Source organism: Ruegeria sp. AU67 (assembly GCF_900312795.1).
GTDB lineage: Bacteria > Pseudomonadota > Alphaproteobacteria > Rhodobacterales > Rhodobacteraceae > Ruegeria > Ruegeria atlantica.
On sequence record NZ_OMPH01000005.1, the window covers coordinates 57672 to 151854 of the forward strand.

Below are 94183 nucleotides of genomic sequence, written 5' to 3' on the forward strand. Positions count from 1 at the left end.
GCTGGCAATGACAGTATCATTCCGTGGTTTCGGAAGCTTACGGATGGCGTTCACACGCACGGGGCCGCGGTCATGTGCCAGATCACCCATATGGGGCGTCGAACCGCTTGGGATGACGGTCATTGGCTGCCGGTTTTGGCGCCATCCGGCGTGCGCGAGCGCGCGCACCGTGCCTTTCCCAAAGCAATGGAACAAGAGGACATTGAACGAGTGGTCTGCGATTTTGCCGCTGCGGCGCGACGTTGTCAGCAGGGCGGGTTCGACGGAATCGAGCTTCTGTCCCATTCGCATTTGCTGGGCCAGTTTCTTTCTCCGCTTACCAACCAACGCGACGATGCCTTTGGTGGAACGTTGAAAAACCGCATGCGCCTGACCCTGCAGGTTTTGGATGCGGTGCGCGCAGAGGTTGGTCCAAAGTTCATACTGTCCATGCGTATCACCGGCGATGAGTTGATAGAGGGCGGGCTTAGCGCCGTGGATTGCGTTGCCGCCGCCCGGATGCTGGAAGAAAGTGGCCATGTCGACCTGCTCAACATCTTGGTCGGGGCGCCCTACGATGACCTTGGTCTTGCTGAATGGGTGCGCCCAATGGGTCTGCCAGCTGCCCCGCATATTACTGTGGCCGGGCGCATCCGCGAAGCCGTCAATTTGCCGATCCTGCATGCAGGCGGCATCGCGGACATTGCAACGGCCCGACACGCGGTTACCGGCGGTCATGTCGATCTTGTCGGCATGACGCGCGCCCAAATGGCTGATCCTTATTTGGTCGCAAAACTGGCACGCGGGGAAGAGAAACGTATCCGCACCTGTGTTGGCCTCGGGTATTGCGTAGACCGCGTCAATCAGGGCAAGCCTGCCGTGTGCGGACACAATGCCGCCACCGGGCGGGAGCAAACTTTACCCCATGTTATTCCTGCCAGCCGCACCCGAAAGAAGGTGGTTGTCGTCGGTGGCGGGCCTGGTGGGCTGGAGGCGGCGCGGGTCAGTGCCTTGCGCGGTCACGATGTGGTTTTGTTCGAGGCATCAGATCGACTGGGCGGGCAGCTTGTTTTGGCAGCCAAGGGGGGGACACGTAGGCAGGTATGGGGTGTTGCCGATTGGTTGATTTCCGAGGTGACCGCCCTCGATGTTGATCTCCGCATGAATACCTATGTCGAGGCCAGTGACGTGCTAAGAGAACTCCCGGAGTTGGTCATAGTTGCTACCGGCGGATGGCCCGAGCCATTATCCATTCCGGGCGGCGATCTGGCGCTCTCCAGCTGGGAGGTTCTGTCCGGAGAAGCACGTGTCTCGGGCGAAGTTCTATTGTTCGACGAGGTCGGAGACCATCCCGCGGCAGTCACGGCCGACACGTTGGCAGGCGCCGGCCACAGCGTCGAACTTGTGACCCCCGACCGTGCGCTTCTGCATGACCTTGGCCCAACGACCTCTGCCGTTGCTTTGCGCGATCTAGCAGCAAACGGGGTGACATTTACCTGCCTCCACGAACTCCGTGCTCTAAGCCAAGAGGGAAAACGGGTGTGCGCCAGCCTGCGCAATATCTTGACCGGTGATATCACCAAGCGTCTTGTCGACCACGTGGTTGTCGAACATGGTCTAATCCCGACGGACGCGCTCTATCACGATCTAAAGCCAGGTTCGCGAAACCTTGGGCAGGTCGATCACAAGGCGCTGATCAATGGTTCATTCCCGTTCAGAGACGAGGAGCCGGATGGCCAGTTCTATCTGGCTCGAATTGGTGACGCGATCACAGGCCGCAATATGCACGCCGCGATTCTAGACGCTTTGCGTATTTGCTGTTTAACCTGAGCTGCGCTCCGAGTATCTTTCATCAGTTGCGGCGAAAGCGGACGTGCAGACGGAACGCAGCGAATTTCCGCTCTCGGCTGGTGGTGTTTTTTTCAGCGGCTGCGAAAAGCATATAGTTGACCTAAGTGCCAGAAGATCGAAGGGCGGAGTCATCCGCATAGCGGACTTTGCATCGCTCCTTAAGGGCTCAACGCAGCCGTTCTCTGCGGTGAGACATAACAGGTCCTATAAGCCCAAAGCAGGCCTATTATTCCGCGGCATTATCCAACATACCGGTTGCGAAACTGTTGGTCCCTGCCTCTACATATTTACCATTGAGTGGATAGGGCGAACCATATGCCCGCAAACATCAGTGCTCCACCAATATTTACCCATGTGTGCCAAACAGCATACCGGTAAGGCATAGTTTTTTGGGCGTAAAACACCGTTCCAATGACGTAGGCGGAGGACCCAGCCAAAATGCACCACAATGTTGTGATGGGTACATTCGTGAGGTCTGGAAGGGCACTCAACCCAATTGCGCCCAGTCCAAGGTAGGATGCAGTTGACCATCGTGACTTGACCGCTTCGTTCGTGATCTTGTTCCAGATAGCCACGGCTGTCAGCCCCCAACAAATCCACAGCAAGGCCATCGTCCATGTCGTGCCTGCCAAGACAAAAAAGGGTGTGAAGGTACCCGAAATGCTGGGGTAGATCGCGGCGTGATCAATGCGCCGCATCAGTTTGCGCCCGTGGTGCCACGTGGAAAAGTGATAGGCGACGGATGCTAGATTGGATGACAGCGCACAAAGCACGTAAACCACGACCGCGAGAACCAGTTTAGGTTCGAGGCCGAGGATTGATTTTGAAAGAAGTACTCCCCCGGCCGTCAGGATCGCTACCAGCCCGAACGCATGGACGGCAATGTCGGCATGGCGGTGCGATCGGATAGTGCTAGGATATGTCGTTTCCGTCATTTTGGTTCCGGGCAAAGGTTTGTCTCGCGCTACATCCAGACGCGTGGAGTGTCCATGCTTCCGGCGCGTCAGTTCTCGGCGCTACGACAGATGACTGCCCCGTCCGCTATCTCGCCTTTGTTCTTCCATATGCCCAACGTCCAGTTTGTGTTGTTCGCGAGTGATGCATGAGCCAAGTAAAAAACATCGGTCAAGGTCGGCGCTGGGCTCGAAGCGGACGCTCGAAAAATTTGACCGATCGTTTGCTCTGCTGACGAAGCTGCCGTTCGATTTCTTTGAGCTAAGGTCCGCTCTGTGTGCTTAGCGAGCGCAGCGGAGAGCTGCCAAAGACGGAAAGCAGACATTCGCAATAGTTGGCAACAGGATTTTGAGGCACGTAAAATCAAACTTCTTCTGGATAGGTTGGCAAAGTCTTAGGCCTCGTTGTATAAGGTCAAGAAGAAGCTTTGACTTAGGCAGGCCCCGTTTCGGCGGCTTCCCAATGTTCGCCCATGGCGACTATGCAAGATGTGCCGTTTGCGTAGTTCTGGACAATCATCCAATCGCCGCTTTTGCGGGTAACCCAAACTTCCAACATGGTTTCCGGATCGCGTAGGCCGATGCCCTGGCGTTCAGCACCCAAAACCTCAGTCAGCATGTTCGTCATGCGCGCGCTGTCATCGCAGCTAACATCTTCCATTTTCGCGCTGGCGAGTGTCGGTAGGGCCAATGAAACAGCCACTATCAAACGGGAACGTGTGCGCATATTTGCTCCATTGTCGGATCGGTTTACAAATGTAACAGGTTTGTGACGCCCCGAGGATATAACTTTTAAAAAAAAGAACTTGTTCTGATCAGTGCCGGCCTGGAGAGAGAAAACTGGCTGTCACAAATCGGCTGTGCAAATGCCAAAAAACTGAATCAAATCCGTCACACGGATGTAGTGTAGCGCCAATATCAGCCCCTCAAACAAGGGGGCGATATGTTAAAGATCGACGCGCTGACCAAACGGTTCGGAGACAAGACGGCTGTAAATGCAGCCAACATTTCCGTTAACCAGCCAACAATGATCGGGGTCATCGGCCGTTCCGGGGCTGGTAAATCCACCCTGCTTCGGATGGTCAATCGCCTCAGTGATGCGACCAGCGGGACCATTACTTTTGAAGGTGAAGACATCACAGCTCTTCGAGGCGCGGCCAAGCGGGATTGGCAATCGCGATGCGCGATGATCTTTCAACAGTTCAACCTTGTCCCACGCATGGATGTGGTTTCGAACGTGTTGCACGGTACTTTGAACAAGCGCAGCACTTTGGCGACGATGTTTAACCTGTACCCTCAGTTAGACATCCACCAAGCAATCGATATCCTTGACCGGCTTGGCATTGCCGACCAAGCGCCCAAACGCGCCGAGGCGCTGTCCGGCGGTCAGCAACAGCGCGTCGCCATTGCACGTGCGCTGATGCAGGACCCCAAGATCATTCTGGCAGATGAACCGATTGCCTCGCTCGATCCGATGAACGCCCAAGTGGTCATGCAATCGCTTCGCGACATTCACGAACAAGACGGTCGGACAGTTATTGCCAACCTGCACACACTGGATACCGCGCGCCGGTATTGCGACAGGGTGATCGGAATGCGCGACGGACGGATCGTATTTGATGGCGCGCCTGCGCAGCTGACCACCGGTGTGGCTCGCGAAATATATGGGGCAGGCGCAGATTTTTCCGAAGCCGCTACATCCACCGAAATTGAAACACTGGACATGCCAGAGGCCCATAAAGTCTACGCCTGAGCCAGCTGTCACCCGCGCCTTTCGCGGGCCACCTTCATCAACCCAACGGAGACGAAGATGAAAAAGACCCTCGCATTGGCGCTTGCCGCCACAACTGCTCTGAGCGGAGCCGCCTTCGCTGACGGCATCACGGAATTCCGCATCGGCATTCTGGGTGGCGAAAACGCACAAGACCGCATGAACTCCTATCAGTGTCTGGCCGACTACACGACTGAAGCTCTTGGCGTAGAAACCAAGCTGTTTGCCCCTGCCGATTACAACGGCGTGATACAGGGCTTGCTGGGCGGAACGATCGACATGGCATGGCTGGGCGCATCGTCCTACGCCGCGACTTACCTGCAAGACACGGACGCAGTTGAGCCTGTTCTGATCAAAGTGAACGTTGACGGCTCGGTTGGCTATCACTCGATCGGGTTCGCCCGCAAAGACAGCGGCATTGCGTCGCTCGATGACATGGAAGGCAAAGTCTTTGGCTTTGGCGACCCGAACTCCACGTCGGGCTATCTGATACCGTCCATCGAGATCCCGCAGTACAAAGACGGCGTGACCATGGAATCCGGTGATTACTTCGGCGAAGTGAAATTCACGGGTGGCCACGAGCAAACCATCGTTGCAGTCAACAACGGTGACATTGATGGCGGTGTGACCTGGGCTGACGGTCAGGGCAACTGGGAAGACGGCTACAACTCCGGCGCGCTGCGCAAAGCCGTGGACGCGGGCCTCGTCGACATGAATGACATGGTCCAAATCTGGAAATCCAAAGTGATCCCTGAAGGTCCAATCGTTCTGCGCAAGGCCCTGCCAGCAGACGTGAAAGCTACCATGACCGCGCTGGTCGATGGTCTGTTCGAAACCGATCCCGATTGCGCCTATGGCGTGGCTGCCGGCGACACGCTGGGCTTCCAGCCGGTGACCCACGACACCTACATCTCGATCGTCGAAGCGCGCAAAGCAAAAATCGGTGGCTAAGTCATTTCCATGACGCACCCGACAGGTCTTAGGGCCTGTCGGGATTCTTTTTTCCGGGGACAAAATGGCAGACATTTCCGCAGGCGGCGCACCGCAAAGCGTGGGCAATATCCAGTCGAGCTATATGGCGCAGATTCAGCGGCGTAGACTTTATGGCGGCTTGACCATACTGATCTTCGTCGTCCTGATGGTCTCGGGCTTCAACATCGCTGATGACCGCAATGCGGGCGGTTTCTGGGAAGGACTACACCAAATCGGCCACTATCCGGCCGACGTGCTGTCCGAGGCATGGGAAAAACGCGCCGATCTGCCCGGTTTGATCGCAAAAAGCTTTCCGGCTCTTGTAGAAACCATCAACATCGCCGCAGTCTCGACCCTGATCGGCCTCGTCGGCGGCATCTTTTTGTCTTTGCTGGGCACCCGCGGTCTGGGTAAATGGCCGCGCCTGATCCCGCTCTTTCGGCGCATCTCGGATATCATGCGCGCGGTGCCTGAGATCGTGATCGCGCTTGTTCTGATTTTCGTCCTCGGCGGCGGCCCGGTGCCGGCTATGATTGCCATTGCCTTCCACACGGCAGGCGCACTGGGAAAGATGTTCTCCGAGGTCGCTGAAAATGCTGATCTCAAGCCTGTTGAGGGTCTTGCTTCGACGGGTGCGACATGGTCGCAGCGCATGCTCTTGGGCGTGTTGCCGCAGGTCGCGCCTAACTACATTAGTTATTCTTTGCTGCGGTTCGAGATCAACATTCGCGCGTCCGCCATCCTTGGCTTTGTTGGTGCGGGAGGTATTGGCTACGAGCTGCGCAATGCCATGGCTTGGGGCCCTGGCCGGTTTGACGAAGCCGCAGCGATCTTCATATTACTGTTCGGAACCATCGTGTTCTTTGATCAGGTCTCCAGCCGCTACCGCAACCGATTGACAGAGGGGCAAGGCCAATGACAGCGACCGATCTAAGCCTGACCAAACACACGGCCGACAAGCTATTTCAACGCAAGCGGCTCATCGGCTTCGGCATCCCGGCAGTTATTTTCGCCTATTTGGTCTGTATTTTCTTTGTCTTCGATATTCCCGGGCTCGCGCAGCGGGCCAATATCGACAACGCAGTCACGCTCGCCTCTGACAGTTGGTCGCACAAGGTTCACGTCACACGCGACAACCATTCCGGCGAGATAAGCTATGCTGTCGAGGGCGAGCGTAAAGGCCGCTACCCCGCAGGTCAGCACCCGGATTGGGTCAGTGGCGACGAAGTGATCACTATCGATCTGGGTGGCGACAATATTGTGCGCTACTTGCCGGAAAACCGGACCGAGATCGAGGTGCCCGGTTTTCCCTTGATCGAAGTGCAGGCCGAGGGGCGCAGCCTAACCAGTAACCTGCGGGAAGACTTGCCCGATTGGATTTCAGCCTCAAACCGCCGCATCGGGATCACGACGCAAGAGGGCCGGATTACGCTGACCGGTGCGCGCACCGAAGTGTTCAACTATTTCCCCGGATGGGAGCTATTTTGGTTCACCCTCGACAGTCCGTACCACGGCCAAAGCCTTGGTTCGATACTGTTTGGCGAACGATTGGACCTCGAGCGCAGCAACTTTGCTGGGGCAGTGTCCGATTGGTGGAACAACAAGATGTGGCGGCACAAGGATGTCGCCTGGGCGATAGGTGAAACGATCCTGATGGCTTTCCTTGGCACGATGGGGGCCGCGATCCTGGCTCTGCCTCTGGCCTTTTTAGCAGCCAAGCGTTTTTCGCCATTTATGCTGCTACGGGCGAGCACGCGGCGGGTTTTTGACTTTGTACGCGGGGTCGATGCGCTGATCTGGACCGTTGTCCTGGTACGCGCTTTCGGGCCGGGACCGCTGACAGGAACACTGGCAATTCTGATCACGGACACCGGCACGTTCGGTAAGATCTTCTCCGAAGCATTAGAAAACGTGGACCAGAAGCAGATCGAAGGCGTTTCCTCGACCGGGGCCAAACCGCTGCAACGCTACCGCTTTGGCGTGATCCCACAGGTGGTTCCGGTGCTTCTGGCGCAGATCTTCTACTTCCTGGAGTCCAACACGCGTTCGGCCACTGTCATTGGGGCAATCACCGGTGGTGGCATCGGCCTTATGCTGACTCAGGCTATCCAGACCCAGAAGGATTGGGAAGAGGTCGCCTATTACATCGTCCTGATCATCTTAATGGTGATGTTTATGGATTGGTTCTCGGGATGGCTGCGCGGCAAATTGATCGGAAGAAAGGACTAATGTTGGACGACAAAACTATGCCCAAACTCTCGGCAGACACACCCTTTATTCATCCTGATTGCGTAATTACAGACAGTGGCATTGGCGCATTTGTCGAGATCGGCAAAGGCTCGCACATTAACAATTCGGTTTTTGGCGACTACAGCTATTGCGACCGTTACGCTGACATCGCGAATGCCCAAATTGGCAAATTTGCCAATATCGCAGCCTTTACGCGCATCGGCGCAACAGACCACCCCCTGCACACCGCTTCTTTGCATCACTTTAAGTATCGTTCTGACAACTATTGGCATGATGCTGGGCGCGACGAAGCATTCTTTGCTCACCGCACGTCCCACACCGCCACCATCGGCCATGACACGTGGGTCGGTGTAGGTGTCATGGTGAAACCAGAGGTCACATTGGGTCACGGCGCTGTCGTCGCGGCGGGCGCTGTTGTGACCAAGGACATAGAACCCTATACCATTGTCGGAGGTACTCCGGCTAAACCATTGCGCCTTCGTCAACCACCTGAAATCGCGGAACGACTGATCGCTCTGGCCTGGTGGGACTGGCCACATGCGGCCCTCTACGCAGCGCTTCAAGATTTTCGGACGCTAAGCGCAGAAGCCTTTTGGGAAAAATACCAAGGTTCTGACGGCGCGTAGCAAAACTGTCGCGCTCAGAGAAGCCGTCGCCGTGGAGCAGTAAGTAAGGGTTGGAAAAACGGCAGCTTTGGGCTCGAAGCAGACATTCACTGCAACTTTCTTGAACGTCTATAGGTTTGAACTGAAAATTGCGGATCGATTGAAAGAACGGCCTCTACCGCTTTCTTAGCGTTTTCAGTGTCATCAAAATCAGCGTGGATCGCGGCCAAACGGACTTGACACAACACGGTGTCTGGCAGGCGGGTTTCCAAGTGTCGATAAACTGTTCATGCTGTTTGCCGTGATTTCGCGAAAATCGGTTTCTGTTTCTTGGAAAGTGTTTCAAAAGCTGACGTTCGCGGCAGATGCAGCAATTAGTAGGTTTGGGCTCGAAGCGGACATTCGACGGGCTGCTGTCAGGCGAATTCGAACCAGTCACAGTTTGCCGTGAAACCGTGAACCTATCCGGAACAAAGTTGACGCCACTCGGCAAGAGCAGCGCTGCGCGTCAACTTGAAGGTATCTCTGCCGGCGAGCGACCTTTCCAGGTAGAAGTGATTGTAGACGGAGGAATGGACGGAGGCGAATTTCTGTAAACTTCGCATGCGCTTGAAACGTTGCATGGCGCGTTCTCGTCGTCGGAAAGGAAGGTGCGAATTCTCAACGCGATTGTTGAGCCACCTGCCCGTCTGTTGTTTTTCCAGTGCACCCATTTCTCTAAGCGCAGCCTTCTAGGATGCGAAGCGATCCGCGACTACTTCTTCAGCTTTGCCGTGCCGCTTCATTAATTTCCTGAGGAATTTCAGTGCTGCAGTTTTGTTTCGACGCTTCGTGACGACGGCCTCAAGCACTTCACCTTCGTGATCGACGGCACGCCAGAGATAGTGGCGTTTGCCGTTCACCTTCACGAATACTTCGTCTACGTGCCACTTCCATTTTGAAATGGCCCAGAGTTTCTGGACCCATTTTCTTCGGATCTCTGATGCAAACATCGGACCGAACCTGTTCCACCAGTAACGGACAGTTTCATGGCTCACATCGATCCCGCGTTCGTGCAGTAGGTCTTCAACATTGCGGAGTGAAAGCGGAAATCAGATGTACAGCATCACCGCCAGGCGGATAATCTCAGGACTGGTTTTGAAGTACTTGAAGGAGGCAGGTCTGGTCATGGGCAAAATCTATGCAACCGCCCTGCCCCGCGCAAGCAAAGTTCTTCTGACAAGACCCTTCTGACAGCTTTCCGTACGCTCTTCGGGAAATTTTAGAATGAAATGGACATGCAGTTTGCCGCGGTCCAAAGCCCAATTCCAAAGCTGAGATGTGCAAAGACGCTCTTGAGCCGCGCAGCTCGTGGGTCGGGCGTCAACCGTGCCGCCAGCCCCGCTCCAATGCCCGGTTGAAGGATCAGAAAAGGCGCGAGCACTGTAAGAACTCCAAATGCAATCGCAGGCAGCAGGCTCGGCGCTTCAAGCCAGCCCCGACCGACAACGGCCAAAAAACCCAGCGCAAACACGGCGCCCGTCAGATAATGTGCACTCCAGCCCAACAAACGCTCCGCCGGAACAGGGTCGCTGGCCATGATGTGCCTATGAATAAACCGCCCCTGCGCGACATTGCCGAGCCAACGGCCCACTATCGCGTAGTTGAGCGATTGCTGAGAGAAGATCAGCTTCTGGGAAAGGGCGACCATATCCATGAAGGCTGTCGCGCCTATACCGATCAGAACAGCGCTAAAGAAAATTTCTGTTGTCATTGAGGTATCGACCTTAGTTTCTGTTGATATTTTGCAGTGGAGGGGCAACATGCAACTTCATGCCCACTTGAGGTCAAGACCATGCTCGACATTTCCGAACTCTCTCGCGAAAGCGGATTTTCACCGTCAAAACTCCGCTATTATGAAGAGGTTGGCCTGATCCGGTCGGTGGGTCGACGGGGATTGAAACGTCTCTATGAGGATGAGGTGAAGACGCGAATATCCCTCATTTCTCTGGCGCAAACCGCAGGGTTTTCACTCGGCGAGATCAAAGTGACGATGGGTTCAGAAGGCAGGCCCGATCTGGATCGTACTGTTCTGGCAGCAAAGGCCGATGCAATTGACGTGAGAATCAAGGAACTAACAGCGTTACGGGACGGCCTTCGCCATGTCATGAATTGCACCACCGAAAACCATCTGGATTGCCCTCGGTTTCAGCGCATCATCCGGGTTGCACTGACGAAGAAGCAGGTCGATGCGAAACGTTCTAAAAGGAATCCCGACAAAGGGTGAAGGGATTAAGCGTCGACCCCGATCCACCATTTCGGGGCTGTTGACGGGTAGAGATACTGGAACCACTGCCGCCCGGACTTCACGCGTCCCTAGTGTTCAGCGCGGTAATTCGCTGAATGGACAGACATCGTCCTTGAACGGAACATGCCGTCTCCGGAACGATGTTCCCTCGACGATCTCGGGGCGGCTGATCCGATCCATGCGAAAATGCCGGAAATCCTCACGGCTGGAATCCCAGGCTACGAGATACCAGAGCGGCGGCAGGATGAGCATAGCTTGCGGTTCGACTTCGCGACTCGTCTTCGCGCTCTTGGCGTCCCGATAGCCGAAGCGCAGGTTTTGCCGTTGCAGAAACGCGGTTTCGAAGGCAGGCAAAAGCGCAGGGTCAATAGTGCCCATTTCTGAGATGTCCTGTTTGGGCGAAAGTTGTCCGACATGCAGGCAGTCAAGGAACCTGCGCAAATCCCGCACTTTGTCCGACGGCAGGGCCTTCTCGATCTTAGCAAGCCCCGCGTCGGCGAGACCAGAGAAGGGAAGGCTTCGCGCCGCACGCATGGCCGCGACACTGACGAGAAGAGCAAACACCTCTGCGACCGAGAGTCGGGCGGTGGTCTGCACGGATTGCGGATCAAGTTGCACGCCCCCGCCGCGCCCACATTCGGAATGGATGACAAAGCCCTGGTCGCGCAACGCCCCGATATCGCGCAATACAGTTCGTCTGGATGCACCGACCTTACAGGCCAGTTCATCTACCGTTGCTGTTCCGTTTCGGCGAAGTGTGCGCACGATGATATCATGTCGGAGGCGGATGTTCATTTATTCACCCTAGCATAATTAGTGACAGATTTTGTCACCGTAGCGACCTAAGTCGATCCCGGACCACTCAGCAAGGAGAATGAACATGACGTCCCGAGATCAGAAAATATCCCATCGCGCATTGCCGATCGTCGTCAATCCACCACATCTGTATGATCCCACACCAAACGGCTACAGCACGGCAGTCATCTCTCCTGCTGCAGGTCGGCTGGCCTTTGTCTCAGGACAGGGAGGACAGGATCAAACCGGGAACCTATCGCCGGAGTTCGCCAAGCAGGTTGAGCAAACCTACGCAAATCTGGCTGCTGTACTCGACGCGCTAGGCGCTCTCCCCCATCACGTCGTGAAGCTGACCGTGTTCGTGGTTGACCACGATATGTCGAAGCTGGGTGTGCTGACCGAAAATGTACTGCGGTTGTTTGGCGATACACTGCCCGCGCAAACGCTGATCCCCGTTCCGAAGCTTGCCATCGACCCGATGCTCTTCGAGGTCGAAGCTGTCGTGCTTTTGGATTGAGCGCTCGATTGCGGCGGCGACTTGCCGCCGCAATCACAAATGTAACTGGTTTGCGAAGTGGAAGCCTACGTTCGCAAACTGCGCAGCATCGGTTACTATTGGGCTTGATGCTGACGCCGGAGCTATCGCGGCATCTTTTCGACTGCCCGACCTCGCTCAGGTGTGAGCTGCCCAAAGAAGACATTCGGCCACCAGTCACGACCCTGCGATTGCAGCCCGCATTGCCGCCAATCATGGAGTGCACAGCAATATTGAGATTAAGACGCCAACTGGGGTTAGTTGAAATTTGAAGACCCGCAAGTGTTCACGAGCATTTTCACTTACATCAGAACAATCTGTCTTCTGAGCTTTACCAAACCCTTATCAAACGGTGGATCAAGTGAACGCCGCGGAATCGTTAGTCAAAACCTTCTTGCACTGTGGCGTGGATACCGTTTTTGCCAATCTTGGCACAACTGAATTGCATTTTGTCGCAGCCCTTGATGACCACCCCGAGATGAATTGCGTTTTGTGCCTTTTCGAAGGTGGTACGACGGGCGCTGCAGATGGCTACTATCGTATGATACGAGACGTTGCAGGTACGTTGCTTCATCTTGCGCCAGGATTCGGCAACGCATTTGCAAATCTATATAACTCCCGGAAATCCGGTTCTGGGATTGTGAATGTGGTCGGAGATCATGCAACGCATCACCCGCGCTACGAAAGCCCGCTCAAAGGCGACATCGTCGGCATCAGTCAGGCCGTAAGCCATTGGACACGGGTTTCTGCGGATGCCAAGAGCGTTGCCGTGGACGGTGCTTCAGCAATACAGGCTGCTCGGTCTCAAAACGGCCAGATTGCCACGCTGATCCTTCCTGCCGATACCGCCTAGGAGGCCGCCAATGGCCCGGTGACGACAAGCTTGTCAACCCAGCAATGTCATCACCCGTCCACCGATGGTATCGAAGCTACGGCTACACGCCTGACTACGCAACAAGCTGCCCTTATGATCGGGGGCGCCGCTCTTTTTGGGCCGCTTCGCGAAACGGTTGGCAAAATCTCGGCGAAAACAGGATGCCGGGTGCTAGCCGACACGCTGACCCCCCGCATCTCAAAGGGTGCTGGGGCGGCAAAATTGGATCAGTTGGTTTATCCGATCACACCCAATATTGCTCAGCTAGATGGCACATCCTCAATCACCTTGTTAGGCACAGACAGGCCCGTTTCTTTTTTTGCCTACCCGGGTAAGCCAAGTGTCCCAGAGCCATCGGATTGTCAGATTGTGGATCTTTGTAGCCCAACGGATGATATCGACCGGACGCTTCAATTTCTGGCGGATGCCGTCGGCATAGCCAGCAAAATCTCGGCGAATACATACCCTCTTGAATTGCCTTCCATTCCTGGTGGACAGTTGACGCTGGCGAAGGTTGGTCAGACCTTGGCGGCTATGCTCCCTGAGAACGCTATCCTGTGCAATGAATCAGTGACTTCCGGGTTCCACGTCATTCCGCCGACCACCACTGCCCGGCCGCACGATTTGTTTGCCGGAACTGGCGGGGCAAACGGCCTGTGTCTGTCATGTACCCCCTGCAGTCCTTGTGGACCATGGCGCGCGAAAGCCTCGACATAACCGTGATTGTATTTGCCAACCGCGGGTATCAGATTCTTCGGGATGAGCTTACGTATGTCGGTGTAGAGAGCTTCGGTCGAAACGCTCAAGCAATGTTTGATGTAGAGAATCCGGCGCTCGACTGGGTTTCTTTGGCGAAAGGGCATGGTGTTCCCGGCGTGCGAGCCGAAGATATCGATGGCTTTGCAAAAGCATTGTCTGTGGGACTCTCAAGTAGTGGTCCATCTTTGATCGAAGTTGTTTGTCCCTTACCCGCTTAAGAAAATCGCTTTGTAAAAAGAAAGAACTACGAGATTGACTGGACCTCCGGCCCTGAACTGTCGTTCGTAGACGCGGCAAGTTGACCAACGCGCTTACCCAACGTTCGTGAGCAGCGCAGCGTATGACGGCAAAGAGTCCAAAGCGGTCAAATGTTCAGCAAAGCCCTTGCTGCCGCAGCGGAACACGGCATTCGCCTGACGGTAGTAGTGACAGTGTCGGCATTTTTGACATGAAAAATATCAGGTGGTCTGAATGCACAACCAAATATTTGTTGTCAAATTTCAAGCATAAACTCTATGCGTCCATACAGATCAGTCTTTCTAAATCGGATGGCCCTACTCAGGCACTATGTTGTGATTGATCCTGAACAGATTTTTTGGATCATAGCTGCCCTTTATTTTCGAAAGCTTCCCGCTGTTTTGGCCGTATGCACCAGCCATATGATCCGCTTCGTCTTCGGGCATAAAGTTTACATACGCGCTACCGGTCGCATGAGGCCGCATCTGATCATAAAGTCCCCGCGCCCACGCAATGCACTCATCATCCTTGTTCGGGTCTTCCCAACGAGTATGAACATTCATTATGAAGTGTGCTGATCGTTGCGGATAAGCTGTTGAGTGGGGTTCAATGCGTGCCATTGCGCCACCTACATGCGCAATAAATACTTCGCAAGCAGGGTCGGGAAGGCTGGAAACCGCCTCGAGAAGACCTGTGATCGCTTCCGAAGAAAGCGCGTCGAAATCATGGCTTTTCCAATAGTTCCGGGCGCCCGGTGTGAGCAAAGGGTCGAATGCTGCTTGCCAGTCTACAAACTTGTGAGGTGAGATAACGTCGGCTATTGGTTCTCCAAGCGCGCGCAAAGCCGACATTGCTATTTCACCCTCGTTCATAGGGCCGCTGTAGCAAGCCGCGAAGATTAGCACCTCTCTCCCATGCCACTCTTCTGGTAGGAACGGGAGGGGAGGAGCTTTTCGCATCACGCTCCAGACGGTCAGCTCATCGGGTGAATCATCTGCAATGGCTGCGAATTCTGCAAGCAGCTCTGGCGCCTTTTCGATCGGGTGAACGATCAGGCCGGACAGAACATCGGGCCCAAGATCATGCAACTGGAACTCGAATGAGGTCACGACGCCGAAATTGCCGCCTCCACCGCGGATGGCCCAGAAAAGCTCCGGATGGCTTGTGGGCGAGGCGGTGACAATCGTCCCATCTGCCGTCACAACTTCTGCCGACAGAAGATTGTCGATCGTCATTCCGAATTTCCGCGTCGTCCACCCAAAGCCGCCACCAAGAGTCAGGCCAGCGATTCCAGTTGTCGAATTGATGCCGACAGGGACAGCAAGCCCATGAGCCTGAGTTTCGCGATCTACATCGCCAAGCAATGCACCCGGTGCAACCCTAGCAGTCTTGTTGACAGGGTCTACGTGTACCGATTGCATCTGGGACAGATCGAGTAATACCGTCTCGTCTGCAACAGCGTGACCTGCAATTTGATGCCCACCTGATCGGATTGACATTATGAGGCTGGTGTCTCTAACAAAGTTTACAGCTTTCTGTACGTCGCTCGCCCCCATCGCGCGGATCACGAACCCAGGGTGACGTTCGAACATGCTGTTCCATGTTGTTCTTGCGCCTTCATATTCCGGAGTGCCCTGAAAGTAGACGCCGCCGCGAAGCGAGGAATTAAGCGCATCCAAAGCGTCTTGACTCACAGTTGCCGTGATTCCGTCGAGTGTTTTTATGTCGTACATGCATAGGCCTCCCTGTTTTCAGGTCAGGCTTCTTGCGCGGCTGCCTCATGTAGTTGTGACTTCCGATGCGTTGTCCCGCAGATAAATCGCCTCGGATTAGGTTTTTGAACTGCGAATATTCAGGCGAAAATTCCGGGATCTATCTGATCCACGGGTGTAATGACATCGGCTGGGATGTTAAGGCGCTCGGCCGCCTTTCTAAGACTTTCCTCGTCGGGGGCCTCATACAGGCAGTATGTTTTGCGCTTGTCTGCGCTGAGGAACGAGAAAATCCACTCGACCCCGACTTCGTCATTGATCTCTTTGATTTGAATTTTGTCGTCGTCGCTGACGTTCAGCTGCTCGGCAAAAATTTCTCTCAATTATGTACCTTGGCATAATGCTCCCCCAAGCATGTAAATGACTTTAAACAGCTACTCCCTCGAGCTTTGACCTAAGGAAAACCATACTCAATTGCTGTGAAATTGCCAACGCTTCCCCTTCTAGTTGAAACGCTAGTTTCAAATCATTCGTGCGGCCCCGTTGCCTTAGCGCGGATGCATACGCTGCCTTGCTGTGCGCAATCCACGGAGGACACTTCATACGCGTGTCTATTTCGATCGCCTTATGGAACATCCTCTCAGCGGCGTCCCAGTTTTTCAGCACCGCTGCCAGATTGCCCAGACGTCTTGCAGCCGCCCCGGCGCAAACTGTTGTGGCCCCAGCGGTGATCGTTAGCTCTTCGTATGGGGTCAGCATGTCATAGAGGGTCTCAGCATGTCCCAGATGCTCGACTGCGACACAAATGTCAGCGAGATAAGACAAAGTAGTTGAAAACATAGCATCAAGGGGAAGATCGAAGCCATTCTCTGCCATTTCATTCAGTATGCGTTCAGCTGGTTCCTTGTATCCCAACTCGGCGGCAATAAGGCCAAATCCTGGTTTCCAAGAAATGTCTTCCGGGCTATCCGTCATCAGCTTCTTGATCACCGGTGCAACTTCGTGCAGCCGGTTTTGTTCGCGACGGATGGTAAACATCTGAACACCGAAGACGCCCTCAACATGTTCTCCATGTGTCTGTCGACCGATTTTCACCGCTTCGTTGGCATGCATCTCCGCCTGCTCAAAATCGCCATCCATAATTGCAACCATGGCGCGTGCGTGCTTCTGCACCCAGTAGAGTTGCAGATGGTTGTCCTTTTCCGAAATCTCCGTAAGCAATTCGAGTGAATGATCCATCAAGTCGCGGTCGGCCATTTCAGCCCCGACAAAAAGACTAAGTGTTCGGTCCCGGCCCTGATCAATACTCCCTAGGTTTTCGGCCGCTCGATGCATCGCATCAAGGTTTTCACGCCAATGACGTACCTCTCTTCCTTTGCGCGCGACGAACGGCGCCCCAAAATGCATCATCATCACCGAGAATTGGGATTTATAGTCCCCCAGTTTCGCGGCCAGTTCCATTGATTGCTGACCAAAGCGTGCGCCTTCAGAAAACTGACCGACAAACATATGTGCCCGTGCAAGTTGGCTCATCAATCTGCACTGCCGAAATTCGTCATCGTCGGGAAGGTCGTTCAGAGCTCTAACACAAAGCTCGATGGCCTCGCCGTGTCTCTTACTCGACATCATACACGAGTCCGCAAAATGGTTCGCAGCATCAGCGGCGAGCGCCACATCGTGTATTCCACGGGCGGCGTCCGAGGCCTCTTTCAAAGCCGCTATCCCCTCTGGCAACTGACCCAGGCTGTCATGGCTGCGACCAATCAGGATTTTGGCTTTGATCGTTTCGACACCGTTATCAGAACCAAGATTTTCGGCCGCTTTGAATGTTTCCCTAGCGTTGACCATCGCCTCTTGGCTGGCGGATCGCGCCAATGCCATTTCAGTCGCCGTCTGCCATTTTTCGAACGCAGCATGCCATTCTTCGGCCTCTGAAAGATGGCGGGCAACCAACTCGGGCCGACGTTCAATCTCTGCTGACCGCAACTGCATCAAAGCACGGGCTACGTTTGCGTGTTGTTGCCTGCGGGTTGAGCCCAACATGGATTGATAGGCGGTATCCCGAATAAGGGCATGACGGAAAACGAAATACCCTCGATTGTGCCCGCTTTCAAAGATCAAACCCGTTCGAGACAGCTCTTCTATACGAGATTGAATTTCCGCACTGGCAAGACCTATTGCGGAAGCCAGCAAGCTCGGCTCGAACTCCCGTCCAATGACGGCTCCTGTTAACGCGACTTGTTTGGCCTCTGGTGAGACTGCGTCAAGACGTGCCATCAGTGTGCCTTTCAAAGACGAAGGTATGTGGACTTGCCCGTGTTCACCCGCCTCAACAATCGCCCGGGCCAGCTCCTCGACGAACAAAGGCACGCCGTCCGTCTTCTCAATGATTGTGGCGATCAGCGCATCGTCGGGTACTTTTCCGGTAACATTACGAACTAGGTTCGAGACATGGGTCGTATCAAACCGACGCAGCTGGAGCGTATGTACGTGCGCTTCGCCGTCATCATGGGCAAGTTCCCAGCCTGGCCTGTGGGTGATCAAAATCATCAAAGGCAGATCTGCGCAAATTGCTTTGAAGCGATCCAAAAGAGCTTGGGTGGAAGGATCAATCCAATGCGCGTCCTCAACACAAAGAATAACAGGACGCGTGCTTGCGCGTACCTGAACCGTGTGGATTAACGTCTGAATCGTGAGGTCACGTTGCTCCTGCGGTGACATATCGAGAACGCTTCGGGCAAGAGCACTGTGAGGCGCAACCAGCGCGGCAAAGACGGGCAGTACCTTTTCCCATTCCAAACCCTCCCGGCTTTCCAACATTTTTTTGACAAGATCGAGAATTTGATCGTCATCAAAATCTGTCCCCACACCAGCATCCTGAGAAATCCTCTGGGCGACGGGGTGGAACGGGCTACTGGAAAGGTAAGGAGAGCAGTTCAGCCTGATAATATCAGCTTCGCTAGTCGCTACGGCATTAGCGAGAAACTCTTCCGCCAATCGCGATTTACCGATCCCAGCTTCACCGGCAAGCAGAACAACCTCTCCCTGACTGTTCAGCGCACGCAACCATGATTGTAAAAGGATACCTTTTTCGTAGTCGCGACCAATCATGACGCTGCCACTTTCGTCCCTATAAGACGCCCGAAACCGACTTTCCGCGCTGTGTTCTGATACGACAGTCAAAAGGGTCCGTGGTTCTTTGAAACCTTTCAGCTCGGTTTGTCCAAGAGACGTAAACTCAAATAGCCGATGCAAAGTTTCTTCGGTCTCCTCAGCAGATAAAACAACTGAGTTCGGTTCTGCGTGTTCCTGAAGCCGCGCTGCCAGATTGACAATTGGCCCCGTCATGGCTCCTTCTTCGTAGGTGTTTTCACCGATCGTATCGCCAACTACCACGTCGCCACTCGCGATACCTAACCTGGCCGACAAACGCTCACCGTCAGGTGTTTTAAGCTCTCTGACCCGTCTAATGGCCTCACGACCAGCCTTTACAGCGCGAACTGCATGATCTTCATAGGCTGTCGGCCAGCCAAAAAACACCAGGAGACCGTCGCCCAAATACTTCGAAATGTAGCCGCCATACCTGCTAACTGCACCTGCAACCGCATCCTGATAGCTCCGCAGCAGTTCGCGCATGTCTTCGGGATCAAACCGGTTAGTCAACTCAGTCGAGGCGACGAGATCAGCAAACAAAACTGTTAAGTGACGCCTCTCTGCGATCGCCAATGAAGCAGGCTTCCTTGCGGACAATGTCACGCCTTGCGATCCATCCGAAATGGGGACCCGGCCGACTTCGCCTGCATCCGCGTCTACGGCCTGCGGCGATTGAGACGAGTGCTTTTGGCCAGTCAATTCCTGAACCGCCGCCAGGATGATTTTTCGGTGGCCCAGACTAACCCCAAGCTCTTTAAGGTCGTCGTTTGACAGTAATGGCAGTACACGCGCGTCGATATCATGCTGTGCAAAAGCGCCTGAGTATTGACCCAGTTCGAGATCGTTCAGCCATTTGTCGATTTCAACCGCCATAACGGGATCATGCTGAGATACGGGACGCTAATCAAGAAAACGCTGTAAATACGGACTGATTTTTGGCGGCCAAACGTCTGCATTGCCTTTGACAGAAATGACACCTGCTTATCCAACTCTTTTCAGAATACAGTGGTTTATTGCAGGTAAATCTCCCTTAGCGTGCATTTGCTGCGCTGCCGCGAAAGGCAACTTTGTCCGAATAGCGGACATTGGAGCCCGATGCAGTGTACGTTAGTTATGCGGACAAAGCTGCCGCTAGCTACAACAAATTCCGATGACCGCTTTCGTCGTTCAATAAAACTACCAAGGTATGAGTGCTGTCAGACGAATTCGAACCAATCTCAGTTTGCCGGCAAATGCGTGAACTTATACGGAATAAAGCTGGCGCCACTCGTCTAGAGTGGCGGTTCGGTTGAGCTTGAAATTATCTCTGTTGTAGAGATGGCGCTCCTGGTTGAAATGGTTGTGAACTGAAGAGTGGACTGAGGCGAATTTCTGCAGACATCGCATCTATCTGAAGCGGAGCCTGGCGCGTTCTCGTCGTCGAAAGGGCAGGTGAGAATTCTCCGCTCTATTGTTGTGCCAGCGACCGGTTTCCTGCTTTGGCGCGTTGCCAATGACCTTCATCGGGTGCTGTCAGACGAATTCTAACCAGTCTCAGTTTGCAGCGGAAACCGCGAACCTATCCGGAACAAAGTTGACGCCACTCGCTAAGAGCGGCGGTGCGTGTCAGCTTGAAGGTGTCCCGGCTGGTGAGCGATCTTTCCTGGTTGAAGTGGTTGTAGTCCGAGGAATGGACGGAGGCGAATTTCTGCAAAACTTCGCATGCGCCTGAAACGGTGCTGTCAGACGAATTCGAACCAGTCTCAGTTTGCCGTGGAAACCGCGCACCTATCCGGAACAAAGTTGACGCCACTCGCTAAGTGCGGCGGCGCGTGTCAGCTTGAAGATGTCTCGGCTGGCTAGCGATCTTTCCTGGTTGAAGTGGTTGTAGACGGAGGAGTGGACGGCGGCGAATTTCTGTAAACTGCGCATGCGCCTGAAACGCTGCATCGCACGTTCTCTTCGTCGGAACGGCAAATGCGAATTCTCGACGCGGTTGTTGAGCCAACGGCCCGTTTTCTGTTTTTCGAGTGCACCCATTTCTCTGAGCGCAGCCTTGTAGGAAGCGAAGCGATCTGTGACGATCTCTTCGGCGCAACCGTGCCGCTTCACCAATTTCCTGAGGAATTTCAGTGCTGCAACCTTGTTTCGGCGTTTGGTGACAACGGCTTCCAGCACCTCGCCTTCATGATCAACAGCCCGCCAAAGATAGTGCCGCTTGCCATTCACCTTCACGAAAACCTCGTCCACGTGCCACTTCCATTTGGAGAATGCGCGCTGCTGCTGAACACGCTTCCGCCTGATCTCAGCAGCAAACATCGGGCCAAACCGGTTCCACCAATATCGGACAGTTTCGTGGCTCACGTCGATGCCTCGCTCGTGCAGCAGATCTTCGACATTCCGAAGCGAGAGCGGGAAACGGATGTACAGCATCACTGCAAGGCGGATGATCTCGGGACTGGTTTTGAAGTACTTGAATGGCGATTGTTTAATCATGCGCGAAGGCTACGAGAGCCCCCTGCCCGCCTCAACCCAAGTTCTTCTGACAGGACCCTCGAAGGGAGTCATTACACTCCGGCGAAGAGTATTTGTTTTTTGCGATCTGCATCCCTTTTACACAAAACGAAATCGTTCTCATGCAAAAAGCCCTGAGGGGAGGACGCAACCAAGAAATGCCCAAAATCATCTCGCCCTGCGACTAGCGCAACCAAAGTTTTCACTCTGTTTTGCTGTTTCATTGAGGGCTTTATGAAACGCAAAGCCGCACCAATGCGTCTATCGTCTGTGTTATTGGGCCCTGATGCGTGAAAGAGATGCCCGTGATGCATGGATGCCTGCCCTGCACGCAATTCGGCAGCAACTGCATCTTTTTCGTTTACATCGGCTGCGATTTCTTGCCCACGTGACAAAAGATTGTTTTCGCTGAAGGTGTCCACGTGAGGCACGATACGGCTTTTATGGCTGCCAGGAACAAACCTCATACACCCGCTTTGCTCAGTCGCTTCCGAAATCGCAACCCAACAGGTTACCTCTTCAGCATCATCCAAACCCCAATAGGTCAAGTCTTGATGCCACGAGACTATCTTCGATGATCGCGCTTCTTTTACGAAAAGTGCACCGCTCCAAACCATGAGGTCCGGCCCCAACAGTGTTGAAGCAGCCTCAATCAGCTTCGGATGGCGAAGAAGTACATCGAATGATGGTATCAGCCTGTCCGGATAAGAATATAGAAGCTTGAGTTTCTCTGGGTCGTCTCTGAGAATGCGCTCTGCTTTCTCAAAATCATCGCGCAGCGTTTGGACCTCCGAAGCTGTCAGGATATCCATTGGAGCTACGAAACCGTCTGTTTCATAAGTTTTTGCGATATCAAGCACTTGTCTATCCATTGTCATTTTCCGGAAACGTCAACTGCACCTTCATTGATTGGCTTCGATCAGACGCGACCTCAAAGGCAGTGACAGCCTCGCCAACTTCGAAGGAGTGCGTTACCAACTGGTCGACGTTTATTAGTCCGCTTCGCATCATCTCGACCGCGACTGAGAACTCGGAATGGAAACGGAAGGACCCGCGAAGCACTATCTCTTTTGCAGTCAACGCCTGCATCGGCACAGTCATATCTCCGCCCAGACCAAGCTGAACCAATGTTCCACCCGGTCGCAAGCATGCGACGCCAAAAGCCAGAGCCGATTGAGCGCCAGAACACTCCAGTTGGACATCAACCTGGCCCTTGTCGTTTTCAAACTGCTCCAGTTTTTGCGGATCGGCGTAGGTGTTGATGACATCGTCTGCCCCGCATTCACGCGCCAAAGCGAGGGTCTGGTCCGAGATATCCGTTGCCACTATTCTGGCCGCCCCTAAACGACGTACCGCCAAGATCGTGAGGCAGCCAATCGGACCGCATCCCGTTATCAGTACCGTTTTTCCTAAGAGGCTCCCAGCTTGTTTAATCGCGTGCAAACAGACAGCCAGAGGTTCGGCCATAGCAGCCTGCGCAGGACTCAACCCATCTGCCGGAACACATTGGCTGGCCTTCGCCACGAGTTTGCTTTGAAAAGCGCCGTGGATATGCGGGAACGGCATCGCGCTGCCATAGAACTTCATATCAAGACAGTGGTTTTGCTGCCCGTTCAGACAATAAATGCAGGCTTGGCAAGGGCGGGATGGAGAAACTGCAACCAGTTGGCCTAAGTGCATCCCCTGCACACTTGACCCAACTTTCACGATTTCCCCGGCGACTTCGTGTCCAAGCACCATCGGTTGACGCAACTTTATCGCACCGAAACCACCGTGGTTGTAGTAATGCAGGTCAGAGCCGCAAATCCCACCCGCGCGCATGGCAATCAAGACTTCGTCTGGCCCCACATCGTGTACGTCTCGGTTTTCCAACCTCAGATCTTTTGCGGCATGGATAACTACAGCAACACTGGTCGAAGACATTGCACAGACTCCCTATACAGATTGCCAAAAGATACGGATAGTCGGCGCTGACAACCAAGGGGTTTTTGCATGACGCTTGAAATGTTCAACCTAGAGGGAACCCGAGCACTAGTAACAGGCTCTAGCCAAGGCATTGGATTTGCGTTGGCTCGTGGCTTGGCTGCTGCCGGTGCGCAGGTCGTTTTGAACGGGCGCGACACCGCGAAACTAGCGGCAGCCGCATCCGAGTTGAGCGAAACAGGCGCCTCGGTACGCAAACTTTCGTTCGATGCAACCGATCATGAAGGTGTCCGATCTGCTGTGGACAACTTTGAAGACAATGTCGGCCCCATAGACATCCTGATAAACAACGCCGGAATGCAACACAGGACGGAGTTACAGGATTTCCCCGCTGACGCCTTCGAGCGCTTGCTACAGACTAATGTAGCGTCCGTCTTTCACGTCGGTCAGGCTGTGGCACGGCACATGATTGAAAGAAAGTCAGGTAAGATCATTAACATTGCGTCGGTTCAATCCGCATTGGCAAGACCGGGTATTGCGCCTTACACGGCAACAAAAGGTGCCGTGACCAACCTTACAAAAGGAATGGCGACTGATTGGGCTAAGTATGGTCTAAACTGCAATGCCATTGCGCCTGGATATTTCGATACACCTTTGAACGCCGCATTGGTTGCTGACCCTGAGTTCAGTGCATGGCTCGAGAAACGTACCCCGGCCGGTCGCTGGGGCAATGTAGAAGAACTTGTCGGTGCCGCCATTTTCCTTGCCTCCCCTGCATCCAGTTTCGTCAATGGACATACTCTCTACGTTGATGGCGGAATAACGGCGTCACTTTGATTTGTGTCTTTCAACCGTCTGCTAGGTACGACTGACGCAGGCTTCGTTTAAAGCGTCGACGCCAAAGCAATCACCACAACAACCATCAATGAAGCCGCCATCGCAAAGTTGATCCTTTGATGTGAACTCTCACTTAAATCAAGGCTGCCCAGCTTTGCGCCAGCACCCAGCCAGATCATGTGCACTGGCACCCAAATCATATTGAATACTAAGATTTTTATGACGACCTCCCAAACGGGCGCATCGGGCAAAAAGGCAAACCCAGAAAACAATGCAGTGCCGACCACGTAAGCCTTGGGATTAATGAACTGAAGTGTCAGCCCGTTCGCAAAACCAAGTGGCGAGACCGCGGGGGAAAACCCGACCTTTGAGCCAGCGCTTGCAATACGCCAGGCGAGAAATCCCAAATACCCGACGGAGGCAAATAGCAGCAAAGTTCTAAGTACTGGTATAGCCAAAGCTACTGCAGCGACTCCAGAGACAACCAACATCATGTTGATGAACCCGCCCAGCATCAAACCGGCCACAAAAGCAAGCCCAGCTCGAAAACCAAATGCTGATCCAATGCCCGCAGTTGTCAAAACACCTGGGCCAGGCGTAATCAACAGAAAGAAAACCGCAACGGCAAACTCAAACACTGTTCAGATTGGCCTTCTATAGATCTCTGCATTCCGGCACAGCTGTGATCACCGATCCGTCCTTAAGGTGTTGCAGGAGATTGTCGACAGTTAGGTCACCCATAGCTGAACGCGTCTCAATAGTAGCGCTGCCAGCGTGAGGGAGCAGAACGACATTGGACAACTCGCGCAATGCTTTTGGAACGCACGGTTCGTTCTCAAAAACATCAAGCCCTGCCCACCCGAGCTCACCGTTTTGCAATGCATTGATTAGGGCAGTTTCGTCGACAACCGAACCTCGACTAACGTTTATTAGAGTGCCGCCTGCCCCCAACGCGCGCAACACCTCAGCGTTGACCAGTCTATTGGTCGACGGGCCGCCAGGCGTGATGCATATGAGGACGTCCACATGTTCTGCCATTTCAACCAAACTGTCGAAATATCGGTACGGGACATCCTTTTGATTGCGGGTGTGATAAGAGATTTCGGGGCCCCACGGCTCCAACTTATCAACGATCGCCTGACCAATGCGACCAAGACCAAGAATGCCTATTCTTTGATTGTCCGCTGATCGCGTCAAAGGGGCATTACCTTCAACTTCCCACCGTCCGGACCGAACATAATCGTCGTCACGTATGAGCTCTCGATAACATGACAGCAACAGCAGAACGGCGGTGGTTGCGACTTCTTTGTTCAAAACATTGGGTGTGTGCGTCACAACAATCCCGCGCTCAGCCGCGGCATTTGCGTCGACGGCGTCGTAACCGACTCCATAGACGCTGATCATCTTTAGACTGCTGAGTGATGTCATCAGGTCATGCGGAACGCCATCATGCCCATTTGTAACGATATGTGTTATACGCTCCGCGCTGAAATCGTCCAATTGATGAATATTGAACACTGTGGACAGGAGTTCTCGCATCCGTTCAGTGATCCCTCCGATTTGCAACAAGTCAGCCATCTTGGCCGACCTCTTGCCGCTGAACGCCAAGTCCATCGATGCGAAGCTCCATGACGTCGCCTTTTTTTAGGTAAACTGGTTCCGGTTTGATCCCCATTCCAACACCGGGCGGTGTTCCAGTTGAAATGACGTCACCGGGATGCAATGTGAAAAGTTGGCTTAGATGTTCAATGATCTCAGCAACGGAAAAGATCATCGTAGCAGTATTCCCGGTTTGCATGCGCTGACCGTTTACATCCAGTGACATACCAAGACTTTGAGGATCCGGCACCTCATCCCGGGTCACTAGCCACGGGCCAGTAGGGCCAAATGTGTCGCAAGACTTGCCTTTGGTCCATTGACCGGTCAGTTGAGTTTGAAAATGCCTTTCCGACACGTCGTTTACGACGCAATAGCCAGCAACGTATTCGAGCGCGTCGGCCTTGGAAACGTATTTGGCTGTTTTGCCGATGACGACGCCCAGTTCGCATTCCCAGTCGGTGTGTGTAGATCCCCGCGGCATGACAACCTCGTCATATGCCCCAATGACCGCTGAGTTAGCCTTAAAAAAGAGTATCGGATGCTCGGGAATATCTGCGCCGGTTTCTGCAGCATGGTCCGAGTAGTTCAAACCGATGCAAAGAAATTTACCGATGTCACCGACACACGGTGCGATACGAGGGGCACCCTCTACAATTGGCAGGTTGTTTGGATCCAATGAGCGCAGGTTATCAAGCGTTCCGTCATCCAACATATCACCCGCAATATCACTGATATGAGCGGACAGATCCCGCAATTGACCCTCAGAGTCGACCAACGCAGGCTTTTCCGAGCCCTCTGCTCCGTAACGAACAAGTTTCATTTCTGTTCCTTTTAGTGATTGTCGCGTGGCATGAACCCTCGCGCGATATCGTGGTAGTTTTCTGCCCCCTTGAGCGTCATACCGCGATCCAAACGATCTACTTTTTCGCGGAAAATTTCCTGCCACGGGGATTGGTTGGGCGGCATTGAATACCCACCCTTTGCCTCCAGATCGCGGGCGCGTTCATGCAGTTCTTCAAGCGAAACCAGCATATCTGCTGTACCTTTGCCTAGATCGATACGCAGTCGGTCGCCAGTTCGCACCAAGGCCAGCCCACCGCCCTCTGCAGCTTCGGGTGAAGCATTCAGGATAGACGGGCTTCCTGATGTGCCGGATTGCCGGCCATCACCGATGCAAGGAAGGGCTTCGATGCCTTGTTTTAACAAATATGCAGGCGGACGCATGTTCACGACCTCTGCGGCACCTGGGTACCCTTTTGGTCCTGCTCCGCGCATAATCAGAATGCAGTTTGCGTTGATTTTTTCTGCGGGATCATCGATCCGATGGTGAAAATCCTCGGGCCCATCAAACACAACCGCCCGGCCCTCAAATGCATTAGGATCTTCCGGGTTCGACAGGTAGGTCTCTCGAAAGACCTGTGAGATCACAGATGTCTTCATAATCGCGCTCTCGAACAAGTTGCCCGAGAGATTGATGAACCCGGCCTGTTGCTTAACCGGGCTACTGACAGGCTTGATTACGTCGCTATTCTGAGACCGGCGCGTCGAGCAGTTATTGCCCATCGTCTTACCGTTCACCGTTTTCGCATTGGGATGCGGCAGCAATCCAGCATCAAGAAGCTCTCCGACAACGGCGGGAACACCCCCGGCCTGTTGGTAATCTTCGCCCAGATATTTACCCGCAGGCTGCATGTTAACCAACAGAGGAACTTCGTGGCCAAGTTTCTGCCAGTCATCGTTGCTCAATGGAATACCAAGATGCCGGGCGATTGCATTCAGGTGAATCGGCGCGTTCGTCGATCCGCCAATCGCCGAGTTTATGACAATCGCATTCTCAAAAGCCTGACGTGTCATCACATCGCTGGGGCGTAAATCCTCCCAGACCATGTCCACAATGCGTTTACCCGTTTCATAACTGATTTGACCGCGCTCTCGATACGGGGCTGGTATGGCTGCTGATCCCGGCAATTGCATTCCCAAGGCTTCAGCAAGCGAATTCATGGTCGTTGCTGTTCCCATCGTATTGCAATAACCCACCGAAGGTGCCGCGGCGGCCGCGATCTCCATGAACTCATCGGTGTCGATTTCATCAGCTGCAAGGTCTTCGCGCGCTTTCCAAATAACCGTTCCTGATCCGGCGCGCTCACCTTTCCACCAGCCGTTGAGCATTGGGCCGACCGACAGCGCAATCGCTGGGATGTTGACGGTCGCAGCGGCCATAAGAAGTGCGGGCGTTGTCTTGTCGCAACCAATGTTCAGAACAACGCCATCAATCGGGTACCCGAATAGACTCTCAACGAGGGACAGATAAGCCAGATTGCGGTCGAGAGAGGCCGTTGGCCGTTTACCGGTCTCTTGTATCGGGTGGACTGGTATTTCGATGCACGTTCCCCCGGCGGCGATGATTCCGTCGCGAACGCGTTTGGACAACTCGATATGATGCCGGTTGCAGGGGCTCAAATCACTCCCGGTCTGAGCAATCCCAATGATCGGCTTGCCTGATTGCAGTTCTGCGCGGGTCAACCCGTAGTTCAGGTATCTCTCTAAATACAATGCCGTCATCTCAAGGTTCTCAGAATTCATGAACCACTTGCGAGATCGCAGATCATTTTTTGATATTTTAGTCATTGGCCTGACCATCCCCCGTCAATTATGTGCGTGTGTCCCGTGGTGAATGCACTTTCATCGCTTGCCAGATAGACGACCAATGCGGCAATCTCTTCTGCCTTCGCTACACGCCCCATAGGCTGACGCGCCACAAATTGTGCAAGGGCTTCTTCTCTGCTGCCCAGTTGCTCTCCCAACGCATCTACGCGATCACGCCAACTGGGACTGTCGACTGTTCCCGGACAAATGCAATTGCACCGAATTCCTTGTGTTATGAAGTCCACGGCTACCGATTTAGTCAGCCCAACAACAGCAGCCTTTGTCGTTCCATATACACAACGATTTGGCGCACCGATTATGGAACCCAGTGCGGAAGACATATTGATTATCGAGCCTCCTCCGCGCTCTAGCATCCCAGGCAATACAGCCTTTGTCGTGCGCACCATTGAGCGCAAATTGAGGTCCATGGCGAAGTCCCATTCTTCATCGGTCGCATCCAGAATAGTTCCGTGATGCACGAACCCGGCGCAGTTGAACAAAACGTCCGGCTTCGCTCGCGCGACCCCATGATGAATACTGTCATTATTCGTCACATCCATCTCGAAAATTTTGAGATTTTCGAGATTCTGATCGCGAATCAAATTTATTTTTTCAGGGTTAATATCCGTCGCATAGACTTTCGCACCCTCTCTTGCCATCGCAATTGCGCTTGCAAGTCCGATCCCTTGCGCGGCGGCTGTGACCAGGACGTTTTTTCCCTTAAGTCTCTCTGACATATATATTTTCCGACCCTAAAAGTGGCGACTGGACAAGTGTTACTTCGTCCCACAGATCAACCGAGAAGCAGAGAAACCTTGGCGGATTTGCAACGACTTCTGGCATGTGGGCCCAGAGCCGTTAGCGTATGACAGAGATTTTGGTTTGGCCATAACCATGCGTGGCGCACCTTCGGAAGGACAGAGGATTATGAGCAAGCAGTTCAAAATAGCTCTATTGGGAACCGGCCTGATGGGCGCTCCTATGGCGAGGAATATTTTGCGCGCCGAATTTCCGCTAACCGTATGGAACCGCAGCTTGAAAAAGGCAAAACCGTTGACGGCAGAAGGCGCGACATTGGCGGAAACTGCCCCGCTGGCGGTTTCGGGTGCAGACGTAATAGTAACCATGCTGTCGGATGGATACGCAATTGGCGCGCTGCTTTCTGACGAGGCTTTCCGTGAACAACTCAAACCCGGGATGATCTGGATTGATATGTCCAGCGCCAAACCCGAACACGCCAGAGTACAATCCGCGCAATTGTCTTCGATGGGGTTGCAGCATCTGGATGCCCCGGTTTCCGGCGGCACCAAAGGTGCCGAAGCTGCCACGCTTGCGATCATGGTCGGTGGTGATCAGGACGTTATGGAGCGCGTGCGACCGGTTCTGTCAGCAATGGGCCGCCCTGTGCATGTGGGCCCAAGTGGTTCTGGTCAATTGTGCAAATTGGCTAATCAAACAATTGTCGCTGTGACAATATCGGCTGTCGCCGAAGCGACACTACTGGCTCAGCAAGGCGGTGCAGACCCCACCGCGTTGAGGGCCGCACTGAAGGGGGGCTTTGCGGACAGCATTATCTTACAACAACATGGCGAACGCATGTCTGATGAGAATTTTGTACCCGGGGGTTTGTCAAAGTTTCAATTAAAGGATTTGGACAACACGCTAGAGGAGGCACGAAGCCTGAGCGTTGAGCTACCTAGCACCCAATCTGTACGCGACCGTTTCGAATATCTGATAGACGAAATGAATGGAGCCGAACTGGATCATTCGGCTTTGTATCTGGAACTCAAAAAACGGAATGGAATGCTGTGACGCGGATCCTTGTTATAGGCGGCGGAGGAATGCTGGGCCAGAAACTGGCCCATCGCATTTCGACCCAAGAGACTTTTGGAGCAGACGCCCAACTCTTACTGTTCGATCTCTCGTTTCCGCTCGACAGTGCGCCAGGTAAGAAAATTGTTGGGAATTTGACTGCGTCAGGCATCGCCAAGTCGGTTGCAGCTCCACGCCCGGACGTCATATTCCACCTTGCAGCTATCGTTTCAGGCCAAGCTGAGAAAGACTTTGCGTTGGGCTGGGATGTCAACCTTATGGCGACGTGGGCACTGCTGAACGCACTCAAAGATGAACACGAGGCATCAGGAGGCGAGTACACACCTCGTCTGGTTTTTGCCTCATCTATAGCAGTTTTCGGGTCACCATTCCCCGAAAAGTTAAGCGATGAGTTCCTCTCGGCACCTTTAACCAGTTACGGAGCGCAGAAAGCGGCGTCTGAATTGATGATCACAGATTTCAGCAGGAAAGGATATCTCGACGGTACTTCCTTACGCTTGCCCACTTTGTGTGTGCGCCCTGGCAAAGCCAACGCTGCCGCTTCTTCCTTCTTTTCAAGTATAATCCGAGAGCCTTTGAATAGGAATGAGGCTGTTTTGCCAGTTGCCGAAACTGTTCGCCACTGGCACGCCAGCCCCCGCGCCGCTGCGACTTTTTTGACCCACGCAGCAACAATGGACACGCAACTTTTGAATGATCGACGCGCTTTGAACATGCCGGGCGTAAGTTGCACCGTCGCCGAACAAATCGAAGCGCTGCGCGATGTGGCCGGTCAAGGTGCAGTGGGCTTAATTAGGCGAGAACCCGACGAGGCAATCGAACGAATAGTCAAGAATTGGCCGCGCGACTTTCGAACAGATCGCGCTCTGGAGTTGGGGTTCAAGGCCGAATCAAGCTTCGACGAAATCATTCAGGTGTATCTAGAAGACGATTTTCGGCTTTAGTCGCCCATCGTCTTTCCAGTTAGGTGGCGTTTCAGATGATCGTGAATTTTGTCTCGTGTTAACTGCTCATCCCCTGACAATGCTGCTTCAAGTATATCGGCATGGTGTCTTATGTTTTGAGAAATGAACTCAAAGTTCCGATCTGCCACCATCAACTGCTGTCTGAATTGCGCGTAAATTCGGCTATGCATTTGTTTTAAAGTTTCCGAGCCACAGGCAGAAATAAGCGTTTGGTGAAACTCCTTCTCCGAGGCAAACCATATCTCGATAAGGCCGCTCGGGTCGTCTGTGGAGTGTATGCGTTTTTCGATATGGCTAAGCTTGTGATGCGCGGCCGTCAATCTTGCTTCCCAATCCACCCCGCCACTGCGGATCGACATTGCGGTACCTTCGGCCTCCAACAAAACACGGACGTGTGTCAATTCGATAAGCTTCTGCGGCGAACGCATTGGCACGCGGAAACCTTTTTGTTCCTGAAAGTCCACCAATCCAACAGCGGCCAAACGAAAAAGGACTTCCCGAACCGCACTCGCAGAACAGCCATACTCATTACGAAGTTCTTCAGCTCTCACCTTGGCTCCATGCTCGAATCCATTAGAGACTAGGCGCATTTTAAGATCTTGATAAATATCGACTTCTTCTTTCATCCCGGTATGCGCCTTCAATTTTTGTTCAAGTAGCGTTGTAAGCATTTTTTCGAATTTATGCAATAATCTCGAAATTTTTAGAAATTTCAAATTTTTCTTGTTGCATTCGATTCGTCGGCTTAACGTTTATCTGCGTGACAGCAGCGGAGGCGACAAGATCTCCCACTAAGCGCAATGCTCAACGTCTGGGAGGACACTATGAAAATAGTCAAGACAGCGGCCGTGGCGGCCGTAGCCACGACAATGGCAGCCGGTTTCGCGATGGCTGAAACAACGAAACTTAGAATTCAAACCCATTTTTCGCCCGAAACTCTTTCTGGTCAGATGGCTGCAAAATTCGTTGAAGACATTCAGGAGATGTCGAACGGCGAAATCGAAGTTGAAATGTTCTATTCCTCTTCGGTGGTCAAATCAGTTGAAACCTTCGATGCCGCAGCTACGGGAATTCTGGACTGCGACATGACGGGCGGCGGCTATCAGACCGGTAAAAATCCGGCCTTCCAGTTTGCGGGCGACCTGCTCGGCGGGTATCAGAACCCATATCAGCAAATGGCTTGGCTTCTTCATGGCGGCGGAAGAGAAGCTGTGAATGATCTATACAACGGCTACGACATGGAGTTCATCGGATGGTGGATCCCCGGGCCGGAGTCGCTTTCTTCGACCAAGCCGATTGCAAAAGTGGACGACTTCAAAGATTGGAAATTCCGCTCCCCTCCAGGCCTTGCGACCAAAGTGTTCGCGGAACTTGGTGCTTCTCCGATCGTTATGGACTTCAACGAAATCTTTACGGCTTTGGAAACCGGTATCATTGATGGCGCGGATGCCGCGAACCTGACTAACAATGTGGGACTGGGTCTGTACGAGATCGCAGGTCACACAAACTATCCCGGTTTTCACTCGATGCCTGCAGATCATCTAGCCTGTCGCAAAGACGTTTGGGAAGCTATGCCTGCGCACCACAAGAAGATCATGGAAGTCGCAATGGATAGCTTGGCATTGCACAATGCCACTATCAATGAAGTGCAGAACGCTCAGACTGCAAAAGACCTGCAAGCAAAAGGGGTTCAGTTGTACGAATGGTCGCCTGAAGACCTGGCAGCGTATCGCGCGGCCGTTCAGGTCGGTTGGACTGAATTCGCGACGACCCCTGAGGCACAGGCACTTTTGGAAAGCCACATCAACTTCCTGCGTGACCTGGGAGCAATGCAGTAGTCAGGCTTCGACCGAATTACGACGCACGGAGAGGCCGCACTAGCGGCCCCTCCGGATCGGCGCCGGGATCCAGAATTTCATGAAAATCAAAAGAATAATAAGTCACGTACTGCAGTACGACATGCCGGAAGTTCTGGGCTACTCGCAACAGTATTATGACAAGCGTACAACCCATCTGGTCGAGATTCAGACAGATGAAGGGGTAACCGGTTGGGGGGAGTGTTTTGGTCCCGGAAACGTAGCAATTGCCAACAAATCTATCGTAGAAAAGGTAATCCAACCATTGGTCCTTGGCATGGACCCTTTGGACAAAGACGTGATCTGGCACAAGGTGTACAACCTTCTGCGAGACCATGGCCAAAGCGGAATGCCAATACAGGCTTTGTCCGGGGTGGACATCGCACTTTGGGACATCACCGGCAAAATCTCTGGCCTCCCCCTCCATAAGCTTGTCGGCGGCGCGCATCGCACAAGCGTTCCTTGCTACGGCTACGGCATGATGCTTCGGGATGAACCGATTTCTAGTCTGGCCAGCCGTTTTGAGGAGGAAGCCGCAAAGATCAAGGAAATGGGATTTACCGCCACCAAAATGAAAACGGGCTTTGGCCCGAAGCCTGATGTGAAGCTGTGCGAAGCAGTTCGACGCGGAGTTGGTGACGACTTTCCCTATATGGTCGATGCAAACCATGCTTATACGACTTCGGACGCATTTTTTGTCGGTCGGGCGTTGGAAGAACTGGACGCATATTGGTTCGAAGAACCTGTCGCGCCAGAAGACATTGACGGGTACCGCGAATTGCGCACTTCGCTGAAAGTCAACATCTCGGGCGGGGAGGCAGTTTTCAATCGCTGGGCTTGGCGCAATCTTCTTGAAAATCGCGGCATTGATATAGCGCAGCCAGAAGTATGCGCTTTGGGCGGTGTTTCAGAGTATCTCAGGGTCCTAGCCCTATGCCACGCACATTTCACTCCGGTCGTAAATCACGTCTGGGGTAGCGCCATCGCTGTCGCAACTAATCTGCATTTACTGGCGGCCATGCCCCCAATTCCAGGCGGCTTGCATCCATGGGAGCCGATGCTGGAATTCGACACGACGGACAACAAGTTTCGGGACGATCTGCTGACCGTACCGCTGAAAATTCAAAATCAGGTCAAGGCCAACAACGGCCGTGTCATGATCCCGACTGGCCCCGGACTGGGGGTCGAGCCGAATCGAGACTTTATCGATCACTACAGGATCGAAGGATAGGGACGAGGGTTACGCGATGCACAAGAATTCAGGCGGACCATTTGAATGGCTCATACCGTTGGCCTTCGTCGCGACTGCCAGTTGGCTTGTTTGGCATCTCCCATCATTCCTATTGGATTGGCTGCCTTACACCTCTGAATCCCTCAAAAGCCAGGTAACGGAAATATATCTGCGCAGCGACGTCACGCCCGAATTGCCTGGCGTGTTCGGGGGGTATGTCGACATCATCGACGTAGCCGCGCTCGTCCTTCTGCCGTTTCTTGCAGTGATTGGCACCAAGACCGTGCGCCCAGCGACGATGGAGTTCCAAGGCTTGACGATTATGGATCGTTTTGCCCTATTCATAGGCCGAGTTACCATGATGATGATCGCAATCATGACTGTCGTCATGCTCTACGAAGTCTTCATGCGCTATATCCTGGAAAAGCCGACCGAGTGGGCCAACGAAATGACGCTCTGGTTCGCCAGCTTTGTGTTTTTGATGTCTGGCTACTACGCCATGCAACAACGCAGTCATATTCGAATATTCCTGCTGTACGACGCAGTTCCACGTTGGCTTCAGCGTGTTTTTGATACGGTTTCGACAATCCTGATCGTACTGTTTGCCTTCTTTCTGGTCTACGGCAGCTACAAACAGGTGTTCGTCAACAAACTCTATAAATGGGAGCTTTATGGCTCCGCCTTCAATCCTCCGATCCCGGCGACGTTGCAGCCGATGGTGCTGATCGTAATTACGCTCGTCGCAATGCAAGCAATTTTGAACTTGATCGCGGATTGGAACAAAGAACCGGAAATCCACACAGATGAACCGGACGAAGACGAAATTGAAATGATCAAACGAGCGGTGGGACAAGACTGATGGATATTGGAACAATCTCACTCATCCTGATGGTCGCCCTGATCGTGCTTCTGGCGATCGGAATGCCCTTAGGTCTGGCCTCGGCTTCGCTTGCGGTTCTGGTTCTTGTCCTGAAGTTCGAACCGACACTGCTTTTGAACCCGTTTTCATTCGGCGACGGGGTACTCACCGGTCGGCCAGGGACTGGGCCGCTCTATATCCTGGCGCAGAAGATATACGGGCTCTTAACGGACTACGTGCTCATATCAGTGCCATTGTTTATCTTCATGGCGTCGCTGCTAGAGCGGTCCGGAATCGCGCGAGACATGTATTCGTCGCTGAATGTCTGGCTGTCCAGAACACGCGGAGGCATAGCGATCGTGACCTCGATCATGGCGGTGATCATGGCGGCCATGTCCGGCATAATCGGCGGTGAGGTTGTCCTGCTGGGCCTTATCGCCCTGCCCCAGATGCTGCGCCTCGGCTACGATCAGAATCTCGCGATCGGCGTCATCTGCGCCTCGGGGTCGCTTGGCACTATGATCCCTCCCTCGATCGTTCTGATCATCTATGGGCTGATCACCGAAACCTCGATCAAGTCGCTGTTCACCGCGTCTTTCATTCCCGGCTTCATGTTGGCCTCGATGATCATCCTGTACATCATCATCCGAACGCAGTTGAATCCTCATCACGCTCCGCTGCCGGAGCCGGACCCGAACGACCCCGAACCGGCTGAAAAACGCAAACTGTTTGGGGCTTTCATGAGCATCGTCGTCGCCGGATTTTCCACCGTTCTGTTTATCCGGGCTGCGTTCTTCGAGCTTTCCGGATCAAACGCTGCCAGCCAGGGTGAACCAGCGCGGCTGGGGACAGCTGACTACCTGCCCTGGTTTGCCGGCATCACGATCGTCGCCCTTCTGCTGATCTTCTTCGTCTTTCGCAGAGAGCGCGCCAAAATAGGGTGGGAAATGGGCAAAGGCCTCGTCGCGCCGCTAGTCGTCATCGGCGTCGTTCTCGGCTCGATCTATGGCGGGATCACAGGCATCACCGAGGCAGCAGGCATGGGCGCCTTCGCCGTCCTGATCATCGCCATCCTGCGGGGCGAGGGATCGTTTGAGCTGGTTTGGGACAGCTTGATGCGGACGTTAAGATCCACAGGTACCATTATCTGGGTTACGATCGGGGCCGCCGCGCTGGCGGGTGCCTACACCATTGCTGGCGGGCCCCAATACGTGGCCGACCTGATCGTCGGCCAGGAGCTGCCGACCATGCTGGTCATTCTGGTGATGATGCTGATCTTGCTGTTCATGGGCGCATTCATGGATTGGGTCGGCATCGTTCTGTTGATCATTCCGGTCTTTCTACCGATCGTCCTGCGCCTTCCCATCGAGGAAATCGGGGTCTTTGGCCAGCTAGAGCCGAGCCATGTCGCCATCTGGTTCGGCGTGGTGTTCTGTATGAACATGCAGGTCAGCTTCCTCTCGCCACCTTTCGGCCCGGCCGCGTTCTACCTGAAGTCGGTAGCCCCGCCGCATATCAGCCTGACGGATATCTTCCGCGGCTTCCTGCCATTCATCGGGATCCAGTTGCTGGCGCTTTCCGTTCTTTTGATCTGGCCGGGCATCATCGCGCTGCTGTTGTGAGGTTGCAACCATGCTGACACAAGATCAGATTGGCAAGTTCCGGACGGACGGATACCTCTTGGTCGAGGATGTAATTCCCGGCGATGTCCTGGATCGGGTACAGGCCGAATACTCGGATGTCCTGAACCGGCTCTATGACGGTTGGTACAACAAAGGGCTGGTCAAGAACGACCCGTCAAGAATGACCTTCTGGGACAAACTTCTGTCCGCCTATCAGGCCGGTTGCGACTATTTCCAGCCGCTGGACATCTCGTTGCCCGGCGATCGGATCATGGCGGACACACCGTTCCATATTGGGCCCGCAGTGTTCGACTTGCTGACGGCCCAGCCCATGCTTGACATTGTCGAGCAGTTGATCGGGCCAGAGTTGGTGAGCAACCCGATCCAGCACGTTCGGCTGAAGCCGCCCGCCCTCAAGCTGTCCAAGGAAGAGGTGCGTGCGCACATCACGGCAACGGACTGGCATCAGGACCGGGCGGTTGCGTTGGAGGATGCAGATCAGACCGACATGGTCACGGTTTGGATTGCCGTCAACGATGCAACCGTCGAAAACGGCTGCCTGCAAGTGTTGCCAAAGGCACAGGACCAATCCATCCTGCCACATTGCGCGCGAACGCAGACAGGCATTGCCGACGGCTTCATTGACGAAGGCCGAGCCGTGCCTCTGCCTGTCAAGGCGGGCGGGATCATCCTGTTTCACCCTCTGACGCCACATGCTTCGCTAGTCAATGAAACGGACCGGTTCCGCTGGTCGTTCGACATCCGCTTCAGTGCGGCAGGCCAGCCCACCGGCCGACGCCATTTCCCCAGCTTCATCGCAAGGTCCAGATCGCGCCCCGAAACCGAGCTGCGAGATTGGCGCGTCTGCAAGTCCAATTGGGAAGCGGCGAGAGCAAGGCTGTCCGGACAGCCGCATATAGATATTCACCGGTGGACATCGGACTCGCCGTTCTGCGCCTAGCTGCTGCCCCCAGGAAAGCTGACTATGACTTTTGTACGATTAGATCGAACGGATAGCGTGGTGGTTGCAACTCGGCCGCTGGAGGCCGGTAGTATGGTCGAAAATGTCTCGACCAATGCGCGCATCCCCTCGGGACACAAGGTCGCCACGCGGATGCTTGCACCCGGTGATCCGGTCAGAAAATACGCCCAGATTATCGGTTACGCCACCCAACGGATCGAACCTGGCGACCATGTGCACACCCACAATATCGAGTTCCGCAATACCAGCGTGGACTACGAGTTTGCGACGGACCACCGGCCCATGAAACCCGCCACCTCGGTCGATACGTTCATGGGCTACCACCGGGACAGCGGTCGGGTCGGTACGCGCAATTACATCGCGGTTCTGACCACCGTGAACTGTTCGGCGACTGCGGCCCGCATGATTGCCAATCACTTCACGCCGGACAAGCTGGCAGAGTTTCCGAACGTCAACGGCGTGGTTGCCTTTGTCCACGGAACGGGCTGCGGAATGGCCGACTCTGGCGACGGTTTCGAAGCTCTTCAACGGGTCATGTGGGGGTTTGCGAAACATCCCAATCACGCTGCTGTTCTGATGGTCGGTCTGGGCTGCGAGATGAACCAGATCGACTGGCTGTTGGACGCGTATGGGCTAAAGCAGAGCCCAACCTTCCATACGATGAACATCCAGAACGTCGCCGGATTGCGCCGGACCGTGGAAATGGGCATCAGCAAGATCAACCAGATGCTGCCCCTTGCCGATGAGGCGCAGCGCAGCGAAGCCCCGGCGTCCGAACTGATGGTTGCGCTGCAATGCGGTGGATCGGACGCTTGGTCGGGTGTGACCGCGAACCCTGCGCTCGGACATGCCTGCGACCTGTTGGTTGCCCAAGGAGGCACAGGAGTCCTTGCGGAAACGCCCGAAATCTATGGAGCCGAACACCTTTTGACCCGCCGCGCCCTTGGTCGTGCAACTGGGGAAAAACTGATCGGACTGATCGATTGGTGGCAGGACTATACCGCTCGCAATCACGGTTCGATGGACAACAACCCAAGCCCCGGCAACAAGCAAGGCGGTCTGACGACTATCCTTGAGAAATCGCTGGGGGCAGCGGCGAAGGGCGGAACCACCCCTTTGACCGGTGTATTCAAATACGCCGAACCCATCACCGCCAAAGGCTTCACCTTCATGGACAGCCCCGGATATGACCCAGCCTCGGTGACTGGGCAGATTGCGGCCGGGTGCAACCTTGTGTGCTTCACCACGGGACGCGGCTCTGCATTTGGGTCCAAACCGGCACCCACGCTGAAAATCGCTACCAACTCTGAGTTGGCAGCACGCATGCCCGAAGACATGGACGTGGATGCGGGCGACATTCTGACCAAAGGCGCCAGCGTCGAAGAAAAAGGACAGGAAATATACCGACGGCTGCTCCAAGTCGCCTCGGGTGCGCGGACCAAGTCCGAGGCGCAGGGCTTGGGGGACTACGAATTTGTTCCCTGGCAAATCGGAGCGGTGATGTGAAACGGATCCTTGTAGCCGGCGGCGGATTAATCGGTATCCGCCACGTACGCGCCGTGATTGAGCATCCCGGCTGCATGTTGGTCGGGTTGGCCGATCCAGATGGCTCGATCCAGATCGACGCGCCGCGTTTTGCTAGTATGGACGAGGTGCAGGACCCGGTAGATGGCGTCATCATCGCGACGCCAACCCGCCTGCATGCCGAACACGGCATTCTGGCCGCATCCCGCGGTTGGCACATGCTGATCGAAAAGCCGGTTGCAGCATCGGTCGATGACGCCCTGCGCCTGAAGACGGCCGTTCGCCAAGCCAATGTCCGCAGCCTTGTAGGCCACCATCGGCGGTATCATACAATCTTGCAACACCTGAAGGAGGTGATCGCGCAAGGTAAGATCGGACAAGTCATCAACGTCTCGTTACTGTGGGCCATGCGCAAACCCGACAGCTATTTTGAACAGAACTGGCGGACTTCCGATGGCAGCCCAGTCATGATCAATTTGGTCCATGACATCGATGTCCTGCGCTTTGTGATCGGAGAAATCTCAGATGTCGTCGCCCTGCCCGGCGCGTCGATCCGCGGATCGGATCGGATGGAAAGCGGGGCTGTCGCGATCGCGTTCGAAAACGGCGCGACGGGCACTATCAGCTTTGCCGACACCGCACCCAGCCCTTGGGGGTTTGAGGCCGGAACCGGCGAAAACCCGAACATCGGCACGACCCATCAGGACATGATGTGGATTACGGGAACCAGCGGCGCTGTCAGTTTTCCCTCCATGACCTTGTGGCGCGGACAGGATTGGGGCACTGCGGCCCAAAAAGACCAACTTACACGACCGGAACAGCAACGCCCACCGCTTGAGGCGCAACTGGATCACTTCCTTGACGTAATCGACGGCGCCCCTCCACTGATCGACGTCGAGGATGCTGCCCGGACGCTCGAGGTCACATCATGGATCGAACAGGGGCTAAAGGTGCGAACAACTCGAGCGCGGGCGCCAGCCTGATGGACATACGGCCCGGCAAAATACCGAACTACTCAAAACCCAATGATTATCCGCCGGGCAATATGAGCACTCAAACTGCAAAGCCGCCTGCACCAAACACAAGAATGAAAACCAGTCACATTCACGGAAAGGGAAACCAATGAGCAAACCATCAATCGGGTTTATCGGTTTGGGACTAATGGGCGGAGCCATGGTGAACCGACTGTTGGACCAAGGATACTCGGTCGCTGTATTGGGAAACCGCGACCGAACATACCTGGACCCCGCGATTGACCGGGGCGCCCGCGAGATGAAGAACGCCCAGGAACTGGCTCAGGCCAGCGACATCGTAATGCTGTGCATGGGAACCTCCGAACAGGTCGAGGGCCGTATGCGCGGTGCAGATGGAGTGATTGCGGGCTTAAAGCCAGAGGCGATCGTCATCGACTTTGGCACCTCGCTCCCGGGCAGCACACGCGCCCTGGCCGAAGAGGTTGCAGTAGCCGGCGGAAGCTATCTGGATGCGCCGCTTGGCCGGACGCCGTCGCACGCGCTAGAAGGCAAGCTCAACATTATGACTTCCGGCAACAAGGCTGCCTTTGACAAGGCCGAGCCGACACTGAAGCATTTGGGCGAAAACGTTTTTTACCTTGGCCCCGTTGGGTCCGGACACACGATCAAACTGATCAACAACTTTTTCGGAATGACCGTTGCGAACGCGATGGCCGAAGCCTTTGCCATGGCAGATATCACCGGTGTTGACCGCAAGCAGGTGTATGACGTTATGGCCGCAGGGCCGTTGCATTCCGGAATGATGGACTTCGTCAAAGCCTACGGCGTAGAGAACGACCCAAACCAGCTGGCCTTTGCGATCAAGAACGCGGCAAAAGACCTTGGGTATTATGACCGCATGGCACGCGAGGCAGGCGTTACCAGTTTGATGTCGCAGGGCGCGCTTTCGGCGCTGAAGGACGCCCGCGACCACGGTCAGGCGGACGACATGGTCAGCCAGATGGTTGACTACTACGTCAAGCGTTTCAACACCTGATCGATGGCCGTCTCCGCCAACCCCACTGCGGACCTGCCGCGCCTTGGCATCGTGCTGATGCTGACGGCGTGGCTATTCTTTTCGCTGGTGGATCTTGGCGCCAAGTGGTTGGCATTGGCGGGCGTGCCGGCATTTCAGTTGGCGTTCATGCGCTATGCGGGGCACTTTGTAATCTCTGTGGGCGTGATCGCTAAGGGCGGGATTGAGGCCAGCCGGTTCAAGACCGACCATCCATGGCAGGTCATTAGTCGGGCCTTGCTGCTGATCTCGGCGACCGTTTTCAATTTTTTTGCACTGCGGTTTTTGCCTCTGACCGTCGTGTCGGCAATCATGTTCTCAAGCCCGGTCATCGTGTGTTTTCTGTCTGTCTTCGTGTTGAAAGAACGCGTGGGTCTATGGCGTTGGGCGGCTATTATTCTAGGCTTTCTGGGGGTGTTGGTTGTCGTGCGGCCGTTTGGTTCGGCCTTTCATCCGACCATGCTGCTGATCGTCTACAATGCCAACGCCTTGGCCTTGTACTCGATCATGACGCGCAAGCTGTCCGGGGTTGTTGCCGTGGACACCATGCAATTCTACCTTGGGCTTACCGGGACGGTGGTTCTGCTGCCGTTCGCCATATGGTTTTGGGTCCAGCCAGAAAACACGTGGAGCCTGATTGTACTGATCGGCCTTGGCGTCTTTGGCTGGTGCGGGCATCAACTGCTGACGAACGCGCATCGGTTTGGAACGGCGAACCATTTGATGCCATTCACCTATTCGTTCCTGATCTACGTTGCGATCTGGGGCTATTTGTTCTTTGACACGGTACCGGATGCATTCACGTTAGCGGGGGCTGCACTGATCATGGCTGCTGGTCTCATCATCTGGAAAAGAGAAAAGAAATGACGCGAATTGCCTGCATCGGCGAAGCAATGATCGAATTGTCCATGCTGGAAACCGGCGCAAAGGTGGGCGTCGCGGGGGATACGCTGAACACGGCCATCTACATGCACCGCGCCGCTCCTGATCTGCAGGTGGAGTATGTGACATGTCTGGGTGACGACCCGTTCTCAGAGCGCATCGCCAGCTTTATAGCCAGTCATGGCATAGGGACATCCGGCATCCGCATGATCCCGAACATCTCTCCGGGACTATACGCGATCACGACATCTGCGGACGGTGAACGCAGCTTTACCTATTGGCGCAGCGAAGCGGCCGCCCGTAAGCTATTTGCCGATCACGACTTCAGCCCGCTTAACGGTTACAACGTGCTGTACTTGTCAGGGATTTCCGTAGCCATTCTTCCGCATTCGGTGAGGCTTGCGCTTCTGGACTGGCTAGAAGGCTCTTCAGTTCGGTTGGTCTATGACAGCAATTTTCGTCCGCGTCTTTGGGACAGCGTCGAACACGCCCGGCAGATCAACCAACGGCTTTGGCAGCGTGCAGATATTGCCCTACCATCTATCGACGACGAGATGGCGCTGTTCGGAGAAAGCACTGATCACGTGGCGGCACGCTTTGCCGATCATCACGGTGTCGGTGCGTTGAAACGCGGAGAGAATGGTCCTCTGTCCATCGGCCAGAACATTGACCAAACCTATGAGCCTGCCAAAAACGTGCTGGATACCACAGCGGCGGGCGACAGTTTCAACGGTGGGTACCTCGCGGCCTTGCTGACGGGAAATTCACAGGCCGAGGCCCTGATGGCTGGACACAATCTGGCTTCCACCGTTGTTCAGTTCCGCGGCGCGATCATTCCCGAATAAGTGGCGCGAGATCCTCAGCACCAACAAGACGCAAGAGCGGTACTACCGGATCTGGCTGCTTGACAGCCGAGGCGATTTCCGACGCGCAAGGATCGTTCAGCGCCCTGCCTTCGGCTGTCTCAGACACGCAATAGGAGATCCAGGCCCGCATCCCCGTGATCACCGCCTGAGAGCCGGTTTCACGGAGTGTGGGAACAAAGCGATACGGCAGCTTCTGGCTGCCATCCATCGCGATTTGGTCCAGACGGTGCGCCAGCTCGGAGTTTTCAAAACGGCGCAACAGAGCCTCGGCGTAGTCCGGAGCTTGTGCTTGCAGTGTAGCGGGCAGCGTTGCGCCGGCATCCTGCATCAACTCGGCAACCAGCGGGCGCAAAACCCGGTCTCGAACCGCTTCGTGAACGTAGGTCAGGCCTCGCTCCAACCCGGCATAAGCCAAGAAGGAATGGGCACCATTCAACATGCGCAGCTTTCGCATCTCGTGCGGGGCCACGTCATCGACCAGTTGCACGCCCGGCCAATCCGGATGTGGGCCGACGAAATTGTCCTCGATCACCCACTCCGAGAACGCCTCGGTTGGAACAGCCATAGGATCGCCGCTGATTGCGCGAACGGCGTCCGTGGTAGCCGGGGTGATCCGGTCGACCATCGCGTTGGGAAAGCGAACAGCGTCCCAATTCACGTCCAGACCGGCTGCGTCCGCAAAATCGGCAACTGCCGTTTCGAGCGTTGTGCCGTTTTCCATGCGGTTGTCGCAGCTTAGCACTGTCACTGGCTTGCGCCGTTCCGCAAGGCCAAAAGCTAGAAACCCGATCAGCGTTGCGGGCCCTTGACGCGCCAGATCGGCGGCAATCGCTGGGTCCTGAAGGTTCAGTTTGCCCGCGGCGTCCAAGTGATAACCTTTCTCGGTAACGGTTGCCGAAATGATCTCGGCATCCGCCATCACATCAAAAATCTCTGCGCAATCCTTGGGCGCGACCAGAACATCCCGCAGAGCTTTGATGCGCCGGACGCCCTGCCCCTGTACGCACAAATCGTACTCGAAACCTTGTCGCGCCAATCCATCCCGAACCGAGGATGAACGCAGGCTGACGCCGACAACGCCCCATCCGCCCGCATGATCGGTGTAGTCCAGTAAATGCGCCCGGGCGAAGTTTCCAAGGCCGAAGTGAAGAATTGTACCCATCTAGCTTTGCAATCCGTAAACCTGTTTCGCCAGATCGACCGCTAACAACCGCGCCAGATGCTCGGCACTGTCCCGACCGAAATAGCCGCGCGCAACCTGCTGGGCCAGATGAACCGCCACACCCCGTCGCCACAGGGCGTGTCGTGCTGGAATGGACAGAAAAGCCCGCGTGTCGTCATTGAATCCGGCCAGATTGTAGTATCCACCCGTTTCAACGACCTGATCGAAGTACCGCGCAATCCCGGCTGGGCTATCATGGAACCACCAAGGCGGCCCGATCCTAAGGCACGGCCAATGTCCGGCCATAGGGGCCAATTCACGGGCATAGGTGCTTTCGTCCAGTGTGAACAGAATGATGCGCAGTTCCGCCGAGTTTCCGACCCGGTTCAACAGCGCCTCAAGGCCCGTGACCCAATCCATCGCGATTGGAATGTCGGCCCCCTTGTCCCGTCCGAAGTCCCGCATAACCGCGTCGTTCGTGTTGCGTTTGCTGCCAGCATGTATCTGCATGGTCAGCCCATCATCGACAGACATCTGCGCCATTTCGATCAGCATATGCCCGTAGAACCGGCGGGCGTCCTGTTCGGTACCTGCCCGCCGTCTCAGCCGCTGGTACAGCGCATCCGGATCGTCCAGCCACTCGGTCTGCACGCGTTCGACACCGTGGTCGGTGGCCGTACAGCCCAGCTGGATGAAATAAGCTCGCCGCATTCGCAGCGCGTTGAGGTAGCCATCATAGCTGCCCAGATCGCAGTCTGTCAGCTCAGCCAACTTGTTCAGGTTGTGTACGAACTCCGGGTCCGCCCCATCCAAAACTCCATCTGGGCGGAACGTCGGAACAACTCGCCCGCCCCAACCGCTTGTACGGATCTCCCGATGCTCCTCGAGTGCGTCGAGAGCGGAATCCGTGGTGGCCAAAACCTCGATCCCAAACCTGTCGAACAAAGCCCTCGGACGAAATTCGGGTCGCGCCAGCTTTTCTGAGATCTTATCATAAATCAGGTCAGCCGTGCGCGAAGACAACTCCTCAGTCACGCCCAACGTTTCATGCAGCACGTAGTTCATCCATATCCGAGATGGCGTTCCCAGAAACAGATGCCAGTGCTCGGCAAAAGTGCGAAATACGGCGCGAGGATCCTTCCTTCTTCCCTCTTCACCAACGCCAAGTTCGGACAAGGGAACGCCTTGCGAATAGAGCATTCGGAACAGGTAATGATCGGGTAGCACCAGCAGCTCTGCCGGGTTTAGAAACGGCGCATCGGTTGCAAACCACCCCGGATCGCAGTGACCATGCGGAGACACGATCGGCAGGTCCTTGATGCCCAGGTACAGGTCTTCTGCCATGCCATTCAAATTACCAGTCAATTCTGCCTCCGATACTGCTGCCGGCAATTGTTAACACATTTTTTTATGGTTGCATCTTTGCCGTTCGAACCCGCAGACTGACCGTGTGATCCGGGGGAATGAATGAAAATTGCGCTAATTGGTTTGGGGATGGTTTCCGGCACGCATGTAGCGGCCATTCGGGCATCGGATCAAGGCCTCAGTCTTGCCGGCGTCCTTGGGCGCAATCCTGAAAAAGCAGCTGAGGTCGCGCAGCGAAACGACACCCGGGCATTCAGCTCGGTCGAGGAAATCGCAAACGACCCAAACGTCGACTTTGCGATCATCGCAACGCCGCCCGATCAACGCACAGAGTTGGTGCGGGTTCTTTCTACCGCGTCGAAACCGATCTTGATGGAAAAACCCATCGAGAGAACGCTGCGCGCCGCGACAGCCATTGTCGAACAGTGCGAGGTGTCTGGCGTCCCGCTTGGCATCGTTTTTCAACACCGCGCCCGCGCCGCCTCGCAGGCGCTAAAATCAGCCATTGAACAGTGTGAGCTGGGCGCGATCGCCACGGTGGAGATCCGTGTCCCCTGGTGGCGCGATCAGAGCTACTATGACGAGCCGGGTCGCGGCACTTATGCACGCGACGGAGGCGGTGTCATGATCTCGCAGGCAATCCACACGCTTGACCTTGCGATGTGGCTGCTGGGGCCAATCTCGGACATTCAGGCTATGATGAAAAAAACTCCGTTACACGATCTCGAGGCCGAGGATTGGGTAGGTGCAATCCTTGAAATGGATAACGGCGCGGTGGGAACGTTGATGGCAACTACTGCCGAATATCCTGGGGCCGCTGAATCTATCACGATCCAGGGCACGCGCGCCAAAGCGCATCTGGAGTCAGGTGTCCTGACCTTGACCACTTTCGATGGTCGGAAATCCACGGTTGGCGAAACGTCCGCCACAGGCGGAGGGGCCGATCCCATGGCGTTCACCCATGAATGGCACCAGACGGTTATCGAGGATTTCGCCAAGGCCATCGCCGGTGGAACGAGGCCGCTGGCCACCGGACGCAGTGCCCTTTTGACTCACGCCATCATAGACGCGATGCAGATCGCCAATCGAACCGGCCAGAAAACACGAGTCGCCTCATGAGCCTGACCTGCGTCGCCCTTGGCCTGGACCACCGCCATATCTATGGCATGACGGAAAACATGCGTAGAATCGGCGTGGACTGCGCCGGCTACTGGACACAAGGCGATCCAGAAACGCTGCCGGGCTACGTCAAAAGGTTTCCCGATATTCCGCGGCTGGCCCGATTGGAAGACGCCCTAACCTGCGGGGCGGATCTAGCCCTGATTTCCGCAATTCCGGCAGACAGGGCCGCGTTGACGATCCGCGCTATGCAGAACGGCATGGATGTCATGAGCGACAAGCCGGGCTGCACGACGTTCGAGCAACTCGACCAGATCAAGCGAACGGTCGCGGACACCGGTCGAATCTGGTCAGTGAATTTTTCCGAACGATTTGAAACGCCGGTCAGCACCATGGCGACCGAGTTGGTCGAGGCCGGTGCCATAGGGCGCGTGATCCAAACGGTCGGACTTGGCCCGCACCAATTGAACCGGGCAACCCGGCCGGAGTGGTTTTTTAAGCGTGACCGCTATGGCGGAATTCTGACCGACATTGCCTCGCATCAGATCGATCAGTTCTTGCATTACACAGGTTCGGAAACCGCGGAAATCACAAACGCTTACGTGGCGAACTACACAAACCCCAAAGATCCCGGATTGCAGGATTTCGGAGAGCTCAATCTGCGCAGCAAGAATGGTACCGGGTATATCCGGGTTGACTGGTTTACGCCGGATGCCCTGCCAAACTGGGGGGATGGTCGCCTAATAATCCTTGGCACCGACGGATATATCGAGATGCGGAAATACGTTGATGTGGGTGGAGCCTCCGGAACAGACCATCTAATCCTCGTCAACGGCAAAGCCTGCCAAAAGATCGACGCAACCGATGCCGGCCTTCCCTACTTTTCTCGCCTCGCCGATGACATCCGTAACCGGACCGAAACCGCGATGACTCAGACCCACTGCTATATGGTCATGGAATTGGCACTGCGCGCGCAGGAAATGGCGGAACGCAGATGATCAATGTTGCGATCCTTGGAGCAGGTATCGGTGCGCAACATCTGAGCGCACTCGAACGGCTTGACCGCACCTTCCGCGTAGCCGCTGTGGTCGACCAGAATACGGACCGGATCGAACAGATTCGACAGAACTCGGATTTTCGCTCTCTGACCAATATTCAGGACGCGCTGGATGATCCGGCGATTGATGTCATCGACATCTGCCTGCCGCCCCATCTGCATGTACCGACCACCCTTGCTGCACTGGCCGCAGGAAAACACGTTGTCTGCGAAAAGCCTATTGCGACCTCGATGCAGGAGGTGGATCGGATCACCATAGCCGCGCGCAGCGCAGGCAAGCAGGTGTTTCCGGTCTTTCAATACCGGTGGGGCCCGTCACTGGCCCAACTGCGCCACTTGCAGCGCGCAGGCCTGACCGGAACGGTGCAAACTGCCGCGCTTGAAACCCATTGGTCCCGAGGGGCAGACTATTACGCGGGGCCGTGGCGGGGAACATGGGCCGGCGAACGCGGCGGCGCTGTGCTGGGTCACGCCATCCACAACCATGATCTGATGACTCATATCGCGGGTGATATCGCCTGGGTGTCTGCAATGGCCATAACGCGGGTAAACCCGATCGAGACCGAAGACTGCGCCGCGATCTGCTTTGTCATGGCTTCAGGCGCTTTGTGCACAAGCAATATCACCCTGGGCGCCGCCACGGACGAAACCCGCCTGCGGTTCGTCTTTGAAAAGGTGACCGCTACCTCTGGCACAGAACCCTATGCCCCGGGTCAAACGCCCTGGACATTCGTCGCGCGGGACCCGGTGGATCAAGCCGCTATCGACGACGCCCTTGCAGCCGCCGCTGCCGAGTCAACAGGTTTCGAAGGGTTCTTTACCGAAGTCGGGAAGGCGCTACGGTACGAGGCAAATTCGGCCGTTACGCTACAGGACGGTGCTGCGTCCATCGGCCTTGTGACAGCGATTTATCACGCGGCGCGAACCGGGCAGCGTGTTGCCCTTCCCATCAGACCCGATCACCCTCTGTATGAAGGATGGCTGCCATGAAGCAATGCTGGCGTTGGTTCGGACCCGATGACCCGATCGCCCTGTCCGATCTCCATCAAGTCGGGGTTCAGGGCATCGTCACCGCGCTGCATAACATCCCGCCGGGACAGCCCTGGGACGAATTGAGCATCGCCGATCGGCAAGCAGTTCTGGCTGCTGCCGGGTACAGTTGGGACGTTGTCGAAAGCCTGCCCGTCTCCGAGGCGATCAAGACCCAGTCCGCAGTCATGACCGAGCATCTGCAGGCGTATAAGTCCAGCCTCAGGGCTCTGTCCGCCCGTGGCGTTAAAGTCGTTTGCTACAACTTCATGCCAATCCTGGATTGGACGCGCACCGCCCTTCGCGCCCCGCAGCCGCATGGCGGAACGGCCATGCTGTTCGACCTGACCGATTTTGCTGTTTTCGACATACATGTTCTCGAACGTCCGGGCGCGTCGGAAGACTATTCCAGCGTCGTCCAGCAAACGGCCAAGGAACGCTTCTTGCGCATGTCGGATGAGTCCAAGGCCCAGTTGCAGCACAATGTCACGGCGGGGCTGCCCGGCGCCAACGATCAGTGGAGCGTGCAGGACGTACGCGCTTTGTTGCAGACCTATGCTCATATAGACCGTGACCGGCTTCGCGCAAACCTGATCGACTTCTTGTCTGAGGTCGCCCCAGTGGCCCAAGAACTGGAATTGCGCTTGTGCTGTCATCCAGATGATCCGCCGTTCTCGCTGCTCGGTCTGCCGCGGATCATGTCCAACACCAATGACTACGGCACCGTTCTGGATGCGGTTGATTTGTTGGCGAACGGCGCAACGTTGTGTACCGGATCGCTGGGAGTGTCCCCCGAATTCGATGGGCCGGATTTTGTACGTAGGCATGGCGACCGGATTCACTTTGTTCACTTGCGGAATACCCGACGCATCGCGGGGTCAGACAGTCAGAAGCCGGACTTCTTTGAGGCCGCGCATCTGGAGGGCGACACCGACATGGTCGGCACCATTCGCGAGCTGATGAACGAACAACGCCGCCGCAAATCTCAAGGGCGGGACGACTGGCAAATTCCGATGCGACCCGACCACGGACAAGAGCTGCTGAGCGATCTGGGCGGACAAAGCACTCCTGGCTATCCGCTGATCGGACGAATGCGCGGGCTGGCGGAACTGCGCGGCATCATGGCGGCGTTTTCCTGACACGTCGGATCAGGCAGTTTCTTTCCGCCCGTAACACTTCTTTGCTTGCCTGTGCGCGGCATTCTTCGTTTACTTACGGCACGTAAACGGGCAGCGGGGTGTCTTCCGGACTCGCCCGACGTCTGTTCAAGACGCGTGAAACTCCCGCGAAAACCGATGCCTTGAGGCATCAATTTTCGAAACGTCTGCCAGACGGCAAAGACGGAAGAACGGGAGGAGTCCAAATGAAAACCACAGGCGTAATAGGTCTTGGCGACATGGGCAGCGGCCTTGCCAAGAACCTGATCAAGAATGGCTTTGAAACATCCGGTTTCGACCTGAGCGAGACACGCATGGCGACATTTACCGACATGGGCGGCCTGCCCAAGGACAGCGTGGGACAGGTCGGTCGTTACGCCGCCACTGTGTTTGTCATGGTGATGAACGGAGATCAGGCCCGCGATGTCATTCTGGGTGAAAACGGACTGGTTGCGAACATGGCCGATGGCGGAACTGTCATCCTGTCGGCGACCATTACCCCGGCCGAAGCAAGCGCCATCGGGCATGACATGGAGGGCTCCGGCATCCACCTGATCGACACTCCGGTCTCGGGTGGGTTTCCCGGCGCGCAGAACGGCACATTGACGATGATGGCTGCCGGTGCCGCTGATGTGCTGGACCAAAACGCCGAAGTCATGCAGGCAGTGTCGGCAACCATTCACCGGGTCGGAGAAAACGCCGGTGACGGGCAAACCGTGAAAGCTTGCCTGCAATCCCTTATCGGGTCGATCTTTTCCGCCACATTCGAGGCTGCGGCCTTGGCGGCCAAAGCCGGTGTCACCGGTCAGGCATTGCTTGACGTGTTCTCATCCTCCAGCGCGGGGTGCGGCGTCGTTCGTACCGCCCTTGAAAACATCATTGACCGCAAGTTCGAGGCTACCGGTAGTCATATCGCAACTATGCACAAGGACCTGACGATCTCTCTGGCACTGGCCGGTGCGTTGGGCGTTCCCATGCATACTGCCTCGTCCGCAATGCAGATCTTTCACGCCGGAAAAACCAAATACCCGAACGGCGACAACTGGGTGTGTACCCGAGTCATCGAAGAGATCGTTGGCGCAGAATTGCATCGCTGAGAGGACCGGACATGAAACTAGGTGTGATTTGCGACGGCATTTCCCGCGATCTGCGGCAGGCCGTGGACGTAATGGACGAATTCGGCCTGGACTATGCAGAGCTACAGTTCGTGGGCGACACCGAGGTCGGGGACCATTCCCCGCAGGAAATTGCCGAGATCGACGCGCTCTTGCGCGACCGGGGCAAGCTTGTGTCGTGTCTGTCGCGCCATATCTTTGCGGGGATGACAGCTGCCAACAGGCCCGGCGACAACCTGCACACCCGACACATGGACGCCTTGAAACGCGTGATCGACATGGCGCATATCGTGGGGTCTCCGCTGGTTCGGATCATGACCCAACGAAAAGAGCAGATACTCTGGGGAAAAAACGGCGCCGAGAAGTGGAACGTGGCGCATGGGGTATGGGACTCGATGCCGCCGCTGATCGCGCCGGCGGTTGAACTGGCCAGGGCTGAGGGCGTGACGCTTGTCGTGGAAACCGGAAACGGCACGCTGGTCAATTCCAACTATACAGCCCGCAAACTGATCGACGAGTTGGATGCAAAGGAAGCGTTGAAAATTCTTTGGGACCCCGGAAACAATTGCTGGTGCCATGAACTGGCATACCCGGACGGTTACGAAGAACTGCGCGGCGGCTATCTGGGGCACATTCACATCAAGGACGTAAAGGTCGACACGCCACGGGCAACGCTGGAAGTGCGCCGCATGGGAGAAGGTCAGCTTTCGCCTCTGTTCCAACCCATCGCGGACGCGCTCAGATCCGACGGCTATGATGGCGTGATTTCCTTCGAAAGCGTTTATCATCCCGGCAACGGAAATTTCGAAGATGGGTTTCGTCTGTGCATAGACAGGTTCAAAGGCCTGTTTGCATGAATGAAAGCTCTAGCATTTTACAAATCAAATACTTAAGCCTCAAAGTTGAATGCCGAATGGGGTGCGGAAAGCTGGGCGTATTCGCGCAAGATCAAGGAAAGGATCTGATGGATGACGCAAGAGTTTTTTGAGTTGTCCATTGAAACGCCCGGCAAATCCCTCACCGACATCAGCGGGGTGGTTCAGCGTACGGTGTCTGAACATGGATTTGGCTCGGGCCTGCTGACCCTTTGGTGTGTCCACACAGGTGCCGCGCTGTTGGTACAGGCCAATGCCGATCCCGAGGTGGTCAAGGATATCGAGACGTTCTTCGAGGAACTCGTACCCAAGTCACCAGGCAAGTATCACCACCGCCCGACCGAGGGCGACAACGCTCCATCGCATCTGAGGGCGCTGTTGACGCAAACTCAGGTGTCGATCCCGGTCGAACAAGGGCAGCTTCCATTGGGCCGCGTGCAAAGCCTGTACCTGTTCGAACATCGCGAGGCACCTAAAACCCGCCGATTGAAGGTGCACTACATCGGGACTTGATGCTTTGGGTCACATGGAGCGTTGGCAGTGCTATCGCCCCATCCACCCCCCGTCGACGACAAGGATTTCACCGTTGACGTAGTTCGACGCCGCAGAAGCCAGAAAGACCACCGGTCCGGCAAAATCACCAGGCGTACCCCAGCGGCCCTGGGGTGTTCGTTCCAGGATCCCCTTCGACCGGACCGGGTCATCCTGCAGGGCTTGGGTATTGTCGGTCGCGATGTAGCCGGGGGCGATTGCATTCACGTTCACACCCTGCCCGGCCCATTCATTGGCCAAGGCCTTGGTCAGCTGTCCAATCCCACCTTTCGAGGCCGCATATCCGGGAACGGTGATGCCGCCCTGAAACGTCAGCAGCGATGCGGTGAAGATGATCTTGCCCGAGCCGCGCGCCAGCATGTCCTTACCGATCTCGCGAGACAGAACGAACTGCGAGGACAGGTTGACCTCGATCACTTCGTCCCAACAGTCGTCCGGGTGTTCAGCGGCGGGTTTTCGCTTGATCGTGCCGGCATTGTTGACAAGGATATCAGGAGTTTGTCCGTCGGCCCTCAACTGATCAATGAACGCATGCAGCGCAGCGCGATCCGAGAAGTCGCATTGGTAAGCCCGGAAACTGCGTCCCATCGCCGTCACGGCTTTTTCGACATCCGACCCGGACAGCTCGAGCGAGGCCGACACTCCGATGATATCAGCTCCGGCCGATGCCAATGCCTCGGCCATGCCGCGCCCGATGCCGCGTTTGCACCCGGTCACAAGCGCTGTCTTTCCCGTCAGGTCGAAACTTTGCAAAACACTCATGAACGGGGTCCTACTTCGATCAGGCTTTTCATTGCGGTTGGGCTGCGATCCAGTGCTTCGAACGCAGCCTGAATGTCTGACAGAGGGCTGACGTCGGTAATCACAACATCCGCGTCCACTCCGCCCGAGGCGACAACTGCGATCGCCTTCTCGTAATCCTCCGGCTCATAGACCCGAGCACCGATCAGTTGCAGCTCTCGCCAGAAGAATTGGAAAAGGTCGATATGAGGCTTTTGGGCATGGATCGCGACCATCACGATCCGAGCCCGCGTCGCGGCAACGGCGGTCATCGCATCAACACCGGGCTGCGTTCCCGATACTTCGAAAACCACATGCGCCCCATTGTCGCCCGTGCGCGCGTTGATCGTCGTCACCAGATCGGTTTCGATTGGGTTGATCGTGTCAAAGCCAAGTTTTTCAGCAATCGCAAGACGGTTCGGATTCACTTCGGAGATCACGACATTGCCACCCGCGTCCCGCGCGACCATGGCAACCAGTATGCCGATCGGGCCGCCGCCGATAACGACAACGTCCTCGCCAGGTTGCAGGCCAGACAGCCGCACGTCGTGGCAGGCAACGGCGACCGGCTCGATCAGCGCTGCGTGATCCATGCGCAAGTCATCTGGCAAAATGTGCAATGTATGGGCCGGAACGGTCCAGATCTCTTGCATGGCGCCATCAGTGTCGAGGCCGAGAAATTTGAGGTTGTGACAAATATGCTGATGCCCCCGTTTGCAAGCTGGGCATTCTCCGCAGTGATCAAGCGGTCGGACAACAACCTTCTGGCCGGGTTCGACCGTGTCAACGCCCTCGCCCACTGCTTCGACGACACCTGACATCTCATGTCCAATCACCCGATTCAGGCCGACACGGGCATCCATGTTGCCGTGGTAGACGTGCATATCCGTCCCGCAAATCCCACAATAGGCAACGCGAACGGCAGCCTCGCCGGGGCCCGGATCCGTCGCTTGGGCTTGCTCTACAGCAAAGCTCTTGTTGCCCCTGTAGTATGCCGCACAGATCGTCTCGGTTGTCATGTATGCATCTCCATGTGTTCCGCATTCAGTTTGTCCCAGTCGAATTCCACTCCGGTTCCCGGTGTATCCGGGGCCACGGCCATACAGTCTTCCACAACCAGCGGACGGGTCGTGTACTGATCTATCGGGAATGAGTGTACTTCTAGCCACCCTGCGTTGGGTTGCGCGGCAACAAGGCTGACGTGCAGCTCCTGCATCCCATGACTGCAAACCGGAATGTCGTGCTGTGCGCTTAGCGCGGCCACGCGCAGCCAACCGGTGATCCCACCGCAGTTTGAGGCATCGGGCTGGATGAAACTCAACTTCGCGTCATCAAAGGCGTATTCGAATTCGTGTATGGTGTGCAGGTTTTCACCCATGGCAAGGGGAACGCCCGTCGCCTCGACAATTCGGCCATAACCTTTGTAGTCGTCTGGAATAGTCGGTTCCTCGAACCACAGAATATCGCAATCGGCGAACCCTCTGGCAGCCACGATGGCCTGTTCGACACTCATAGAGTAATTCGCATCGACCATGAAGAACCGGTCCGGCCCCAGCATCTCACGCACCGCCCGGGCACGCGCAAGATCGTCGGCCAGGTCCGGTTGACCGACCTTGATTTTGACTGCGTTGAACCCACGCGCTAGGTATCCTTCGGTCTGGCGCAGCAGTTTCTCTAACGAGAAATTCAGGTCGATCCCGCCGGCGTACGCCTTGCACAGTTTGGACGCTCCGCCGGCCATCTGCCACAACGGCGCATTCTGCGTTCTGCCGCGAATATCCCACAGTGCAATATCCACGGCCGAGATGGCAAACGAGGCAATCCCGCCCCGTGCGACGTAATGCACGTGCCACTGCATGGCATCGTACAGGCTTTCGATCTGTTCTGCGTCTTGTCCTACAAGGAACGGCGCCAGGTCATGCTGGATCATCGCCAGGATGGAATGACCACCCTTGCCCCCGGTATAGGTATACCCGACCCCCTCGACCCCATCCGACGTTTGAATGGTGACGGTGATCAATTGAAAGAACGTGTGATCCCCATGTTTGGCATCGACCAGGACCTCTGCGAGCGGGACGTTGAACAGCCGCGCTGAAACACTTTCTATGCGATTCACGAACCCAAAACCTTCTGCTGCCTGGCAATAACTCGAGACTGTAAAAGGATGACCGCAAAAAGAAAGCCTCCACGTATGACCATCTGCCAATAGGCACTGAAACTGATGGTGCCCTGACCGTTTTCAAAGTTCAGAACGTTGAAAACCAGACCCAGCAAAAGCGCTCCGGCAACCGTCGCAGGGATCGAACCCATCCCACCCGTCAACAAGGTACCGCCCACAACGACGGACGCGATGGCCGACAATTCCCAACCAATGCCCTCAAGGGGTTGTCCGGCTCCAAAACCTGAGGCCAGAAAGACGCCAGCCACCCCCGCGCAGCCCCCCGACAGCAGGTAGACGAAAGCTTTGGCGCGATTGACTTTCAGGCCCATTAGGTTCGAGGCATCCTCGCTGCCACCGATCGCCAAGACGGTCCGCCCGATGGTTGTCCTTTCCAGCACCAGCCAAAGTACCAACGTCAATCCGGCTACGATGACGATTGCCCAGGGAAACAGGCCAAACGCCTGCCCCATGCCAAGCTTGGTGAAGTTCGACCCCCAATCGACCGAAATTGTCTGGGCGCCCGAAATCACCAATGCGCCGCCTTTGGCGGCCAGCATGGTTGCCAGTGTGGCGATGAAGGGCGGGATCCGAAGGATGATTATGCAAAAGGCGTTGATCGCTCCGAAGCCAACGCCGGCAAGAACGGCCCCCGGCAGCGCAACCTGAATCCCGTAGGGGCTGAGATAGGCCGCAACAACCGACGTAAAGGCCGCCACGGATCCGACCGACAAATCAATCCCGCCGGTCATGATCACGAAGCACATGCCCAGCGCGATCGCGATGAACATCGCGTTGTAATTCAGGAAAGACGAGAAATTGTAGGCGCTTCCAAAGTTGTCATAGCGCATCAGCCCAAACAGGATCAAAGTCAGCAGTGCGATCCACACCGTCACCGAAGCCGAATTGCGCCGAAGGTATTTTCGCAGGTCAAAAGCCGTTTCATCCAACACTAATCATGCCCTCCGGAATTGCTGGACCCAAACGGCCAGGATAATGATGACGGCTTTGGAGATTAGTGCAACTTCGTCCTCTACCCCGTTGGCCAACAACGTATATTTGACCAATTGGATGATGACAGCTCCCAGTATGGCACCAAAGATCGGCGCCCGCCCGCCTTGCAAAAGAGCCCCGCCAACAACCGCGGCCGCGATGGCATCAAGCTCCATAAGATTGCCGTTGCGCGCGGCGTCCGAAGCCGAGTTGATAGCAACGACGATCAGCCCCGCCAGGCCCGCAAGCACTGCGCAGATGACATAAGACCCGATCTTGACCCGTCGGACGGGACCACCCGACAGATAGGCCGCGCGTTCATTGCCGCCGATGGCCAGCAGGTAACGACCCCAAGTGGCTCTGGTGATAACCCAAAACAGAACACAGGCAATGACCAGCGCCAGCCACCCTTGGAACGGCAAGCCAAGCACTTTGCCGGTTCCAAGATAACTGAATGAAGGGTTGGAAAACGTCTGCAGGTTCCCGTTCGTCAAGACCTGGGCAATACCGCGACCCGAGATGAAGAGAATGAGCGTCGCAATAATGGGTTGCACATTCAACACGGCAACCATCACACCGTTGAACACCCCGCATAGCCCGGCGATAAACAGCGGTAGGACAATGGCCAAAGTGACGCCCAGCATCGGATAGGCAGCGCCCAGATCCGACAGGAAAATCAGCGGAGCAACTGCCCCCGCCAGTGCCATGACCGCACCGACCGAAAGATCGATACCACCCGTGGCGATTACCAGCGTCATGCCCATGGCCACGATGGCGATCGTGGCAACCTGGCTGATATTCACGAACAGGGTCTGCAGCTGCAGGAAATTGGGAGTGAAAAACGCGTTGAACACCAGCAGGGCGACCAACGCGGCGATACCGCCGTGAAAGCGGAAGGGCATCGATGCGACCCGTTGCGGCAACTTCATTGCGCGGTCCATGAACCAGTTCCTTTTTCATGGTGCGCAAGCGCGCGCACCAGTATGTTCTCGGTAATCCCGGGGTTGGTCAATTCCTTGATCGAGCGCCCCTCGTGCATAACCACAATGCGATCGGCGCCTTCCACCAGTTCCTCGAATTCCGAACTGATGAGGACGACGCCAAATCCCTTCTCGACGTAAGACCGAATGAACGATTGGATCTCTCGCTTGGCGCCGACATCCACGCCTCGGGTCGGCTCGTCGAGTACCAGGATGTCGGGTTGCGTCGCCAGCCAACGGGCAAGCAGCACCTTCTGCTGGTTGCCGCCGGACAATTCGCGAATGGGTTGGTCCATATGCGCGGCCTTGATGCCCAGATCGTCGATGAAGGCCTGAACGATCTCGCGCTCGCGGGCAAAATCGATCTGACCACGGCTGGCCAGTTTCGGCAGTAGGGCCAGCGTCATATTCTCGCGCACGGACATGTCTGGAACGATCCCTTCGGCCTTGCGATCTTCGGTCAGAAAGCCGACGCCGTTTGCAATTGCGTCACCAGGACCGGACGGTTGCCCAGCCGCGCCGTGCAACTCGATTGCACCGCGGCGGGCCCCGTCCACTCCGAACAAAGCGCGCGCCGCCTCGGTCCGGCCAGAGCCCAGCAACCCGCCCAGCCCAACGATTTCCCCACGGTGGAGCGTAAGGTCGAAATGCATCAGTCGTGGGCCCGTCGAAACAGAGTCGGCACGCAAAACGATATCTCCTTTCTTGGCCTTGGCACCTGCAAAGTCCGTGAGGCCGCCTGCCGTGATCTCATCTTTGTTGCGGCCAAGCATGTCCGCGATCATTTCCAGTTTGGTCGTGTCCTGGACGTTGCGCGTGCTGACGGTGCGCCCGTCTCGCATCGTTGTGACTCGATCGCATATCTGGAACAGTTCATCGAGGAAATGCGAGACATACAGAACAGACACGCCCTGTTTCTTTAACTCGCGCACCACACCGAACAGAACCTCGACCTCGCTGGCATCCAGAGACGACGTGGGTTCGTCCATGATGACAAGTTTCGCATCCAGCGAAACAGCTCGCGCAATCGCAACCAACTGCTGGATCGCAGTCGAGAAATTTCCTAGCGGCTCCGTCACGTCGATATCTATGCCAAAGCGCGCAAGAACCTCGCGTGCGCGCCTGTTGCCCGCGAGCCAGTCGACCAGAAAGCCGAAGCGTTTGGGCTCGTACCCCATGATGATGTTCTCGGTCACTGACCGCAGCGGCACCAGGTTGAGCTCTTGATAAATCGTGGCAATTCCGGATTCCTGCGCTTCGCGCGGGGTGGAAATGCGGCTTGGCACATCCGCCAGGTGGACGTCGCCGGCATCCCGGTCGTAAACTCCGGTCAGAACTTTGATCATCGTCGATTTACCGGCACCGTTCTGGCCGATCAGCGCATGAACCTCGCCGGGTGCGATCTTCAGGCTGGCCTGGCTCAGTGCCGGTACGCCGGCAAAGGACTTTTCAATTCCCGACATCGAGACGAGCGCATTCATAAGATGTCTTCCTCCAATTGCTTGCAGGCGGCACCGACCACAGGCCAGCACCACCCACCAGGGAGAATCAATAGGCTTCGTCGATGTGATCAGCCGCATTGTCTTTGGTAAAGATGCGATCTTCGACTTTCACCCATTCCGGGATCGTCTCGCCGGCCGCGTATTTCTTCATGACTTCACAAGCCAGAGGACCGAAGAAGGGCGAGCTTTCCACCGTGACCCCCATCTTGCCATCGATGATGGCCTGAAGCGCATCGCGTGTCCCGTCGATCGAAACGATGGTCACATCCTCGCCAGGCTTGCGGCCGGCCAGTTCCAGAGCCTGGATCGCGCCGATCGCCATCTCGTCATTGTGGGCGTAGACCACGTTCACGTCGGGGTGCGCCTGCAGCAGGGTTTCCATCACCTGACGACCCAGGTCGCGCGCAAAGTCACCGGTCTGAGAAGCCACGATCTCAAAGCGGTCGTCCGCTGCGATCGCGTCGTCGAAACCCTTTTTACGGTCATTTGCAGGTGAAGAACCAGTTGTGCCTTCCAACTGGACGATGACGCCCTTGTCGCCGTCGAAATTTTCCGTCAGCCATTGCGCGGCCCGGTTGCCCTGATCAATGAAGTCCGATCCCAGGAATGCTACGAAATGCTCGCCTGGCTTGGCGACGGCCGGATCAACCGAGCGGTCCACGAGAAAAGTCGGAATGCCGGCGGCGCGTGCTTTCATAACGGCCGGAATCAGTGGCTTTTCTTCCCTTGGAGGCAGAAACAGAACGTCGATGCCTTGTGCGATCATGCTGTCCACATCCGCAACCTGCTTGGCCGCAGATCCAGCTGCATCCGTCGCGATAAGGTCCCAGCCGCAGGCCTCGGCCGTGTCATGGAACGATTTGGTCTCGGCTATGCGCCACGGATTGTTCGACTCCATCTGCGCAAAGCCGACTTTGTAGCGCTCCTTCTGCTCAAGATGTGGCAGATCCTGCGCTATCGCAGTCGTGCCCAACAGCGCACCCGCGACAACCGTCGAGATCAAAAGAGTTCTGCGTTTCATGGTTATTCCTCCTCCATTGGTGCGGTCGCCTCCGTTTTGACCGCGAGTTTTAGGTCATGCCCAATTCATGTAAGTCGTCTGTTTCCTCAGATAGCCATCGAAGCCATAAGCGCCGTCTTCACCCCCAACCCCGGACATACCCCAACCGGTATGAAATCCCTGCACGGCCTCGCCATTGGAGCGGTTCAGGTACAATTCGCCGAACTTCAAACGGCTCGGGGCCTCCATCAATCGCCGGTGCGATGCCGTAAAGAGATAGGCAGACAGCCCGAATGATGTGTCATTCGCTGCGTCTATCGCCTGATCAAAATCATCGACTCGCATTGCTGTCGCCACGGGGCCAAAGACCTCCTCTTGCATCGCGGCATTGCCGTTGTCTGAGACCTCAAGAACCGTCGGGGACATCCAGTGCCCCTTATGGTGCGCCCCGTCCGTCAGGGGCCCGCCTGCAAGATGAACCCTGGCGCCTTCGGAGATGCTGCGCTGGATGATCTCGGCGACCTTGGTCACTTCGGCCTTGCTGACTTTGGGACCCAAATCACAGTCGTCCATCGGATCCCCGATCGACAAAGCGCGGGCCGCGGACACGAATTTTTCCAGGAACTGATCCGCAATGCCGCGATGCAGATACATACGCTCGTTGCAGGTGCAAATCTGGCCGCAATTGGCAAACCTGGCGGCAATGGCGGCCGAAACGGCGGCGTCAATATCCGCATCCTCCATCACGATGAACGGAGCCTTACCGCCAAGCTCGAGCCGGACAACCTTGATCCGGTTGGCCGCAGCGCGAAAAATCTCTTTCCCGGCGCGTGTGCTGCCGGTCATTGTGATCAGTGACGTATCGGGGTGTTCAACCAACCGCTGCCCTACCACCGGACCCTTGCCTGTCAGAACATTAAGAACACCGGGCGGAAACCCGACCTTGCTGGCAAGCTCGGCGACCGCAAGACCGGACAGCGGCGTGATTTCGTGCCCCAACAGAACAACGGTGTTGCCCGCGACCAGCGCGGGTCCGACCTTCCTGGCGACCAATGCCAACGGATAGTTCCAGGCCGTCAACGCAACAACAACGCCATAAGGATGACGCCGGATCTGGATTTCCTCGGACTCGTTGTCCGATGCAACTATGTCACCCGAAATCCTCCGGGCCTCTTCAGCCGCATGGCAAAGAAAGGTGACGGCAGCATCCACTTCACCTCGGGCTTGCGAGATCGGCTTGCCCTGCTCGGCGGTGATCAGAGCAGCCAAACGACCGGCGTCGACCCGGACGGCCTCAGCGAGCCTCAGGACCAGCCGAGCCCGCTCGATCGCCGGACGCGAGGACCACGAGCCAAAAGCCCGATGGGCCGCCTCGACCGACGCATCCGCGTGAGAGGCGGCGCCATCTGGCACCAGCGCAACGATCTCTTCATTTGCAGGGTTTTCGACAACAACCGTGTCCGCGTCAAAGTCGACAAAGCGGCCATCGATGAACATCGAATGCCGAACGACTTGACCCAGCTCCCCTACTACAGACCGCAATTTCGCCTCCCGCGCTTACTCGGTCAAACCACAATGGCGACCGCATCACCGATCAAAACACTAATAATATTATTCAGTCAACACTAATATTACTTACAATTCACTAATATTAGTTGCACGTCCTCCGCATAGTCGATAAAAAGGACACGAACAAAAAGGTTGAGCGATGAACGATCAAGCGAACAAGGCCGGGCAACACAGGGGTGTAGGACGAGTCGCAGGCCGGCAGCGCATAACGATGCACGACATTGCACGCGTCGCCGGATGCTCACAAACGACAGTATCGCTGGTTCTGAACAAGAACGATTCCGTCAAAATCTCCGAGGACACAAAGCAACGAGTCCTGGATGCCGCCAACACGCTTGGATACGCCATGCCCTCCCAACTCAGGAAGCCCCAAGACAGCGCGCGCCGACCCTCGGCACTAGACGACACCATCGCTTTTGTCGTGGACGATCTGGCGTCGAGCCCCGAAATGGTAAACGCGTTTAACGGCGTGAAACAGGCCGTTCGGGACACCGGAAATCTTGTATTGCTGGCAGAAACCCAAAACGACCCCGAGGTCGAGCCCAATACGCTCCGGTATTTCCTCGACCAACAGGTTGCGGGCATCATTTACGCAACCGTTTTCACCCGGCGGGTGGTCGTTCCGAAAATCCTCACGCAGACCGCAACCCCGGTTCTGCTGCTGAACTGCTTTTGCGACGACCTCTCTTTTCCTTCGGTGATCCCCGGCGAAGTCGCTGCTGGGCATACGGCGACCAACGCTCTGATCAAGGCCGGGCACAAACGGATCGCCACTATCACCGGCGAGCCGTTCATGGAATGCGCCGCGGGACGAACGACCGGGTATAGAAACGCCTTGGCTTCCGCCGACATTCCGTTCGACGAGGACTTGGTTGTCGAAGGCAATTGGTTGCCCAGCGCCGGATATGCCGCCACGCGTGAATTGATGGACCTGCCCTCTCCGCCAACCGCCATTTTCTGTCAGAATGACCGCATGGCAATCGGTTGCTATGAGGCGCTCAAGGAACTTGGCCTGTCCATCCCCGAGGACATCTCGGTCATCGGATTTGACGATGACGAAACCGCGCGACACCTGTCGCCGCCTCTGACCTCGATGATCCTTCCCACCCGGGCGATGGGACGCTGGGTCGTCGAACAGCTATTCCACGGGCCGACGGATGGTCAGAGGCACCCACTCGTGAAGCTTGAATGCGAACTGGTCGAGCGCGACTCGATCAGCGAACCCAAACGCCGGACCTGAAGGCAAAATCATGACGGAAACCTTCGATCACATCGTCATCGGCGGCGGCTCTGCCGGCGCCGCAGCTGCAGCGCGACTGGTCAACCAGGGCAAGTGCAGGGTTCTGTTGCTGGAGGCCGGGCATTCGCACCGCCATCCGTTGCTGGACATGCCGCCGGGTATCTTCAAGATGATCAACGGGTCCAAGTTCATGACCTATCACCAGACCGAACCGCAGGACCACCTTGACGGCCGCGTGCATGACATTCCGCAGGCCAACGTACTTGGCGGCGGGTCATCCGTGAATGCGCAGGTCTATATGCGCGGTCGCCCTTCCGACTATGACGCTTGGAACGACCTGCTCCGAAATACCAACGACAGGGTTGGTTGGGGATGGGACGATGTGCTGCCCTATTTCCGCAGGATGGAAGACAACAACAGACTTCACAATGACCTGCATGGCAGCAACGGTCCGCTGCAGGTCTCGGATCCGGGGCATATCGACGAAATGTCCCGTTGGTTCGTTCAGTCGGTGCAGGCCCTTGGCGAACCATTCAACACGGACTTCAACGGCGCAAAACAGCGCGGTGTCGGTTTCTATCAGTTCACCAATCGCGCCGGAAAGCGCAGCTCGTCAGCTTATGCTTTCCTCGACCCTCTCGAGACAAACTCTAATTTGATCATCCGGCTTGGCGCAACCGTCAGCAAAGTCATTGTCGAAAACGACAGGGCTGTCGGTGTGCAGTATCGCGACAAACGCGGGTCCCACACCGTCCAGTGTGATGGTGAGGTCGTCCTTGCGGCGGGCGCTCTGGTCACGCCAAAAGTCCTAATGCTGTCGGGTATCGGACCGGATGCACATCTTGCCGAACACGGTATTCCCGTGGTCTGCCCACTGCCCGGGGTCGGTCAGAACCTGATGGATCACCCCGAAGTTCCCATCACCGCCTTTGCCAACGGTCCATACGGATATTTCAAACAAGGTGAGGGCTGGCGGATGCTTCGAAACGGCATCCAGTTCAAACTGTTCGGCAGCGGCCCGGTGACTTCGGCCGGGGTCGAAGCCGGCGCGTTCGTCAATCCGTCGGCTCCTGATGGAGAACCAACCATCCAAGCCTTTTGCGTTCCCATCGTATATCTGGATCGCGACGCGCTGGACGAGGTGCAGGATGACTTTGGCCTGACCGTTACGACCGTCGTTGTCAAACCGAAATCACGCGGAGAGGTTCAGCTTCGTTCGAACGATCCTCTCGCCATGCCGGTGGTCTCGCCCAACCTTCTGAAGCATGAAGACGACATGCAGGAGATGATCCGGGGACAGCGGTTCTTTCGCCAGGCATTCACGTCGGGCCCGCTTGCACAAAGGATCCGCGAAATCGTCATTCCGATAGCGGACGACGACCAGACGCTGCGAGCACATTGTAAGAGATTCGTAAAAACCAACTATCACCCAGCGGGCACTGCCAAAATGGGCCGGGACGGCGACGGAATGGCTGTGCTGGACGCCAGAATGCGCGTGCGCGGGATCGAGAGCTTACGGGTTTGCGACATGTCCGCAGTGCCCGACATCAACTCCGGCAACACAAACGCACCTGCCATGATGCTTGGCGAACGATGCGCCGACCTGATTCTTGGCATCGGATCAGCACACGAGGGAAGTAATTCTTAACGTAAGCTGCGGCGTCGTCCGTCATTGATCCGATTTCTGGCGCAAAAAATGGCGTCGCGCTGCCCGCCCGACCGAAAACAGATTTCCCTAGATGTTTACCGACTAATTCGAACTAGCCTCAGTTTGCCGCGGAGACCGCGAACCTATCCGGAACAAAGTTGACGCCACTCGCTAAGGGCGGCGGCGCGGGTCAGCTTGAATGTATCTCTGCTGGTGAGATCGCTCCTTGTTAAAGTGGTTGTAGACGGAGGAATGGACGGAGGCGAATGTCTGTAAACTTCGCACCCGCCTGAACCGCTGCATTACGCGTTCGCGTCGTCAAAACGGCGGGTGCGAATTCTTAACGCGGTTGTTGAGCCACCTGCCCGTCCTTTGTTTTTCGGTAACGCCAAGCTCTCTGAGCGCAGCGCTGTATGAGGCGAATCGATCTATGACGACGTTTACCGCTTTGCCGTGTCGCTTCATCATTTTCTCAAGGAATTTCAATGCTGCAGCATTGTTTCGGCGCTTGGTGACAACAGCTTCCAGTACCTCGCCCTCGTGATCCACACCCCGCCACAGATATTGACGCTTACCATTCACCTTCACGAAAACCTCGTCCACGTGCCACTTCCATTTGGAGAACGCGCGCAGCTGCTGAACACGCTCCCGCCTTATATCAGCAGCAAACATCAGGCCAAACCTATGCCACCAAAATCGAACAGTTTCGTGGCTCACGTCGATGCCTCGCTCGTGCACCAGATCTTCGACATTCCGAAGCGAGAGCGGGAAACGGATGTACAGCATCACCGCAAGGCGGATGATCTCGGGACTGGTTTTGAAGCATTTAAATGGTGATCGTCTTTCCATCCACAAAGGTTATGAATGCCCCCTGCCTGCCTCAAGCCAAGTTCTTCTGACAAAACCTACATGGCAGCGATTCAGACATCAGTCAGAGAGCCGTGCGCGCCAGACCTCAAATCTTTCAAGAACGTCTGGGTCGGTTGCAGGATAAAGTCCGATTACGGGGGTGTTTTTTAGCACCTCTTCCAGAACGAACCGTTCGAACAGCTCCATTGGGCCTGCCTCGATCGCAATGTCATCGGCGAGGTGACGTGGGATAATCATGACACCATCGCTGTCACCCAGAACGATGTCGCCGGGATAGACCGCCACGCCGCCACACCCGATTGGCAAACCGATATCAACCGCATGATGTTTCGTAAGGTTAGTTGGGGCAGACGGTTTTGCAGCAAAGACTGGCATCTCAAGTGCTGCGGCACCGTCGGCGTCGCGAATGCCACCATCCGTCACAACGCCTGCTGCTCCGCGCATTTCCAGTCGCGTCAAAAGGATCGAACCTGCCGAGGCCGCCGAGGCATCCTGCCGACAATCCATGACCAATACCGCGCCTTCCGGACATGTTTCCACGGCCACGCGCTGCGGGTGATCTGGCTCACGAAACGCCTCGATCGGGTCTGTATCAGGCCGCGTAGGAATATAGCGCAGCGTAAAGGCAGGCCCAACAAGTGATGGCTTGCCATGGCCCAAAGGAGCAACACCTTGAACATAGGCGTTTTGATAACCGCGATTGTAAAGCAGCGTGGCCACAGTCGCTGTGCTGACCTTTGACAGGCGATCAAGCGTATCCGGATGCAGTTTGATCGTTTCGGCAGGCTGAGGGTTCGGCAAGGGCTGGATCCTTCTGCTAAGGCTGTGGGCAAATGTCGAGCAGGCTTTGGTTGATGGGAACAAGTGCACCTTTGCCTTGCACGACATGCCCTGCCAGTCTGCAGGCCAGCGCTATGCTGTCAGGTAAGGGTGTATCTGTTGCCTGCCCTGCCAGAATGCCAGCGTTGAAACTGTCGCCTGCAGCCGTCGTATCCACAACCGAGGCCAGAGGCGGAACATGGACAGAGCCCTCTGCGCCGCGAGTACGATAAATGACCGTTTCTGCGCCATTCTTGACAACGATCGTTTCTGCACCCGCCCTTGCATAGCGCTGCAAAGTGGCCGCGGGGTTCATGTCGCTGAACCAAAGTGCCTCGTCCTCGAATGATGGCAAGGCGATATCGCTAACGGCGGCCGCCTGCATGATGTTCTCGGTCATCTCAGAGGGGCTGTCCCAAAGATGCGGGCGCAGATTGGGGTCGAAGGCAATCCGTTTTCCGGCACGCCGCGCTGACCGAGCAACGTCGAGCAAGGCAGCGCGCCCTTCAGGGTTCAAGATTGCCAGAGTGATGCCCGAGAAATAGATGAGATCTGATTGCGTCATGGCGTGGGCAAGTGCTTGCTTGTCTTGGGCCAATAGGCGTGCGGCCGACTGGCCGCGCCAATAGGTAAAACTGCGTTCCCCGTTGTTTAGCGTGATAAGATACAACCCCACTGAACGGTTTGGCACGATCCGCACCTGCTGGGTGTTGACCCCGCTTTCGCGCATGACACTCAGCATCCGTGATGAGATGGCGTCATCTCCGACGGCTGTAAAATAGGACAAGGGCGTTTCGGGTGTGAGTTGGGCCAGATACCAAGCTGTATTGAACGTGTCTCCAGCGAACCCCATTTGATACGTGCTTGGCGCGTCAGTTGGGGCCATTTCGGCCATGCATTCACCTATCGCGAGAATTCGCATATTCCGGTTTCCAGTACTTCGAAGTTTGACAAACGGTAGCGTTCGACAATTAGGTGACCTGTTCTGCCTTGGTCACGAGAACAGCATCCCACCATTGATGTCGACATTGGTTCCGGTCATATAAGCCGCGTCCTTGCTTGCTAGAAACACCACGAGGTTCGCAACATCCTGAGACCGGCCTTGCCGCTTGAGTGGCGCAGCAGCTTCTAACCCCCGACGACCTGCGTCGGGAGTGTGGATGTTATGGAAATCCGTGTCGATCATACCTGGGCAGATTGCATTAACACGAATGTCAGGGCCCAGTTCTTTTGCGAGACTGCGGGTAAATGTCATCACAGCACCCTTTGATGTTGCGTAAGCCGACGCACCCGGGCCGCCGCCGTCGCGACCCGCCTGACTGGCGATGTTTACAATGGCCCCGGATTTCATATGCAGCAGTGCCGCTTTGACCATAAGAAACGTGCTGGTCAGGTTGAGATCCATGACAGCCTGCCAATGCTCAAGCGACATCTCGGTGATTTTCTTGCGCGCAATCAAACCTCCGGCATTGTTCACCAGAATGTCCAGGCTGCCATAGGTATCGACCGTCTTGGCGATCAACGCATCGACCTCTTCGGGTTTGTTCAGGTCGCCTTGCATTGCAAACGCCTGTCCACCGATCTTTTTGATCTCAACTACGGTTTCCTCGGCGCCAGCACTACTGGCGAAGTAGTTCACCGCGACATTCACCCCTTCGGAGGCGAGTTTGACAGCGCAGGCGCGCCCGATATCGCGGCCACCACCCGTGACAATTGCGGTCTTTCCCTGAAGTCTCATGGTTGCTCTTTCCCGTTCAATTGGTGCTGCTATGCGTGACTGATGGATCTGACGCTAAAGCTTGGCAAAATAGTCGAAGATTTCCGGCACGTTGCCGTCGCCCATGCCTGCGTCCGCGGCTGCCTGAAGGTTGTTCGCGGTTCCTTCAGCGATCTCGGCACGAGTGCCCACGTCCTCGGCCAGCTTCAGGAAGTAACCAAGATCCTTGTTGGCGTTGTTAATCGAAAACCCCAAATCGCTGACACCATCCACCGCGTAGTTCTTACAAAACTGCATAAAGGGGGAATTGGACGGTCCAGCTGACATGATGTCAAAAAGCTGCTGTTTGTTTACCCCTGAGCGTTCAGCCACAGCAAAGGCTTGGCTCATGGTGCAAGCCGTCGTCATACCCATAAAATTGTTTATGAGCTTGGTCACATGGCCCGCACCCAGTTCGCCGAGGTGAAAGACATTTTCCCCCAGTACATCCAGGACAGGTTTCACCTTCTCAAAGGTGGCTATATCGCCCGCTGCCATAATGTTCAGCAAACCATCCTTGGCGTGCGCGGGTGTGCGTCCCAGCGGCGCATCAATCATACCAGCACCTTTTGCGGCCAAGTCTGCGCCGATTTTGCGAGTGGACGCTGGGATCGAGGTGCCAAAGTCAATGACCACGGCACTGTCCTTGATGCCCGCCAGGATGCCGTCATCGCCATAGATCAGGCTTTCGACGACTTCCGATGTCGTTACGCAAAGCATCACGATATCGCTGCTCGCAGCAAGCTCTCGTGGCGTCTTAACCTCCACAGCGCCGCGGTTGACTGTGGCGGCCACTGCCTCCCTGTTGCGACCCATGACAACCAGATCGAAACCGTTGTTTTGCAGGCATTCTGCCATGTTGCCGCCCATGAGACCGAGGCCGATGAAACCGATGACGGGTTTTGCCATATCTGACTCCTTACACTCTTTCTGATTAGACTTCGCAGAGCGCCGTGACCGCTGCCTGAGCGACTTCGAGGTCCTGGGCTGGTGAGCCCGAGCTCACTCCGATCCCGCCGACCACCTGCCCGTCAATCGTCACAGGGAGGCCACCTGCAACGGTCACCATGCGCCCTCCCAACGATGAAGATATTCCATGTGCGGCCATACCCGGCTGATTAGCTTCACCAAGGGCGTCCGTACCTTTTTGGATGCCGGTTGCGGTGAAGCTCTTGTCGATGGCTAGGTTGATGCTGGTGATCTTGCCGCCGTCCATGCGCTCAAACGCGATGAGGTTGCCGCTTTCGTCTGTGACGGCAATACACATCGGCACGCCGATTTCCTGCGCTTTTGCTCGCGCTCCTGCGATCAACTTTCCCGCGTCGTTGATGTCCAGGCGCTTTATTGTCAGCATCGCCACATTCTCCTTTGATTTACGGGCCAATGATCAGGTTCGGCAGCGTCAATGAAATTGCCGGTACAAAAGTGATCAGCATGAGCGCTGCAAAAATGGCGAGGTAGAAAGGCCAAATCGTTTTGACCGCCTTCTCCATCGGTAACTTTCCAACCGCACATCCCACAAAGAGACAGGTTCCGACAGGTGGCGTGCAAAGACCAAGACCGAGGTTCACCAAAAGGATCATACCGAACTGCAGCGGGTCGATACCCAGCATGTTCATCACCGGCAAGAAGATCGGCGTGCAGATAAGGATGAGCGCGGCCATGTCCATGATCATCCCCAAAAGCAACAGGACAGCATTGATCATTAACAAGATCAGGATCGGGTTTTCTGTGATACCCAATAGGAATTCGACCGTTTTCGTCGGCACCCGGTTGAACGTCAGCATATAGGCAAAAGCACCGGCACAGGCGATCAGGATCATCACCATAGAAGTTGTGCGCACCGAAGAGATAACGGCAGTTTTAAAGTTTTCCCAGGACAGGCTACGATAGACAACAAGCGTCACGACAAAGGCATACATTGCCCCGAATGCGCCGGATTCAGTCACCGTAAAGACGCCTGACAATACCCCTCCGACAATAATCACGGCCGTCAATAGACCCGGAATCGAACCCACAAAAGCAATGGCAAGTGCGGTCCAACCTGGAAACTGCTCGGCCTGATAGCCACGCTTGACCGCTACGACGTACGCTGCAATTGCAAGGCAGCAACACATAAGGACGCCGGGCACAACGCCAGCCAGAAACAGTTTTGAGATTGAAACAGCACCGCCCGTTGCAAGGGCAAAGATGATCATGTTGTGGCTGGGCGGAATGATGATCCCGGCAATTGATGACGTCACTGTGACGTTCACCGCATAGTCGGCATCATAACCCTTGTCTTTCATTACCGGGATCAGGATCGACCCAAGCGCCGAGATATCGGCAATTGCCGATCCGGAAATGCCACCAAACAACATGGACGAGAAGACATTGACGATGCCAAGCCCACCGCGCACAGCGCCTACGGCGGCCTGCGCGAACCGAACCAACCGGATCGCGATACCACCGTGAAACATCAGCTCGCCCGCAAAGATGAAGAACGGGATTGCCATTAGGGAAAAGACGTTGATCCCCGACACGATACGCTGGAATCCAACAAACAGCGGCAATCCTTCAAACCAAAAGGAAGCCAATGCAGCGATACCAAGGGCGTATGCCACTGGAGCGCCTATGATGACACATAGGGCAAAAACCCCCAACAGAATCATGAGTCCCATGACTATCCCTGATCTATGTTGTCTTGGCGTTCGTCTCGGCCCAGAAACAGGCGGATCAGATGGCCAGTGGAAAAAAGGAACACCAACGCGCCGCTGATTGTCAGTGGCAAGGAACGCAAGCCCTCTGACCATTGGATGAGCGGGATCAGGGTGTTCCATTTGAATTTGGTCAACTCGATTCCGTACCAAAACATCATGCCACCGAAACCTGCCATCAGGACATCAGAGACCACGACAAAAACCGTTCGCACAGAGGGCGGAACTATATTGCGGAACACGACAACAGAGAGGTGCGTGTGATTGTGCACGCCCGCGGCCGCACCGAGGAACGCGATGACCATGACCAACAGCAGTGAAACCTGCTCGACCCAAGTGGGCGTGTTGTTCAGAACGTAGCGGCCAAATACCAGCCAGGCAAAGATCGCTGTCATTACAACAATGGCGACGCCAGACAGCAACATGCAAGCTCGTGCAAGCAGATCAAGAATCCTGTCCATGTTGCGTATGGCGGCAGGTGGGGTATCGGGCTCTTGCATTGGATTTCCTCTGAGACAAAACGCCCGGCATCCAATTGGCGGAGCCGGGCGCTCAAAGTTGAACTGTTAATACAACTTATTCAGTGGCTTGCGCCATTTCCACCAATGCTTTCATGTCAGGATTTGCAGCCAAGTAGTCTGCATAAACCGAATCCATTGCGGACTGGAATGGGCCTTTGTCGGCGATTTCGTTGACCGTGATGCCAGCCGCTTCAACATCTTTACGCGCTTGCTCAGAGCCAACTGCCCAAAGCTCACGCTGGACCAATGCGGCTTCTTCTGCTGCACCGCGCACAGCGGCCTGCAGCTCAGGAGACAGCGCATTGAATTTGGCCGTGTTCACGCAGATGCATTCGGGGATAATAAGGTGCTCGGACAAAGAATAATTTGTGGTCACTTCATAGTGACCGACATTTTTGAACGACGGGAAGTTGTTTTCCGCACCATCAACAACGCCGGTTTTCAGCGCTTGCTGAACTTCGGAGAAAGCCATTGGAGACGGGTTCCCGCCCATAGCTGAAATCATCGATGTATAAAGATCGTTGTTCATCACACGGATTTTCAGACCTTCGACATCTGCGGGCGTGTTGATCGGCTTTTGGCTGTAGAAGGAACGCGCACCGGCATCAAACCATGCCAGTGGCAGTACGCCTGCTTCACCCATCGCAGCTGAAACAACCTCACCGGCGTCACCGTCCAGCACGCGGAACATGTGCGGCACATCTTTGAAGATGAAAGGAAGCGATACAAGGTTGGCTTCTTTCACCATTGGGCCAATGGGACCGAGGTTGAAGTTACCGACCTCGATTGCGCCGATACGAACCTGTTCAAGGGCATCCGGTTGCGAACCAAGAACACCACCGTGGAATACATCGACGGTAACCTCGCCGTCTGTAGCAGCGTCAACCAGTTCGGCAAACTTGTCCATCGCAGCCGTGTTGGGATGGCCGTCGTTGTGGATGTTCCAGGCGCGCCAGGTGTCGGCTGAAGCAGACGTTGCAATGAGTGCCACAGCGGTCGCAGTCGCAAAGAACGATTTCGTGAAAGTCATGGGTTCTCCTCCCCGATTAATTTTGGACAGGATTTGGCTTTCATGGAAATTCAGAGACCGTAAGCAACATAGCTTTCGATTTCCCCCAAGAACCAGAATCGCTGCTGTCACTATAGGGACACTAGTATCCAAGTTCTGTCAACGGTGAGCATCTAGTATGTCAGATTGCTTGACAGTCGAAAGCGCAGGGCATTTGATAGGTGAAAGGCATACATTGGTTCACTCAAGCAGAAGTCAATAAAATATCATATTGATTTCAATGTATTAATGATGACCGGTATTTTGAAACGTGACCAAGATAGAGGGCGCAAGCAACACACCGTGGAAGATTTTGTCAGACGAACCACAACCGATGCGGTCTATGAAGCGCTACACGACGAGATCGTTTCGCTTGAAATTCTTCCCGGTACAAAACTATCCGAAACTGAGGTAGCCAGCCGATTCGGCGTATCACGCCAACCTGTTCGCAACGCATTCACAAGGCTCGGCAACGAAGATCTGCTCTTAATACGACCACAAAAGGCGACCGTAGTTCGAGGATTTTCTATGGAGCGTGTGGCTCTCGCTCGATTGGTTCGAATGGCGGTGGAGCTGGAGATTATCCATCGAGCAATGGAAGTCTGGGACGCAACACGTGAAGCAAAGCTTGCAGAAAACCTCGCCTTGCAAGAGCAGGCGATCAATGACGGTGATCTATCGGCGTTTCACGCGCTGGACTATGATTTTCACAAACTGATCTACGTGCTCAGCGGCAATCCCATGGCATTTGACGTAATGCTGGAATCAAAGCAAAAGGTTGACCGGCTTTGTATGCTCAGCCTTGAAAAGGGCAGTGCCGCAGACGCCATCCTCGCCGATCACCGAGAAATTGCAAAGGCTATGGCGGCAGGAGACCATGACCAAGCGCAAGCCTCTGTCAGAAAGCATCTGTCCCGCCTCGACGAAACCATCGAATTCATTCACAAGACGCACCCCGGCTACTTCGAGTAACCGAGGCCGGGCGATCTGGTGGTCTCAGGCTGTTCCTCGTTCCGGTCGGTCATTATCGATATTGAATTTCATGCCGTCCAAAAGCTCTTCCAAATCGGGGCGTGCCGCCGGGCCGTTTGAGATATCGACCAGCATCAGCGTCCCGTTCGGACGGATACCAAACGCACCAGGTTCGGCGAATAGACCCGTCGTTTCTGCATCAGACAGAGGTGATGACACATAAAGACCAAGCGAGCGCATTTGCGCTTCGGTCATTCCATAGCAAAGATCAAAATCCCAGCCGAATTCTGCTTTGTCTGCCGCAGCTTTTTCTTTGGTGTCGGCAGAGACAACGATAACGTCCATAACGTCAGCCCATGCTGACAGCGCCGCATTCAACTTGTTCAAGAAGCGCTTGCAGCGAGGACAATGCTTGCCTCGATAAACAAACAACATGGTCCAGCGGTCTTTTTGTTGACCGATCGCGGCCTTGTCCTCAGACCCTAGCTTTGAAATGTACATTTGCTCGATTTGCGCGCCGACATTTGGTTTGGCTGAGGTCATAAGTTTTTCCTTTGCTCCGTAAATCATGGCTTGGCGCAGATACCGTTAGCTTATTTCATGTCACGTCAAGGCAACGATTGAAACCCAGATCGCGGTATCATTCGGTGCTTGAAAGGCACGCTCGGTCTAAGATCGCCGTTGGTTAACGAGGAATCAACGATACCTACTCGCCGTCACTCTACGGCCCTCATTGCAGCCGGGCTTCTAATGCCGCAACAGGTGTGAGCGCAACCAGCGTACCTGTATTGAACTCAACGCGACCTGATCACCTGTAGCTCCCAAGAAACCTTTACAATCGAGAACAGAACGATCAAACGATCTGCCTGGTGAAACCCACAAAGTCACCGTTACTACTTAACTGTAACTTTAGGCTCACCGCATTCATTGGACCGATTCTCTCAAACGGCAGCTTTGACGCGTTGAGCTGCCGTTCACGACCGGAAATTCGAAGTTTTTGTCCTGAACGACTGCTTTCACCAAAAGCGGACACTTACGGAAAACCGGTCTACTTCCGCTGTGCGTGAACAACCAGACTTTCGCGATTAAACAAGGCATGTCCGCTTAGCGGCTGTTTCTGACCTTGGCGTCAGGATGTCTGAAAGCGCGCTTGACCTATTTTGCACTCATGTGTCCCAAGGAGGCTTTGTGCCAATCTCAGCGACCAGAAAATCCATGAACACCCGCACTTTGGGGGACAGCACGTTGGACTTGGGATAGATCAACCACAAGACATTGTCTTCGCTGGCCTCAAAGTTTGGGAGAACCCGTATCAATCGGCCTGATTTTAGTTGATCGTGCACGCTCCATAGAGCGTTCAAGGAAATACCGGCTCCGGCTAATGTGGCGTGAACCTGGCATTGACCGTCATCGATAATCAATTGACCTTTGGCTGATGCGGGATCGAAAATGGCGTTCTCGCCTGCCGGTCCTGTCAGTGGTCGCGGTTGTCGGTTTTGGAAAGCGATCAGATGGTGGTTTGTCAAATCGGCTGGTGTATCGAGAACGCCGTGCGTGTCGAGGTAGTGCGGCGCGGCACAAAGAATACGCTGGTCATCAGCCAGTTTGCGACCCTTAAGGCTGCTGTCGACAAGTGGCGCGTTCCTGAGTGCCAGATCATAGCTTCCTTCGATCAGGTCGAACTGCACATCCGACAGACGCAGATCTATTGTGAGGTCGGGGTGCTGTTCAAGGAACTTAGGCAGGATTGGCGCAATGTAGAGCTGTGCAAAACTGCTTGGCGCAGCGAAGCGCAACGTGCCCTTGATGGTTGTTTTCTGCTTGCCCAGAGCCGCAAGTGCGGCCTCTTCCTGCGCGATGATTTCTCGGGCGAAAGGCAGGAAATCGGCACCTTCAACTGACAGCGACACTTTGCGTGTTGTGCGATGCAGCAGTTCGGAACCCAAGCTCTGCTCTAACTTGGCGAGCTTTGCGCTTGAGACGGCCGGGGCCATTCCAAATGCGCGCCCCGCCGCGCTGATGTTCAACATTTCTGCCGCTCTTACAAATAATCGCAGCGCGTCTGTATCAAGTCCCATTATGTAGCAAACCCGAATTATCAATCCGTGAATAGGTAGTTTATATGCAATTGGATTGACGTTAAATCCCTCTCATCGATGCAATGAAGCATGCGAAGGAGGCGCAAATGGCGCGGACAGCCACAGTCAACTACCACGTTCACAAACCCTATCGGCAAGCTTTTGAGCTAGTTGCAGGCAGGACTGCTGCTAACCTGGTGTCTCCCGAACTGACCTCCGCGGCTGTTGCACTGGAAGATACCCGCGCGACTACCAACACAGTTGCATTTGCCTCTGGGTCTGTTGAATTCATTTCGTTGGAAACGCAGGCTCGGGATTTTGCCGGAGAGGCTTGGAAACCGGTATACGATGCTGAGCTGACAGCGACGCTGTCGGACAGGCTGGGCATGCGCGAGGTTGTAGTTTTTGATCACACTGGTCGGACGGATGACTCCCATGCAACGCGCAAAAGCATCGAGATGCCGTAACTTGGTGCTCTACTAAAGGAACCCAGAGATGTTGGATAAAGTGCAGCCTACTGAGTTTGCCCAGATCAACGTGGCCTACAACCGGGTGTTCCGTCCCGGACGACTGAGCGTTGGCCTTGTGTTGCCTCTCGAAGCCTATGCCGTCGACGCAGAGCCGACGCTACGGGGACACCTGAAAGCGGCTCAGAAAGCCGAGGAACTTGGGTTTGCAGCACTTTGGTTGCGCGACGTGCCGTTTAATGTTCCAAGCTTTGGTGATCCCGGACAAGTTTACGATCCATTTGTCTATCTGGGGGCTCTGGCAACAGTGACAGACCGGATTGCGCTTGGAACGTCGAGTGTCATCCTGCCATTGCGTCACCCCGCGCATGTGGCCAAGGCAGCGGCGACCGCAGATATGCTCTCGAGTGGTCGGTTACTGTTGGGCGTTGCTTCAGGTGACCGCTCCGAGGAGTACCCGGCGATGAACCACAGCTTTGACGACCGAGGGGCACGTTTCCGCGACAGCATTGACTACATTCGCGCGGTTGGAACGGCCTATCCCAAGTATGATAGCGCTCAGGGCACGCTGTCTGGCGGTATTGACCTATTGCCAAAGCCGCATGGCACACGACTGCCGATGCTCATCACCGGTGGTAGCAAGCAATCACCCGATTGGGTAGCGCAGAACGGGGACGGTTGGATGACCTATCCTCGCAACGCGGTGGCTCAGGGCCAAGTCATCGCAGACTACCGGCGACGCGTGAAAGCAGCGGGCGAACCGGATAAGCCTGTTATGCAATCGCTCTATGTCGATGTCGTTGCCGACCCCGCTGCGCCTCCGCATCCGATCCATCTTGGGTTTCAGTCTGGCACCGATTTCCTTCGCAGCTATCTGCGCGAGGTTGAAACGCTCGGGGTCAATCACGTCGCCCTGAACCTTCGGTTCAATCAAGCATCCATCGATTCAACCCTCGAACACCTGGCAGACACTTTGCTGCCTGACTTTTCCTAAAGGATCAGACCGATGACCAAAACTATTCTCATCACAGGCTCGACCGACGGCATTGGCTTGCTCACAGCAAAGAAGCTGGCCGCCGATGGGTACAAAGTGCTTTTGCATGGTCGCAGTGTACCCAAATTGGAGAGCGCAGCTGCCGCCGTCGGAGGTGATGTCCGAACCTATGCCGCTGATCTGAGCGATCTGTCTGCGGTTCGAAAACTGGCCGAAAGCATACGGGCCGAACATGACAGGTTGGATGTATTGATCAACAACGCAGGTGTACTGAAAGCCCCGCAAACCGTGCTTGAGAATGGGCAGGATATCCGCTTTGCCGTCAACACCCTCGCTCCGTATTTGCTGACCGAGTTGCTGCTGCCTATCATTCCTGCTGACGGGCGCGTCGTGAACTTGTCATCGGCGGCGCAGGCCCCGGTGAACATCTGGGCCATGCAGGGCAATGTTCCGCTTGCGGATATGGAAGCCTATGCTCAAAGCAAGCTTGCCATCACCATCTGGACCCGGGAATGGGCGAGATCGCAAACCGAGGCACCGGTTATGGTCGCTGTAAATCCCGGATCACTATTGGCCTCAAAAATGGTGAAAGAGGGCTTCGGCGTTGCCGGGAACGACATGAGCATAGGTGCTGATATTCTTGTTGATGCGGCGTTGGGTGAGCGGTTCGCTGGTGCGTCGGGTGCATATTTCGACAATGATAGTGGGGCCTTCGCAAATCCGCATGCTGCGGCACTGGACAAAGGTCACGTTGCCGACGTCATGAACACAATTAAAGGCTTGATCAGCCAGACTGCCTGACCAACGCGGCGCGAAAGCGCCTCGTACTTCCACCATTAACTCTCCCCTGACCCTCGCGCATGCCGCGTTGAGGCCCAAGAAAGGACTGCCTGATGAAATACGAGAACTTTCAAACCTTTGACGTAGCTGTTGAGAACGGAATCGCTACAGTGACATTCAACTTTGGCTCCGTGAATGTGCAGGGCCAGGAAATGCTGGCAGATCTCAACAGTCTGGCCATGCGGCTGGAGCGTGATCGCGATACCAAGGTCGTAGTCTTTCAATCTGCCAATCCGGAAATCTGGGTCTGCCACTACGACACCGACCTGCTCAAGGACATGTCGACTGAGGCCGTGTCCCGCGAGGACGCCCAGCTTTTGGACCTGCAATCCGTCTGCGAGCGGATCAGTAAGGTGCCGCAGGCAACCATCGCAAAGCTGGAAGGGTTTGCACGTGGTGGTGGGCACGAATTGGCGTTGGCCCTCGACATGCGCTTTGCAGCGCGGGGAAAGTATAAGTTCATGCAGATGGAAGTTGGCATGGGTATCCTGCCCTGCGGCGGCGGCGCCTCGCGCATGGCGCGTCAGACCGGCCTTGGAAAAGCGCTTGAGATCATCCTGAGCGCGCAAGACTACGACGCGGATGATGCAGAGCGTTTGGGCACCATCAACAAGGCTCTGGAGCCGGATGAAATCGGCCCGTATGTGACCGCACTTGCCGAACGGATCGCACAATTCCCTGCAGAGTCGATCAATGCCTGCAAACAGATGGTTTATGAATCCATCGACAAACCGATTGATGAGGCGCTGAAGGCCGAAGCCTATTGGCTCTATCAGGCCACCAGCAAAACTCCGGCGGTCAAACGGTTCACCATCGCAGATGAACAAGGTCTGGAACACGACATCGAAAACCAGCGCAAGTGGGGCGATCTGGTGATGCAGGTGCAGGACATCAACTGATCCCCCGAACCCAATCATCACGGAAGAAAAGGAATACCCCAATGAAAGCAATGGTTTTGAATACCTACGGACCCGATGCACCGTTCGAGCTTGGTGAAGTGCCCGATCCGGTCGCGACACCTGGGCATGTGGTCGTCAAAGTGGTCGCGACTAGCGTCAATACCGTTGATACAATGATCCACAGCATGGGCGCGGACCTGCCCCTGTCCCCCAAATTGCCGGCTGTGCTTGGTATGGACTTTGCTGGCACGGTCATCGCAATTGGCGAAGGCGTGTCAGGTTTTGCCATAGGCGATGAGGTGTTCGGCTGCGCCGGTGGTTTGATGGACCTTCCCGGCTCTCTGGCACAGTACATCAATGCAGATGCCCGCCTGATTGCACATAAGCCCAAGACTCTGGGCATGCGGGAAGCCGCCGCTCTACCTCTCGTCGGCATCACGGCCTACGAAGGTTTAACCCGCGCCGGTGTTGGCGAAGGGCAGACTGTTCTGGTTCAGGGCGGTGCAGGTGGCGTTGGTCATGTCGCGGTTCAAATCGCCCGTCATCTTGGCGCAAACGTGTCCGCGACAGGCCGCGGCGCAGATCAGTTGTCCTTGATCGAAGGTCTTGGTGCGCGTCCCTTAGATTTTACAACGCAAACAGTCGAGGACTATGTTGCCGAGCATACTGATGGCGTGGGCTTCGATGTGGTGTTTGATAGCGTTGGCGGGCCGAACATGACGAACTCGTTCGAAGCCGCCAGGCTCAATGGCCATGTCGCCTCAACGGTCGCGATGGTCGAGATTGATTTGACGCCTGCGCATTTCAAAGGTCTGTCTTTGCATGTCGTTTTCATGCTGATCCCAATGATGCACGATGTTGGGCGGCAAACCCATGGAGACATCTTGCGGTCGTTGGCGGATCTGGTGGATTCTGGCAGGCTCAAGCCAATTGTCGACGAACAGAAGTTTGGGTGGGGCAATGTCGATGCCGCCTATGCGCATCTAACGCATGGAGGTGCGGTCGGAAAAGTCGTTGTGGAACTATGATCTGATTCGGGCGGGGTTGGTGCGCGTATGATGACCTTGCGCACCAACTCAGTTTGAGCTGCAATTGATGTCGCCTAACCGTGCTTAGCAGACTTTAGTGCAAACTCTAGCATAGGTTACTTTGGGCTCAGAGCAGACCTTCGCTGCAATTAGCACTAACGTCAGCTTTGCGCTTCATCGCTGACGTATGAGTTCGAAGCCGTGATACCCAATCCCAGGCCGCTGGAAAGCGCTTTCGCGTGGCGTCAGAACCGCATGCGGTCTTCCCTTCTTAGTCGTTCGGGTCGATAGTTGCCTTGGCGGCGACCGGTGTAAGGATCAGTATCGAGGTATGTGCCTTGGCTTCGACGCATGTATTCGGCGAACTGGGTCAGAGCATCCACCTGATCATCTTTGAGAGCATCCGGAAACGCCAGCAGTTCCCTGCGGAACTCATCAAACCAGGGCTTGTCCGTGGGGATGACTAACTTGCCAGATTTAATCCAGTCGGTCTGTGGGATGAAGCGGTCCAGTTTGCCGGTGACAAAGTTGACGGGCATGTAAACACCTGCTGCGGTGCGTTTCAATTCATCCAGAAGGTGGATGCCCATCGCCGAGGACTCGATCAGGACTCTGTCAGCGCGCCATTGCTTGCGCAATCGAAGAACAGCGTTCCGCACCTCCGTATGGTTCGTTCGAGCCCGAAAGACGTCGAGTAAGTACCATCTTTCTTCATACACATGCCAACCAAAGGTCAGCCCCACCGTAAAGTCCGAACGCGAACTATCCTTCGCCGCTGTATCCCAGCTCTGGACCCGCCGGACAAACACGCTTTCGTCCGGCAAGGTTTCCACCAGATGCAAATCGGACATTGAGAGAAATTCGTTTTCACCGTCTGTGGGGTTCTGTTGATACTGTGCCTGGAAAGCAAAATTGCCTATGTCGGCCTTGATCCGATCAAGAACCTCCTGCGGTTCCCGCTCTGGGTTCAACAAGTCCCCTGGCCGACGCTTCAGCACACGATTGTTGTAGAGCGAGATCTCTTCAGGGATCTCCGCGATCGACGGCAAACAAAGATGGTCAAACGTGTCCTTTTCCAAAAGGTAGGCGGAGAAGTCATCCGGGTGCAATCGCTGCTGGATCGAGACAATACGGTCCGTGCGCTTGTCGTTCAGCCGTGAGAATAGGGTCTGGTCGAAGAAGTCACGCAACTTCTGCCGGGGTGCTGTCAGACTAATTCGAACCAGTCTCAGTTTACCGCGGAAACCGCGAACCTATCCGGAACAGAGTTGACGCCACTCGCTAAGAGCGGCGGCGCGGGTCAGCTTGAAGGTGTCTCGACTGGCTAGCGATCTTTCCTGGTTGAAGTGGTTGTAGACAGAGGAATGGACGGAGGCGAATTTCTGCAAACTTCGCATGCGCCTGAAACGTTGCATAGCGCGCTCTCTTCGCCGGAAAGGCAGGTGCGAATTCTCAAAGCGGTCGTTGAGCCACCTGCCCGTCTGTTGTTTTTCGAGAGCACCCAAATCTCTGAGCGCTGCTTTGTAGGATGCAAAACGGTCGGTCACGACCTCTTCGGCGCAACCGTGCCGTTTCATCAACTTCTTAAGGAATTTCAGTGCTGCAGCTTTTTTTCGGCGTTTGGTGACAACGGCTTCCAGCACCTCGCCCTCGTGATCAACAGCCCGCCACAGATAGTGTCGCTTGCCATTCACCTTCACAAAGACCTCGTCGACGTGCCATTTCCATTTCGAGTGTGCTCGCAATTGCTGAACTCGCTTTTGTCTGATCTCGGAGGCAAACATCGGGCCGAACCTGTTCCACCAATATCGGACGGTTTCGTGGCTCACCTCAATTCCCCGTTCGTGCAACAAGTCTTCGACATTCCGAAGCGACAATGGGAACCGAACGTACAGCATGATTGCCAGGCGAATGACCTCAGGACTGGTCTTGAAGCACTTGAATGGCGATTGTTTGATCATGCGCGAAGGCTACGAGAGCACCCTGCCCGCCTCAACCCAAGTTCTTCTGACAAGACCTTTTAGACTCCCCAATATCGGGCGGTCAGGCAGGCGCTGAAAACGGTGTTCTGTCGATTATGTGTGGCGGGGACCAGCCTGTGTATGACGCGGCTGAACCCATCATGCATATATACTCGAAAATTTGTCGTCGGATTGGGGCGAGCGGTGCAGGACAGTTGACAAAAATGAGCAACCAAATCGCTATCGCTGGCTTGGTTCAAGGATTGAGCGAAGCGTTACACTTCGCAGAGAGAGCTGGTCTCGATAGTCGCGCTGTTGTCGAAGTCATCAGCCAAGGGGCGGCCGGAAGCTGGCAGATGGACAATAGATACGAGACCATGCTCGGTGACCATTTTGACCACGGGTTTGCCGTGGACTGGATGCGCAAAGACCTAGGTATTTGCCTAGATACTGCCAGTGAAAATGGTGCGAGCTTGCCCGTGACAGCGTTGGTAGATCAGTTCTACAACGACGTTCAGAAACTTGGCGGCGGTCGATGGGATATCTCGTCGTTGCTAAAAAGACTTCGAGCATTTGACTGAACCACAAAAGTGCGCGCACGAGTTCACCAACAACTTATTAATTTTAAAGCAATCCGTTCTTATGACTAATCCTGTCCAAAAAATATAATTTGGTGCGTCTGCTTTGGGCTCGGTGCGGTCATTCGGAAAAATTCCGTGAACGTCTGCCTTGCAGACAAAGCGGCCGTTCCACACGTTCTTATGAACGGCCGCTACCGCGTCAGTCTGACCAGTGGGTATCAATGGCCAGTGTCGTAGCTGGTTAGTCGGAAACTGCTTAGCGTCACCAACGCCCCCATCACCGGGAATTCCTCGGCCCAGCTTTGCGCTCGCGCGTTCAAAGTCTCCATGTAGCGGCGGTTTCGGTGTAATTGGAATACGCGCTCACGTTGGCAACCAACAAAAACTGACAGAAGTCCTGTTCGAAAACCCCGAGCCTATCGCAATTGTTCTTGCAGGCAATTCTTTAGTCTAGTGCGGTTCGACTTTGAATGCTCATTGATTAGGTCTGCCAACTCTGGCCGACATGAACCGCAGTTCGTTCCAGCATGAAGGACGTCTCCGATATCGTCCACAGTAATCAAACGCTTTTGGGCAATAGCGCCGATGATTGTTTTTAGTCCGACCTCGAAACACGAACAGACAATTGGTCCGCAGTCTTCTGATATAGCTGATGACCGTCCGGACAAGACATGCTGGAGCTCGCCCTGAGGCAAAGTTGCCAAATAATCCCGCATCAGTGTGATCGGTTGACGAGAGACAAAAAGCGCCGCCAAGATGTTTTGGCCGTTTGACAAAGCAATTCTGAAAGAGCCGCGTTTGGTGTCTTCTACTGAAGTGGCCACTGCGTCGGGTAACCCAAACCAAGCACGCGCGGTTTTTTCCCAGTTTTCGACAGGCTTTTTCCCCGCCAGCTCCATCCTGTACCCGTTCGTCGTTTTGGCGGTCGCCCAATACTCAACATCGGGTCTCGCCGCAGCAGCTGAAACGGCAAAACCATACCAGGCGGCGTTCATACCTCGCAGGGAGACCACTGTTGACTTGCTTTCCGGTTGTCCTGAATTCGGATCAGTCACACCTGGAACAAGCGCATCCACACGGGCTGATGGAGCGGTTTCGCCTGTCCAGTGAATCGGCGCAAACACTTGACCCGGCGCGACCGTGTCGGCGCTGCGGAGACGAAAGATGCCACTGCCAACCGGGCTGCGTAATTCTACTAGATCGGCGGTGCCGAGACCCAGTCGACGGACGTCTTTGGGATGCACCTCTACATAAGGTTCAGCCAAATGGGCCGAAAGACGCGGCGACAGACCCGATCGGGTCATAGTGTGCCACTGATCCCGGTTTCGCCCGGTGTTCAAAAGAAACGGGTACTGTTCCGAAGTCGTTGCCTTTGGTGGACGATGCCCGACGGGCACAAAACGTGCTTTGCCATCAGGATGGAAAAACTGCCCATCGCCGAAAAAACGGCCATCTGATATACGAGGTGTTGTCGGCCACCGTGTTGGGCTGAGCGCCTCATAGTCTTCGTCATCAATGTCCGAAAAACTTGTAATATCCAAATCCTTGCCAAATGACACGGCGAGCGAAGTCATCTTAGCGTATTCTCGAAAAATCTGTGCCGGGGTCTCATAGCTGAAAGCTTCCGTCCAGCCCATGCGGCAGCCCACTTCGGCCAAAATATCCCAATCCGCGCGCGCTTGTCCTGGAGGCGACAAAACGGTGCGCTGTCTACTCATCGTGCGGTCTGAATTGGTCACTGTACCGCTTTTTTCTCCCCACCCCGCAGCTGGCAGCAATATGTCTGCGACACGCGCGGTGTCTGTCCTGGCAGTCAGGTCGCTAACAACAGTGAATGAACAACCCTCGATAGCCGCCTTCACTCGGTCTGCATCTGGCATAGTGGCCGCCGGATTGGTGTGGATGACCCACAGTGCTTTGATCTGGCCGCTTTCGACAGCACGAAACAGGTCAACCGCTTTGAGCCCCTGCTTCTGTGGCATGTTGGGTGCCTTCCAGAATTCCTGGACAGCGGCTCTGTGGGCTTTGTTTTCGATATCCAAATGGCAGGCGAGCATGTTGGCCAAGCCGCCCACCTCTCGACCACCCATGGCGTTTGGCTGACCGGTGACTGAAAACGGACCCATCCCCGGGCGCCCGATCCGTCCGGTGGCCAAATGGCAGTTCAGTATCGCGTTGACCTTGTCGGTTCCGCTAGAAGACTGGTTCACACCCTGACTAAAGATCGTCACAACGCGCTCAGTACCGATCCATAGATCGCAGAAAGCTTCAATCTCACCGGGGCTCAGCCCCGTCTCATCAGGATCGTCAAGCTGTGCCAGCTCGACGGCCTCATTGAACCCAACGCTGCGATCTAGAAATTCCGCTGACACATGCCCGGTTTGGTGAATTCTGGCCAACAAGCGGTTGAACAATGCGACGTCGCTGCCCGGTTGAAGCGCCAGATGGAGATCGGCTTGATCGCAGCTTGCTGTTCGACGTGGATCAATAACCACAATCTTCGTTCCGCGCGCCTGACGCGCAGCTATGACCCGTTGATAGAGCACAGGATGGCACCAAGCGAGGTTCGAGCCGACCAGCACAACCAGGTCAGCCTGATCCAGATCCTCATAGGTTCCAGGCACCGTATCCGTGCCGAAAGCGCGTTTTTGCCCTGCCACTGTAGATGCCATACAAAGCCGAGAGTTGGTGTCGATATTCGCCGAGCCCATAAAGCCTTTCATCAGTTTGTTGGCGACATAGTAATCCTCGGTCAGCAACTGACCCGAGACGTAAAACGCGACGCTGTCCGGCCCGTGTTCAGCTATCGCGGCAGAGAACCGGTCTGCGACCAGTTGCAACGCGTTGTCCCAGCTGGTGTCCTGACCAAAGGCGCGAGGAGCCAGCAACCGGTGTTCCAACCCCACGGTTTCACCCAAAGCCAACCCTTTCGAGCACAAACGACCATGGTTCGCTGGATGATCCGGGTCGCCCCGGACAGTCAGCCCTCCAACTCCATCTGGTCGCAGAAGCAAGCCGCAGCCAACGCCGCAATACGCGCAGGTCGAGCGAACTTCGGGCAGACCACTTCCGTCCATCAGGCCGCGCTCCGCCGGGAAACCGCGCTGTCGTCCAGTAGGATACGACCGTCTTCAAGACGCACCGGATAGGTGGTGATGCGGCCATCATCCGCGCCTTTAGCTTCGCCCGTGTTCAGGTCAAAGACCCAGTTGTGTAGCGGGCAGGTGACTGACTGGCCGTGGACGATGCCCTCGGACAATGGGCCGCCCTTATGCGGACAGCTGTTGGTCGCGGCGAATACTTCCGCCTCGGCGGTGCGGAAGACGGCGATACAGCCGATATGGGTTTTCACCAGACGCGCTCCGCGCACCGGCACCTCATCAATATGTCCGATGTCGATCCAGCTCATTCCGCGGCCTCCAATGTAAAATCTGCAATCGGCGCGTAGGTCTGCGCTTTTTCTTTGACGTGTTCAGCCCATGGGTCTTTGCGGTAGATGCTTTGCGACAGTTCGAACCGGGCGACCAAAGCAGCGCGGTTTTCAAGATCGTCCACGACCTGAGCTTTGACCCAGTCCATGCCAACCTTGCCCAACCATTTATACAGGCGATCCAGATACTTGCCGCCCTCTCGGTAGGCTTGGGTGACGGCCATCACGACCTCGATCGCGTCGTCTTCGGTGGGGACCTGACACAACAGTTGGGTCTCTTTTACGTCCATGCCTGCGGCACCGCCGATGCTGATCTGATAACCTGAATCCACGCAAACCACTCCAATATCCTTGCACGTCGCCTCGGCGCAGTTGCGCGGGCAACCGGACACCGCCAGCTTCAGCTTGTGCGGCGTCCACGACCCCCAAAGGGTTTTCTCGAGCTTGATGCCGAGGCCGGTGCTGTCCTGCGTGCCAAACCGGCAATGATCGGTGCCCACACAGGTTTTGACCGTGCGCAGACCCTTGGAATAGGCATGGCCCGAGACCAGACCGGCCTTGTTCAGATCCGACCAGATCGCAGGCAGGTCCTCGCCCTTCACCCCCAACAGGTCGACCCGCTGCCCACCCGTGACCTTGACGGTCGGCACGTCATACTTGTCGGCCGCATCTGCGATGGCGCGCAGTTCTTCGGGGGTGGTGATGCCGCCCCACATGCGCGGCACAACGCTGAAGGTGCCGTCTTTCTGGATGTTGGCGTGTTTGCGTTCGTTGACGAACCGACTTTGTGGGTCGTCCTGATAGTCCAGTGGCCAATCCGCCAGCAGGTAATAGTTGATCGCCGGGCGGCAGACATGGCAGCCGTTAGGCGTGGACCAGCCGAGTTCCTGCCAAACAGCCGCCTGGCTTTTCAGCTCCTGCCCCTTGATCAGGCGGCGCACGTCTTCGTGGGTCAGATCCGTACAACCGCAAATCGATCGCGCGGTTGGCATCTGGAAGTTGTCGCCTAGCGTCACCTGCAACACCTGTTCCACCAGTCCAGTACAGGTGCCGCAGGACGCACTGGCCTTGGTGCCTGCACGAACCGCGCCCAGATCGTCGGCGCCTGCGTTGATCGCCTCGACAATCTCGCCTTTGCATACGCCGTTGCAGCCGCAAATCTCCGCCTCAGGCGGCAATGCTGCAACGGCTGAGAGAGGGTCCGCAGTGTCGCCTCCCTGATAGGCGGGTCCGAAGATCAGCGTCTCACGCATCTCGTCGATGCTGGTGCCGTCCTTTATCAACCCGAAGAACCAGCTGCCATCGGCGGTGTCGCCATACATGACAGCACCAACCAGCCGATCCTCTTCGATAACGAGGCGCTTGTAGACGCCGCGCGAAGGGTCGCGAAACACGATATCTTCACGCCCCGGCCCGTCAGCGAAATCGCCGGCACTGAACAGATCGCAGCCCGTGACCTTCAGCTTGGTCGAGAAGGTTTTCTGCGCGAATGCAGCGTCTTCCGCCAGCAACGACTGCGCCGCCACCTTCGCCTGATCGTAGAGCGGTGCAACTAGGCCGAATACCTCTCCGTCATGTTCGACGCATTCGCCCACGGCGTAGACATCCGGGTCCGACGTCAGCATCTGGTCATCCACATGAATACCGCGCCCGGTGGCCAGACCGGCCTCTTGAGCAATAGCCGTGTTGGGGCGGATGCCGACGGCCATGACGAGCAGATCACAGGGCAGCTCGGTCCCGTCATCCAGCAACAGAGCGCGGACCTTGCCATCTTGCCCCAGAACTTCCTTGGAATTCGCCTGCAGGCAGATCTTGATGCCTTTGTCTTCCAGCGATTTCTTCAGCAGATAGCCTGCGGCCTCGTCCAACTGACGCTCCATCAGGTGGCCCATGATATGCACGACGGTAACGTCAACACCATGCGCGGCCATCCCCGCGGCGGCCTCGAGCCCCAGCAATCCGCCGCCAACTACGACGACTTTGCTGTCCGGACCCATGCCCATCATCTGCTGCGTGTCTTCCAAATCGCGATAGGCGATCACACCATCCAGATCATGCCCCGGCAAAGGGATGATGAACGGGTTCGACCCGGTCGCGACGACCAGCTTGTCGTATGGAACGTGTCCGTTCTCGCCCTCGACCACCTTCATCTCACGGTCGATCTTAGCCACCTTCTCTCCAAAGCGGCAGGAGATGCCCCGCTCGGCATACCAAGTGTCGTCATGGGTGACGATCTCTTCATAGGTCTTCTCACCCGACAGAACCGGGCTGAGCATGATGCGGTTGTAGTTCCCGCGCGGCTCAGCGTTGAACAGGGTGATTTCGAACGCATCCGGTGCGGCGTCGGTCAGGTGTTCCAGCACCCGACCCGAGGCCATGCCTGCGCCTATAACAACTAGTCTTTGCTTCATGATTTCACTCCGCTGCAATCGCCTTGGGGGCGGGCGATTTCGGCTTGGCGCCGTGTTCGTATTCTTCAAGGAAATCAAGAACTTCCTGCCGGTAGGCGTAATAATCCGGGTGCTCCAACAGGGCCTTGCGAGTCCTTGGGCGCGGCAGGTCGACCTTAGTGATCTTGCCAATGGTCGCCTGAGGCCCATTGGTCATCATCACCACCCGGTCGGCCAGCAGGATCGCCTCGTCCACGTCATGGGTTACGCAGATTGCTGTGACCTTGGTGCGGGACCAGACCTCCATCAGGACTTCCTGCAATTCCCAGCGTGTGAGGCTGTCGAGCATTCCAAACGGTTCGTCCAGCAACAGCAGTTTGGGGGACAGGGCAAAGGCGCGGGCAATACCGACGCGTTGCTTCATACCGTTCGAGAGATCAGAGGCAGATTTATCCATCGCATCGGCCAGGCCGACGCGCTCTAGATAGTATTCAACGACATCTTGCCGCTCGGCGATTCTGGCCTTGGGATAGACTTTGTCGACCCCGATCGCGACGTTCTCTTTAGCGCTGAGCCAAGGGAATAGGTTGGGCGACTGAAACACCACCGCACGTTCAGGATCAGCCCCTTCTACATGGCGGCCGTCCAGCTTAATCGCGCCTTTCGAGATGTCGTTCAGCCCGGCGGCCATGGTCAGAACTGTTGATTTGCCACAGCCCGAGTGTCCGATCAGAGAGATGAACTCACCCTTGTCGATCTTCAGGTCAAAATCCTCGACCACAGTCAGAGGGCCTTTGGGCGTCGGATAAACCTTGTGCAGCTGCGAGAAATCGAGGAAGCGGTTCTCAATCATCCCCTTTTGCGCCTTGGCCACCGCCGTTGGAACCCCGTGGATTGGGGTGACATCCGGTAGGATACGAGTGCCTTCGACCTTGGCCTCGATCCCTACGTCCATCAGATATTTGGTGACGTCCGCCCGCAGGCGTTTGAACGTCTCATCGTTGTTCATGGCACCGCGTTCGCGCGGTCGCGGGATCGACACATGGAACTCCTGCCCCAGCGTGCCATCGGGGTTCAGTGCAATGATCCGGTCGGCCAGAATGATTGCCTCGTCCACGTCATTGGTGATCAGCACGCAGGTCTTCTTGTCGGCTTCCCAGATATGTTCGATCTCGTCCGCCAGATTGGCACGGGTCAAAGCGTCGAGCGCCGACAGAGGTTCATCCAGCAGCAATACCTCTGGGTTCATCGATAGCGCTCTCGCCACGTTGACCCGCTGGCGCATCCCGCCGGACAGTTCCACCGGGCGGCGCGTCGCGGCATGGCTGAGGCCCACCATCCGCACGTAATGCGCAACCTTCTCGGCTTTCTCGACCTTGCTGAGACCGGGGAAAACCGTATCAACCGCCAGCCCGACGTTACCGCTGACCGTAAGCCAAGGCATCAGCGAGTAATTTTGAAAGATCACCCCGCGTTCAGGGCCAGGGCCTTTGATCGGAGCACCTTTGAACGTGACCTCTCCGCTGGTCGGGCGATCCAGCCCGGCCATCAGGTTGATCAGGGTCGTCTTACCAGTGCCTGAGAAACCAAGGATCACCAGAAACTCGCCCTCTTGCACGTCCAGATCGATGCCTTTCAGCACATCGGCGCGCGCAGTGCCTTCACCGAAGGATTTCGAGGCGTTCTTGAAGCTTAGAATGCTCATCGCGTTCACCGGTTATTCGTGAAGGTGAAAAGGGATTGCAGGGCATACATCACACGGTCCAGCAGGAAGCCGATGATACCGATAGTGAAGACCGCAACCATGATTTTGGCCAAAGAGCTGGAGGAACCGTTCTGGAATTCATCCCAAACGAATTTGCCCAGACCAGGGTTCTGCGCCAGCATTTCAGCCGCGATCAGAACCATCCAGCCGACACCCAGGCTGAGGCGCAAACCGGTGAAGATCAGCGGCAGCGCCGAGGGCAGCACCAGCTTGGTGATCTTGGTATAGGTGTTCATTTTCAGAACCTTGGAGACGTTCACCAGATCCTTGTCGATAGATGCCACACCGAGCGCCGTGTTGATCAATGTGGGCCACAGCGAACACAAAGTTACAGTGATGGCCGAGATCAGGAAGGATTTCGCGAACCAGCCATCATTGGTGACGTAAACGGCCGAGACGATCATGGTCACAATCGGCAGCCACGCCAGTGGCGAGACCGGTTTGAAGATTTGTATCAGCGGGTTCAGCGCCGCATTTGCCGTTGGCGACAGACCTGCCGCGATGCCCAGAGGGACTGCGAGGGCAGTAGCGATCAGAAAGCCGAAAAACACAGTTTTGATCGAGGTCCAAATCTGTTGGTAGTAGGTCGGAGCCCCGGTGAAAGCCACGTCTTTCACCTTCTCCGGCTGGCCAGCATCAATAAACTTTTGATTGCGCGTGTCGACCATGGCTTCGAACTTGGCGCGTTTTGCCGCTTTAGCTTTGGCGTCCTCATTCAGACTGACCATCTCCGCCCAAACCTGCGCTGGCCCGGGGACCGCGCCCAGCGAGGTCTGTATCTTGGGCGCCAGCGTGCCCCACAGAAGCAAAAAGGCGAAGATCGACAGCAACGGCACGATCAGCAAGCGCCAAATCTCGGCCATCTGAGCGCGGGGATTGTCTCCGGCGGCGGCCTTCAGAACAGGCGTGGCCCAGCTGAGGCCCAACACCTGGAACCATTTGTCGGCTGCATTGATGCGGGTGAAAAGGCGGGCGCGACGCTCCTGGCGTGCAGCGTCTGCGTTGAATTCGGGATCGACGGTCGTCATCTGATGTGTCCTTGCGATGGCGGGGCACTTGTGAAGCCCACGCCCGACCGTGGCCGGACGTGGAGCTGAGGAATTAGCCTTGAACGTCCGAGCCGACGATCTTCTGCTCGCCCTTCAGGCCAATGGACATGCTTTCGAGATAGGCGTTGGGTGTGCGGCCGTCATAGGCGATCCCGTCAATGATATCCTCGACAGGCGTTGGTGCCTTGTAGCCGTCACTGTCCCAGGGGAAATCGGCCTCATCCGCCAGACCTTCGTCGACCAGCAGGCGCGCGGCCTCCAGGTAGATTTCGGGCTTATAAACCGACTTGGCCACTTCGTCATACCAACTGTCCGGCTTCGCATCGGCGATTTGACCCCAACGACGCATCTGGGTCAGGTACCAAACAGCGTCCGAATAGAACGGATAGGTCGCATTGTAGCGAAAGAACACGTTGAAATCGGGAACCTCGCGCTTGTCGCCTTTCTCGTATTCAAACGTGCCGGTCATCGAGTTGGCGATGACGTCATAATCCGCGCCCACATATTCCGCGCGGCTCAGGATTTCGACCGCCTCGGGTCGGTTGGCGTTGTCATTTTCATCCAACCACTGTGCCGCGCGGATCAGGGCTTTGGTCACTGCCAGAGTGGTATTCGGATACTCCTCGGCAAACTCAGCTGTGATGCCAAAGACCTTCTCGGGGTTGTTCTTCCACAGTTCGTAATCGGTAATTACTGGAACGCCGATGCCCTTGAAGACCGCTTGCTGGTTCCACGGCTCACCCACGCAGTAGCCATAGATCGTTCCGGCCTCCAACGTGGCTGGCATTTGCGGCGGAGGTGTCACCGAGAGGAACACATCCGCACCGATTTGACCGGTCACGTTGTCTGGGCTGTAGAACCCCGGATGCAGCCCACCAGCGGCCAGCCAATAGCGCAGTTCGTAATTGTGGGTCGAGACTGGGAAGACCATGCCCATGTTAAAGGGCTTGCCTTTAGATTTGTATTTCTCAACGACCGGAGCAAGCGCCTCGGCGCTGATAGGGTGTTGGGGACGACCATCCTCCATCACCGGGATGTTCGGCTTCATCTCTTCCCAAATCTCGTTGGACACGGTGATGCCGTTGCCGTTCAGGTCCATTGAGAAGGGCGTTACGATGTGCGCTTCGGTTCCGTATCCGATGGTGGCGGCCAAAGGCTGTCCGGCCAGCATGTGTGCGCCGTCAAGCTGCCCGTCGATCACGCCATCCAATAGGACCTTCCAATTGGCTTGTGCTTCCAGCGTCACGAACAGGCCTTCGTCCAGAAAGTACCCATTCTCGTAAGCGACAGCCAGCGGCGCCATATCGGTCAGTTTGATAAAGCCAAAAGTCAGCTCGTCTTTTTCCAGTTCCAGCTCGGCCAGTGCCGGAGACACAAGCGCCGTCGTTGCGACGAGGCCTAAAAGAAGCTTTTTCATCTCGATCCCTTTCGGTTCAGCCCAACCTCTTGGGCAAACAAAAAAGCCGCCGACACAGTCCGCCGGGAGGAGGTGGCGGATGGTCGAGCGGCTTTGCTCTTGTAAGGTGCCCTGGATAGTGGGCGAATTCCGTCGGTGGGCGTCGTTGCCTTCCGATGTCCCGATTAAGACATCCTTGATCTGGGCCGTCATCCGGTTTTGAGCGTCAAAGTGTGATTTTTCTGCGCTGCAGCGTGATTTGATGCTGCGCTGCAAAAATTTTGGGCACTCTCACCCCGTTGGCTCGAAAATGCGACGATCGAAGAAGACGTTCGGCGCCAGAATCAAGCTTCCGCTTGTCGAGGCTACGGTGGTCGACTCGGGAAGCGCCCCTTCCAGCTTTTCTGACGCTCCGGGGGTTTCGACACCCAGCCCGAACAACTCGCGCCGATAGAGATCGCTGCGAAAGACACGGGCGGCCTGACGTTCGGCTGTGCTGACATCGATCCCGTTCCGTTGTGCTAGCTGATGCGCGATCCACTTGGCCTGACTGCGCCATGGGAAGGTGGCAGCGCCGTCAAAGAACTCGACAAACCCATCCACATGGCGTTGCTCGCCGCGCGCCGAGATTGTGAAATCGCCCATTAATGCACGGTCGATTAGTTCGGGTGAGACATTGAGGTAGGTTTTGCGCGATAGCATCTCGGACGCGGTTGTTCGGCTGTCCGTGTTTGAAAGCCACCGTCCCGCGCGCCAAACGGCCCGCATGAGGCTACCCAGCAAATGCGGCTCAGTTTCGGCCCAGTCGTTTCTAACCGCCAACACCTTTTCAGGTGCGCAGGTCCAGATCGCCTTGCCGGGCAGCAGCAACGCGCCAACATTGTCATCCACGGCGAATGAGCCCCAAGGCTCGCCCACGCAGAAGGCATCGATCTCGCCACCTGCAAGCGCCTGCGCCATGAGAGGGGGCGGGACAGTGCGGATTTCGACCTGTTTCGAAGCCAGTTCGGTTCCCGCAACCCAATAGCGCAGCAGTTCAACATGCATCGAAAACGGAAAAGGCACTCCGAACACCAAAACCTCACCGGCAGCCTTTGCCAGTGCAGCCCCAGCCCCAGCGGCATCAGTGAAATCGAAGTCATAGCCCTGATCGGTCAGACGCCTTGCCAACTGGGTTCCAACGCCTATGACGTTGCCATTCAGGGATAGGACAGACACTGCAGACAGCGGCGTCGCGATACCGCCCAAACCCAAGGCCATCGCAACGGGTACAGGTGACAGCAGATGCGCAGCGTCCACATGCCCAAAAGCCAGCATATCGCGCAAAGATGACCATGACGGGGCCGGTCGCAGGTCCAGCGACACGCCTTCGGCATGGTCAAACCCCATCTCGCGCGCGACAATCAACGGGGCCGCGTCAACCAAAGGCATATAGGCGACAGGCAAGGTTACAGTTCTCATGACAACAAACCCGAAGCCGTGACCAAGGCTTCAGCCACATCTGCAACCCGGCGGTTCTGGTTCATCGCTGTTTCTCGCAGCAGGCCGTAGGCCTCGTCTTCAGACACACCCTTGGCTTTCATCAACAACCCTTTGGCACGATCAATCACTTTGCGTTCTTCCAACGCACGGCGGGTCTTGGCCAGTTCGGTCCTCATCTGGCGTAGTACCTGAAACCGGGCGATGGCGGTATCGATCACAGGTTTGATGCGCTCGGCTTGCAGGCCATCGACTACATAGGCTGATACCCCTGCCTCAACGGCGGCTTTCGCTAATCCGCCCGCAGCGCCCGAGACGAACATTGCCACCGGTCGCTCCATCGGACCGGAGGCAACGGTCAACTCTTCCAGCATATCCCGCGATGGATTGTCTATGTCGATCAGAACGATGTCTGGGCTATGCATTGCAATTCTACGTGCCAGTCCGGAGAAATTGCCGATTACAGAAACGTCTACGTCTCCAGACTCTTTTAAGGCGTCCACAATTGCAAAAGCACGTTCTTGATTCTGCTCGACGACAACGACAGTAAGGTGTTGTTTCATAGGCACCCAAGTGAGCCCAAGCTTCATCGATCGCAATTCCAAGGCCACTAAGCGTTTCATCAGGCTGCCAGTTTGCCTAATTTATCAGCATATTTTTACATGCAGCGGAGCGTCTGCACAGTTTTTCTACTTGCCATCAAAGAAATCTGGCATCAGCGCTGGCGTGGCACATTCGATCGACTCTTTAGATTTTTTTTGGGCTAACCTCCTGATCTGGGTGGTCGAAAGGTGCTGTCAGACGATTTCGAACCAGTCTCAGTTTGCCGCGGAAACTGCGAACCTATCCGGAACAGAGTTGACGCCACTCGCTAAGAGCGGCGGCGCGGGTCAGCTTGAAGGTGTCTCGACTGGCTAGCGATCTTTCCTGGTTGAAGTAGTTGTAGACAGAGGAATGGACGGAG

At 55.7% G+C, this 94183-nt stretch carries 83 protein-coding genes and 5 pseudogenes (1 of these 88 running past the window's edge); 39 read left to right on the plus strand and 49 right to left on the minus strand.

The features are described from left to right. Positions 1-1809: the 3' portion of an NADH:flavin oxidoreductase gene (locus DK510_RS00950; protein WP_109310592.1), read on the plus strand. It extends 219 nt beyond the left edge of the window; only the last 1809 of its 2028 coding nucleotides appear in the window; the start codon falls outside the window, past its left edge; its stop codon occupies positions 1807-1809. Positions 1810-2117: 308 nt separating this feature from the next. On the opposite strand, the gene DK510_RS00955 is transcribed toward DK510_RS00950, so the two are convergent. Continuing rightward, on the minus strand, positions 2118-2765 hold the full coding sequence (locus tag DK510_RS00955) for a hemolysin III family protein (RefSeq protein ID WP_109310521.1): 648 nt from the start codon (positions 2763-2765) through the stop codon (positions 2118-2120). 451 nt (positions 2766-3216) lie between these two features. Continuing rightward, positions 3217-3510, minus strand: a complete 294-nt coding sequence (locus tag DK510_RS00965) for a hypothetical protein (protein ID WP_109310523.1) — start codon at positions 3508-3510, stop codon at positions 3217-3219. A gap of 216 nt (positions 3511-3726) precedes the next feature. Between DK510_RS00965 and phnC the strand changes: the two genes are divergently transcribed. The 5 genes from phnC to DK510_RS00990 all read left to right on the plus strand — a co-directional run bounded on the left by phnC (position 3727) and on the right by DK510_RS00990 (position 8402). Then, positions 3727-4536, plus strand: a complete 810-nt coding sequence (phnC, locus tag DK510_RS00970; RefSeq protein WP_108858554.1) for a phosphonate ABC transporter ATP-binding protein — start codon at positions 3727-3729, stop codon at positions 4534-4536. A gap of 57 nt (positions 4537-4593) precedes the next feature. Then, on the plus strand, positions 4594-5505 hold the full coding sequence (gene phnD, locus DK510_RS00975; protein ID WP_109310524.1) for a phosphonate ABC transporter substrate-binding protein: 912 nt from the start codon (positions 4594-4596) through the stop codon (positions 5503-5505). Positions 5506-5569: 64 nt separating this feature from the next. Next, positions 5570-6445, plus strand: a complete 876-nt coding sequence (phnE, locus tag DK510_RS00980; RefSeq protein ID WP_109310525.1) for a phosphonate ABC transporter, permease protein PhnE — start codon at positions 5570-5572, stop codon at positions 6443-6445. Next, a complete protein-coding gene (gene phnE, locus DK510_RS00985; protein ID WP_109310526.1) occupies positions 6442-7755 on the plus strand; it encodes a phosphonate ABC transporter, permease protein PhnE in 1314 nt (437 codons plus the stop codon). The genes phnE (DK510_RS00980) and phnE (DK510_RS00985) overlap by 4 nt, the downstream gene beginning before the upstream one ends. Positions 7756-7772: 17 nt before the next feature. Next, positions 7773-8402 (plus strand): chloramphenicol acetyltransferase, encoded by a 630-nt coding sequence (locus DK510_RS00990; RefSeq protein ID WP_109310593.1) that lies wholly within the window; start codon positions 7773-7775, stop codon positions 8400-8402. A 440-nt stretch (positions 8403-8842) separates the two neighbouring features. Here DK510_RS00990 and DK510_RS00995 read toward each other — a convergent pair. Further along, a pseudogene (locus DK510_RS00995) lies at positions 8843-9550 on the minus strand (IS6 family transposase). A 92-nt stretch (positions 9551-9642) separates the two neighbouring features. After that, a complete protein-coding gene (locus tag DK510_RS01000) occupies positions 9643-10134 on the minus strand; it encodes a DUF2938 domain-containing protein (protein ID WP_109310527.1) in 492 nt (163 codons plus the stop codon). Positions 10135-10215: 81 nt separating this feature from the next. Between DK510_RS01000 and DK510_RS01005 the strand changes: the two genes are divergently transcribed. After that, entirely contained in the window at positions 10216-10647 is a 432-nt protein-coding gene (locus tag DK510_RS01005) for a helix-turn-helix domain-containing protein (protein ID WP_109310528.1), read from the plus strand. 96 nt (positions 10648-10743) lie between these two features. Here DK510_RS01005 and DK510_RS01010 read toward each other — a convergent pair whose 3' ends face one another. Then, positions 10744-11463, minus strand: coding sequence for a YafY family protein (locus tag DK510_RS01010; RefSeq protein WP_109310529.1), 720 nt, complete (start codon positions 11461-11463; stop codon positions 10744-10746). Between the two features lie 85 nt (positions 11464-11548). On the opposite strand from DK510_RS01010, the gene DK510_RS01015 reads away from it, so the two are divergent. The 3 genes from DK510_RS01015 to DK510_RS23080 all read left to right on the plus strand — a co-directional run bounded on the left by DK510_RS01015 (position 11549) and on the right by DK510_RS23080 (position 13849). Beyond that, positions 11549-11980, plus strand: coding sequence for a RidA family protein (locus tag DK510_RS01015; protein ID WP_109310530.1), 432 nt, complete (start codon positions 11549-11551; stop codon positions 11978-11980). A gap of 379 nt (positions 11981-12359) precedes the next feature. Next, positions 12360-12851 (plus strand): thiamine pyrophosphate-binding protein, encoded by a 492-nt coding sequence (locus tag DK510_RS23075; protein ID WP_234998839.1) that lies wholly within the window; start codon positions 12360-12362, stop codon positions 12849-12851. A 713-nt stretch (positions 12852-13564) separates the two neighbouring features. After that, complete coding sequence (locus tag DK510_RS23080; RefSeq protein WP_234998840.1) at positions 13565-13849, plus strand: thiamine pyrophosphate-dependent enzyme; 285 nt, start codon at positions 13565-13567, stop codon at positions 13847-13849. A gap of 336 nt (positions 13850-14185) precedes the next feature. Here DK510_RS23080 and DK510_RS01025 read toward each other — a convergent pair whose 3' ends face one another. From DK510_RS01025 to DK510_RS01060, 7 genes and pseudogenes are all read right to left on the minus strand, one after another. Further along, positions 14186-15601, minus strand: a complete 1416-nt coding sequence (locus DK510_RS01025; protein WP_109310531.1) for an FAD-binding oxidoreductase — start codon at positions 15599-15601, stop codon at positions 14186-14188. A 119-nt stretch (positions 15602-15720) separates the two neighbouring features. Then, positions 15721-15963: a DUF4242 domain-containing protein gene (locus tag DK510_RS01030; protein ID WP_200833185.1), complete on the minus strand. Its 243-nt coding sequence runs from the start codon at positions 15961-15963 to the stop codon at positions 15721-15723. A 43-nt stretch (positions 15964-16006) separates the two neighbouring features. Then, positions 16007-19606 carry an adenylate/guanylate cyclase domain-containing protein gene (locus DK510_RS01035; protein WP_109310532.1) on the minus strand — a complete coding sequence of 1200 codons (3600 nt, stop codon included), beginning with the start codon at positions 19604-19606 and terminating at the stop codon, positions 16007-16009. Between the two features lie 369 nt (positions 19607-19975). After that, a pseudogene (locus tag DK510_RS23085) lies at positions 19976-20236 on the minus strand (DDE-type integrase/transposase/recombinase); the annotation flags it as partial. A gap of 264 nt (positions 20237-20500) precedes the next feature. Further along, a complete protein-coding gene (locus tag DK510_RS01050) occupies positions 20501-21208 on the minus strand; it encodes an IS6 family transposase (protein WP_109310533.1) in 708 nt (235 codons plus the stop codon). 71 nt (positions 21209-21279) lie between these two features. Next, entirely contained in the window at positions 21280-22098 is an 819-nt protein-coding gene (locus tag DK510_RS01055) for a phytanoyl-CoA dioxygenase family protein (protein WP_234998841.1), read from the minus strand. Further along, entirely contained in the window at positions 22091-23149 is a 1059-nt protein-coding gene (locus tag DK510_RS01060; RefSeq protein WP_109310535.1) for an L-idonate 5-dehydrogenase, read from the minus strand. The genes DK510_RS01055 and DK510_RS01060 overlap by 8 nt, the downstream gene beginning before the upstream one ends. Before the next feature lie 69 nt (positions 23150-23218). Between DK510_RS01060 and DK510_RS01065 the strand changes: the two genes are divergently transcribed. Beyond that, a complete protein-coding gene (locus DK510_RS01065; protein WP_109310536.1) occupies positions 23219-23986 on the plus strand; it encodes an SDR family oxidoreductase in 768 nt (255 codons plus the stop codon). A gap of 47 nt (positions 23987-24033) precedes the next feature. On the opposite strand, the gene DK510_RS01070 is transcribed toward DK510_RS01065, so the two are convergent. The 5 genes from DK510_RS01070 to DK510_RS01090 are packed head-to-tail and all read right to left on the minus strand — an operon-like array spanning position 24034 to position 28968. Continuing rightward, entirely contained in the window at positions 24034-24624 is a 591-nt protein-coding gene (locus DK510_RS01070) for a LysE family translocator (protein WP_109310537.1), read from the minus strand. Positions 24625-24640: 16 nt separating this feature from the next. After that, the gene (locus tag DK510_RS01075) at positions 24641-25564 is read right to left on the minus strand and encodes a 2-hydroxyacid dehydrogenase (RefSeq protein WP_109310538.1); all 924 of its coding nucleotides are present in this window, start codon (positions 25562-25564) and stop codon (positions 24641-24643) included. Further along, positions 25557-26405 carry a fumarylacetoacetate hydrolase family protein gene (locus DK510_RS01080; RefSeq protein WP_109310539.1) on the minus strand — a complete coding sequence of 283 codons (849 nt, stop codon included), beginning with the start codon at positions 26403-26405 and terminating at the stop codon, positions 25557-25559. The genes DK510_RS01075 and DK510_RS01080 overlap by 8 nt, the downstream gene beginning before the upstream one ends. Positions 26406-26416: 11 nt before the next feature. Beyond that, positions 26417-28213, minus strand: coding sequence for an IlvD/Edd family dehydratase (locus tag DK510_RS01085; protein ID WP_109310540.1), 1797 nt, complete (start codon positions 28211-28213; stop codon positions 26417-26419). Then, positions 28210-28968, minus strand: coding sequence for an SDR family oxidoreductase (locus DK510_RS01090; RefSeq protein ID WP_109310541.1), 759 nt, complete (start codon positions 28966-28968; stop codon positions 28210-28212). The genes DK510_RS01085 and DK510_RS01090 overlap by 4 nt, the downstream gene beginning before the upstream one ends. Positions 28969-29158: 190 nt before the next feature. Here DK510_RS01090 and DK510_RS01095 point away from each other — a divergent pair, with 190 nt between their 5' ends. Further along, a complete protein-coding gene (locus tag DK510_RS01095) occupies positions 29159-30043 on the plus strand; it encodes an NAD(P)-dependent oxidoreductase (protein ID WP_109310542.1) in 885 nt (294 codons plus the stop codon). Positions 30044-30072: 29 nt separating this feature from the next. Next, complete coding sequence (gene denD, locus DK510_RS01100; protein ID WP_234998842.1) at positions 30073-31008, plus strand: D-erythronate dehydrogenase; 936 nt, start codon at positions 30073-30075, stop codon at positions 31006-31008. Here denD and DK510_RS01105 read toward each other — a convergent pair. Beyond that, the gene (locus DK510_RS01105; protein WP_234998843.1) at positions 31005-31745 is read right to left on the minus strand and encodes a GntR family transcriptional regulator; all 741 of its coding nucleotides are present in this window, start codon (positions 31743-31745) and stop codon (positions 31005-31007) included. The two genes, denD and DK510_RS01105, sit on opposite strands and share 4 nt — an antisense overlap. Positions 31746-31853: 108 nt before the next feature. On the opposite strand from DK510_RS01105, the gene DK510_RS01110 reads away from it, so the two are divergent. The 10 genes and pseudogenes from DK510_RS01110 to DK510_RS01155 all read left to right on the plus strand — a co-directional run bounded on the left by DK510_RS01110 (position 31854) and on the right by DK510_RS01155 (position 42858). Then, a complete protein-coding gene (locus tag DK510_RS01110) occupies positions 31854-32867 on the plus strand; it encodes a TRAP transporter substrate-binding protein (protein ID WP_058274866.1) in 1014 nt (337 codons plus the stop codon). Positions 32868-32946: 79 nt separating this feature from the next. Then, a complete protein-coding gene (locus DK510_RS01115; protein ID WP_109310544.1) occupies positions 32947-34116 on the plus strand; it encodes a mandelate racemase/muconate lactonizing enzyme family protein in 1170 nt (389 codons plus the stop codon). Positions 34117-34132: 16 nt separating this feature from the next. After that, positions 34133-34975 carry a TRAP transporter small permease subunit gene (locus DK510_RS01120; protein ID WP_200833186.1) on the plus strand — a complete coding sequence of 281 codons (843 nt, stop codon included), beginning with the start codon at positions 34133-34135 and terminating at the stop codon, positions 34973-34975. Further along, positions 34975-36597, plus strand: a complete 1623-nt coding sequence (locus tag DK510_RS01125) for a TRAP transporter large permease subunit (protein ID WP_109310545.1) — start codon at positions 34975-34977, stop codon at positions 36595-36597. The genes DK510_RS01120 and DK510_RS01125 overlap by 1 nt, the downstream gene beginning before the upstream one ends. 10 nt (positions 36598-36607) lie before the next feature. Beyond that, complete coding sequence (locus tag DK510_RS01130) at positions 36608-37558, plus strand: phytanoyl-CoA dioxygenase family protein (RefSeq protein ID WP_109310546.1); 951 nt, start codon at positions 36608-36610, stop codon at positions 37556-37558. A gap of 24 nt (positions 37559-37582) precedes the next feature. After that, the gene (locus DK510_RS01135) at positions 37583-39085 is read left to right on the plus strand and encodes a UxaA family hydrolase (protein WP_109310547.1); all 1503 of its coding nucleotides are present in this window, start codon (positions 37583-37585) and stop codon (positions 39083-39085) included. Continuing rightward, positions 39082-40086 (plus strand): Gfo/Idh/MocA family protein, encoded by a 1005-nt coding sequence (locus DK510_RS01140; RefSeq protein WP_109310548.1) that lies wholly within the window; start codon positions 39082-39084, stop codon positions 40084-40086. Before DK510_RS01135 ends, DK510_RS01140 begins: the two co-directional genes overlap by 4 nt. Before the next feature lie 109 nt (positions 40087-40195). Then, positions 40196-41113: pseudogene (locus DK510_RS01145) on the plus strand (NAD(P)-dependent oxidoreductase); the annotation flags it as partial. 3 nt (positions 41114-41116) lie between these two features. Then, positions 41117-41998, plus strand: a complete 882-nt coding sequence (locus DK510_RS01150; RefSeq protein ID WP_109310550.1) for a DMT family transporter — start codon at positions 41117-41119, stop codon at positions 41996-41998. Continuing rightward, positions 41995-42858: a sugar kinase gene (locus tag DK510_RS01155; protein WP_109310551.1), complete on the plus strand. Its 864-nt coding sequence runs from the start codon at positions 41995-41997 to the stop codon at positions 42856-42858. Before DK510_RS01150 ends, DK510_RS01155 begins: the two co-directional genes overlap by 4 nt. Here DK510_RS01155 and DK510_RS01160 read toward each other — a convergent pair. Next, positions 42845-44041: a mannitol dehydrogenase family protein gene (locus tag DK510_RS01160; protein ID WP_109310552.1), complete on the minus strand. Its 1197-nt coding sequence runs from the start codon at positions 44039-44041 to the stop codon at positions 42845-42847. The two genes, DK510_RS01155 and DK510_RS01160, sit on opposite strands and share 14 nt — an antisense overlap. Further along, positions 44042-45385 (minus strand): glucuronate isomerase, encoded by a 1344-nt coding sequence (uxaC, locus tag DK510_RS01165; protein ID WP_109310553.1) that lies wholly within the window; start codon positions 45383-45385, stop codon positions 44042-44044. A 123-nt stretch (positions 45386-45508) separates the two neighbouring features. Here uxaC and DK510_RS01170 point away from each other — a divergent pair, with 123 nt between their 5' ends. From DK510_RS01170 to DK510_RS01200, 7 genes are all read left to right on the plus strand, one after another. After that, a complete protein-coding gene (locus tag DK510_RS01170) occupies positions 45509-46525 on the plus strand; it encodes a Gfo/Idh/MocA family protein (protein WP_109310554.1) in 1017 nt (338 codons plus the stop codon). Then, on the plus strand, positions 46522-47523 hold the full coding sequence (locus tag DK510_RS01175; protein ID WP_109310555.1) for a Gfo/Idh/MocA family protein: 1002 nt from the start codon (positions 46522-46524) through the stop codon (positions 47521-47523). The genes DK510_RS01170 and DK510_RS01175 overlap by 4 nt, the downstream gene beginning before the upstream one ends. After that, positions 47520-48572 carry a Gfo/Idh/MocA family protein gene (locus DK510_RS01180; protein ID WP_109310556.1) on the plus strand — a complete coding sequence of 351 codons (1053 nt, stop codon included), beginning with the start codon at positions 47520-47522 and terminating at the stop codon, positions 48570-48572. Before DK510_RS01175 ends, DK510_RS01180 begins: the two co-directional genes overlap by 4 nt. Continuing rightward, positions 48569-49750: a mannonate dehydratase gene (gene uxuA, locus DK510_RS01185; RefSeq protein WP_109310596.1), complete on the plus strand. Its 1182-nt coding sequence runs from the start codon at positions 48569-48571 to the stop codon at positions 49748-49750. Before DK510_RS01180 ends, uxuA begins: the two co-directional genes overlap by 4 nt. A 224-nt stretch (positions 49751-49974) precedes the next feature. Next, positions 49975-50865: an NAD(P)-dependent oxidoreductase gene (locus tag DK510_RS01190; protein ID WP_109310557.1), complete on the plus strand. Its 891-nt coding sequence runs from the start codon at positions 49975-49977 to the stop codon at positions 50863-50865. An 11-nt stretch (positions 50866-50876) separates the two neighbouring features. After that, positions 50877-51740, plus strand: a complete 864-nt coding sequence (locus DK510_RS01195; RefSeq protein WP_109310558.1) for a sugar phosphate isomerase/epimerase — start codon at positions 50877-50879, stop codon at positions 51738-51740. A 111-nt stretch (positions 51741-51851) separates the two neighbouring features. Beyond that, a complete protein-coding gene (locus DK510_RS01200; protein ID WP_109310559.1) occupies positions 51852-52271 on the plus strand; it encodes a secondary thiamine-phosphate synthase enzyme YjbQ in 420 nt (139 codons plus the stop codon). Between the two features lie 30 nt (positions 52272-52301). On the opposite strand, the gene DK510_RS01205 is transcribed toward DK510_RS01200, so the two are convergent. The 8 genes from DK510_RS01205 to DK510_RS01240 all read right to left on the minus strand — a co-directional run bounded on the left by DK510_RS01205 (position 52302) and on the right by DK510_RS01240 (position 61265). Further along, a complete protein-coding gene (locus DK510_RS01205) occupies positions 52302-53072 on the minus strand; it encodes an SDR family oxidoreductase (protein WP_109310560.1) in 771 nt (256 codons plus the stop codon). Then, on the minus strand, positions 53069-54109 hold the full coding sequence (locus tag DK510_RS01210) for a zinc-binding dehydrogenase (RefSeq protein WP_109310561.1): 1041 nt from the start codon (positions 54107-54109) through the stop codon (positions 53069-53071). Before DK510_RS01210 ends, DK510_RS01205 begins: the two co-directional genes overlap by 4 nt. Continuing rightward, the gene (locus DK510_RS01215) at positions 54106-55206 is read right to left on the minus strand and encodes a mandelate racemase/muconate lactonizing enzyme family protein (RefSeq protein WP_109310562.1); all 1101 of its coding nucleotides are present in this window, start codon (positions 55204-55206) and stop codon (positions 54106-54108) included. Before DK510_RS01215 ends, DK510_RS01210 begins: the two co-directional genes overlap by 4 nt. Then, entirely contained in the window at positions 55203-56201 is a 999-nt protein-coding gene (locus tag DK510_RS01220) for an ABC transporter permease (RefSeq protein WP_200833187.1), read from the minus strand. The genes DK510_RS01215 and DK510_RS01220 overlap by 4 nt, the downstream gene beginning before the upstream one ends. Before the next feature lie 3 nt (positions 56202-56204). Then, positions 56205-57182: an ABC transporter permease gene (locus tag DK510_RS01225; RefSeq protein WP_109310563.1), complete on the minus strand. Its 978-nt coding sequence runs from the start codon at positions 57180-57182 to the stop codon at positions 56205-56207. Continuing rightward, positions 57167-58702: a sugar ABC transporter ATP-binding protein gene (locus DK510_RS01230; RefSeq protein ID WP_234998844.1), complete on the minus strand. Its 1536-nt coding sequence runs from the start codon at positions 58700-58702 to the stop codon at positions 57167-57169. Before DK510_RS01230 ends, DK510_RS01225 begins: the two co-directional genes overlap by 16 nt. Before the next feature lie 67 nt (positions 58703-58769). After that, positions 58770-59744, minus strand: a complete 975-nt coding sequence (locus tag DK510_RS01235; protein WP_109310564.1) for an ABC transporter substrate-binding protein — start codon at positions 59742-59744, stop codon at positions 58770-58772. 54 nt (positions 59745-59798) lie between these two features. Then, positions 59799-61265 carry an aldehyde dehydrogenase family protein gene (locus tag DK510_RS01240; protein ID WP_234998845.1) on the minus strand — a complete coding sequence of 489 codons (1467 nt, stop codon included), beginning with the start codon at positions 61263-61265 and terminating at the stop codon, positions 59799-59801. A gap of 238 nt (positions 61266-61503) precedes the next feature. Here DK510_RS01240 and DK510_RS01245 point away from each other — a divergent pair, with 238 nt between their 5' ends. Together DK510_RS01245 and DK510_RS01250 are read left to right on the plus strand one after the other, a co-directional pair. Beyond that, positions 61504-62532 carry a LacI family DNA-binding transcriptional regulator gene (locus DK510_RS01245; RefSeq protein ID WP_109310566.1) on the plus strand — a complete coding sequence of 343 codons (1029 nt, stop codon included), beginning with the start codon at positions 61504-61506 and terminating at the stop codon, positions 62530-62532. Positions 62533-62542: 10 nt separating this feature from the next. After that, positions 62543-64180 carry a GMC family oxidoreductase gene (locus DK510_RS01250; protein WP_109310567.1) on the plus strand — a complete coding sequence of 546 codons (1638 nt, stop codon included), beginning with the start codon at positions 62543-62545 and terminating at the stop codon, positions 64178-64180. 143 nt (positions 64181-64323) lie between these two features. Here DK510_RS01250 and DK510_RS01255 read toward each other — a convergent pair. The 9 genes and pseudogenes from DK510_RS01255 to DK510_RS01295 all read right to left on the minus strand — a co-directional run bounded on the left by DK510_RS01255 (position 64324) and on the right by DK510_RS01295 (position 71872). Further along, positions 64324-65029, minus strand: a pseudogene (locus tag DK510_RS01255) (IS6 family transposase). A 78-nt stretch (positions 65030-65107) separates the two neighbouring features. Next, positions 65108-65851: a ribonuclease activity regulator RraA gene (locus DK510_RS01260; protein WP_109310568.1), complete on the minus strand. Its 744-nt coding sequence runs from the start codon at positions 65849-65851 to the stop codon at positions 65108-65110. 16 nt (positions 65852-65867) lie between these two features. Continuing rightward, positions 65868-66791: a sugar kinase gene (locus tag DK510_RS01265; protein WP_109310569.1), complete on the minus strand. Its 924-nt coding sequence runs from the start codon at positions 66789-66791 to the stop codon at positions 65868-65870. A 72-nt stretch (positions 66792-66863) separates the two neighbouring features. After that, positions 66864-67607, minus strand: a complete 744-nt coding sequence (locus DK510_RS01270) for an SDR family NAD(P)-dependent oxidoreductase (protein WP_109310570.1) — start codon at positions 67605-67607, stop codon at positions 66864-66866. Between the two features lie 54 nt (positions 67608-67661). Next, the gene (locus tag DK510_RS01275; RefSeq protein ID WP_109310571.1) at positions 67662-68534 is read right to left on the minus strand and encodes an NAD(P)-dependent oxidoreductase; all 873 of its coding nucleotides are present in this window, start codon (positions 68532-68534) and stop codon (positions 67662-67664) included. 25 nt (positions 68535-68559) lie between these two features. Next, a complete protein-coding gene (locus DK510_RS01280; RefSeq protein WP_109310572.1) occupies positions 68560-68979 on the minus strand; it encodes a heme-binding protein in 420 nt (139 codons plus the stop codon). Between the two features lie 19 nt (positions 68980-68998). Beyond that, positions 68999-70285, minus strand: coding sequence for a TRAP transporter large permease (locus tag DK510_RS01285; protein WP_058272447.1), 1287 nt, complete (start codon positions 70283-70285; stop codon positions 68999-69001). A 2-nt stretch (positions 70286-70287) separates the two neighbouring features. Next, complete coding sequence (locus tag DK510_RS01290) at positions 70288-70821, minus strand: TRAP transporter small permease (RefSeq protein WP_109310573.1); 534 nt, start codon at positions 70819-70821, stop codon at positions 70288-70290. A 76-nt stretch (positions 70822-70897) separates the two neighbouring features. Beyond that, positions 70898-71872 (minus strand): TRAP transporter substrate-binding protein, encoded by a 975-nt coding sequence (locus tag DK510_RS01295; RefSeq protein ID WP_109310574.1) that lies wholly within the window; start codon positions 71870-71872, stop codon positions 70898-70900. A 270-nt stretch (positions 71873-72142) separates the two neighbouring features. Here DK510_RS01295 and DK510_RS01300 point away from each other — a divergent pair, with 270 nt between their 5' ends. Further along, complete coding sequence (locus tag DK510_RS01300; protein ID WP_109310599.1) at positions 72143-72862, plus strand: GntR family transcriptional regulator; 720 nt, start codon at positions 72143-72145, stop codon at positions 72860-72862. 24 nt (positions 72863-72886) lie between these two features. On the opposite strand, the gene DK510_RS01305 is transcribed toward DK510_RS01300, so the two are convergent. After that, positions 72887-73405: a redoxin domain-containing protein gene (locus tag DK510_RS01305; protein WP_109310575.1), complete on the minus strand. Its 519-nt coding sequence runs from the start codon at positions 73403-73405 to the stop codon at positions 72887-72889. 623 nt (positions 73406-74028) lie between these two features. Continuing rightward, positions 74029-74940: a LysR family transcriptional regulator gene (locus tag DK510_RS01310; protein ID WP_109310576.1), complete on the minus strand. Its 912-nt coding sequence runs from the start codon at positions 74938-74940 to the stop codon at positions 74029-74031. A 107-nt stretch (positions 74941-75047) separates the two neighbouring features. On the opposite strand from DK510_RS01310, the gene DK510_RS01315 reads away from it, so the two are divergent. From DK510_RS01315 to DK510_RS01335, 5 genes are all read left to right on the plus strand, one after another. Next, entirely contained in the window at positions 75048-75407 is a 360-nt protein-coding gene (locus tag DK510_RS01315) for a hypothetical protein (RefSeq protein ID WP_160116421.1), read from the plus strand. 28 nt (positions 75408-75435) lie between these two features. Continuing rightward, a complete protein-coding gene (locus tag DK510_RS01320; RefSeq protein WP_109310578.1) occupies positions 75436-76401 on the plus strand; it encodes a TIGR03571 family LLM class oxidoreductase in 966 nt (321 codons plus the stop codon). A gap of 12 nt (positions 76402-76413) precedes the next feature. After that, positions 76414-77202: an SDR family NAD(P)-dependent oxidoreductase gene (locus tag DK510_RS01325; RefSeq protein WP_109310579.1), complete on the plus strand. Its 789-nt coding sequence runs from the start codon at positions 76414-76416 to the stop codon at positions 77200-77202. Positions 77203-77294: 92 nt separating this feature from the next. Next, positions 77295-78140, plus strand: a complete 846-nt coding sequence (locus tag DK510_RS01330; protein ID WP_109310580.1) for an enoyl-CoA hydratase/isomerase family protein — start codon at positions 77295-77297, stop codon at positions 78138-78140. Between the two features lie 41 nt (positions 78141-78181). Beyond that, positions 78182-79168 (plus strand): zinc-dependent alcohol dehydrogenase family protein, encoded by a 987-nt coding sequence (locus DK510_RS01335; protein ID WP_109310581.1) that lies wholly within the window; start codon positions 78182-78184, stop codon positions 79166-79168. Between the two features lie 245 nt (positions 79169-79413). On the opposite strand, the gene terL is transcribed toward DK510_RS01335, so the two are convergent. Both terL and DK510_RS01345 read right to left on the minus strand, forming a co-directional pair. Continuing rightward, positions 79414-80358, minus strand: coding sequence for a phage terminase large subunit (gene terL, locus DK510_RS01340; RefSeq protein ID WP_160116422.1), 945 nt, complete (start codon positions 80356-80358; stop codon positions 79414-79416). A 63-nt stretch (positions 80359-80421) separates the two neighbouring features. Next, positions 80422-81129 carry an IS6 family transposase gene (locus tag DK510_RS01345; RefSeq protein ID WP_109310583.1) on the minus strand — a complete coding sequence of 236 codons (708 nt, stop codon included), beginning with the start codon at positions 81127-81129 and terminating at the stop codon, positions 80422-80424. A gap of 59 nt (positions 81130-81188) precedes the next feature. Between DK510_RS01345 and DK510_RS01350 the strand changes: the two are divergent. Then, positions 81189-81710 (plus strand): annotated as a pseudogene (locus DK510_RS01350) (NAD(P)-dependent oxidoreductase); the annotation flags it as partial. Between the two features lie 416 nt (positions 81711-82126). Here the strand turns inward: DK510_RS01350 and DK510_RS01355 are convergent. The 8 genes from DK510_RS01355 to DK510_RS01390 all read right to left on the minus strand — a co-directional run bounded on the left by DK510_RS01355 (position 82127) and on the right by DK510_RS01390 (position 93782). Then, a complete protein-coding gene (locus DK510_RS01355) occupies positions 82127-84787 on the minus strand; it encodes a nitrate reductase (RefSeq protein WP_109310584.1) in 2661 nt (886 codons plus the stop codon). After that, positions 84787-85119 carry a nitrite reductase small subunit NirD gene (gene nirD / locus DK510_RS01360; RefSeq protein ID WP_109310585.1) on the minus strand — a complete coding sequence of 111 codons (333 nt, stop codon included), beginning with the start codon at positions 85117-85119 and terminating at the stop codon, positions 84787-84789. The genes DK510_RS01355 and nirD overlap by 1 nt, the downstream gene beginning before the upstream one ends. After that, positions 85116-87551 (minus strand): nitrite reductase large subunit NirB, encoded by a 2436-nt coding sequence (gene nirB / locus DK510_RS01365; protein ID WP_109310586.1) that lies wholly within the window; start codon positions 87549-87551, stop codon positions 85116-85118. Before nirB ends, nirD begins: the two co-directional genes overlap by 4 nt. Before the next feature lie 4 nt (positions 87552-87555). After that, positions 87556-89235: an ABC transporter ATP-binding protein gene (locus DK510_RS01370; RefSeq protein ID WP_200833188.1), complete on the minus strand. Its 1680-nt coding sequence runs from the start codon at positions 89233-89235 to the stop codon at positions 87556-87558. 5 nt (positions 89236-89240) lie between these two features. Then, positions 89241-90323: an ABC transporter permease gene (locus DK510_RS01375; RefSeq protein WP_109310588.1), complete on the minus strand. Its 1083-nt coding sequence runs from the start codon at positions 90321-90323 to the stop codon at positions 89241-89243. Between the two features lie 73 nt (positions 90324-90396). After that, complete coding sequence (locus DK510_RS01380; protein WP_109310600.1) at positions 90397-91761, minus strand: CmpA/NrtA family ABC transporter substrate-binding protein; 1365 nt, start codon at positions 91759-91761, stop codon at positions 90397-90399. Positions 91762-92031: 270 nt separating this feature from the next. Continuing rightward, positions 92032-93201: an ABC transporter substrate-binding protein gene (locus tag DK510_RS01385; protein ID WP_109310589.1), complete on the minus strand. Its 1170-nt coding sequence runs from the start codon at positions 93199-93201 to the stop codon at positions 92032-92034. Next, entirely contained in the window at positions 93198-93782 is a 585-nt protein-coding gene (locus DK510_RS01390; protein WP_109310601.1) for an ANTAR domain-containing response regulator, read from the minus strand. The genes DK510_RS01385 and DK510_RS01390 overlap by 4 nt, the downstream gene beginning before the upstream one ends. Positions 93783-94183 lie beyond the last annotated feature (401 nt).

Coding starts and splice junctions, on each gene's coding strand:
- DK510_RS00955 (WP_109310521.1), bottom strand. CDS start 2,765: ATGACGGAAACGACATATCCTAGCACTATCCGATCGCACCGCCATGCC.
- DK510_RS00965 (WP_109310523.1), bottom strand. CDS start 3,510: ATGCGCACACGTTCCCGTTTGATAGTGGCTGTTTCATTGGCCCTACCG.
- phnC (WP_108858554.1), top strand. CDS start 3,727: ATGTTAAAGATCGACGCGCTGACCAAACGGTTCGGAGACAAGACGGCT.
- phnD (WP_109310524.1), top strand. CDS start 4,594: ATGAAAAAGACCCTCGCATTGGCGCTTGCCGCCACAACTGCTCTGAGC.
- phnE (WP_109310525.1), top strand. CDS start 5,570: ATGGCAGACATTTCCGCAGGCGGCGCACCGCAAAGCGTGGGCAATATC.
- phnE (WP_109310526.1), top strand. CDS start 6,442: ATGACAGCGACCGATCTAAGCCTGACCAAACACACGGCCGACAAGCTA.
- DK510_RS00990 (WP_109310593.1), top strand. CDS start 7,773: ATGCCCAAACTCTCGGCAGACACACCCTTTATTCATCCTGATTGCGTA.
- DK510_RS01000 (WP_109310527.1), bottom strand. CDS start 10,134: ATGACAACAGAAATTTTCTTTAGCGCTGTTCTGATCGGTATAGGCGCG.
- DK510_RS01005 (WP_109310528.1), top strand. CDS start 10,216: ATGCTCGACATTTCCGAACTCTCTCGCGAAAGCGGATTTTCACCGTCA.
- DK510_RS01010 (WP_109310529.1), bottom strand. CDS start 11,463: ATGAACATCCGCCTCCGACATGATATCATCGTGCGCACACTTCGCCGA.
- DK510_RS01015 (WP_109310530.1), top strand. CDS start 11,549: ATGACGTCCCGAGATCAGAAAATATCCCATCGCGCATTGCCGATCGTC.
- DK510_RS23080 (WP_234998840.1), top strand. CDS start 13,565: ATGGCGCGCGAAAGCCTCGACATAACCGTGATTGTATTTGCCAACCGC.
- DK510_RS01025 (WP_109310531.1), bottom strand. CDS start 15,601: ATGTACGACATAAAAACACTCGACGGAATCACGGCAACTGTGAGTCAA.
- DK510_RS01035 (WP_109310532.1), bottom strand. CDS start 19,606: ATGGCGGTTGAAATCGACAAATGGCTGAACGATCTCGAACTGGGTCAA.
- DK510_RS01050 (WP_109310533.1), bottom strand. CDS start 21,208: ATGATTAAACAATCGCCATTCAAGTACTTCAAAACCAGTCCCGAGATC.
- DK510_RS01055 (WP_234998841.1), bottom strand. CDS start 22,098: ATGGATAGACAAGTGCTTGATATCGCAAAAACTTATGAAACAGACGGT.
- DK510_RS01060 (WP_109310535.1), bottom strand. CDS start 23,149: ATGTCTTCGACCAGTGTTGCTGTAGTTATCCATGCCGCAAAAGATCTG.
- DK510_RS01065 (WP_109310536.1), top strand. CDS start 23,219: ATGACGCTTGAAATGTTCAACCTAGAGGGAACCCGAGCACTAGTAACA.
- DK510_RS01075 (WP_109310538.1), bottom strand. CDS start 25,564: ATGGCTGACTTGTTGCAAATCGGAGGGATCACTGAACGGATGCGAGAA.
- DK510_RS01080 (WP_109310539.1), bottom strand. CDS start 26,405: ATGAAACTTGTTCGTTACGGAGCAGAGGGCTCGGAAAAGCCTGCGTTG.
- DK510_RS01085 (WP_109310540.1), bottom strand. CDS start 28,213: ATGACTAAAATATCAAAAAATGATCTGCGATCTCGCAAGTGGTTCATG.
- DK510_RS01090 (WP_109310541.1), bottom strand. CDS start 28,968: ATGTCAGAGAGACTTAAGGGAAAAAACGTCCTGGTCACAGCCGCCGCG.
- DK510_RS01095 (WP_109310542.1), top strand. CDS start 29,159: ATGAGCAAGCAGTTCAAAATAGCTCTATTGGGAACCGGCCTGATGGGC.
- denD (WP_234998842.1), top strand. CDS start 30,073: ATGCTGGGCCAGAAACTGGCCCATCGCATTTCGACCCAAGAGACTTTT.
- DK510_RS01110 (WP_058274866.1), top strand. CDS start 31,854: ATGAAAATAGTCAAGACAGCGGCCGTGGCGGCCGTAGCCACGACAATG.
- DK510_RS01115 (WP_109310544.1), top strand. CDS start 32,947: ATGAAAATCAAAAGAATAATAAGTCACGTACTGCAGTACGACATGCCG.
- DK510_RS01120 (WP_200833186.1), top strand. CDS start 34,133: ATGCACAAGAATTCAGGCGGACCATTTGAATGGCTCATACCGTTGGCC.
- DK510_RS01125 (WP_109310545.1), top strand. CDS start 34,975: ATGGATATTGGAACAATCTCACTCATCCTGATGGTCGCCCTGATCGTG.
- DK510_RS01130 (WP_109310546.1), top strand. CDS start 36,608: ATGCTGACACAAGATCAGATTGGCAAGTTCCGGACGGACGGATACCTC.
- DK510_RS01135 (WP_109310547.1), top strand. CDS start 37,583: ATGACTTTTGTACGATTAGATCGAACGGATAGCGTGGTGGTTGCAACT.
- DK510_RS01150 (WP_109310550.1), top strand. CDS start 41,117: ATGGCCGTCTCCGCCAACCCCACTGCGGACCTGCCGCGCCTTGGCATC.
- DK510_RS01155 (WP_109310551.1), top strand. CDS start 41,995: ATGACGCGAATTGCCTGCATCGGCGAAGCAATGATCGAATTGTCCATG.
- DK510_RS01160 (WP_109310552.1), bottom strand. CDS start 44,041: ATGGGTACAATTCTTCACTTCGGCCTTGGAAACTTCGCCCGGGCGCAT.
- uxaC (WP_109310553.1), bottom strand. CDS start 45,385: ATGGCAGAAGACCTGTACCTGGGCATCAAGGACCTGCCGATCGTGTCT.
- DK510_RS01170 (WP_109310554.1), top strand. CDS start 45,509: ATGAAAATTGCGCTAATTGGTTTGGGGATGGTTTCCGGCACGCATGTA.
- DK510_RS01175 (WP_109310555.1), top strand. CDS start 46,522: ATGAGCCTGACCTGCGTCGCCCTTGGCCTGGACCACCGCCATATCTAT.
- DK510_RS01180 (WP_109310556.1), top strand. CDS start 47,520: ATGATCAATGTTGCGATCCTTGGAGCAGGTATCGGTGCGCAACATCTG.
- uxuA (WP_109310596.1), top strand. CDS start 48,569: ATGAAGCAATGCTGGCGTTGGTTCGGACCCGATGACCCGATCGCCCTG.
- DK510_RS01190 (WP_109310557.1), top strand. CDS start 49,975: ATGAAAACCACAGGCGTAATAGGTCTTGGCGACATGGGCAGCGGCCTT.
- DK510_RS01195 (WP_109310558.1), top strand. CDS start 50,877: ATGAAACTAGGTGTGATTTGCGACGGCATTTCCCGCGATCTGCGGCAG.
- DK510_RS01200 (WP_109310559.1), top strand. CDS start 51,852: ATGACGCAAGAGTTTTTTGAGTTGTCCATTGAAACGCCCGGCAAATCC.
- DK510_RS01205 (WP_109310560.1), bottom strand. CDS start 53,072: ATGAGTGTTTTGCAAAGTTTCGACCTGACGGGAAAGACAGCGCTTGTG.
- DK510_RS01210 (WP_109310561.1), bottom strand. CDS start 54,109: ATGACAACCGAGACGATCTGTGCGGCATACTACAGGGGCAACAAGAGC.
- DK510_RS01225 (WP_109310563.1), bottom strand. CDS start 57,182: ATGGACCGCGCAATGAAGTTGCCGCAACGGGTCGCATCGATGCCCTTC.
- DK510_RS01230 (WP_234998844.1), bottom strand. CDS start 58,702: ATGAATGCGCTCGTCTCGATGTCGGGAATTGAAAAGTCCTTTGCCGGC.
- DK510_RS01235 (WP_109310564.1), bottom strand. CDS start 59,744: ATGAAACGCAGAACTCTTTTGATCTCGACGGTTGTCGCGGGTGCGCTG.
- DK510_RS01245 (WP_109310566.1), top strand. CDS start 61,504: ATGCACGACATTGCACGCGTCGCCGGATGCTCACAAACGACAGTATCG.
- DK510_RS01250 (WP_109310567.1), top strand. CDS start 62,543: ATGACGGAAACCTTCGATCACATCGTCATCGGCGGCGGCTCTGCCGGC.
- DK510_RS01265 (WP_109310569.1), bottom strand. CDS start 66,791: ATGCGAATTCTCGCGATAGGTGAATGCATGGCCGAAATGGCCCCAACT.
- DK510_RS01270 (WP_109310570.1), bottom strand. CDS start 67,607: ATGAGACTTCAGGGAAAGACCGCAATTGTCACGGGTGGTGGCCGCGAT.
- DK510_RS01275 (WP_109310571.1), bottom strand. CDS start 68,534: ATGGCAAAACCCGTCATCGGTTTCATCGGCCTCGGTCTCATGGGCGGC.
- DK510_RS01280 (WP_109310572.1), bottom strand. CDS start 68,979: ATGCTGACAATAAAGCGCCTGGACATCAACGACGCGGGAAAGTTGATC.
- DK510_RS01285 (WP_058272447.1), bottom strand. CDS start 70,285: ATGGGACTCATGATTCTGTTGGGGGTTTTTGCCCTATGTGTCATCATA.
- DK510_RS01290 (WP_109310573.1), bottom strand. CDS start 70,821: ATGCAAGAGCCCGATACCCCACCTGCCGCCATACGCAACATGGACAGG.
- DK510_RS01295 (WP_109310574.1), bottom strand. CDS start 71,872: ATGACTTTCACGAAATCGTTCTTTGCGACTGCGACCGCTGTGGCACTC.
- DK510_RS01300 (WP_109310599.1), top strand. CDS start 72,143: ATGACCGGTATTTTGAAACGTGACCAAGATAGAGGGCGCAAGCAACAC.
- DK510_RS01305 (WP_109310575.1), bottom strand. CDS start 73,405: ATGACCTCAGCCAAACCAAATGTCGGCGCGCAAATCGAGCAAATGTAC.
- DK510_RS01310 (WP_109310576.1), bottom strand. CDS start 74,940: ATGGGACTTGATACAGACGCGCTGCGATTATTTGTAAGAGCGGCAGAA.
- DK510_RS01315 (WP_160116421.1), top strand. CDS start 75,048: ATGGCGCGGACAGCCACAGTCAACTACCACGTTCACAAACCCTATCGG.
- DK510_RS01320 (WP_109310578.1), top strand. CDS start 75,436: ATGTTGGATAAAGTGCAGCCTACTGAGTTTGCCCAGATCAACGTGGCC.
- DK510_RS01325 (WP_109310579.1), top strand. CDS start 76,414: ATGACCAAAACTATTCTCATCACAGGCTCGACCGACGGCATTGGCTTG.
- DK510_RS01330 (WP_109310580.1), top strand. CDS start 77,295: ATGAAATACGAGAACTTTCAAACCTTTGACGTAGCTGTTGAGAACGGA.
- DK510_RS01335 (WP_109310581.1), top strand. CDS start 78,182: ATGAAAGCAATGGTTTTGAATACCTACGGACCCGATGCACCGTTCGAG.
- DK510_RS01345 (WP_109310583.1), bottom strand. CDS start 81,129: ATGATCAAACAATCGCCATTCAAGTGCTTCAAGACCAGTCCTGAGGTC.
- DK510_RS01355 (WP_109310584.1), bottom strand. CDS start 84,787: ATGGACGGAAGTGGTCTGCCCGAAGTTCGCTCGACCTGCGCGTATTGC.
- nirD (WP_109310585.1), bottom strand. CDS start 85,119: ATGAGCTGGATCGACATCGGACATATTGATGAGGTGCCGGTGCGCGGA.
- nirB (WP_109310586.1), bottom strand. CDS start 87,551: ATGAAGCAAAGACTAGTTGTTATAGGCGCAGGCATGGCCTCGGGTCGG.
- DK510_RS01370 (WP_200833188.1), bottom strand. CDS start 89,235: ATGAGCATTCTAAGCTTCAAGAACGCCTCGAAATCCTTCGGTGAAGGC.
- DK510_RS01375 (WP_109310588.1), bottom strand. CDS start 90,323: ATGACGACCGTCGATCCCGAATTCAACGCAGACGCTGCACGCCAGGAG.
- DK510_RS01380 (WP_109310600.1), bottom strand. CDS start 91,761: ATGAAAAAGCTTCTTTTAGGCCTCGTCGCAACGACGGCGCTTGTGTCT.
- DK510_RS01385 (WP_109310589.1), bottom strand. CDS start 93,201: ATGAGAACTGTAACCTTGCCTGTCGCCTATATGCCTTTGGTTGACGCG.
- DK510_RS01390 (WP_109310601.1), bottom strand. CDS start 93,782: ATGAAACAACACCTTACTGTCGTTGTCGTCGAGCAGAATCAAGAACGT.